This window comes from Citrobacter sp. RHBSTW-01013 (assembly GCF_013781985.1).
Lineage (GTDB): Bacteria > Pseudomonadota > Gammaproteobacteria > Enterobacterales > Enterobacteriaceae > Citrobacter > Citrobacter braakii.
The window spans coordinates 5,119,178-5,217,381 of the sequence record NZ_CP056185.1 but is presented as its reverse complement, the minus strand read 5'-3'; the positions used below and the strand labels follow the sequence as shown (position 1 = coordinate 5,217,381).

84 protein-coding genes, 7 tRNA genes and 3 rRNA genes (1 of these 94 cut by a window edge) are annotated in these 98,204 nt (G+C 52.3%); 56 read left to right on the top strand and 38 right to left on the bottom strand.

Features of this window, described 5'->3' with window-relative positions; genetic code table 11:
- Positions 1-606: 606 nt before the first annotated feature.
- From rpmH to HV350_RS24950, 9 genes are all read left to right on the top strand, one after another.
- Complete coding sequence (gene rpmH / locus HV350_RS24990) at positions 607-747, top strand: 50S ribosomal protein L34 (protein ID WP_003023858.1); 141 nt, start codon at positions 607-609, stop codon at positions 745-747.
- 17 nt (positions 748-764) lie between these two features.
- The gene (gene rnpA / locus HV350_RS24985; protein ID WP_003844432.1) at positions 765-1,124 is read left to right on the top strand and encodes a ribonuclease P protein component; all 360 of its coding nucleotides are present in this window, start codon (positions 765-767) and stop codon (positions 1,122-1,124) included.
- Entirely contained in the window at positions 1,088-1,345 is a 258-nt protein-coding gene (gene yidD / locus HV350_RS24980) for a membrane protein insertion efficiency factor YidD (protein WP_003023846.1), read from the top strand. The genes rnpA and yidD overlap by 37 nt, the downstream gene beginning before the upstream one ends.
- Before the next feature lie 2 nt (positions 1,346-1,347).
- Entirely contained in the window at positions 1,348-2,994 is a 1,647-nt protein-coding gene (yidC, locus tag HV350_RS24975; protein WP_003023844.1) for a membrane protein insertase YidC, read from the top strand.
- Positions 2,995-3,130: 136 nt separating this feature from the next.
- Positions 3,131-4,495 (top strand): tRNA uridine-5-carboxymethylaminomethyl(34) synthesis GTPase MnmE, encoded by a 1,365-nt coding sequence (gene mnmE / locus HV350_RS24970; RefSeq protein WP_016155071.1) that lies wholly within the window; start codon positions 3,131-3,133, stop codon positions 4,493-4,495.
- 180 nt (positions 4,496-4,675) lie between these two features.
- Positions 4,676-5,857, top strand: coding sequence for an MFS transporter (locus tag HV350_RS24965; RefSeq protein WP_019078000.1), 1,182 nt, complete (start codon positions 4,676-4,678; stop codon positions 5,855-5,857).
- Positions 5,826-6,785 carry an HTH-type transcriptional regulator YidZ gene (yidZ, locus tag HV350_RS24960; protein ID WP_029139705.1) on the top strand — a complete coding sequence of 320 codons (960 nt, stop codon included), beginning with the start codon at positions 5,826-5,828 and terminating at the stop codon, positions 6,783-6,785. Before HV350_RS24965 ends, yidZ begins: the two co-directional genes overlap by 32 nt.
- Positions 6,786-6,951: 166 nt before the next feature.
- Positions 6,952-7,698 (top strand): 4'-phosphopantetheinyl transferase superfamily protein, encoded by a 747-nt coding sequence (locus tag HV350_RS24955; protein WP_181629531.1) that lies wholly within the window; start codon positions 6,952-6,954, stop codon positions 7,696-7,698.
- A gap of 30 nt (positions 7,699-7,728) precedes the next feature.
- Positions 7,729-8,295, top strand: a complete 567-nt coding sequence (locus HV350_RS24950; protein ID WP_003827046.1) for an NADPH-dependent FMN reductase — start codon at positions 7,729-7,731, stop codon at positions 8,293-8,295.
- Between the two features lie 115 nt (positions 8,296-8,410).
- Here the strand turns inward: HV350_RS24950 and adeP are convergent, their stop codons facing one another.
- On the bottom strand, positions 8,411-9,748 hold the full coding sequence (adeP, locus tag HV350_RS24945) for an adenine permease AdeP (RefSeq protein WP_016155075.1): 1,338 nt from the start codon (positions 9,746-9,748) through the stop codon (positions 8,411-8,413).
- A gap of 167 nt (positions 9,749-9,915) precedes the next feature.
- Between adeP and yieH the strand changes: the two genes are divergently transcribed.
- Positions 9,916-10,581: a 6-phosphogluconate phosphatase gene (yieH, locus tag HV350_RS24940; protein WP_047358455.1), complete on the top strand. Its 666-nt coding sequence runs from the start codon at positions 9,916-9,918 to the stop codon at positions 10,579-10,581.
- An 83-nt stretch (positions 10,582-10,664) separates the two neighbouring features.
- Here the strand turns inward: yieH and phoU are convergent, their stop codons facing one another.
- The 21 genes from phoU to asnC form a co-directional block, all read right to left on the bottom strand.
- A complete protein-coding gene (gene phoU / locus HV350_RS24935; protein WP_003023824.1) occupies positions 10,665-11,390 on the bottom strand; it encodes a phosphate signaling complex protein PhoU in 726 nt (241 codons plus the stop codon).
- Positions 11,391-11,404: 14 nt separating this feature from the next.
- A complete protein-coding gene (pstB, locus tag HV350_RS24930) occupies positions 11,405-12,178 on the bottom strand; it encodes a phosphate ABC transporter ATP-binding protein PstB (protein WP_003023821.1) in 774 nt (257 codons plus the stop codon).
- A 106-nt stretch (positions 12,179-12,284) separates the two neighbouring features.
- Positions 12,285-13,175, bottom strand: a complete 891-nt coding sequence (gene pstA / locus HV350_RS24925; protein WP_016155077.1) for a phosphate ABC transporter permease PstA — start codon at positions 13,173-13,175, stop codon at positions 12,285-12,287.
- A complete protein-coding gene (pstC, locus tag HV350_RS24920; RefSeq protein WP_016155078.1) occupies positions 13,175-14,134 on the bottom strand; it encodes a phosphate ABC transporter permease PstC in 960 nt (319 codons plus the stop codon). Before pstC ends, pstA begins: the two co-directional genes overlap by 1 nt.
- A gap of 192 nt (positions 14,135-14,326) precedes the next feature.
- Positions 14,327-15,367, bottom strand: coding sequence for a phosphate ABC transporter substrate-binding protein PstS (pstS, locus tag HV350_RS24915; RefSeq protein ID WP_016155079.1), 1,041 nt, complete (start codon positions 15,365-15,367; stop codon positions 14,327-14,329).
- A gap of 332 nt (positions 15,368-15,699) precedes the next feature.
- A protein-coding gene (locus HV350_RS24910) for an IS3 family transposase (RefSeq protein WP_155849795.1) occupies positions 15,700-17,063 on the bottom strand; the annotation gives its coding sequence in 2 pieces (ribosomal slippage) (positions 15,700-16,586 and positions 16,586-17,063; 1,365 coding nt in all).
- Positions 17,064-17,151: 88 nt separating this feature from the next.
- The gene (gene glmS, locus HV350_RS24905) at positions 17,152-18,981 is read right to left on the bottom strand and encodes a glutamine--fructose-6-phosphate transaminase (isomerizing) (RefSeq protein ID WP_016155081.1); all 1,830 of its coding nucleotides are present in this window, start codon (positions 18,979-18,981) and stop codon (positions 17,152-17,154) included.
- Between the two features lie 223 nt (positions 18,982-19,204).
- The gene (gene glmU / locus HV350_RS24900; RefSeq protein ID WP_019077996.1) at positions 19,205-20,575 is read right to left on the bottom strand and encodes a bifunctional UDP-N-acetylglucosamine diphosphorylase/glucosamine-1-phosphate N-acetyltransferase GlmU; all 1,371 of its coding nucleotides are present in this window, start codon (positions 20,573-20,575) and stop codon (positions 19,205-19,207) included.
- A gap of 657 nt (positions 20,576-21,232) precedes the next feature.
- Entirely contained in the window at positions 21,233-21,652 is a 420-nt protein-coding gene (locus tag HV350_RS24895) for a F0F1 ATP synthase subunit epsilon (RefSeq protein WP_003023809.1), read from the bottom strand.
- A 20-nt stretch (positions 21,653-21,672) separates the two neighbouring features.
- Positions 21,673-23,055, bottom strand: coding sequence for a F0F1 ATP synthase subunit beta (gene atpD / locus HV350_RS24890; RefSeq protein WP_003023806.1), 1,383 nt, complete (start codon positions 23,053-23,055; stop codon positions 21,673-21,675).
- A gap of 26 nt (positions 23,056-23,081) precedes the next feature.
- Positions 23,082-23,945, bottom strand: a complete 864-nt coding sequence (atpG, locus tag HV350_RS24885) for a F0F1 ATP synthase subunit gamma (protein WP_016155083.1) — start codon at positions 23,943-23,945, stop codon at positions 23,082-23,084.
- 50 nt (positions 23,946-23,995) lie between these two features.
- Complete coding sequence (gene atpA, locus HV350_RS24880; RefSeq protein ID WP_003023802.1) at positions 23,996-25,537, bottom strand: F0F1 ATP synthase subunit alpha; 1,542 nt, start codon at positions 25,535-25,537, stop codon at positions 23,996-23,998.
- A gap of 12 nt (positions 25,538-25,549) precedes the next feature.
- Positions 25,550-26,083 (bottom strand): F0F1 ATP synthase subunit delta, encoded by a 534-nt coding sequence (atpH, locus tag HV350_RS24875; protein WP_006687767.1) that lies wholly within the window; start codon positions 26,081-26,083, stop codon positions 25,550-25,552.
- A gap of 14 nt (positions 26,084-26,097) precedes the next feature.
- Positions 26,098-26,568, bottom strand: coding sequence for a F0F1 ATP synthase subunit B (gene atpF / locus HV350_RS24870; protein WP_003827022.1), 471 nt, complete (start codon positions 26,566-26,568; stop codon positions 26,098-26,100).
- 59 nt (positions 26,569-26,627) lie between these two features.
- On the bottom strand, positions 26,628-26,867 hold the full coding sequence (gene atpE / locus HV350_RS24865) for a F0F1 ATP synthase subunit C (RefSeq protein WP_003023794.1): 240 nt from the start codon (positions 26,865-26,867) through the stop codon (positions 26,628-26,630).
- A 46-nt stretch (positions 26,868-26,913) separates the two neighbouring features.
- The gene (gene atpB, locus HV350_RS24860; protein ID WP_003023792.1) at positions 26,914-27,729 is read right to left on the bottom strand and encodes a F0F1 ATP synthase subunit A; all 816 of its coding nucleotides are present in this window, start codon (positions 27,727-27,729) and stop codon (positions 26,914-26,916) included.
- A gap of 7 nt (positions 27,730-27,736) precedes the next feature.
- Complete coding sequence (atpI, locus tag HV350_RS24855; RefSeq protein WP_181629529.1) at positions 27,737-28,117, bottom strand: F0F1 ATP synthase subunit I; 381 nt, start codon at positions 28,115-28,117, stop codon at positions 27,737-27,739.
- A gap of 614 nt (positions 28,118-28,731) precedes the next feature.
- Positions 28,732-29,355, bottom strand: coding sequence for a 16S rRNA (guanine(527)-N(7))-methyltransferase RsmG (rsmG, locus tag HV350_RS24850; RefSeq protein ID WP_016155084.1), 624 nt, complete (start codon positions 29,353-29,355; stop codon positions 28,732-28,734).
- A 103-nt stretch (positions 29,356-29,458) separates the two neighbouring features.
- Complete coding sequence (gene mnmG / locus HV350_RS24845) at positions 29,459-31,348, bottom strand: tRNA uridine-5-carboxymethylaminomethyl(34) synthesis enzyme MnmG (RefSeq protein WP_016155085.1); 1,890 nt, start codon at positions 31,346-31,348, stop codon at positions 29,459-29,461.
- Positions 31,349-31,720: 372 nt separating this feature from the next.
- Positions 31,721-32,170 (bottom strand): FMN-binding protein MioC, encoded by a 450-nt coding sequence (gene mioC / locus HV350_RS24840; RefSeq protein WP_016155086.1) that lies wholly within the window; start codon positions 32,168-32,170, stop codon positions 31,721-31,723.
- Positions 32,171-32,258: 88 nt separating this feature from the next.
- On the bottom strand, positions 32,259-32,717 hold the full coding sequence (gene asnC, locus HV350_RS24835) for a transcriptional regulator AsnC (protein WP_003023780.1): 459 nt from the start codon (positions 32,715-32,717) through the stop codon (positions 32,259-32,261).
- Between the two features lie 151 nt (positions 32,718-32,868).
- Between asnC and asnA the strand changes: the two genes are divergently transcribed.
- Positions 32,869-33,861 carry an aspartate--ammonia ligase gene (asnA, locus tag HV350_RS24830; RefSeq protein ID WP_181629526.1) on the top strand — a complete coding sequence of 331 codons (993 nt, stop codon included), beginning with the start codon at positions 32,869-32,871 and terminating at the stop codon, positions 33,859-33,861.
- Positions 33,862-33,864: 3 nt separating this feature from the next.
- Here asnA and viaA read toward each other — a convergent pair whose 3' ends face one another.
- Both viaA and ravA read right to left on the bottom strand, forming a co-directional pair.
- Positions 33,865-35,316, bottom strand: coding sequence for an ATPase RavA stimulator ViaA (gene viaA / locus HV350_RS24825; protein WP_016155088.1), 1,452 nt, complete (start codon positions 35,314-35,316; stop codon positions 33,865-33,867).
- Complete coding sequence (ravA, locus tag HV350_RS24820; protein WP_104651924.1) at positions 35,310-36,806, bottom strand: ATPase RavA; 1,497 nt, start codon at positions 36,804-36,806, stop codon at positions 35,310-35,312. Before ravA ends, viaA begins: the two co-directional genes overlap by 7 nt.
- Before the next feature lie 330 nt (positions 36,807-37,136).
- Between ravA and kup the strand changes: the two genes are divergently transcribed.
- From kup to rbsR, 7 genes are all read left to right on the top strand, one after another.
- Entirely contained in the window at positions 37,137-39,005 is a 1,869-nt protein-coding gene (gene kup / locus HV350_RS24815) for a low affinity potassium transporter Kup (RefSeq protein WP_003023768.1), read from the top strand.
- A gap of 192 nt (positions 39,006-39,197) precedes the next feature.
- Entirely contained in the window at positions 39,198-39,617 is a 420-nt protein-coding gene (rbsD, locus tag HV350_RS24810; RefSeq protein ID WP_016155090.1) for a D-ribose pyranase, read from the top strand.
- Positions 39,618-39,624: 7 nt separating this feature from the next.
- Entirely contained in the window at positions 39,625-41,130 is a 1,506-nt protein-coding gene (gene rbsA, locus HV350_RS24805; RefSeq protein ID WP_181629525.1) for a ribose ABC transporter ATP-binding protein RbsA, read from the top strand.
- Between the two features lie 5 nt (positions 41,131-41,135).
- Complete coding sequence (gene rbsC / locus HV350_RS24800; RefSeq protein ID WP_003023762.1) at positions 41,136-42,101, top strand: ribose ABC transporter permease; 966 nt, start codon at positions 41,136-41,138, stop codon at positions 42,099-42,101.
- Between the two features lie 24 nt (positions 42,102-42,125).
- Entirely contained in the window at positions 42,126-43,016 is an 891-nt protein-coding gene (gene rbsB / locus HV350_RS24795) for a ribose ABC transporter substrate-binding protein RbsB (protein WP_016155091.1), read from the top strand.
- 141 nt (positions 43,017-43,157) lie between these two features.
- A complete protein-coding gene (gene rbsK / locus HV350_RS24790) occupies positions 43,158-44,087 on the top strand; it encodes a ribokinase (protein ID WP_047498819.1) in 930 nt (309 codons plus the stop codon).
- Positions 44,088-44,090: 3 nt separating this feature from the next.
- Positions 44,091-45,083 (top strand): ribose operon transcriptional repressor RbsR, encoded by a 993-nt coding sequence (gene rbsR, locus HV350_RS24785; protein WP_181629523.1) that lies wholly within the window; start codon positions 44,091-44,093, stop codon positions 45,081-45,083.
- Here the strand turns inward: rbsR and mdtD are convergent.
- Together mdtD and HV350_RS24775 are read right to left on the bottom strand one after the other, a co-directional pair.
- Entirely contained in the window at positions 45,049-46,476 is a 1,428-nt protein-coding gene (gene mdtD / locus HV350_RS24780) for a multidrug transporter subunit MdtD (RefSeq protein ID WP_046276279.1), read from the bottom strand. The two genes, rbsR and mdtD, sit on opposite strands and share 35 nt — an antisense overlap.
- Before the next feature lies 1 nt (position 46,477).
- Entirely contained in the window at positions 46,478-47,182 is a 705-nt protein-coding gene (locus tag HV350_RS24775; RefSeq protein WP_016157828.1) for a FadR/GntR family transcriptional regulator, read from the bottom strand.
- Between the two features lie 454 nt (positions 47,183-47,636).
- Between HV350_RS24775 and HV350_RS24770 the strand changes: the two genes are divergently transcribed.
- The 6 genes from HV350_RS24770 (at position 47,637) to HV350_RS24745 (ending at position 52,936) form a co-directional block, all read left to right on the top strand.
- Positions 47,637-49,178, top strand: a 16S ribosomal RNA gene (locus tag HV350_RS24770).
- An 85-nt stretch (positions 49,179-49,263) separates the two neighbouring features.
- Positions 49,264-49,339, top strand: a tRNA-Glu gene (locus HV350_RS24765).
- A 220-nt stretch (positions 49,340-49,559) separates the two neighbouring features.
- A 23S ribosomal RNA gene (locus HV350_RS24760) occupies positions 49,560-52,466 on the top strand.
- Positions 52,467-52,560: 94 nt separating this feature from the next.
- Positions 52,561-52,676 (top strand): 5S ribosomal RNA (gene rrf, locus HV350_RS24755).
- The 16S, 23S and 5S rRNA genes sit together here with 3 tRNA genes alongside, the layout of an rRNA operon.
- 55 nt (positions 52,677-52,731) lie before the next feature.
- Positions 52,732-52,808, top strand: a tRNA-Asp gene (locus HV350_RS24750).
- Positions 52,809-52,860: 52 nt separating this feature from the next.
- A tRNA-Trp gene (locus HV350_RS24745) sits at positions 52,861-52,936 on the top strand.
- A gap of 99 nt (positions 52,937-53,035) precedes the next feature.
- On the opposite strand, the gene hdfR is transcribed toward HV350_RS24745, so the two are convergent.
- Complete coding sequence (gene hdfR / locus HV350_RS24740; RefSeq protein WP_087121878.1) at positions 53,036-53,881, bottom strand: HTH-type transcriptional regulator HdfR; 846 nt, start codon at positions 53,879-53,881, stop codon at positions 53,036-53,038.
- Positions 53,882-53,987: 106 nt separating this feature from the next.
- Here hdfR and maoP point away from each other — a divergent pair, with 106 nt between their 5' ends.
- Positions 53,988-54,326, top strand: a complete 339-nt coding sequence (gene maoP / locus HV350_RS24735) for a macrodomain Ori organization protein MaoP (RefSeq protein ID WP_003018025.1) — start codon at positions 53,988-53,990, stop codon at positions 54,324-54,326.
- Between the two features lie 25 nt (positions 54,327-54,351).
- On the opposite strand, the gene HV350_RS24730 is transcribed toward maoP, so the two are convergent.
- Positions 54,352-55,872 carry a YifB family Mg chelatase-like AAA ATPase gene (locus HV350_RS24730; RefSeq protein WP_137380384.1) on the bottom strand — a complete coding sequence of 507 codons (1,521 nt, stop codon included), beginning with the start codon at positions 55,870-55,872 and terminating at the stop codon, positions 54,352-54,354.
- A gap of 353 nt (positions 55,873-56,225) precedes the next feature.
- Between HV350_RS24730 and ilvL the strand changes: the two genes are divergently transcribed.
- From ilvL to ilvA, 6 genes are all read left to right on the top strand, one after another.
- The gene (gene ilvL / locus HV350_RS24725; protein ID WP_001311244.1) at positions 56,226-56,324 is read left to right on the top strand and encodes an ilv operon leader peptide; all 99 of its coding nucleotides are present in this window, start codon (positions 56,226-56,228) and stop codon (positions 56,322-56,324) included.
- Positions 56,325-56,463: 139 nt separating this feature from the next.
- On the top strand, positions 56,464-58,110 hold the full coding sequence (gene ilvG / locus HV350_RS24720) for an acetolactate synthase 2 catalytic subunit (protein ID WP_047499578.1): 1,647 nt from the start codon (positions 56,464-56,466) through the stop codon (positions 58,108-58,110).
- Positions 58,107-58,370, top strand: coding sequence for an acetolactate synthase 2 small subunit (ilvM, locus tag HV350_RS24715; protein ID WP_003018017.1), 264 nt, complete (start codon positions 58,107-58,109; stop codon positions 58,368-58,370). The genes ilvG and ilvM overlap by 4 nt, the downstream gene beginning before the upstream one ends.
- 17 nt (positions 58,371-58,387) lie before the next feature.
- Positions 58,388-59,317 (top strand): branched-chain amino acid transaminase, encoded by a 930-nt coding sequence (locus HV350_RS24710; RefSeq protein WP_003829030.1) that lies wholly within the window; start codon positions 58,388-58,390, stop codon positions 59,315-59,317.
- A gap of 156 nt (positions 59,318-59,473) precedes the next feature.
- Positions 59,474-61,324, top strand: a complete 1,851-nt coding sequence (gene ilvD / locus HV350_RS24705; RefSeq protein WP_101701046.1) for a dihydroxy-acid dehydratase — start codon at positions 59,474-59,476, stop codon at positions 61,322-61,324.
- Between the two features lie 5 nt (positions 61,325-61,329).
- Positions 61,330-62,874 carry a threonine ammonia-lyase, biosynthetic gene (gene ilvA / locus HV350_RS24700; protein WP_016157833.1) on the top strand — a complete coding sequence of 515 codons (1,545 nt, stop codon included), beginning with the start codon at positions 61,330-61,332 and terminating at the stop codon, positions 62,872-62,874.
- 63 nt (positions 62,875-62,937) lie between these two features.
- Here ilvA and fabV read toward each other — a convergent pair whose 3' ends face one another.
- Both fabV and ilvY read right to left on the bottom strand, forming a co-directional pair.
- A complete protein-coding gene (fabV, locus tag HV350_RS24695; protein ID WP_049270475.1) occupies positions 62,938-64,131 on the bottom strand; it encodes an enoyl-ACP reductase FabV in 1,194 nt (397 codons plus the stop codon).
- 175 nt (positions 64,132-64,306) lie between these two features.
- A complete protein-coding gene (ilvY, locus tag HV350_RS24690; protein ID WP_016155102.1) occupies positions 64,307-65,209 on the bottom strand; it encodes an HTH-type transcriptional activator IlvY in 903 nt (300 codons plus the stop codon).
- A gap of 152 nt (positions 65,210-65,361) precedes the next feature.
- Here ilvY and ilvC point away from each other — a divergent pair, with 152 nt between their 5' ends.
- Complete coding sequence (gene ilvC, locus HV350_RS24685; protein WP_003844614.1) at positions 65,362-66,837, top strand: ketol-acid reductoisomerase; 1,476 nt, start codon at positions 65,362-65,364, stop codon at positions 66,835-66,837.
- 54 nt (positions 66,838-66,891) lie between these two features.
- Here the strand turns inward: ilvC and ppiC are convergent, their stop codons facing one another.
- Positions 66,892-67,173, bottom strand: a complete 282-nt coding sequence (gene ppiC / locus HV350_RS24680; RefSeq protein WP_016155104.1) for a peptidylprolyl isomerase PpiC — start codon at positions 67,171-67,173, stop codon at positions 66,892-66,894.
- A gap of 145 nt (positions 67,174-67,318) precedes the next feature.
- Here ppiC and rep point away from each other — a divergent pair, with 145 nt between their 5' ends.
- The gene (rep, locus tag HV350_RS24675; protein ID WP_016157836.1) at positions 67,319-69,340 is read left to right on the top strand and encodes a DNA helicase Rep; all 2,022 of its coding nucleotides are present in this window, start codon (positions 67,319-67,321) and stop codon (positions 69,338-69,340) included.
- 47 nt (positions 69,341-69,387) lie between these two features.
- Here rep and gppA read toward each other — a convergent pair whose 3' ends face one another.
- Together gppA and rhlB are read right to left on the bottom strand one after the other, a co-directional pair.
- Positions 69,388-70,872 (bottom strand): guanosine-5'-triphosphate,3'-diphosphate diphosphatase, encoded by a 1,485-nt coding sequence (gene gppA, locus HV350_RS24670; protein WP_016157837.1) that lies wholly within the window; start codon positions 70,870-70,872, stop codon positions 69,388-69,390.
- An 8-nt stretch (positions 70,873-70,880) separates the two neighbouring features.
- Positions 70,881-72,149, bottom strand: a complete 1,269-nt coding sequence (gene rhlB / locus HV350_RS24665) for an ATP-dependent RNA helicase RhlB (protein ID WP_003829013.1) — start codon at positions 72,147-72,149, stop codon at positions 70,881-70,883.
- A gap of 143 nt (positions 72,150-72,292) precedes the next feature.
- Here rhlB and trxA point away from each other — a divergent pair, with 143 nt between their 5' ends.
- The 20 genes from trxA to HV350_RS24565 all read left to right on the top strand — a co-directional run bounded on the left by trxA (position 72,293) and on the right by HV350_RS24565 (position 89,452).
- Complete coding sequence (gene trxA, locus HV350_RS24660) at positions 72,293-72,622, top strand: thioredoxin TrxA (protein ID WP_001280776.1); 330 nt, start codon at positions 72,293-72,295, stop codon at positions 72,620-72,622.
- 130 nt (positions 72,623-72,752) lie between these two features.
- Positions 72,753-72,872: a rho operon leader peptide gene (locus HV350_RS24655; protein WP_049259789.1), complete on the top strand. Its 120-nt coding sequence runs from the start codon at positions 72,753-72,755 to the stop codon at positions 72,870-72,872.
- An 87-nt stretch (positions 72,873-72,959) separates the two neighbouring features.
- The gene (gene rho / locus HV350_RS24650; RefSeq protein WP_002437993.1) at positions 72,960-74,219 is read left to right on the top strand and encodes a transcription termination factor Rho; all 1,260 of its coding nucleotides are present in this window, start codon (positions 72,960-72,962) and stop codon (positions 74,217-74,219) included.
- 239 nt (positions 74,220-74,458) lie between these two features.
- On the top strand, positions 74,459-75,562 hold the full coding sequence (wecA, locus tag HV350_RS24645) for a UDP-N-acetylglucosamine--undecaprenyl-phosphate N-acetylglucosaminephosphotransferase (RefSeq protein WP_016155107.1): 1,104 nt from the start codon (positions 74,459-74,461) through the stop codon (positions 75,560-75,562).
- 12 nt (positions 75,563-75,574) lie between these two features.
- Positions 75,575-76,621, top strand: coding sequence for an ECA polysaccharide chain length modulation protein (wzzE, locus tag HV350_RS24640; RefSeq protein WP_181629521.1), 1,047 nt, complete (start codon positions 75,575-75,577; stop codon positions 76,619-76,621).
- Between the two features lie 55 nt (positions 76,622-76,676).
- Positions 76,677-77,807 (top strand): UDP-N-acetylglucosamine 2-epimerase (non-hydrolyzing), encoded by a 1,131-nt coding sequence (gene wecB / locus HV350_RS24635; protein ID WP_029139774.1) that lies wholly within the window; start codon positions 76,677-76,679, stop codon positions 77,805-77,807.
- Entirely contained in the window at positions 77,804-79,066 is a 1,263-nt protein-coding gene (wecC, locus tag HV350_RS24630) for a UDP-N-acetyl-D-mannosamine dehydrogenase (RefSeq protein WP_181629519.1), read from the top strand. The genes wecB and wecC overlap by 4 nt, the downstream gene beginning before the upstream one ends.
- Positions 79,066-80,133 (top strand): dTDP-glucose 4,6-dehydratase, encoded by a 1,068-nt coding sequence (rffG, locus tag HV350_RS24625; protein ID WP_047358755.1) that lies wholly within the window; start codon positions 79,066-79,068, stop codon positions 80,131-80,133. Before wecC ends, rffG begins: the two co-directional genes overlap by 1 nt.
- A 28-nt stretch (positions 80,134-80,161) precedes the next feature.
- A complete protein-coding gene (gene rfbA / locus HV350_RS24620) occupies positions 80,162-81,043 on the top strand; it encodes a glucose-1-phosphate thymidylyltransferase RfbA (RefSeq protein ID WP_016155112.1) in 882 nt (293 codons plus the stop codon).
- Complete coding sequence (gene rffC, locus HV350_RS24615; protein ID WP_016155113.1) at positions 81,021-81,698, top strand: dTDP-4-amino-4,6-dideoxy-D-galactose acyltransferase; 678 nt, start codon at positions 81,021-81,023, stop codon at positions 81,696-81,698. Before rfbA ends, rffC begins: the two co-directional genes overlap by 23 nt.
- A 4-nt stretch (positions 81,699-81,702) precedes the next feature.
- The gene (rffA, locus tag HV350_RS24610; RefSeq protein ID WP_016155114.1) at positions 81,703-82,833 is read left to right on the top strand and encodes a dTDP-4-amino-4,6-dideoxygalactose transaminase; all 1,131 of its coding nucleotides are present in this window, start codon (positions 81,703-81,705) and stop codon (positions 82,831-82,833) included.
- Position 82,834: 1 nt separating this feature from the next.
- Complete coding sequence (gene wzxE, locus HV350_RS24605; RefSeq protein ID WP_019078442.1) at positions 82,835-84,085, top strand: lipid III flippase WzxE; 1,251 nt, start codon at positions 82,835-82,837, stop codon at positions 84,083-84,085.
- Positions 84,082-85,161 (top strand): TDP-N-acetylfucosamine:lipid II N-acetylfucosaminyltransferase, encoded by a 1,080-nt coding sequence (locus tag HV350_RS24600; protein WP_151223081.1) that lies wholly within the window; start codon positions 84,082-84,084, stop codon positions 85,159-85,161. The genes wzxE and HV350_RS24600 overlap by 4 nt, the downstream gene beginning before the upstream one ends.
- Complete coding sequence (gene wzyE, locus HV350_RS24595) at positions 85,158-86,513, top strand: ECA oligosaccharide polymerase (protein WP_016155117.1); 1,356 nt, start codon at positions 85,158-85,160, stop codon at positions 86,511-86,513. Before HV350_RS24600 ends, wzyE begins: the two co-directional genes overlap by 4 nt.
- Positions 86,513-87,253: a lipopolysaccharide N-acetylmannosaminouronosyltransferase gene (gene wecG / locus HV350_RS24590; RefSeq protein WP_181629518.1), complete on the top strand. Its 741-nt coding sequence runs from the start codon at positions 86,513-86,515 to the stop codon at positions 87,251-87,253. The genes wzyE and wecG overlap by 1 nt, the downstream gene beginning before the upstream one ends.
- Before the next feature lie 278 nt (positions 87,254-87,531).
- On the top strand, positions 87,532-88,917 hold the full coding sequence (locus HV350_RS24585) for an amino acid permease (protein ID WP_016155119.1): 1,386 nt from the start codon (positions 87,532-87,534) through the stop codon (positions 88,915-88,917).
- Between the two features lie 102 nt (positions 88,918-89,019).
- Positions 89,020-89,096, top strand: a tRNA-Arg gene (locus HV350_RS24580).
- A gap of 56 nt (positions 89,097-89,152) precedes the next feature.
- Positions 89,153-89,228 (top strand) — tRNA-His (locus tag HV350_RS24575).
- 20 nt (positions 89,229-89,248) lie between these two features.
- Positions 89,249-89,334: transfer RNA gene (locus tag HV350_RS24570), tRNA-Leu, on the top strand.
- A gap of 41 nt (positions 89,335-89,375) precedes the next feature.
- Positions 89,376-89,452: transfer RNA gene (locus tag HV350_RS24565), tRNA-Pro, on the top strand.
- A gap of 459 nt (positions 89,453-89,911) precedes the next feature.
- Here HV350_RS24565 and hemY read toward each other — a convergent pair.
- Genes hemY through hemC form a run of 4 tightly spaced genes read right to left on the bottom strand, consistent with a single transcriptional unit; the run spans position 89,912 to position 93,989 of the window.
- Positions 89,912-91,111, bottom strand: a complete 1,200-nt coding sequence (gene hemY / locus HV350_RS24560) for a protoheme IX biogenesis protein HemY (protein ID WP_016155120.1) — start codon at positions 91,109-91,111, stop codon at positions 89,912-89,914.
- A gap of 2 nt (positions 91,112-91,113) precedes the next feature.
- On the bottom strand, positions 91,114-92,289 hold the full coding sequence (hemX, locus tag HV350_RS24555; protein ID WP_181629516.1) for a uroporphyrinogen-III C-methyltransferase: 1,176 nt from the start codon (positions 92,287-92,289) through the stop codon (positions 91,114-91,116).
- Positions 92,290-92,310: 21 nt separating this feature from the next.
- Positions 92,311-93,051: a uroporphyrinogen-III synthase gene (gene hemD / locus HV350_RS24550; RefSeq protein WP_016155122.1), complete on the bottom strand. Its 741-nt coding sequence runs from the start codon at positions 93,049-93,051 to the stop codon at positions 92,311-92,313.
- Complete coding sequence (gene hemC, locus HV350_RS24545) at positions 93,048-93,989, bottom strand: hydroxymethylbilane synthase (RefSeq protein WP_016157846.1); 942 nt, start codon at positions 93,987-93,989, stop codon at positions 93,048-93,050. The genes hemD and hemC overlap by 4 nt, the downstream gene beginning before the upstream one ends.
- 395 nt (positions 93,990-94,384) lie before the next feature.
- Between hemC and cyaA the strand changes: the two genes are divergently transcribed.
- Positions 94,385-96,931: a class I adenylate cyclase gene (cyaA, locus tag HV350_RS24540; RefSeq protein WP_019078435.1), complete on the top strand. Its 2,547-nt coding sequence runs from the start codon at positions 94,385-94,387 to the stop codon at positions 96,929-96,931.
- Positions 96,932-96,971: 40 nt separating this feature from the next.
- Here the strand turns inward: cyaA and cyaY are convergent, their stop codons facing one another.
- The gene (cyaY, locus tag HV350_RS24535) at positions 96,972-97,292 is read right to left on the bottom strand and encodes an iron donor protein CyaY (RefSeq protein ID WP_003828967.1); all 321 of its coding nucleotides are present in this window, start codon (positions 97,290-97,292) and stop codon (positions 96,972-96,974) included.
- Positions 97,293-97,430: 138 nt separating this feature from the next.
- On the opposite strand from cyaY, the gene HV350_RS24530 reads away from it, so the two are divergent.
- Together HV350_RS24530 and dapF are read left to right on the top strand one after the other, a co-directional pair.
- Positions 97,431-97,634: a lipoprotein gene (locus tag HV350_RS24530; RefSeq protein WP_003017937.1), complete on the top strand. Its 204-nt coding sequence runs from the start codon at positions 97,431-97,433 to the stop codon at positions 97,632-97,634.
- Between the two features lie 48 nt (positions 97,635-97,682).
- On the top strand, positions 97,683-98,204 hold the 5' portion of the coding sequence (gene dapF / locus HV350_RS24525) for a diaminopimelate epimerase (RefSeq protein ID WP_016155126.1). 303 nt of this gene lie beyond the right edge of the window; the window shows 522 of its 825 coding nt (coding positions 1-522); the start codon lies at positions 97,683-97,685; its stop codon lies off the right edge, out of view.

The window sequence follows — 98,204 nt, the reverse complement described above, 5'->3', positions numbered from 1 at the left end:
GGCGGACTCCACTCGAACAAAAGTCGATAAATGACAAAGGCTGAAACATTCATGATTGTTGACGCACATCGACAAGACCCTATGCAAAGGGTGACGTGCGAATTGCTATCTGCAATTTTTACCCGATCAGGATCCATTGAAACGATCAGGACCGCGGATCATAGCGTAAACTGAGAAAGAGATCTTCTGTTTCTCACAGATTCTTCCCGATTTATCCACAGGATGATCCAGAATCGGCTAAGTGTAAACGATCCTGGAGAAGTGCTGCAGGTTTTAGCGCGCATATTGAAAAAATTAATGAGTAAAGATGCTTTACTGCTTAAACGATCTAATAAAGATCCCGAGCGATCCTTGCGCTTTATCCGCCAGCCCGTATAATTCTTACCCCCAGCGAGTAACGGTCGCCTTACGGCGTCAACGCTGCCTGTTTTATACGCGAAACCATGCGGAAAAAAGCGGGAAATAAGGAAAGAGAATTGACTCCGGAGTGTACAATTATTACAATCCGGCCTCTTTAATCACCCACACTGTGGCGTAAGTCGTTCGAAATTCGTTCGGGTATACGCAAAAGTCAGTGAATTTATTCAAGTTTAGGTAGAAATCGCCATGAAACGCACTTTTCAACCGTCTGTACTGAAGCGCAACCGTTCTCACGGCTTCCGTGCTCGTATGGCTAATAAAAATGGTCGTCAGGTTCTGGCACGTCGTCGTGCTAAAGGCCGTTCTCGTCTGACCGTTTCTAAGTAATAAAAGCTAGCCCCTGAGTGGTTAAGCTCGCATTTCCCAGGGAGTTACGTTTGTTAACTCCCACTCATTTCACATTCGTCTTCCAGCAGCCACAACGGGCTGGCACGCCGCAAATCACCATCCTCGGCCGCCTGAATTCGCTGGGGCATCCCCGTATCGGTCTTACCGTCGCCAAGAAAAACGTTAAACGCGCGCATGAACGCAATCGGATTAAACGTCTGACACGTGAAAGCTTTCGTTTACGTCAGCACGAACTTCCAGCAATGGATTTCGTGGTGGTGGCGAAAAAAGGGGTTGCTGACCTCGATAACCGTGCTCTCTCGGAAGCGTTGGAAAAATTATGGCGTCGCCATTGTCGCCTGGCTCGCGGGTCCTGATAGCCCTTATTCGGGTCTATCAACGCCTGATCAGTCCGCTGCTTGGGCCGCATTGCCGTTTCACTCCAACCTGCTCGAGCTACGGAATTGAGGCATTGCGCAGGTTTGGAGTGATAAAAGGCAGTTGGTTGACGGTGAAACGCGTATTAAAATGCCACCCTTTACACCCTGGTGGTGACGATCCCGTCCCGCCCGGACCATTTGATACCAGAGAACACTAACGATGGATTCGCAACGCAATCTTTTAGTCATCGCTTTGCTGTTCGTGTCTTTCATGATCTGGCAAGCCTGGGAGCAGGATAAAAACCCGCAACCTCAGGCCCAACAGACCACGCAGACAACGACCACCGCAGCGGGTAGCGCCGCAGACCAGGGCGTACCGGCCAGTGGCCAGGGGAAACTGATTACGGTTAAAACTGACGTGCTTGATCTGACCATCAACACCCGTGGTGGTGATGTGGAACAGGCTTCACTGCCAGCTTACCCGAAAGAACTCGGTTCTACCGAACCGTTCCAGTTACTGGAAACCACGCCACAGTTCATCTACCAGGCACAGAGTGGCCTGACAGGTCGTGACGGCCCGGATAACCCGGCTAACGGCCCGCGTCCGCTGTACAACGTCGAAAAAGACGCGTTTGTACTGGCTGACGGTCAGAACGAACTGCAGATCCCGATGACCTATACTGACGCAGCGGGTAACACATTCACTAAAACGTTTGTACTCAAGCGCGGTGAATATGCTGTCAACGTTAACTACAGCGTGCAGAACGCCGGCGAAAAACCGCTGGAAGTCTCCACCTTTGGTCAGCTGAAGCAATCCATCAATCTGCCATCTCATCGCGACACCGGTAGCAGCAACTTTGCGCTGCACACCTTCCGTGGCGCGGCGTACTCCACGCCAGATGAGAAGTATGAGAAATACAAATTCGACACCATTGCTGAAAACGAAAACCTGAACGTCAATGCTAAAGACGGCTGGGTCGCAATGCTGCAACAGTATTTCGCAACGGCATGGGTTCCGCGTAACGACGGCACCAACAACTTCTATACCGCTAACCTGGGTAACGGCATTGCCGCTATCGGCTATAAATCACAGCCGGTACTGGTTCAGCCTGGCCAGACTGGCGCGATGACCAGCACCCTGTGGGTCGGCCCGGAAATTCAGGATAAAATGGCGGCAGTTGCACCGCACCTGGATCTGACCGTGGATTACGGCTGGTTGTGGTTCATCTCTCAGCCGCTGTTCAAACTGCTGAAGTGGATCCATAGCTTCCTGGGTAACTGGGGCTTCTCCATCATCGTTATCACCTTTATCGTTCGTGGCATCATGTACCCGCTGACCAAAGCGCAGTACACCTCCATGGCGAAGATGCGTATGCTGCAGCCGAAGATTCAGGCTATGCGTGAGCGTCTGGGCGATGACAAACAGCGTCAGAGCCAGGAAATGATGGCCCTGTACAAAGCTGAGAAGGTTAACCCGCTGGGCGGCTGCTTCCCGCTGATCATCCAGATGCCAATCTTCCTGGCGTTGTACTACATGCTGATGGGCTCCATTGAACTGCGTCATGCGCCGTTCGCTCTGTGGATCCATGACCTGTCTGCACAGGACCCGTACTACATCCTGCCGATCCTGATGGGCGTGACGATGTTCTTCATTCAGAAGATGTCTCCGACCACCGTGACCGACCCGATGCAGCAGAAGATCATGACCTTTATGCCGGTCATCTTCACCGTGTTCTTCCTGTGGTTCCCATCAGGTCTGGTGCTGTACTATATCGTCAGCAACCTGGTAACCATTATTCAGCAGCAGCTGATTTACCGTGGTCTGGAGAAACGTGGCCTGCATAGCCGCGAGAAGAAAAACTCCTGATATTAGTCGCAGGTGCGTTGGCTGCATTTGCTTGCCGCCTTCTTGCAACTTGAATTATTTCGAGTATTCACGGTAAAGTTAATGCCAGAGAAGGCGGTCATTAGACCGCCTTTTTTACATTTACAAGAGAGCTATCATGAACCATAACGACACCATCGTCGCTCAGGCCACCCCACCGGGACGTGGTGGCGTGGGTATCCTGCGCATCTCCGGCCTGAAGGCGCGCGAGGTTGCAGAAACCGTACTGGGGAAACTACCAAAACCGCGCTATGCCGACTATCTGCCGTTTAAAGACGCGGATGGCAGCACGCTGGATCAGGGAATTGCCCTGTGGTTCCCCGGTCCGAACTCCTTTACCGGTGAAGATGTTTTAGAGCTTCAGGGCCATGGCGGTCCGGTGATTCTCGATCTGCTGCTCAAACGTATTCTGACCATTCCCGGGCTGCGCATTGCCAGACCGGGTGAATTCTCCGAGCGTGCGTTTCTCAATGATAAGCTTGATCTGGCCCAGGCAGAGGCAATTGCCGACCTGATCGATGCCAGCTCAGAGCAAGCCGCTCGCTCGGCGCTGAACTCGTTGCAGGGCGCATTTTCTGCACGGGTAAATCATCTTGTGGAAGCGCTCACTCACCTGCGCATCTACGTGGAAGCGGCGATCGACTTTCCGGATGAAGAAATCGACTTCCTGTCTGATGGTAAGATTGAAGCGCAGCTCAACAACGTTATCAGCGATCTCGATGCTGTTCGTGCCGAAGCGCGTCAGGGCAGCCTGCTGCGCGAAGGGATGAAGGTGGTCATTGCCGGTCGCCCAAATGCCGGGAAATCAAGCCTACTGAACGCGCTGGCAGGTCGTGAGGCGGCCATTGTGACCGACATTGCGGGTACGACTCGCGACGTACTGCGTGAGCATATTCATATCGACGGTATGCCGCTGCACATCATCGACACTGCCGGTCTGCGCGATGCCAGCGATGAAGTTGAACGCATTGGTATCGAACGCGCGTGGCAGGAAATTGAACAGGCCGACCGCGTTCTGTTTATGGTTGATGGCACCACCACCGACGCCGTGGACCCGGCTGACATCTGGCCAGACTTTATTGCCCGTCTGCCAGCCAAACTGCCGATTACCGTGGTGCGTAACAAAGCGGATATTACCGGTGAGACGCTGGGCCTTAGCGAAGTAAATGGCCACTCACTGGTTCGCCTCTCTGCGCGTACCGGTGAAGGCGTTGACGTGCTGCGTAACCATCTCAAACAGAGCATGGGCTTTGAAACCAATATGGAAGGCGGCTTCCTGGCGCGCCGTCGTCACCTGCAGGCGCTGGCAGAAGCGGCGGAGCATCTCGAGCAGGGTAAAGCCCAACTGCTCGGAGCATGGGCCGGAGAATTGCTGGCAGAGGAACTACGTCTGGCGCAGCAGAACCTCAGTGAGATCACCGGGGAATTTACCTCCGACGATCTGCTGGGAAGGATTTTCTCCAGCTTCTGTATTGGCAAATAACGTTGTGTTGCCCGGTGGCGCGATGCCTACCGGGCCTACAGTACCCGTAAGTCGGATAAAGCAAAGCGGCTATCCGGCTACAAGTAATTTCCCATATGGAAATCACTGTTGTCCAAATGGCAACTCGTGCAGTTGACTCTCTGCCCGTATGCTTAGCGCCACATTCCTCATGAGGTCGCTATGACACGCTTTCTAATCTGCAGTTTCGCCCTGGTGTTACTTTATCCCGCGGGTATTGATATGTATCTGGTGGGGCTGCCCCGTATTGCTGCCGATTTACAGGCCAGCGAGGCGCAACTGCATATCGCGTTTTCGGTTTATCTGGCGGGAATGGCGACGGCGATGCTGTTTGCCGGGAAAATTGCTGACCAGTCAGGACGCAAACCCGTCGCTATTGTCGGCGCCCTCATCTTTATTTTCGCCTCTGCGCTGTGTTCATTCGCCGAAAGCGGTACGCCGTTTCTCACAGGCCGCTTTATTCAGGGCGTAGGCGCAGGCTGCTGCTATGTGGTGGCTTTCGCCATCCTGCGCGATACGCTCGACGATCGCCGCCGGGCGAAGGTACTGTCGCTGTTGAACGGTATCACCTGTATCGTGCCGGTACTGGCACCGGTGATGGGGCATCTGATTATGCTCAAATACCCGTGGCAGAGCCTGTTCTACACGATGATCGGTATGGGTGTGGCCGTTTGCTTGCTGTCAGTGTTTATCTTGCGAGAATCGCGCCCAGCGACGCTCCCGGCATCTGCAGAGAAGAACCACCTATCTGAATCGCTGGTGAACCGTTTTTTCTTAAGCCGCCTGGCCATCACCACTCTCAGCGTGTCGGTGATCCTGACCTTCGTGAATACTTCGCCGGTGCTGTTGATGGAAGTGATGGGCTTTGACCGTGGTGAGTACGCCACCACGATGGCCATGACCGCAGGCATCAGTATGGCGGTCTCGTTCTCTACGCCATTCGCCCTGAGCGTGTTTAAACCTCGCGTTCTGATGCTGACCTCACAAGTGCTGTTTCTGTCTGCCGGTGTGGTGTTAACCCTTGCCAGTACGCACATGGTGACGCTGTTTGGGCTGACCTTAATCTGTGCCGGGTTCTCGGTCGGCTTCGGTGTCGCGATGAGCCAGGCGCTGGGACCTTTCTCGCTGCGTGCGGGCGTTGCCAGCTCGGCGTTAGGTATTGCGCAGGTTTGCGGTTCCTCGCTGTGGATATGGCTGGCGGCGGTGCTCGGTCTTGATGCGCTGAATATGCTGATCGGGATTCTGATTGGCTGTAGCATAGTGAGTATCATGCTGATTATCACAGTTGCACCTAACCGGTCCACGCCAACTCATGAAGAAATCCCTCAGCAGTCTCGATCTTAATTTATTGCTCTGCCTGCAGCTGTTGATGCAGGAACGCAGTGTTACCAAAACTGCCAAACGGATGAACGTCACGCCGTCGGCGGTCAGCAAGTCGCTGTCGAAACTGCGGGCCTGGTTTGACGATCCACTGTTTGTAAACACCCCGCAGGGGCTAACGCCAACACCGCTGATGGTCAGCATGGAACAGAATCTGGCAGAGTGGATGCAGATGAGCAACCAGTTGCTGGATAAGCCACACCATGAAGCGCCGCGCGGGCTGAAGTTTGATCTGGTGGCCGAAACGCCGCTGGTGATGATCATGTTCAACGCGCTCTCCCGACAGATCTATCAGCGTTATCCCCAGGCGACGATCAAAATACGCAACTGGGACTATGATTCGCTGGATGCAATTATTCGCGGCGAAGTGGATATCGGCTTTACTGGCCGGGAAAGCCATCCGCGTTCGCGTGAACTGTTGAGTTTGCTGCCGTTGTCGATCGACCATGAAGTGCTGTTTTCCGATCTCCCCTGCGTCTGGCTACGTGAAGATCATCCGGCATTGCAGGAAGAGTGGAATCTGGACACATTTCTGCGCTATCCGCACATCAGCATTAGCTGGGAGCAAAGCGATACCTGGGCGCTGGATGAAGTCCTGCAAGAGATGGGGCGCGCGCGCAATATTGCGTTATGTCTGCCCGGTTTTGAGCAGTCGCTGTTTATGGCCGCCCAGCCGGATCACGCGCTGATAGCCACAGCTCCGGTTTATTGCCAGCGTTATAACCAACTCCACCAGCTTCCGCTCGTGGCGCGCCCTATGCCTTTTGATGCCGCGCAGCTGGAAAAAATGCGCGTACCGTTCACCCTTCTTTGGCATAAACGTAACAGCCATAATCCTAAGATCGTCTGGTTGAAAGACACCATCAAGGCGCTTTATCGCGACATGTCCTGACGTTGCACCGCCACTTTGTTGCTAAATCGACTATTCTGGCAACAGAAATGTAAATATCGCGTAATGTATTCTATTTCAGCTTACTTTTTGGGCAGCAAAGCCTGCCTGGATGCCGCGTAAATGTTACTCTGGTAATTATCACGGACCATTAATCACGGAGCGAAAAATGGCGACACATTTTGCCAGAGGGATTCTTACGGAGGGACACCTGGTTTCAGCTCGCCTCCCTTCTCCATGTCATATCGAAGCAAGAGATCTCCCCGCTCATCGCCGAACACGTTTCCTGGCTTCCCGAAGTTTACTCGCTGAACTGATGTTTATGCTTTACGGCACCAGTACGCTGCCCGAGATTGTTACTCAGGCCAAAGGTAAGCCCGTTTTTCGCGATAAGAACATGCCGGGATTTTCGATTTCCTATGCCGGGAATATCGTTGGCGTTGCGCTAACAACTGAAGGAACGTGCGGGCTGGATATGGAACTGCAGCGAGCTACCCGCAGCTTTCACCATCCGCATTCAACGGAAACATGGTGCTTCTCCAGCAACGAAAATCTGTGGATCAATAACCAAAACGACCCCAACGAAGCACGCGCGCAGCTCATTACGTTGCGCCAGAGCGTACTCAAACTCACCGGCGATGTAAGCAATGATGATCCGCACGAACTCCAGCTTTTACCCGGCGCAGGACGTCTGAAATGTGCCCATGTTGCGCAGGTTGAAGCCATTTGCGATGCGGAAGATGTTCTGGTGTGGTCGGTTGCGGTTACGCCAACCATTGAAAAACTCAAGGTTTGGGAGTTTGATGGTAAACAGGAATGGAAAAGTTTGCCTGATATCCAGACCCGCGCCAATGAGCCTACGGGTCGTCTGATCCGGTTCTCTCAATTATGCGCAGCGAAGAGCCATACGCTTTGATTTAACCTTTATGATGAAACAGGAGTCACCATGTCAGAAACATTGAATGTTGTTACGTTACTGGGAAGTCTACGCAAAGGTTCGTTTAATGGAATGGTTGCCCGTACGCTGCCCAAGATTGCTCCAGCAGGAATGGAAGTCAACGCGTTGCCATCAATTGGTGATATCCCACTGTACGATGCCGACCTCCAGCAGGAAGAAGGTTTTCCGGCAAGCGTAGAAGCGCTGGCAGAGCAAATCAGGAAGGCTGACGGTGTCGTCATCGTGACACCGGAATATAACTATTCCGTGCCTGGCGGACTGAAGAACGCCATCGACTGGCTGTCCCGCCTGCCGGATCAGCCATTATCGGGTAAGCCGGTGCTGATCCAGACCAGCTCCATGGGCGCCATTGGCGGCGCGCGCTGCCAGTACCATCTGCGTCAGATCCTGGTGTTCCTCGACGCCATGGTAATGAACAAGCCGGAATTTATGGGCGGCGTGATTCAGAACAAAGTGGACCCGCAGACAGGTGAAGTGATCGACCAAAGTACGTTGGACCATCTAACCGGCCAGTTGACCGCATTTGGCGACTACATCCAGCGTGTGAAAGCCTAAAAGAAAAAGCCCGCTGGCTGCAATGCCTGGCGGGCCGTATCCGGTTATCAAGTTTACCTGATGGCGCTGCGCTTATCAGGTCTACACGCCTCGCGCAGCACCGTCTCAGCGGCAATTAATGCGCGTCGATAAACACAATCTTCAACACAAACAGCAGTGCGACAACGATGACGCATGGGCTGAGATCGCGGAAACGTCCGGTACCGATTTTCATCACACAGTAGGAAATAAAGCCCAGCGCAATACCTTCGGTAATCGAGAAGCTAAACGGCATCATCACGGCGGTAATAAACGCCGGAACGGCTTCAGTCAGGTCATCCCACTTCACGCGTGACAGGCTTGATGTCATCAGGACGCCAACGTAAATCAGCGCACCAGCGGCCGCATATCCCGGTACCATTCCCGCCAGCGGCGACAGGAAGATAACCAACAGGAACAGCAGGCCGACAACTACCGCGGTCAGGCCAGTACGTCCACCGACAGAAACCCCGGAAGAAGACTCGATATACGCGGTAACGGAAGAAGTACCGATAAACGCACCAGCAACCGATGACACGCTATCCACATACAGCGCCTGCTTCATACGCGGAAACTTACCCTTCGCATCCGCCAGACCGGCTTTATCCGTGACGCCAATTAGCGTACCGGAGGAGTCGAACAGGTTGACCAGCATGAACGAGAAAATTACGCCCGCAAGACCAATGTTAAACGAACCAGCCAGATCAACATGCCCGATAACGGACATTACGCTCGGCGGCGCGGAGACGATCCCGTTGTAATGGACATCGCCCAGCATCCAACCCAGCAGCGTGGTCACAATGATAGAGATCAGTACCGCCGCATGGATGTTACGTGAAGCCAGAATCGCGATGATAAAGAAGCCCAGAATACCGAGCAGTACGCTGTGGGACGTCAGGTTGCCAATAGACACCAGGGTGTCTTGGTTGGCGACGATAACACCAGCGTTTTTCAGCCCCATCATGCCGATGAACAGACCAATACCGCTGGTGATCCCCACGCGCAAGCTAACCGGGATGTTGGCAATCATCCAGTAACGTACGCGGAAAATCGTCAGTAGCAGCAGACCTACCGCGCCCCAGAAGATTGCGCCCATACCGATCTGCCATGACAGGCCCATCGCGCCAACGACCACGAAGGCGAAGAACGCATTCAGACCCATAGCAGGCGCAAGTGCGACCGGCAGGTTGGCAAACAGGCCCATCAGGATGCTACCAAATGCAGCAATCAGGCAGGTGGTTACAAAGACGGCGCTGGTATCCATGCCAGCCACGCCAAGAATTTGCGGGTTAACAAAAACGATATACACCATCGTCAGGAAGGTGGTTAAACCGGCGATCACTTCGGTCCGTGCCGTCGTGCCATGTTCGCGCAGTTTGAACACGCGTTCCAGCATCCCCTGGCCAGAAGCCTGGGTTGTGTGTTGTTGACTCATTATCAATTTCCGAACAAGGAGGGAAAATTCGTCGCTATCCTATACCAAAATGCGACAATAGGGTTGGGTTATGAGCAACTTTTTTCATTGATTTTGCTTATACGGCAACGATTGCGTCGCCCAATAATGCATTACGAAAACGTTAAACTTGTTAAAACGGAAATGACATGTCCCAGATAGAAGCCGTATTTTTTGACTGTGACGGTACCCTTGTCGACAGTGAAGTGATTTGTTCTCGCGCGTATGTCAGCATGTTCCAGGCGTTCGGCATTACGCTCGATCTTGAAGAAACTTTTAAACGCTTCAAGGGGGTAAAGCTGTACGAGATCATCGACATTATCAACGAAGAGCACGGTGTCGAACTGGCAAAAGCCGAATTAGAACCGGTTTACCGCGCAGAGGTCGCACGTCTGTTCGATACGGAACTGGAGGTGATTGCCGGAGCCAATGCGCTGCTGGACAGCATGACCGTCCCTATGTGCGTGGTATCTAACGGTCCGGTCAGCAAAATGCAGCACTCTCTGGGTAAGCTGGGCATGTTGCACCATTTCCCTGATTTGCTGTTCAGCGGCTACGATATTCAACGCTGGAAACCCGATCCGGCCCTGATGTTCCATGCGGCGAAAGCGATGGACGTTAACGTTGAGAACTGCATTCTGGTTGATGACTCCAGCGCAGGTGCGCAGGCGGGGATTGCTGCAGGGATGGAAGTGTTTTACTTCTGCGCCGATCCGCATAACAAACCAATCGATCATCCAAAAGTGACGACGTTTACCGATCTGGCGCAGTTACCAGCGTTGTGGAAGGCGCGGGGTTGGAATATTACGCGATAACTGAAAGGCCGGATGGCGCTAACGCTGATCCGGCCTGCATGTCTCGTAGAGCGGGTAAGCGTTAGCGCCACCCGCCACAAATATCACTCTTTCGGATCTTTGCCCGCCAGCAGCTTATCCAGCTCATCACCGCCCACGTGACGGAAGTCTTGTCCCTTCACGAAGTAGAAGATGTATTCGCAGATATTCTGGCAACGGTCACCGATACGCTCGATGGAGCGCGCGCAGAACAGCGCGGTCAGCACGCTTGGAATGGTACGCGGGTCTTCCATCATGTAGGTCATCAGCTGACGCACGATACCTTCATACTCCTGGTCGACTTTCTTATCTTCGCGATAAATACGTACCGCTTCGTCAAGATCCATACGCGCAAACGCATCCAGCACGTCATGCAGCATTTGTACGGTGTGGCGCCCCAGTGATTCCAGGCTTACCAGCAGCGGCTGATGCTGTTGAGAAAATTTCTCCAGCGCGGTGCGGCAAATTTTATCCGCAACGTCGCCAATACGTTCCAGCTCAGCGATCGTTTTGATAATCGCCATCACCAGACGCAAGTCACTGGCGGTCGGCTGACGCTTGGCAATGATACGCACGCAGGCCTCGTCGATCGCCACTTCCATCATATTGACGTTCTTATCGCCCTCAATGACGCGCTTCGCCAGCTCACTGTCCTGATTGTGCATGGCGGTAATCGCATCAGAAAGCTGCTGCTCGACCATGCCGCCCATGGTCATCACCTGGGTACGGATGCTTTCCAGCTCTGCATTGAACTGGCCGGAAATATGTTTATTAAGGTTAAGATTATCCACAACAAGCTCCTGAATCAGCCGTAACGACCGGTGATGTAGTCTTCAGTTTGTTTCTTCGCGGGCTTGGTGAACAGATCGTCCGTGTTACTGAACTCAATCAACTCGCCCAGGTACATAAATGCCGTGTGATCGGAACAACGCGCAGCCTGCTGCATGTTGTGGGTAACGATAACGACGGTGTAATCCTCTTTCAGCTCAGTGATCAGCTCTTCGATACGCCCGGTAGAAATAGGGTCGAGCGCTGAACACGGCTCATCAAGCAGAAGCACTTCCGGGCGAATGGCGATCCCACGCGCAATACACAGACGCTGCTGCTGGCCACCGGAGAGAGAGTACCCACTCTGGTGTAATTTATCTTTGGTTTCGTTCCACAGCGCGGCCTTGGTCAATGCCCACTGCACACGCTCGTCCATATCCGCACGAGAGAGTTTCTCAAACAGACGCACGCCAAAAGCGATGTTGTCGTAGATGGACATCGGGAACGGCGTCGGCTTCTGGAATACCATGCCCACTTTGGCACGCAGCAGAGCGATATCCTGAGTGTTGGTGAGAATATTGTCGCCATCCAGCAGGATTTCGCCTTCCGCACGCTGTTCCGGGTACAGTTCAAACATTTTATTGAACGTACGCAGCAACGTCGATTTACCACAGCCTGACGGCCCGATAAACGCCGTTACCTGGTTTTTGGCAATATCCAGGTTGATGTTCTTCAGGGCATGGAACTTGCCATAGTAGAAGTTCAAATCACGAACCTGAATCTTACCTGGGGCAGTATCAACCATACTCATTTCTATCTTTTCCTCATCATGCCTGATGGCGCGCAGCTTTCAGGCCTACAAATGTCTTCAATCGTAGGCCGGATAAGGCGTTTACGCCGCCATCCGGCACTTCGTCTTAACCGTGTTTCTTCTTCGCGAAAATGACGCGCGCCAGAATGTTCAGCAGCAGTACGCACAGGGTAATAATCAGTACCCCGGCCCAGGCCAGTTGCTGCCACTCAGCAAACGGGCTCATCGCAAACTTAAAGATAGTGACCGGCAGGTTGGCGATAGGCTGCATCATGTCGGTGCTCCAGAACTGATTGGAGAGCGACGTAAACAGCAGCGGAGCCGTTTCACCTGCGATACGTGCAATAGCCAGTAAAACGCCTGTAATGATGCCTGAGACAGAGGCCTTCAGGGTGATCGCAGAAATCATCTTCCATTTCGGCGTACCCAGCGCATAGGCGGCTTCACGCAGGCTATCCGGTACCAGCTTGAGCATGTTCTCCGTGGTACGAATAACAATGGGCACCTGCAGCAGCGCCAGCGCGATAACGCCCGCCCAGCCGGAGAAGTGCTCCATTTTTGCTACCACGATGGTGTAAACGAACAGACCGACCACGATTGATGGCGCAGAAAGCAGGATGTCGTTGATAAAGCGGATCACCTCAGCCAGCCAGGACTTACGTCCGTACTCTGCCAGGTAGATGCCCGCCATAATACCAAGCGGTGTACCAAACACGGTCGCCCACAGAATTAACAGTCCGCTACCGGCCAGGGCATTCGCCAGACCACCACCAGCCGTATTCGGCGGAGGTGTCATTTCGGTGAACAGCGCCAGTGACATACCGTCAATACCGCGGGTGATCGTGGACATCAGGATCCAGATAAGCCAGAACAGACCGAATGCCATGGTCGCCATAGAGAGCGTCAGCGCGATGCGGTTCTTCAGACGACGACGCGCCTGCATTTTACGGCGGGATTCCGCAAGCGCAGCGGTGTTTTGCATTTCAAGCGTAGCCATTAGCGTGCCCCCTCGTTCTTCGCAAGGCGCATGATCATGAACTTAGACGCCGCCAGCACGATGAAGGTAATCACAAACAGAATCAGGCCCAGTTCCATCAACGCGGCAACGTGCAGTCCTGATTCCGCTTCGGCAAATTCATTCGCCAGCGCAGACGTAATACTGTTGCCCGGCATGTACAGCGAGGCACTATCGAGCTGGTAGGTGTTACCGATGATGAACGTCACCGCCATGGTTTCACCCAGCGCGCGGCCCAAACCGAGCATCACGCCGCCGATCACACCGTTTTTGGTGAACGGCAGGACGATGCGCCAGATAACTTCCCAAGTAGTACAACCGATGCCGTAGGCTGACTCTTTCATCAGCACCGGCGTTTGTTCGAACACATCGCGCATAACCGCCGCAATGTACGGGATGATCATGATGGCGAGGATCACGCCAGCGGCCAGAATACCGATACCAAATGCCGGACCCGCAAACAGCGCGCCAACAAACGGAATGTTGGAAAGGATGTTCCCGACCGGCTCCTGGAAGTAAGTCGCAAACAGCGGGGCAAAGATAAACAGGCCCCACATGCCATACACGATACTCGGAATTGCCGCCAGCAATTCAATAGCGATACCCAGCGGGCGACGCAGCCAGCCAGGAGCAAGTTCAGTCAGGAATAAGGCTATGCCAAAACTCACCGGAACGGCGATCAGCAGTGCGATAAGCGAGGTGACCAGCGTACCGTAAATCGGTACTAATGCACCGTAGATATCGTTTGGCGCATCCCATTCTTTAGTCCACAGAAAGGAGAAGCCAAATTTCTGAATGCTTGGCCAGGAGGAGATAACCAGAGAGACAATAATGCCACCCAACATCAATAGCACAATCAGCGCAGCCAGTTTTACCAGCGCGCTGAATATCATGTCACCTTTTTTACCCGGTGGGTTCAAAGCAGGCTTGGTTGCAGCCATAAATCACTCTTTAAGTTTGGGCCAAGAAGCACGCATTTTATCGTGCTTCCCGGCTAACGTAATGCCATACCCTAAATAATTCGAGTTGCAGCAAGGCGGCAAGCTTGTGAATACCCAGGAGCATAGATTCACTATGTGACTGGGGTGAACAAGCACAGCCAACACAGCTGCGGCTCGAAGTATGACGGGTATTTAGTACAGCGCTTTACCGCTGCTGTCCTTCACGTTGGTCTTCCATGCAGCACGAATCTGCTCAACCACGCTGTCCGGCAGGCTGGCGTAATCCAGGTCATTAGCCTGTTTGCCGCCATTTTTGTACGCCCAATCGAAGAACTTCAGCACTTCAGCGCCCTGCTCAGGTTTCTTCTGCTCTTTATGCACCAGGATGAAGGTGGTGGAAGTGATCGGCCACGCATCGTCACCTTTCTGGTTAGTCAGATCCTGAGCGAAGGTTTTGCTCCAGTCAGCGCCTTTTGCAGCGTTGGCAAAGTTTTCTTCGGTCGGACTTACCGGTTTGCCATCAGCAGAGACCAGCTTGGTGTACGCCAGGTTGTTCTGCTTAGCGTAAGCGTACTCAACGTAGCCGATAGAACCCGGCAGACGCTGTACGAACGCAGCGATACCGTCGTTACCTTTACCGCCCAGACCGGTCGGCCAGTTAACGGTAGAGCCGGAACCAATTTTAGATTTCCACTCTTCGTTCACTTTCGCCAGGTAGCTGGTGAAAACGAAGGAAGTACCGGAACCGTCAGCACGACGCACAACGGCGATATTCTGAGAAGGCAGCTTCAGACCCGGGTTCAGTTTGGTGATGGCTTCATCATCCCACTTCTTAATTTTACCGAGGTAGATGTCGCCCAGCGTTTTACCGTCCAGCACCAGTTCGCCGGATTTCAGGCCTGGGATGTTCACCGCCAGCACCACACCACCGATAACAGTCGGGAACTGGAACAGGCCTTCTTGCGCCAGTTTCTCGTCAGACAACGGTGCGTCAGAGGCGCCGAAATCAACGGTATTGGCCGTAATTTGTTTTACACCACCGGAGGAGCCGATACCCTGGTAGTTTACTTTGCTACCAGTCTCTTTCTGATAGGTATCTGCCCATTTGGCATACACTGGCGCAGGGAAGGTTGCACCTGCACCTGTCAGGCTCGCTGCTGCAAACGCAGAAAACGCGCTCATGGATAAGGTCGCGGCGACAACAGTTGCGACAGTGGTACGCATAACTTTCATAATGTCTCCTGCACGGTTTTCGTAAATCGTTGTTTGAGTTGCTACTGTGAGCAAAATAGGACAAACAGGTGACAGTTAAATGTACGAAATATGACAGTTTTATGACAATGAAAAACTCGGGAAGTTTTTTATCTAAAAATACATTTAAAACAGTATGTTAATTACCATCATGACAATAACATTTCGCTGAAATTTTCTTTTTATGACACTGAAAACAGTAGTTGAAGATGACGGTTTGTCACATAAAACAGGCGGGATAATTGATTAAAAACAGAACAAGCTAAAAAAATGCCCCGCTTGTGGACTGACCCCATAAAGTTGGACAGTTCATGTTAAGCGGCTTTCAGAGCCTGGGTTCGGTATTCTACCGGACTCAGGCCTTTTAATTTCAGGCTTATTCGTTCGTTGTTGTAGTAATGGATATAGCTCTCTATCGCCTTCCTTAGTTCGCTGACACTGCTGAACTGACTCAGATAAAAACATTCCGATTTCAGCGTCCCGAAGAAGTTCTCCATCACCGCATTGTCCAGACAGTTCCCTTTACGCGACATACTCTGCGTCATGCCCTTCGCCTTTAACCTGGCCTGATAACCTTCCATTCGATATTGCCAGCCCTGATCCGAGTGCAGCAGCGTGCTATCTTCCGGGCTGAGCTTCAGGAACGCATCGTGCAGCATCGTATTAACCATCTCCATCACCGGCCTTTCCGACAGGCTGTAGGAGATAATCTCCCGGTTAAACAGGTCAAGAACCGGTGACAGGTACAGCTTTTTACCCTGTACCGAGAACTCAGTAACATCTGTAACCCATTTTTCGTTGGCTTTTGACGCGCCGAAGTTCCGGTTCAGTATATTGGGCGCTGCCCTGCCAGTTTCGCCTTTCCAGGAACGATATTTCTTCACCCTTATCAGGGACCGGAGCGACAGCTCTGCCATCAGTCGTTGCACTGTTTTATGGTTCACCAGCAGCCCCTGTTTTTTCAGCGAGAGCGTGATCCTGCGGTAGCCATAACGTCCTTTGTGATAGTGGTAAATCTCTCTTATTTTATCTTTCAGTCCGGCATGCCTGTCCATGCGCTTTAGCGCGTTCATATTGTGATACCACGTGCTGCGGGACATACCCGCGGCACGCAGAAGATCACTGAGCGCATACTCCAGCCTTAGCTCACTGATTATTGCGGCTTTTTGCCGTTTTTCTCGCTTTGAACTAAGGCCTTCAGCTTTTTTAGGTAGGCATTCTCTGCACGCAGGTAACGGAGTTCAGCCCGTAGTTCTTCGGGCGATAACGTTTCCAGTGCAGCATCGGTAAGTGGAGATGATTTTTTAGGTTTTTTCATGTCCTTGCTCCGGCCCTGTTTTATCCTCAGAAGTCCTTTCTCACCAGCATCCTGGTAAACATTAACCCAGTGCCGGACAACGGTTTCGGTTGAGATATTAAACCGTGCGGCGGCCTCGCGCATGGAAAGTTCTTCAGCGAGTACAGTCCGGACTACAGCAATCCGGAACGACGGTGAATGGCGGTCATTTTTCCAGGTAATACCATCAATACCGTGAAGTTGCCAGGCTCTTACCCAGCGTCGCACCGATGTTCTTTCAACACCAAAACGTTCAGCGGTACGATGTGTGCCATCGAGTCCGGCAAGGTAATGATTAACTACAGCTAATCTGGTTTCGAGGGAATATTTTGGCTTTGCCATAAAAAACTGCACCTTAGTCAGTTGGGTGTCCAACTTTTGGGGTGCAGTCCACTTGCAGCAGGGCATTTTCAGTTCAGTTAAGTGCGGATTACTCTACGGTAACCGACTTTGCCAGGTTACGCGGCTGGTCCACGTCGGTGCCTTTAATCAGCGCCACGTGATACGCCAGCAACTGCAGCGGAACGGTGTAGAAGATCGGTGCAATCACCTCTTCCACATGCGGCATCTCAATGATGTGCATGTTTTCGCTGCTGGTAAAGCCAGCATCCTGGTCCGCAAAGACGTACAACTGACCGCCACGGGCGCGAACTTCTTCAATGTTGGATTTCAGTTTTTCCAACAGTTCGTTGTTCGGTGCAACTACGATAACCGGCATATCGGCATCAATCAGCGCCAGCGGACCGTGTTTCAGTTCGCCTGCAGCATAAGCTTCAGCGTGAATATAAGAGATCTCTTTCAGCTTCAGCGCGCCTTCCAGCGCAATCGGGTACTGATCGCCACGGCCCAGGAACAGCGCATGGTGTTTGTCTGAGAAACCTTCCGCCAGAGCGGCAATGCGTTTGTCCTGAGACAGCATCTGCTCAATACGGCTCGGCAGCGCCTGCAGACCGTGAACGATCTCCTGCTCGATAGACGCATCCAGGCCTTTCAGACGAGACAGTTTCGCCACCAGCATCAGCAGAACGGTCAGTTGGGTAGTAAATGCTTTCGTCGAGGCCACACCGATTTCGGTACCGGCATTGGTCATCATAGCCAGGTCGGATTCGCGCACCAGAGAAGATCCCGGTACGTTACAAATAGCCAGCGAGCCCAGATAGCCCAGCTCTTTAGATAAGCGCAGACCTGCCAGGGTATCCGCCGTTTCACCGGACTGGGAAAGGGTAATCATCAGGCTGTTACGACGCACGGCGGATTTGCGATAGCGGAACTCGGAAGCGATTTCGACATCACAAGGAATACCAGCCAGCGATTCAAACCAGTAGCGGGACACCATACCGGAGTTGTAGGACGTACCGCAGGCGATAATCTGGATATGCTCAACCTGAGACAGCAACTCGTTGGCACGTGAACCCAGCTCGCTTAAATCCACTTCACCGTGACTAATGCGCCCGGTCAGCGTATTTTTAATTGCGTTCGGCTGTTCGTAGATCTCTTTCTGCATGTAGTGGCGATAAATACCTTTTTCGCCCGCGTCATACTGCAGATTCGATTCGATATCCTGACGCTTCACTTGTGCGCCAGACTTGTCAAAAATAGAGACTGAACGACGGGTCACTTCTGCGATGTCACCTTCTTCCAGGAAGATAAAGCGACGGGTTACCGGCAGCAACGCCAACTGATCGGAGGCAATAAAGTTTTCCCCCATCCCCAGACCAATCACCAGCGGGCTACCTGAACGGGCCGCCAGCAGCGTTTCCGGGTTACGGGTATCCATGATCACCGTGCCATAGGCACCGCGCAACTGTGGAATAGTACGCAGTACGGCTTCACGCAGCGTACCACCCTGTTCCAGTTCCCAATGCACCAGGTGAGCAATCACTTCGGTGTCGGTTTCAGAAACAAAGGTGTAACCACGGGTTTTCAGTAGTTCACGCAGAGGTTCATGGTTTTCAATGATGCCGTTATGCACAACAACAATGTGTTCAGAAACATGGGGATGCGCGTTCGCTTCTGAAGGTTCACCGTGTGTCGCCCAACGGGTATGAGCGATACCTGTACCACCATGCAGCGGATGTTCTTCCGCAGCAGCAGTCAGCATCTGCACTTTACCCAGACGACGCAGACGGGTCATGTTGCCTTCAGCATCGACAACGGCCAGACCAGCAGAGTCATAACCACGATATTCCAGACGACGTAAACCTTCGAGAAGGATTTCAGCTACATCACGCTGCGCGATAGCGCCAACAATTCCACACATATTTTTTGATTCCGAATTTAGGCATTTGCCTGTCGTTGTCGCTGACCTGTATTTGCCCTTTCCGGGCGCCCCGAGCCTTGTAGAGAGTGGGGTTATTTTTATGGTACTGCTTGTTGAGCGGAGGATTATGTTATCCCCTCATCTCTTGTCTGCCTGATGGCGCTTACGCTTATCAGGCCTACAGAACGTCACCGCACGTAGGCCGCCATCCGGCAAAAATCACTTACTTCTTCTTCACCGGACGCTGCCAGCCCTGTTTATGGACCTGAGGTACACGGCTTAATACCAGTTCGTTATCGGCGACATTACGCGTTACGGTAGTGCCAGCAGCGATGGTGGCACCTTTACCCACGGTGACAGGCGCCACCAACTGAGTATCAGAACCCACAAACACATCATCACCAATAATGGTTTTAAACTTATTGGCACCATCGTAGTTGCAGGTAATCGTACCCGCGCCGATATTCACATTATCGCCAATTTCCGCATCGCCCAGATAGGTCAGATGACCAGCTTTAGAACCTTTACCCAGACGCGCTTTTTTCATTTCGACGAAGTTACCCACGTGCGCGCCTTCCTGCAGCTCAGCACCCGGGCGCAGACGCGCGAATGGGCCGATGGTGCAAGCGGCTTCCAGATGGGCATCTTCCACCACACTGTATGGGCTAAGCTCACAACCTTCACCAATCACGCTGTTTTTGATGATACAGCCAGCACCAATCTTGACGCGATCACCAACGGTTACGTTACCTTCAATGATAACGTTAGTATCAATTTCAACATCGCGCCCGTGAATAAGCGTACCGCGAAGATCAAAACGTGCAGGATCGCGCAGCATCACGCCCGCCAGCAACAGTTTCTCTGCTTGCTCAGACTGATAAACACGCTCCAGACGGGATAACTGAAGACGGTTATTCACCCCTTCCGTTTCGCTAATACGTGCCGGATGTACCGCAGCAATTTCGCGTCCTTCCTGATACGCCATAGCAATGATATCGGTGATGTAGTATTCACCCTGCGCATTGTTATTGGTGAGTTTGGACAGCCAGCGCTTCATATCAGCGCCATTGGCAATCAGAATACCGGTGTTGATTTCCTGGATTTGGCGCTGCTCGTCAGTTGCATCTTTATGCTCGACGATACCGGTGACGTTACCGTTCTCACGCGTAATACGCCCATAGCCGGATGGATCATCCAGTTTTACCGTTAACAGGCCGATGCCGCCCTGCGGTTTAGCATCACGCAGGCTACGTAAGGTATCGGTAGAGATCAGCGGCACATCGCCATAGAGCATTAAAATGTCTTCGTCATCACCAAAGAATGGCGCTGCCTGCTGCATTGCATGGCCGGTCCCCAACTGCTCTGCCTGCAGAATCCAGTTTAGATTGCCATCTTTCAGCGTCTGCTTAAGCAAATCACCACCGTGCCCGTAGACCAGATGTACGTGAGTCGCACCTAATTCATTAGCGGCATCAATGACATGCTGAACCATCGGCTTTCCTGCGAGGGTATGCAGCACTTTAGGGAGATCGGAATACATACGCGTGCCTTTGCCTGCGGCAAGGATCACGACGCTCATAGCATTATTCAACATACACGTCCTGACTGTAATTTGAGAACGAATTTATACCGTTTCACATTGAAAATACTACATTTTTTTCATCGTGAAATTGACCGAAAATAAAACGTTCAATCGGGAAAATTTCCCCTCTGATAACACTCTATTTTCGTCTATTTCGGCGTCTTTTGTCTCCCAAAACCAGGAGTCTGCTCTTATTAAAGCCTTAGGTTAATGTTTTTGCTATTTTTTTACTGCATGAATAAAGAGTTACAAAAGAAAAGTACAATATTATTAATGTGATCAGCGAGAAGCAGAAAAATACTGTTTTAAAAGGGAAGAGGACAAACGATCAAGCGGAAGAGTGGGATTTAATAACAGATGGCGCGTGCTGATAACCGTATGAAGCATCGCGCCACAGAGCAGGTCGGGAAGACTAAACTTCCATACTGCTGAAAAGGGCGATGATTTTGTTAATCAGTTTCATGTTGGTATCCTGTTTTTATCTGAGTTAATTATGTGACACACATCACACAAAAAAGAGTCTACGCCTCATTTTTTAACCGATCAATATTTTTGTGACACAAGTCACAAAAATATAAAACAGCTTTTTAGTTCCACTTTCACTGAAACAAAACCATAAAAAAAGCCAGCCTGGCAACCAGACTGGCTTTTGTGCTTTTCAAGCCGGTGTTACATCGCTTTTTTGGTCAACTCGATAACGCGCAGTTTCGCGATCGCTTTGGCCAGTTCCGCAGATGCCTGAGCGTAATCCACGTCACCATGAGAGCTCTTAATGTGCTCTTCAGCCTTACGCTTCGCTTCCAGGGCTCTCGCTTCATCGAGATCCTGTCCGCGAATCGCGGTATCAGCCAGAACGGTCACGCTGCCAGGCTGCACTTCGAGAATGCCGCCGGACAGATAGATAAACTCTTCATGACCGAACTGTTTAACGATGCGGATCATACCAGGCTTAATGGCGGTGAGCAGCGGTGCGTGACCCGGGAAAATACCCAGTTCACCTTCACTACCCGTTACCTGGATTTTTTCGACCAGACCAGAGAACATTTGCTGCTCTGCGCTGACGACATCCAGGTGGTAAGTCATTGCCATATCACCCTCCGATTAAGGCGTTAAAGTTTTTTGGCTTTTTCCACGGCTTCGTCGATAGAACCAACCATGTAGAACGCCTGCTCTGGCAGGTGGTCGTATTCGCCTTCCATGATGCCTTTAAAGCCACGGATGGTGTCTTTCAGGGATACGTATTTACCCGGAGAACCGGTGAATACTTCCGCAACGAAGAACGGCTGGGACAGGAAGCGCTGAATTTTACGTGCGCGTGCTACCACCAGTTTGTCTTCTTCAGACAGTTCATCCATACCCAGGATGGCGATGATGTCTTTCAGTTCCTGATAACGCTGCAGCAGAGACTGTACGCCACGCGCGGTGTCGTAGTGTTCCTGACCAACAACCAGCGGATCCAGCTGACGGCTGGTGGAGTCCAGCGGGTCAACTGCCGGGTAGATACCCAGAGAGGCGATCTGACGGCTCAGTACCACGGTTGCATCTAAGTGAGCAAAGGTGGTTGCTGGGGATGGGTCAGTCAAGTCATCCGCAGGTACGTATACCGCCTGAACGGAGGTGATAGAACCGGTTTTGGTAGAGGTTATACGTTCCTGAAGAACACCCATCTCTTCCGCCAGGGTCGGCTGGTAGCCTACCGCTGATGGCATACGACCCAGCAGTGCGGATACTTCTGTACCGGCCAGGGTGTAACGATAGATGTTATCAACGAACAGCAGAACGTCACGACCTTCGTCACGGAACTTCTCTGCCATGGTCAGACCGGTCAGAGCAACGCGCAGACGGTTTCCCGGCGGCTCGTTCATCTGGCCATATACCAGGGATACTTTGTCCAGAACGTTGGAGTCAGTCATTTCGTGGTAGAAGTCGTTACCCTCACGAGTACGTTCACCCACGCCCGCAAACACGGAGTAACCGGAGTGTTCGATCGCGATGTTACGGATCAGCTCCATCATGTTTACGGTTTTACCTACACCCGCACCACCGAACAGACCAACTTTACCGCCCTTAGCGAACGGACACATCAGGTCGATAACTTTGATGCCGGTTTCCAGCAGTTCCTGAGAGCTGGACAGCTCTTCATAGGAAGGTGCCGCGCGGTGGATAGCCCAACGCTCTTCTTCACCGATATCGCCTTTCATGTCGATCGGGTGACCCAGGACGTTCATGATACGACCCAGAGTTGCTTTACCTACCGGGACTTCGATCGGGTGCTCGAGATCTTTGACTTCCAGACCACGACGCAGACCGTCGGAAGAACCCATGGCGATGGTACGTACGATACCGCCGCCGAGCTGCTGCTGAACTTCCAGCACCAGGCTCTCTTTACCATTCATAACCTCAAGAGCATCGTACACGCGCGGTACGGCATCCTGAGGGAATTCGACGTCAACCACGGCGCCGATTACCTGGACAATTTTTCCAGTAGCCATCTTGAATCCTCTACGAATTAACCTGGTTATACCGCGGATGCACCACCGACGATTTCGGTGAGTTCCTGAGTAATGCTGGCCTGACGAGCTTTGTTGTATACCAACTGCAGCTCTTTAATCAGGCTGCCGCCATTGTCGGTCGCGGCTTTCATCGCCACCATACGTGCGGCCTGCTCGCTGGCCAGGTTTTCTACCACGCCCTGATAAACCTGAGACTCGACATAACGACGCAGCAGGGTATCCAGCAGCGCTTTCGGGTCTGGCTCATACAGGTAATCCCAGGATTTACGCTTCAATTCATCATCATCTGATGCCGGCAGAGGCAGCAGTTGGGTGATGGTTGGCGTCTGAGACATGGTGTTAATAAATTTGTTGCTGACAACGTACAGTCTGTCCAGACGACCTTCATCGTAGGCCTGCAGCATCACTTTAACCGGACCGATCAGTTCGGACAGGGAAGGGTTATCCCCCATGCCGGTTACCTGAGCAATCACATTACCGCCAACGGAGTTAAAGAAAGACACGCCCTTAGAGCCGATCATTGCGATATCGCACTGAACGCCTTTATCGGACCATGCTTTCATATCCGCCAGCAGCTTTTTGAACAGGTTAATGTTCAAGCCACCGCACAGACCACGGTCGGTCGACACCACCAGGTAGCCCACGCGCTTAACGTCGCGTTCTTCCAGGTAAGGGTGCTTATATTCCAGATTACCATTCGCAAGGTGACCAATCACTTTGCGCATGGTCTCTGCATAAGGACGGCTGGCCGCCATGCGATCCTGCGATTTACGCATTTTGGAAGCGGCGACCATCTCCATCGCTTTAGTGATCTTCTGCGTGTTCTGGACGCTTGCGATCTTACTACGTATCTCTTTTGCGCCGGCCATGAGCTTCTCCTCAATGCCTTGCGGTCCGCCCTAAAGCAGACCGCCAGACGTTACCAGGACTGGGTTGCCTTGAAGGAATCGAGGATAGCTTTCAGCTTGCCTTCGATTTCATCGTTATAGCCACCGGACTGGTTGATCTCTTGCATCAGCGGAGCGTGGTCACGGTCAACGTAAGCCAGCAGAGCGGCTTCAAAGCTACCGATTTTCGCCAGTTCCACATCTTCGAGGTAACCGCGTTCAGCCGCAAACAGCACCACACCCTGCTGTGCTACAGACATTGGGGCATACTGTTTCTGCTTCAGCAGTTCAGTTACTTTCTGACCGTGGCTCAGCTGCTTACGAGTAGCTTCATCCAGGTCGGAAGCGAACTGAGAAAACGCTGCCAGTTCACGATACTGCGCCAGTGCGGTACGAATACCACCGGACAGTTTCTTGATGATCTTGGTCTGCGCTGCGCCACCTACACGAGATACGGAGATACCCGGGTTAACTGCCGGACGAATACCGGAGTTGAACAGGTTGGTTTCCAGGAAGATCTGACCATCTGTAATGGAAATTACGTTGGTCGGAACGAACGCAGAAACGTCACCCGCCTGGGTTTCGATAATCGGCAGAGCGGTCAGGGAGCCGGTTTTACCTTTAACTTCACCATTGGTGAACTTCTCAACGTATTCCGCGTTTACGCGGGATGCGCGCTCCAGCAGACGGGAGTGGAGGTAAAATACGTCGCCCGGGAATGCTTCACGTCCAGGTGGACGACGGAGCAGCAGGGAAACCTGACGGTAAGCAACAGCCTGTTTAGACAGGTCATCGTAAACGATCAGCGCGTCTTCACCGCGGTCACGGAAGTATTCGCCCATTGCGCAACCGGCATATGGCGCCAGGTATTGCAGAGCAGCAGATTCAGACGCGGTCGCCACAACAACGATGGTGTTGGACAGTGCGCCGTGTTCTTCCAGTTTACGAACCACGTTAGAAATGGTGGACGCTTTCTGGCCGATAGCCACGTACACACATTTGATACCGGAATCACGCTGGTTGATGATGGCGTCGATTGCCATCGCGGTTTTACCTGTCTGACGGTCACCGATGATCAGCTCACGCTGGCCACGACCGATTGGGATCATGGCATCAACAGATTTATAACCTGTCTGTACTGGCTGGTCGACGGACTGACGTTCGATTACGCCTGGTGCGATAACTTCGATTGGCGAGAAGCCATCGTTATCAACCGGACCTTTACCGTCAATTGGGGAACCCAGAGTGTTCACCACACGACCCAGCAGGCCACGGCCAACCGGAACTTCCAGAATACGACCCGTACACTTAACCTTCATGCCTTCGGCGAGGTCAGCGTATGGACCCATCACAACGGCACCTACGGAGTCGCGCTCCAGGTTCAGTGCGATAGCGTAACGGTTACCCGGCAGGGAAATCATCTCACCCTGCATACAATCGGCCAGGCCGTGAATGCGGATAACACCGTCACTTACAGAAACAATAGTACCTTCGTTGTGAGCTTCGCTCACAACATTGAACTGAGCAATGCGCTGCTTGATCAGTTCGCTGATTTCGGTGGAATTCAGTTGCATGCTCCAGTCCCCTTAAGACTGCAAGACGTCTGCAAGGCGCTCAAGACGGCCGCGTACGCTGCCATCAATGACCATATCACCCGCTCGGATGATTACGCCTGCCATTACAGACTTATCGATTTTGCAATTCAGCTTAACTTTGCGTGACAGACGTTTTTCCATCGCTGCACTAATCTTCGTAAGCTGTTCATCACTCAGTGCATTGGCAGAAGTGACTTCTACCTCAGAAATAGCCTCACTGGCTGCACGCAGATGAATAAACTGCTCAAGAACATCCGGGAGCGCATTCAGACGGTTATTTTCAGCCATTACCCTAATCAGGTTTTGGCCGCTTTCGTCCAGCTGCTCACCGCACACGGCGATAAACGACTCAGCGAGCGTTTCCGGCGCCAGCGCGCCAGAGAGAAGCTCTGCCATTTGTTCGTTTTTCGTCACCTCAGCGGCAAACGTCAGCATATCCTGCCAACGGTCAACGCTTTGGTGCTCAACGGCAAAGTCAAAAGCTGCTTTGGCGTAGGGGCGAGCTACCGTAATAAATTCAGACATCAGCCCCTCCCTCCTTACAGTTCAGCGACAAGTTTGTCCACGATGTCGCTATTAGCAGCTTCATCCACGGAACGTTCGATGATCTTCTCGGCGCCAGCAACAGCCAGGATAGCAACTTGCTTACGCAGTTCTTCGCGAGCACGTTTACGCTCGGCGTCAATTTCCGCCTGCGCCTGTGCCACGATTTTAGTACGTTCCTGCTCTGCTTCAGTTTTAGCTTCGTCCAGGATCTGAGCACGGCGTTTGTTCGCCTGCTCGATGATTACCTGAGCTTCCGCCTTCGCTTTTTTCAGCTGGTCGGTCGCGCTGGCCTTTGCAAGGTCAAGATCCTTATGTGCTCGTTCTGCAGAAGCAAGGCCGTCAGCAATTTCTTTTTGACGTTTTTCGATGGCAGCCATTAAAGGCGGCCATACGTACTTCATGCAGAACAGAACGAACAGGACAAACGCGATGGCCTGGCCGAGGATTGTTGCGTTAAGATTCACAGCACAATGCCTCTATCTAGTTAACGTTCTGATATTGCTCTTAATTCAAGCAACGCTTACTACGCGACAGCAAACATCACGTACAGACCCAGACCTACAGCGATCATTGGGATTGCATCCACCAGACCCATAACGATAAAGAACTGAGTACGCAGCAGAGGAATCAGATCCGGTTGACGCGCTGCGCCTTCCAGGAATTTACCCCCGAGGATGCCGATACCGATCGCAGCACCGATTGCCGCCAGACCCATCATCACAGCGGCAGCAATGTACAGCAGATCCATATTCAGGTTTTCCATGACAGTCTCCAGTTTGTTTCAGTTAAAACGTAGTAGTGTTGGTAAATTAATGCTCTTCAGATGCCATCGACAGATAGACAATCGTCAGAACCATAAATATGAAGGCTTGCAGCGTGATAATCAGTATGTGGAAAATGGCCCATGGCACATTCAGGATCCACTGTGACCACCACGGCAACAGACCAGCAATCAGAATGAAAATCAGCTCACCGGCATACATGTTGCCGAACAGTCGCAGACCAAGAGAAATTGGTTTGGACAGCAGGCTTACCCCTTCAAGGATTAAGTTGACAGGGATGAACGCCCAGTGATTGAACGGCTGCAGCGTCAACTCTTTCGCGAAGCCGCCGATGCCTTTCATTTTGATGCTGTAGAACAGAATGAGGATAAATACGCCCAGCGCCATCGACAGGGTGATGTTCACGTCAGCAGACGGAACTACACGCAGAGCCGGCAGGCCAAAGATATGCTCACCGATGTACGGAAGCAGGTCGATAGGCAGCAAATCCATCAAGTTCATCAGGAATACCCAGACGAAAATCGTCAGGGCCAGCGGAGCAATCAGCTTGCTTTTGCCATGGTACATGTCTTTCACGCTACCATGCACAAAGCCGATTACCAGCTCAATCGCGGTCTGAAATTTACCTGGTACGCCGCTGGTCGCCTTTTTAGCTACGCTACGGAACATAAGCAGGAACAACAGACCCAGAACCACCGAGAAGAAAATGGAGTCAATATTGAGCGTCCAGAAGGTGGCTGGGGGGTTGTGCGGATCCACCAGCGAGAATGTACGTAGGTCCAACTGAAGGTTATTCAGATGGTGTCCTATGTAATCCTGCGGCGTCATATTTTCTGAAGCCATGATGCCTTTACCCTTTGTTGTTAATTACAGCCGGCGCCAGTATCTGAACCACCAGCACCAAAACCCACGTAACGATCAGCGGCATGAATACCGCTTTCAAAACAGCCAACGCCACCACCAGCAAAACCAGCATAGCTAACACCTTGAAGGCTTCGCCGAAGGCGAACGTCCAGGCTACTCGGCCTTTAGCTGGTGTATGCGCCTGGTGACGCCAGGCAAATATCATAAACAACACATTAGGCAGTAACACTGCCAATCCACCGCACAATGCGGAGATGCCCCAGAAAGGGTCTTTGAGGCTAAACAGCAATCCACTTGCTATTACCGCCAGAAACTGTGCGAGCAAAAGCTTACGAGCAACGTTTCGACTCAAGAGCGACATAGACATCACGTTTTTACTCCTGCTCCCTTCGAGGTATGCCGCGTGTCGTATAAAACGTTCTTTATGGCTTAGAGTCAAGCATCAAAAAGCGGTCAAATTATACGGTGCGCCTTCGTGATTTCAAACAATAAGTAGCTAAAAAGTGAATAAATGTTTAAATATTTTTCGCTACCCCACATTTATCACTTTTAAGCAAACTGTGAACGATCATGCAAAACTGCAAATGCCGCGTAAATACTGGCGGCAAAGCGTGCACCAGATCACATATTGAACATATTCACCTTCGCATAATTTATTTACGTGGCAAATGATGCCTTTTCATCTTTTTGATATTTAAGCGTAAAAATAGCCACTATTTCAAAAACAACAGCTAACAACAAAAAAACCACGCATTGACATTTATAATAAAAAATTAACACAACGGGTGGTTCTTACGTTCTATTTTTAGCAGACTGATATTTTCACAGCTGACTTGTTTCGCTTTTAACAAAAAACGGTACGTTATAGTTATGATGCAAAACCGTAAGGCGCTAGTGAATTGTAACGACATTTAACCACACTATTCCTTATGACTTTTAACACCTGAATAGCCGTTTTTTTTCTATTTTTTTTGATAAAAATTAAATTTTGTTTGGCTTAATAACCACCAGATGACGTTCACCATCCAGTTGCGGAACGCGTAATTTTTCGACCGACTCGACGCTGAATTCTGCAGGCAACGAAGCAATTTCATCTTCAGGCAACTGCCCTTTTAGCGCATAAAAACGCCCATCCAGTCCAGGCAAATGATGGCACCAACTCACCATATCAGTAAGTGACGCGAACGCACGGCTAATGACCCCATCGAACGGCGGCTCTGAAGGGAATTCTTCAACGCGACTTTGCACAGGAGTGATGTTAGTAAGCGCAAGCTCATGCTGCACCTGACGCAAGAAACGGACGCGTTTTCCCAGACTATCCAGCAGTGTGAAATGCGCTTCAGGGCGCACGATAGAGAGAGGAATACCCGGCAGGCCCGGTCCCGTACCCACGTCAATAAAACGCTCCCCCTTCAGATACGGCGCGACGACAATACTGTCCAGAATATGGCGCACCAGCATTTCGTTGGGATCCCGTACCGACGTCAAGTTGTACGCTTTGTTCCATTTGTGCAGCATATCGACATACGCAATCAGCTGATTTTTCTGGTGATCGGTAAGAGAAATACCAGCATCAGCCAGCAGACGAGAGAGTTTGTTGAGCACGGTCGTTACCTGTTCATAATCAATTTCCCGATGCGCTATAGCTTATCGGGACTACAAATTTGTAGGGCGGGCAGGCGAAGCGCCCGCCGCCAAAATAGTGTTATCAAGCGCTGCGGCGCAGCATACCTTGTTTCTTCAGCCATACCAGCAGAATGGAGATGGCGGCAGGCGTAACGCCAGAAATACGCGATGCCTGGCCGATTGATACCGGTTTGTGATCGTTCAGCTTGGCGATAACTTCATTCGACAAGCCTGAGACCTGACGATAATCCAGCGTTGCAGGCAACAGGGTGTTCTCATTACGCTGTTGTCTTTCGATCTCTTCCTGCTGACGGGCGATATACCCTTCGTATTTCACCTGAATCTCAACCTGTTCCGCGGCCTGAGCATCGTCGAGCGCAGGTGCGAACGCAGATAAAGAGGTCAACTGAGCATAGGTCATATCCGGGCGACGCAGGAGATCTTCACCGCTGGCTTCACGTGACAAAGGCGTAGCCAGGTGAGCATTCACTTCTGCTGCAGATTCCGCTAACGGATTTACCCAGGTTGATTTGAGACGCTGACGTTCCTGTTCGATACGCTCCAGCTTCTCGTTGAAACGAGCCCAGCGCTCGTCGTCCACCAGACCCAGTTCGCGACCAATTTCGGTCAGACGCAGGTCGGCGTTATCTTCGCGCAGCATCAAACGATATTCTGCGCGTGAGGTGAACATGCGGTACGGTTCTTTGGTGCCAAGCGTACACAGATCGTCCACCAGTACACCAAGATAAGCCTGATCGCGACGCGGCGCCCAGCCGTCTTTCTCAGCAGACAAGCGTGCGGCGTTCAGACCCGCCAGCATCCCTTGCGCGGCAGCTTCTTCGTAACCGGTAGTACCGTTAATCTGGCCCGCAAAGAACAGACCCTGGATGAATTTGCTTTCCAGAGTGGGTTTCAGGTCGCGCGGATCGAAGAAATCATACTCAATCGCGTAGCCAGGACGGACGATTCTGGCATTTTCCATTCCCTGCATGGAGCGGACAATTTGCATCTGCACATCGAACGGCAAGCTGGTGGAGATACCATTCGGATAAATTTCGTTAGACGTCAGTCCTTCCGGCTCGAGGAAGATCTGATGCTGATTACGATCGGCAAAGCGCATCACTTTGTCTTCGATCGACGGGCAGTAGCGCGGACCGATACCTTCGATCACGCCAGCGTACATTGGGCTACGATCGAGGTTATTGCGGATCACGTCATGGGTTCTCTCATTGGTATGCGTGATGTAACACGGCATCTGACGCGGATGTTGAGAAGCATCGCCCAGGAATGAGAAGACCGGCATCGGGTTATCGCTGTTTTGCTGGCCGAGCACGCTGAAATCAATAGTGCGTGCATCGATACGCGGCGGCGTACCGGTTTTCAGGCGGCTGACGCGCAAAGGCAGTTCACGCAGACGGCGTGACAGCGGGATAGACGGCGGATCGCCAGCACGGCCGCCGCTGTAGTTGTCCAGACCAATATGAATTTTGCCGTCAAGAAAAGTCCCTACGGTTAATACAACCGCTTTGGCACGGAACTTCAGTCCCATTTGGGTCACTGCACCCACAACACGATCGTTTTCAACAATCAGATCTTCAACTGCCTGTTGGAAGATCATCAGATTGGGTTGATTCTCGAGTGCGGTGCGTACAGCCTGGCGATAGAGCACACGGTCGGCCTGAGCTCGGGTAGCACGAACGGCTGGCCCTTTGCTGGCGTTTAGTATCCTAAACTGGATACCTGCATGGTCGATCGCTTTTGCCATCAACCCACCAAGCGCATCCACTTCTTTTACCAGGTGTCCCTTCCCAATACCGCCGATCGCCGGGTTGCAGCTCATCTGTCCCAGAGTGTCGATATTGTGTGTCAAAAGCAGAGTCTGTTGACCCATTCGCGCCGCGGCCATTGCGGCCTCGGTGCCTGCATGACCCCCGCCAATGATGATGACGTCAAAAGGATCCTGATAAAACATGGTAATTGCCTCGCATAACGCGGTGTGAAAGTGGATTGAAGCCCGGGCCGTGGATTCTACTCAACTTTAGTCGATCGAGAAAGCCCTGGGATCCTGGGTATTAAAAAGAAGATCTTTTTATTTAGAGATCTGTTTTATTGTGATCTCTTATTAGGATCGCAACTTTCTGTGGATAAGGGCGATCCTTTGAATAAGATCAACAGGTTGTTGAGGATCATTAGCTGTGAATGATCGGTGATCCTGGCCCGTATAAGCTGGGAGCAGAATGAAGGGTTATACACAACTCAAAAACTGAACAACGGTTGTTCTTGGGATAACTACCGGTTGATCCAAGCTTTTAACCAGAGTTATCCACATAAAAAAGTACGATCTTTACAAATCTCTGAGCAATGGATGCCAGGATCCCAGCCAAATTTCAGCCGGATCTTCCGGAATTTCATGTTCCAGTACGTTGATCCTGAGCGTTTCGCCGATCTGTTTTGCCCCGCAGGCTTTCAGTTCGGCTTCCAGCTTGTCGATTGCGCCGCAAAAGGTGTCATATTCACGACTGCCGATCCCGATTGCACCAAAGTGCACTTGTGAAAGGTCCGGTTTTTGCTCGCATAAGGCATCATATAAAGGCTGCAGGTTGTCAGGAATGTCTCCCGCACCGTGCGTGGAGCTAATAATCAGCCAGATCCCATCAGTCGGGACCTCTTCAAGCATTGGCCCATGCAGTATTTCGCTGGAAAAACCCGCGTCGTCCAGTTTTTCAGCCAGATGCTCTGCTACATATTCCGCACTGCCAAGCGTGCTGCCGCTGATAAGAGTGATTTCTGCCATGATCGCCCACCTTTATAAAGAGGGCGTATTGTACGCTGTGAGCGAGCTGGGATCTACCTGTGGAAAAATAGGGGATTAAAAAAAGCGATCATGGCTTGATGGTGCGCATGATCGGGTTTTGCAGGACGATCAGGGTCTCCGTGGACTGAATTTCGTCAATTGTTTGGATCTTGTTGATAAGTACCTGCTGTAACGCGTCGATCGACTTGCACATCACCTTTATAAAGATGCTGTAGTGCCCGGTGGTGTAATACGCTTCGGTCACCTCATCGAGGCTTTCCAGTCTGGCCAACGCTGACGGATAGTCTTTCGCACTTTTCAGGATGATGCCGATAAAGCAGCCGACGTCATAGCCTAACTGTTTTGGACTAACATCAATCCGCGCGCCGGTAATAATCCCGGCCTGCTTCATCTTCTCTACGCGAACGTGAATTGTCCCCGGGCTCACGCCGAACTGTTTGGCCAATTCGGCATAGGCCGTTCGGGCATTTTCCATCAGGGCGTCAAGAATGCCGCGGTCCAGATTGTCGATCTGATAATTTTCCATAGGTTTTTCTTATGTAGATTAATGATTCCCTCTATTTTAGACGTTAATTTTAACGAATCAAAATCGAAGACGGCTTTTTGTTTGTTGATTATTGAATATTACCTACATTCTGTTGCTTAATCATAGGCAACAGGACACAGGAGTACACATAATGAAAACCGCTTACATTGCCAAACAACGTCAAATTAGCTTCGTAAAATCTCATTTTTCTCGTCAGCTGGAAGAGCGTTTAGGTCTGATCGAAGTTCAGGCTCCGATCCTCAGCCGCGTAGGAGATGGCACGCAAGATAACTTGTCGGGCTGTGAAAAAGCGGTGCAGGTGAAGGTTAAAGCATTGCCAGACGCTCAATTCGAAGTGGTTCATTCACTGGCGAAGTGGAAGCGTCAAACATTAGGACAACACGACTTTAGCGCAGGCGAAGGGCTGTACACGCATATGAAGGCCCTGCGTCCCGATGAAGATCGCCTTTCCCCACTGCACTCAGTGTATGTTGACCAGTGGGACTGGGAGCGCGTGATGGGCGATGGCGAGCGTCAATTCTCCACTCTGAAAAGCACGGTAGAGGCTATCTGGGCGGGAATTAAGGCTACCGAAGCTGCGGTGAGCAAAGAGTTTGGTCTGGCACCGTTCCTGCCAGAGCAGATCCACTTTGTTCATAGCCAGGAACTGTTATCTCGTTATCCTGGTCTTGACGCAAAAGGTCGTGAACGTGCGATCGCTAAAGAGCTGGGCGCGGTATTCCTGGTGGGGATCGGCGGCAAGCTCAGCGACGGTCACCGCCATGATGTACGTGCGCCGGATTATGATGACTTGAGTTCAGCGTCCGAGCTGGGTCACGCCGGTCTGAACGGTGATATTTTGGTCTGGAACCCGGTACTGGAGGATGCGTTTGAGCTGTCTTCTATGGGGATCCGTGTGGATGCTGACGCTCTGAAACATCAGCTGTCTCTGACCGGAGATGAAGATCGTCTGAGTCTGGAATGGCACCAGGCGCTGCTGCGCGGTGAAATGCCACAGACGATTGGTGGAGGAATTGGGCAGTCGCGTCTGACCATGCTGTTGCTGCAATTACCACACATTGGTCAGGTTCAGTGTGGCGTATGGCCGGCACAGGTACGTGAAAGCGTCGCCTCTCTGTTGTAAGAATTAACGCCGCCAGCGTCTGAGCAGGCGGCTTCGCATCCCGGTATCAAAGCGCCAGATATGATCGAAAATGCGCATGATGCCGGGTTTACCATGTGCTGACATCGCCACCGCGTGAAAACGGTGCTGGTGCACCCGCTGTAATTCCCCCACTTTGCTGACAACCTCATCGGGTAATCGCTGAGCGATAAAATCTGAGATCACCACCGCATCAGCATCAAACCATTCCCGACCCTGCATGCGCTCAGTAATGGCGCGAAAACAGCTGGCAATATCGGTACCGCCGCGAAAGCGCTGACTTAAAAAACGGATCGCCTGTTCGATGCCCTCCGGGCCGGATAGCTCGTAGCGCACTACTTCTGTTGAAAACAGCATGATGAAACAGCGTCGGTTATCGGCAAGGGCGACGCGCATTAGCGCCAGGCAAAAGGCTTTCGCACACTGCTCATTAAAGCCGCCCATCGATCCCGAAGTATCAACGCAGACGATAAAAGGTCCGCGCGGTTGCTCGTCAAAATCCTGATGCACCACGGGGCGTTCCGTGACTTTCTCACGCCATGCTTCGCCGTGCAGGCGATAGGTCAACAGCTGCTTTTCCACCAGTCGTCGGTAGAACTCGTATTCCAGTTCGGTAATGCCCAGCGTGGCCAGTTCCGGCGGCAGCAGGCGCAGGATATCGTCGCTTTGCTGGATGCCATCTACTTGCTCCGGGACGGTTGCCGGTTCGCGCACCAGGGTACGGAAAGTTTCCATTGGCGCATCTTTTCGCGGTACGGATTTCGCTTCTCTGGAACGGCCTAACTGCTCAGCCAGACGCTGGAGTTCAGGTTGTTGCGTCAGGAATTCGCCATATTTCACCATCAACTGATAATCACCGCGCTTGATTTGACCTGCGCTCATATCCCACAACCGGCCTGCGGCGTTGTCATTTTCTGCCAGTACAGGTTCCAGTTGCCCGCTAAGGGTCATCCGTTCCTGTACTTCACTGAGCAAATGCTCGCGCTCTTCTTCCAGCAGTTGCTGATTCAGCGTTGTGGTTTGCACCACCAGGCTCAGGCGCCAGCGCTGGAGAAAAAGCGTATGTAGGGCAGGCGTAAACGCGCTGTTGTCATTGACCAACTGCTGCGCTTGTCCGGCCCATGGCGAATGGAGGTGGTGCAATAGCGACAATATTTGCGGTAGCTGGACGATAAACTGCGCATGAGAGAGGAGCTGGCTTTGTTGATAGCATATGACTTCTTCCGCTAACTCCGGCGGTACATGGGTATCTTTGAGGCGGCTACGCAAAGATTCACGCCAGCGGGGAATATCGTCAGTGATCGCTTTTTTAAGGCGAGGGAATTTGTTAAAAAATACCACCATCTTCGGAGAAGCCAGTAGGGCGACGATCATCTCTTCGATCATCGCTTCTTCACTGACTGCCAGCATGATGTTGAGTGTATCAAGGGTCAGCATTGTTGCGCCTGGCGGATTTGTGCCCCGACATCCTGCAGACTGGCCTCAATGCGGCCTAACCAGTCGCTATGAATAAACAGACATTTTTGCTGCTCGCTAAATGCGCTGTGCTGCTGATGCCACTCGTTATCGAGCGCTTCAAGCTCCTGTTTTATTTCAGCGGGCATACTCTCTTGTGATGTACCGGGCAATGCCAGGCGAGAGCCTTGTAAGCTGACGTCGCGTACAACCAGGTGCTGCGCGCTATCCACTTCCATGTTCAGCGTCTGGGCAAAACCGATGCCGTTTAATTTTCCGCGGATCTCACCACCTTTGGTTAACCACAGTTCCAGCGCACTACGTTCGAAAGCAATATGGATAACTTCCATATCATGCAGCTTTAAGGGCTTTTGCAGTAATAATGTCACGACGGAAGACGTGGCTTCCGGCGGTAAATCATAATGAGGACGACGGCTGAACATGCCGCCCTGACGGATCACGGTGAATGCTGTTTTATCGCTTTGCTGCTGCTGGAGCTGAATGCGGCGCTGCACAATACTGCCCAGACGGGTCAGCATGGCTTGCTGTTGCCATGCGTGTCCGGTCATCAATATTTCCAGCTGCTGCTGCATTAGATTCAGGCTTTGTGCGTCGTACCACAGGCAATCTTTCAGCAGGATCAGGTCGATGGGAACTACCGCATCACGTCCGCTAAAGAAGGCGCTGGCCTGGAGCAAGCGAATGGCTTTTTTCCAGCGACGATCGGACACGTAGGGGGCATTCGGTAGCGTGTCCAACTGCTGGCGCAGCATGAAAATAAGCTCAAACACGCGATCGGGAAGCGTGATGGCGCCAATGTCCTTTTGCCACTGGTAATACTCTTCATCCGTTACCTGTAACGATACCGGGACCGGATTGTCGCTTTCATCCTGCTGACTTAACAGCATCGAGCGGAAGTTGGCCTTGTCCTGGACTTTATCCAGCCACAGACGAATCAGCATACGGTCGTACAGCGCTTCCAGGCTGCTGTCTGCTTCAGGCAGTTCGTTGGAGGCTGCCACCAGCAGGCGCATCGGGATTTTCTCTTCATGCGCGCCGTTGCGGAAGTGGCGTTCGTTGATGGCAGTCAGCAGGGTGTTAAGAATCGCCGGTCCCGCCTTCCAGATTTCATCGAGAAAGACGATTTCAGCTTCAGGCAGATAGCCTGCCGTTAAGCGTTCATAGCGACCTTCGTCTTTTAACGCCTGAATGGACAGCGGGCCGAAAACCTCTTCCGGCGTAGAGAAGCGCGTCATCAGATATTCGAAGGCGCGAGCATTTTGAAAGGCAAATTTCAGTCTGCGGGCAATTAAGCTTTTCGCGATCCCGGGAGGACCTAATAAGAAAACGCTCTCGCCGCTAAGTGCAGCCAGCAGACACAGACGAATGGCGTGGCTACGTTCATAAAGTCCCTTTTCCAGCGCATTGCTCAGACGGGAAATTCTTTCCGCTAATAAATGTGGGTGAGCCATAATGAAGTGGCGTCCTTTCGCCAAATGTACTGCATAAACAGCGAGTATAGATGCTTCACACCAGTGCAGTAATAGACTGAAGGTGCGCTTATTTTTCTTTGAGCCAGATTAATCTGGTCTCATTTAGGGGTACGATTTTGCGATTAATCGTGCATACTGTGCGCCTTTTTGTGGGCCAAGGGACGACGCACACATTTCTTATATATACACCAAATCAATCAAGCTGCACCAAGGCGGCAATGGAGTTTTCTTCTGGGATGGGGGGAATAACGAATGCAGCCCACGCGGAGGTGGCTTGAAAGATGATGTGTATAAACGAAAGACGAGTCTATGAGCACTGATAATAAACAATCATTGTCTGCGATTACCCTTGCGGCCATTGGGGTTGTCTACGGTGATATTGGTACCAGCCCACTTTATACGCTTCGTGAATGTTTGTCCGGCCAGTTTGGTTTTGGCGTTGAACGTGACGCCGTATTTGGCTTTCTCTCGCTGATTTTCTGGCTGCTGATCTTTGTTGTCTCCATTAAATACCTGACGTTTGTCATGCGCGCGGATAACGCCGGAGAAGGCGGGATCCTGACGCTGATGTCATTGGCCGGGCGTAATACTTCAGCACGAACAACCTCCATGCTGGTGATTATGGGGTTGATTGGCGGCAGCTTCTTCTATGGAGAAGTGGTGATAACGCCTGCTATCTCGGTGATGTCGGCGATTGAAGGTCTGGAGATCATTGCCCCGCAACTGGATACCTGGATTGTTCCGCTCTCGATAATCGTACTGACCCTGCTGTTTTTGATTCAAAAACACGGTACCGGCATGGTCGGTAAACTGTTTGCGCCGATTATGCTGTTGTGGTTCCTGACGCTGGCGGTGTTAGGCGTGCGCAGTATTATTGGCAATCCGGAAGTGCTGCAGGCGCTCAATCCATATTGGGCGGTGCATTTCTTCCTCGAATTCAAAACGTTGTCCTTTATTGCGCTGGGTGCGGTGGTGTTGTCGATTACCGGTGTTGAAGCGCTGTATGCGGATATGGGCCACTTTGGTAAGTTGCCGATTCGCCTGGCATGGTTCTCCGTGGTATTGCCTTCGCTGGTACTGAACTATTTTGGTCAGGGGGCGTTGCTGTTAAAGCATCCTGAAGCGATTAAAAACCCGTTCTTCCTGCTGGCACCGGACTGGGCGTTGATACCGCTCCTGATCCTCGCCGCGCTGGCAACGGTTATCGCTTCACAGGCGGTTATCTCCGGCGTCTTCTCACTGACGCGTCAGGCCGTGCGTCTGGGGTATTTATCGCCGATGCGTATCATCCATACCTCGGAAATGGAGTCGGGCCAGATCTACATTCCTTTCGTTAACTGGATGCTCTATTTTGCAGTGGTTATTGTGATTGTGAGCTTTGAACACTCCAGCAATCTGGCTGCGGCGTACGGGATTGCGGTGACGGGGACGATGGTGCTGACCTCAATTCTGTCGACCACCGTGGCGCGCAAAAACTGGCACTGGAATAAATACTTCGTCTTCCTGATCCTGGTGGCGTTCTTGTGCGTCGATGTTCCGCTGTTCTCCGCGAACCTCGATAAACTGATTTCCGGCGGTTGGCTGCCTCTGACGCTGGGTCTGGTGATGTTCACCATCATGACTACCTGGAAAAGCGAGCGTTTCCGTCTGCTGCGTCGCATGCATGAGCACGGCAATTCTCTGGAGGCGATGATTGCCTCTCTGGAGAAATCACCACCGGTACGCGTGCCGGGAACGGCGGTGTACATGTCTCGTGCATTGAACGTCATCCCGTTTGCGCTACTGCATAACCTCAAACATAACAAGGTTCTGCATGAACGCGTTATTCTGCTGACGCTGCGCACGGAAGATGCGCCATATGTTCACAATGTGCGTAGGGTGCAGATTGAGCAGTTATCGCCCACCTTCTGGCGCGTGGTGGCCAGCTACGGTTGGCGCGAAACGCCGAACGTTGAAGAAGTGTTCCATCGCTGCGGTCTGGAAGGCTTAAGCTGTCGGATGATGGAAACCTCGTTCTTCATGTCGCACGAGTCGTTGATTGTTGGAAAACGACCATGGTATCTGCGTCTGCGCGGCAAGCTGTATCTGCTACTACAACGCAATGCGCTGCGCGCCCCGGACCAGTTTGAAATCCCACCGAACCGGGTTATTGAGCTCGGTACTCAGGTCGAGATTTAATCTCATCGACGCCCTCTTTCATCGCGAAAGGGGGCGTTTTGTTTTGTCCCTCCCAGTTTTCATTTCATCGAATGATAATCCTTGCGAAACGTTTCGATGGCGATCACATTTTCGTAACTTCGCGGTGGTTTTATGTCCACTCTTCGCTCTACACTTATCTTCAGCGAAACGTTTCGCTAGTGGGGAAAGAAAATGAAGAAAGGCACGGTACTCAACTCTGAAATTTCATCGGTGATCTCCCGTCTGGGGCATACCGATACGCTGGTGGTGTGTGATGCAGGTTTACCCATCCCGAATAGCACAACGCGTATCGATATGGCATTAACCCAGGGTGTACCTTCTTTTATGCAGGTACTGGATGTGGTGACACGTGAAATGCAGGTCGAGGCGGCCATTCTCGCGACGGAAATTAAACAACATAATCCGCAACTCCACGAAACGTTGCTCAGCCACATTGAGCAACTGCAACAACACCAGGGAAACACCATAGAAATTCGTTACACCACGCATGAACAATTCAAAAAACAAACCGCAGACAGTCAGGCGGTAATTCGCAGCGGAGAGTGTTCTCCGTATGCGAATATCATTCTCTGTGCTGGCGTCACGTTCTGAGGCCATCATGAACGCATTACTGCAACTCAAAGGGATCGATAAAGCGTTCCCGGGCGTAAAAGCGCTATCCGGCGCCGCGCTGAATGTCTACCCAGGCCGCGTAATGGCGCTGGTGGGCGAAAACGGCGCGGGCAAATCCACCATGATGAAAGTGTTGACCGGGATCTATACCCGTGATGCCGGTTCTTTATTGTGGTTGGGAAAAGAGACCACCTTTAACGGCCCTAAATCCTCCCAGGAAGCCGGAATCGGTATCATCCACCAGGAGCTGAATTTGATCCCGCAACTCACTATCGCCGAGAACATTTTTCTTGGCCGTGAGTTCGTTAATCGCTTTGGCAAAATTGACTGGAAGAAGATGTACGCCGAAGCCGATCTGCTGCTTGCCAAACTGAATCTGCGCTTTAAAAGCGACAGACTGGTCGGTGAACTGTCGATTGGCGATCAGCAGATGGTTGAAATTGCCAAAGTGCTGAGCTTTGAATCGAAGGTCATCATTATGGATGAGCCGACGGATGCGCTCACCGATACCGAAACAGAATCCCTGTTCCGCGTCATTCGCGAACTTAAATCCCAGGGACGCGGCATTGTCTATATTTCTCACCGCATGAAAGAGATCTTCGAGATTTGTGACGACGTGACCGTTTTTCGCGACGGGCAGTTTATTGCCGAGCGTGAAGTCGCCTCGCTGACCGAAGACTCGCTGATTGAAATGATGGTGGGACGTAAGCTGGAAGATCAATACCCGCGCCTGGAAAAAGCGCCGGGTGATATTCGCCTGAAGGTCGATAACCTGTGCGGCCCTGGCGTAAACGATGTTTCATTCACGCTACGTAAAGGCGAGATCCTTGGCGTATCGGGGCTGATGGGTGCCGGACGTACCGAGCTGATGAAAGTGTTGTACGGCGCATTGCCGCGCATCAGCGGTTACGTCACGCTTGATGGCCATGAAGTGGTCACCCGTTCGCCGCAGGATGGGTTGGCTAACGGCATCGTCTATATTTCTGAAGACCGTAAACGCGATGGTTTAGTGCTGGGCATGTCTGTGAAAGAGAACATGTCACTAACCGCGCTGCGTTATTTCAGTCGCGCTGGTGGAAGCCTTAAACATAAAGACGAGCAGCAGGCGGTAGGTGATTTTATTCGTCTGTTCAATGTTAAAACGCCATCGATGGAACAGGCTATCGGTCTGCTTTCTGGCGGTAATCAGCAGAAAGTGGCGATTGCGCGCGGTCTGATGACCCGACCAAAAGTCCTGATCCTCGATGAACCAACGCGCGGCGTTGACGTTGGGGCTAAAAAAGAAATCTATCAGCTTATCAACCAGTTTAAGGCCGATGGGCTGAGCATCATTCTGGTCTCCTCTGAGATGCCAGAAGTATTGGGCATGAGCGATCGAATTATCGTTATGCATGAAGGGCATCTCGGCGGTGAGTTCACTCGCGAGCAGGCCACTCAGGAAGTATTAATGGCTGCCGCTGTGGGCAAGCTTAATCGCGTGAATCAGGAGTAAAAAAGATGACTACCCAGGCTGTTTCTGGTCGCCGTTATTTCACTAAAGCATGGCTTCTGGAGCAAAAGTCGCTCATCGCTCTGTTAGTGCTGATCGCGATTGTTTCCACCATGAGCCCTAACTTTTTTACCGTTAATAACCTGTTCAACATCCTCCAGCAAACGTCGGTGAACGCCATCATGGCCGTTGGCATGACGCTGGTTATCCTGACGTCGGGGATCGATCTGTCTGTCGGTTCTTTGCTGGCGCTTACCGGTGCGGTTGCGGCTTCCATTGTAGGGATTGAAGTCAATGCGCTGGTGGCTGTCGCTGCGGCCCTGGCGCTCGGTGCTGCTATTGGCGCGGTAACCGGGGTGATTGTCGCGAAAGGCCGGGTACAGGCGTTTATCGCGACCCTGGTGATGATGCTGCTGCTGCGTGGTGTGACCATGGTATACACCAACGGCAGTCCGGTTAATACCGGGTTTACTGACAATGCCGATCTGTTTGGCTGGTTTGGTATTGGTCGTCCGTTAGGCGTCCCTACGCCTGTGTGGATTATGGGGATTGTCTTCCTCGCGGCGTGGTACATGCTGCACCACACTCGTCTGGGTCGTTATATCTATGCGCTGGGCGGTAACGAAGCGGCAACGCGCCTGTCCGGTATCAGCGTAAGTAAAATCAAAATTATCGTTTACTCCCTGTGTGGTCTGCTGGCATCGCTGGCGGGCATCATTGAAGTAGCGCGCCTCTCCTCTGCGCAACCGACGGCAGGTACTGGCTATGAGCTGGATGCTATCGCCGCGGTGGTGTTAGGTGGTACCAGCCTGGCGGGCGGTAAAGGACGTATTGTTGGGACGCTGATCGGCGCATTGATTCTTGGTTTCCTCAATAATGGTTTGAATTTGTTAGGTGTATCCTCCTATTACCAGATGATCGTCAAAGCGGTGGTGATTTTGCTGGCGGTACTGGTAGACAACAAAAAGCAGTAACAACGATTACAGGACATCTTAAATATGAACATGAAAAAACTGGCTACCCTGATTTCTGCTGTTGCGCTGAGCGCCACCGTGAGCGCGAATGCGATGGCGAAAGATACCATTGCGCTGGTGGTCTCCACCCTCAACAACCCGTTCTTTGTTTCTTTGAAGGATGGGGCGCAAAAAGAGGCCGATAAGCTGGGCTACAACCTGGTGATTCTGGACTCACAGAACAACCCGGCGAAAGAGCTGGCTAACGTTCAGGATTTAACGGTTCGTGGAACTAAAATTCTGCTGATTAACCCGACAGACTCCGATGCTGTTGGTAACGCTGTGAAGATGGCTAACCAGGCGAAAATTCCGGTCATCACCCTGGACCGCGTTGCGTCCAAAGGCGAAGTGGTAAGCCATATTGCATCTGATAACGTGCTGGGCGGCAAGATTGCGGGCGATTACATCGCGAAGAAAGCGGGTGAAGGCGCGAAAGTTATCGAACTGCAGGGTATTGCCGGTACTTCAGCGGCGCGTGAGCGTGGCGAAGGTTTCCAGCAGGCTGTTGCGGCACACAAATTTAACGTACTGGCCAGCCAGCCGGCCGACTTCGACCGCACCAAAGGTCTGAACGTCATGCAGAACCTGCTTACCGCGCATCCTGACGTGCAGGCCGTATTTGCCCAGAACGATGAAATGGCGTTGGGTGCGCTGCGCGCACTGCAAACTGCGGGTAAATCTGATGTGATGGTGGTTGGATTTGACGGTACTCCAGATGGCGAAAAAGCAGTAAATGATGGCAAACTGGCTGCGACCATTGCTCAGTTGCCGGATCAGATCGGCGCGAAAGGCGTTGAGACTGCGGATAAAGTCCTGAAAGGCGAGAAGGTTCAGGCTAAATATCCGGTTGACCTGAAGCTGGTCATCAAGCAGTAATACCGATTCAGGTCGCTCGCGGCCTGATGGAGACATAAAGACGCCATCCCCGTATCGGGTTTTGGGGATGAAAGCGTAAAAAGAAAAGCAGGGCACGCGCCACCCTAATCCGGTGGCGCACTTTGACTTGGAACACCAAATATGAAAACCGCAGGCAACCTCGTTGTTCTTGGCAGTATCAATGCCGATCACATCCTCAACCTTAACTCTTTCCCGACACCTGGTGAAACCGTAACCGGTAACCATTATCAGGTCGCATTTGGTGGTAAAGGCGCGAATCAGGCTGTTGCTGCGGGGCGTAGTGGCGCGAATATCGCATTTATTGCCTGTACGGGTGATGATGATATTGGCGAAAGTGTTCGTAAACAGTTAGCTAAAGATAATATCGATATTGCGCCGATTAGCGTAATTTCGGGGGAATCGACCGGTGTGGCGTTGATTTTTGTGAATGGTGAAGGTGAGAACGTCATCGGCATTCATGCTGGTGCGAACGCGGCACTTTCGCCTGCGCTGGTGGAAGCTCAGCATGAGCGTATTGCCCAGGCGTCCGCCTTACTGATGCAGTTAGAGTCGCCGATCGAAAGCGTACTGGCTGCGGCAAAGATTGCACATCAAAATAAGACTACGGTAGCCCTTAACCCGGCCCCGGCACGTGAACTTTCTGACGAACTGCTGGCGCTGGTGGATATTATTACCCCGAATGAAACCGAGGCTGAAAAGCTCACGGGGATCCGGGTTGAAAACGATGAAGACGCGGCCAAAGCTGCGCATGCATTGCACGCGAAGGGGATCCATACTGTACTGATTACCTTAGGCAGTCGCGGTGTGTGGGCCAGCGTAAATGGTGAAGGTCAGCGTGTGCCTGGGTTTAAAGTGGACGCCGTTGATACCATCGCCGCTGGGGATACCTTTAACGGCGCGTTAATTACAGCGTTACTGGAAGAGACTCCGCTGCCTGAAGCGATCCGATTTGCACATGCTGCTGCGGCGATTGCGGTCACCCGTAAGGGCGCACAGCCTTCCGTTCCATGGCGCGAAGAAATAGAAGCGTTTTTAAGTCAACAGAGGTAACGCTTGGCTACAATGAAGGACGTCGCCCGCCTGGCGGGGGTTTCCACGTCGACGGTTTCTCACGTCATTAATAAAGATCGCTTTGTCAGTGAGTCTGTCACTGACAAAGTTGAAGCGGCGATTAAAGAGCTTAACTACGCGCCCTCAGCGCTGGCGCGTAGTCTCAAGTTAAACCAGACCCACACTATTGGCATGTTAATCACTGCCAGTACTAATCCCTTTTATTCTGAGCTGGTGCGCGGCGTTGAACGTAGTTGTTTTGAACGCGGTTACAGCCTGGTGCTGTGCAATACCGAAGGTGATGAACAGCGCATGAACCGTAATCTGGAAACGTTAATGCAAAAACGGGTGGACGGCTTGCTGCTGCTCTGCACGGAAACACATCAACCTTCCAGGGAGATCATGCAACGCTATCCTTCTATACCGACCGTCATGATGGACTGGTCGCCTTTTGATGGTGAAAGCGATCTGATCCAGGATAACTCCCTGTTGGGCGGGGATTTAGCCACTCAACATCTTATCGAAAAAGGTTATACGCGCATTGCCTGCATCACCGGGCCGCTGGATAAAACTCCGGCGCGTTTACGTCTGGAAGGATATCGGGCGGCAATGAAGCGGGCGGGGTTGCCGGTCCCGGAAGGTTACGAGATTACCGGTGACTTTGAGTTCGGCGGCGGCTTTGAAGCTATGCAAACGTTGCTGTCGCATAAACAGCGACCGCAGGCCGTTTTTACCGGGAATGATGCCATGGCGGTTGGCGCGTATCAGGCTCTGTACCAATCGGGATTGCGCATTCCGCAGGATATGGCGGTGGTGGGTTATGATGATATCGAGCTGGCGCGCTATATGACGCCGCCGCTGACGACCATCCATCAACCAAAAGATGAACTGGGCGAACTAGCCATCGATGTATTAATCCACCGGATGGCGCAGCCCGCATTACAGCAACAGCGCCTGCAACTTACTCCTGTTTTGATGGAGCGGGGGTCGGTTTAGGATTATGTCGCTCTTTAATCAGATTACGTCCATCTTTTGCTTTTAGCAGCATGAACATCAGCGCAGACACTACCGTGATAGCGCCCATCGTCATAAAGGTGTAGTGGAACTGCTCGACCGTATTGGTACCTTCCATACCTTCATAGATACGCAGAACGGCAGCGCTGATGGCGACCCCTAAACTGATTGATAACTGCTGAGTAACGGCCAGCACACTGTTGCCGCTGCTGGCGTTTTCATCGGTCAGGTCTGCCAGAGTGATGGTATTCATGGAGGTAAACTGGGTGGACATCGCCATACCCAAAATGAACAACGGCAGGATCAACATCCAGACCGGCATGGCGGGAGATTGCAATGCGAACTGCGCAATCATCAGGCCGATAAATACCGTAACACCCACCAGTGTGGTTCTGTAGCCGAGCCGGCGCAGCACCTGCGTCACCATTGATTTCGCCAGTATTGATCCCAGCGCCGTTGGCGCCATCATGCAACCGGCTATCAGCGCCGGGTATCCAAAGCCTACCTGCAACATCAGCGGCATTAAGAAGGGCACGCACCCTGTACCCAGACGAGTGGCAAGGTTTCCGGCGATCCCGACGGAAAAAGTTCGGGTCTTAAATATAGGAAGCGATATAAGCGGCGTTGGGTGACGACGCGCGTGGCGAATGTAGGCGAGCAGTAACAGAATGCTGGCAAGAATAATGCTGAGCGCTATCCAGGTCTCGACAAGCTTCTCACCGAACAGCTCTACCCCGCTGGAAAACAACACCAGGCTCAAACCAAACAGAAAGAAACCGGTCATATCAAAACCGCGGCGCGGCGTGGTGAAGTTCGGCATATATTTGCGGGCATAGAAGATACCGGCAACCCCAATTGGAATATTAATCAGGAAGATCCAGTGCCAACTGGCCCACGTGACCAGTACACCGCCCAATACCGGACCTAAAATCGGCCCCACAAGTCCAGGCATGGTTACGAAGTTAAGCACGGGAAGCAGTTCGCTGCGGGGGTAAGCACGTAATAATGCCAGACGGGCAACGGGCATCATCATGGCGCCGCCAATGCCCTGAATGACGCGGAAAATCACCAGTTCGCTTAGGGAGCTGGACAGCGCACAGGCCAGCGAACCCAGCGTAAACAGGCTAACAGCTATCATAAAGACGCGCCGGGTACCGAACCTGTCTGCCAGCCATCCACTCACCGGGATCAGCATCGCGACCGTCAGGGTGTAGCTGATAATGGCCGACTGCATGGCGAGCGGAGAGCGGTTAAGGCTGTGTGCTATTGCGGGTAAGGCGGTATTGAGGATCGTGGCGTCTAGTGCCTGCATAAAAAAGGCCATGGCTGCTATCCACGGTAGCCCGGCCATACTGCGTGATTTCTTTTCTGACATATTATTTATCCGGTAGCACGTTCGGTGCTATCAGCAATGCCTGACAGGCAGCGAAGGCGCGATCGCCATCGCTCTCATCTATTGCGTCGACAATGGCCTGGTGTAAATCCAGCTTGACCACGTCGTTATAGGTAATAGAGGTAAAGTAGGTCTGGTAAACGGAATGGAAGAGTGACGCGAAGGAGATAAGGAACGGGTTCGCACTCATTTCATAGATGTGTTCATGCCAGGCGATATCAACCTCAATCCAACGCTCGCGTCTGAAGTTTCTTTTCAGCTCGACCATTTCTTCCATCAGCGTGTTGAGATGCGCTTTCTGTTCTGCCGTACCTATAGTCGCCGCCAGTAAACACGCCTGAGGCTCCAGGCTGATACGCATCACCAGAAAATGTTTAATGACCTGAGAGAAATTATCTTCTGTCATCCACCAGGTGAGCAGCTCCTGGTCGAGGAAGTTCCAGTTTGCCTGCGGCATGACGCGTGTACCAATACGCGGGCGCGGTAATACCATACCTTTTGCCGTTAACGTCTTTACCGCTTCTCTTACCGCGGTACGACTCACGCCAAACTGATCGCCCAGCTCTATTTCGCCAGGCAATATAGCGCCCGGTGCGTATTCACCTTTTAATATTCGCTGAGCCAGCTTTTCGGCCAGAACGTAGGACAGGTTTTTCTGTGCGGCTAGCTGTTGGGCATTTAACGGCATGAATGGTTTTCCTTACTTTATTTCCTATTCATTAGTATGCCACCTGGAAGTGTTATTGCGGCTGCAAAAACGGCAATTTGCTTATTTTATGGCATGTTAATGGTGGTTTTGCTGAAAAAACACGCACTCGGAAAGTTATTTTAAATTTCCCCTTGTCAGCCTGAAATAACTCCCTATAATGCGCCTCCACTGACACGGAACAACGGATTACAAACCGCCGGGTCAGCGGAGAAAAGCGAAAATAAACGCTTGACTCTCCAGCGGGATGGCGTAATATGCACACCCCGCGCCGCTGAGAAAAAGCGAAGCGGCACTGCTCTTTAACAATTTATCAGACAATCTGTGTGGGCACTCGAAGATACGGATTCTTAACGTCGCAAGACGAAAAATGAATACCAAGTCTCTGAGTGAACACGTAATTCATTACGAAGTTTAATTCACGAGCATCAAACTTAAATTGAAGAGTTTGATCATGGCTCAGATTGAACGCTGGCGGCAGGCCTAACACATGCAAGTCGAACGGTAGCACAGAGGAGCTTGCTCCTTGGGTGACGAGTGGCGGACGGGTGAGTAATGTCTGGGAAACTGCCCGATGGAGGGGGATAACTACTGGAAACGGTAGCTAATACCGCATAACGTCGCAAGACCAAAGAGGGGGACCTTCGGGCCTCTTGCCATCGGATGTGCCCAGATGGGATTAGCTAGTAGGTGGGGTAACGGCTCACCTAGGCGACGATCCCTAGCTGGTCTGAGAGGATGACCAGCCACACTGGAACTGAGACACGGTCCAGACTCCTACGGGAGGCAGCAGTGGGGAATATTGCACAATGGGCGCAAGCCTGATGCAGCCATGCCGCGTGTATGAAGAAGGCCTTCGGGTTGTAAAGTACTTTCAGCGAGGAGGAAGGTGTTGTGGTTAATAACCGCAGCAATTGACGTTACTCGCAGAAGAAGCACCGGCTAACTCCGTGCCAGCAGCCGCGGTAATACGGAGGGTGCAAGCGTTAATCGGAATTACTGGGCGTAAAGCGCACGCAGGCGGTCTGTCAAGTCGGATGTGAAATCCCCGGGCTCAACCTGGGAACTGCATCCGAAACTGGCAGGCTAGAGTCTTGTAGAGGGGGGTAGAATTCCAGGTGTAGCGGTGAAATGCGTAGAGATCTGGAGGAATACCGGTGGCGAAGGCGGCCCCCTGGACAAAGACTGACGCTCAGGTGCGAAAGCGTGGGGAGCAAACAGGATTAGATACCCTGGTAGTCCACGCCGTAAACGATGTCGACTTGGAGGTTGTGCCCTTGAGGCGTGGCTTCCGGAGCTAACGCGTTAAGTCGACCGCCTGGGGAGTACGGCCGCAAGGTTAAAACTCAAATGAATTGACGGGGGCCCGCACAAGCGGTGGAGCATGTGGTTTAATTCGATGCAACGCGAAGAACCTTACCTACTCTTGACATCCAGAGAACTTAGCAGAGATGCTTTGGTGCCTTCGGGAACTCTGAGACAGGTGCTGCATGGCTGTCGTCAGCTCGTGTTGTGAAATGTTGGGTTAAGTCCCGCAACGAGCGCAACCCTTATCCTTTGTTGCCAGCGGTTCGGCCGGGAACTCAAAGGAGACTGCCAGTGATAAACTGGAGGAAGGTGGGGATGACGTCAAGTCATCATGGCCCTTACGAGTAGGGCTACACACGTGCTACAATGGCATATACAAAGAGAAGCGACCTCGCGAGAGCAAGCGGACCTCATAAAGTATGTCGTAGTCCGGATTGGAGTCTGCAACTCGACTCCATGAAGTCGGAATCGCTAGTAATCGTGGATCAGAATGCCACGGTGAATACGTTCCCGGGCCTTGTACACACCGCCCGTCACACCATGGGAGTGGGTTGCAAAAGAAGTAGGTAGCTTAACCTTCGGGAGGGCGCTTACCACTTTGTGATTCATGACTGGGGTGAAGTCGTAACAAGGTAACCGTAGGGGAACCTGCGGTTGGATCACCTCCTTACCTTAAAGAACCGACCTTTGTAGTGCTCACACAGATTGTCTGATGAAAAGTAAATAGCAAGGCGTCTTGCGATTGAGACTTCAGTGTCCCCTTCGTCTAGAGGCCCAGGACACCGCCCTTTCACGGCGGTAACAGGGGTTCGAATCCCCTAGGGGACGCCACTTGCTGGTATGTGTGAGTGAAAGTCGCCGACCGAAGTATCTCAAAACAGACTTTCGAGTCTCGTTTGAGATATTTGCTCTTTAAAAATCTGGATCAAGCTGAAAATTGAAACGACACACTGTTTCATTTCTCCGTAAACAAGAAATGAAAAGCGGTGTGTTCGAGTCTCTCAAATTTTCGCAACACTGAAGTGTTTTACGAAACATCTTCGGGTTGTGAGGTTAAGCGACTAAGCGTACACGGTGGATGCCCTGGCAGTCAGAGGCGATGAAGGACGTGCTAATCTGCGATAAGCGTCGGTAAGGTGATATGAACCGTTATAACCGGCGATTTCCGAATGGGGAAACCCAGTGTGATTCGTCACACTATCATTACGTGAATACATAGCGTAATGAAGCGAACCGGGGGAACTGAAACATCTAAGTACCCCGAGGAAAAGAAATCAACCGAGATTCCCCCAGTAGCGGCGAGCGAACGGGGAGCAGCCCAGAGTCTGAATCAGCATGTGTGGTAGTGGAACGGTCTGGAAAGTCCGGCGATACAGGGTGACAGCCCCGTACACAAAAGTGCATGTGTTGTGAACTCGAAGAGTAGGGCGGGACACGTGGTATCCTGTCTGAATATGGGGGGACCATCCTCCAAGGCTAAATACTCCTGACTGACCGATAGTGAACCAGTACCGTGAGGGAAAGGCGAAAAGAACCCCGGCGAGGGGAGTGAAAAAGAACCTGAAACCGTGTACGTACAAGCAGTGGGAGCCTCTTTATGGGGTGACTGCGTACCTTTTGTATAATGGGTCAGCGACTTATATTCTGTAGCAAGGTTAACCGAATAGGGGAGCCGAAGGGAAACCGAGTCTTAACTGGGCGTTAAGTTGCAGGGTATAGACCCGAAACCCGGTGATCTAGCCATGGGCAGGTTGAAGGTTGGGTAACACTAACTGGAGGACCGAACCGACTAATGTTGAAAAATTAGCGGATGACTTGTGGCTGGGGGTGAAAGGCCAATCAAACCGGGAGATAGCTGGTTCTCCCCGAAAGCTATTTAGGTAGCGCCTCGTGAATTCATCTTCGGGGGTAGAGCACTGTTTCGGCTAGGGGGTCATCCCGACTTACCAACCCGATGCAAACTGCGAATACCGAAGAATGTTATCACGGGAGACACACGGCGGGTGCTAACGTCCGTCGTGAAGAGGGAAACAACCCAGACCGCCAGCTAAGGTCCCAAAGTCATGGTTAAGTGGGAAACGATGTGGGAAGGCACAGACAGCCAGGATGTTGGCTTAGAAGCAGCCATCATTTAAAGAAAGCGTAATAGCTCACTGGTCGAGTCGGCCTGCGCGGAAGATGTAACGGGGCTAAACCATGCACCGAAGCTGCGGCAGCGACACTATGTGTTGTTGGGTAGGGGAGCGTTCTGTAAGCCGTTGAAGGTGTGCTGTGAGGCATGCTGGAGGTATCAGAAGTGCGAATGCTGACATAAGTAACGATAATGCGGGTGAAAAACCCGCACGCCGGAAGACCAAGGGTTCCTGTCCAACGTTAATCGGGGCAGGGTGAGTCGACCCCTAAGGCGAGGCCGAAAGGCGTAGTCGATGGGAAACAGGTTAATATTCCTGTACTTGGTGTTACTGCGAGGGGGGGACGGAGAAGGCTATGTTAGCCGGGCGACGGTTGTCCCGGTTTAAGCATGTAGGCGGAGATTCCAGGTAAATCCGGAGTCTTGTTAACGCTGAGGTGTGATGACGAGGCACTACGGTGCTGAAGTAACAAATGCCCTGCTTCCAGGAAAAGCCTCTAAGCATCAGGTAACACGAAATCGTACCCCAAACCGACACAGGTGGTCAGGTAGAGAATACCAAGGCGCTTGAGAGAACTCGGGTGAAGGAACTAGGCAAAATGGTGCCGTAACTTCGGGAGAAGGCACGCTGATATGTAGGTGAAGTGATTTACTCATGGAGCTGAAATCAGTCGAAGATACCAGCTGGCTGCAACTGTTTATTAAAAACACAGCACTGTGCAAACACGAAAGTGGACGTATACGGTGTGACGCCTGCCCGGTGCCGGAAGGTTAATTGATGGGGTTATCCGTAAGGAGAAGCTCTTGATCGAAGCCCCGGTAAACGGCGGCCGTAACTATAACGGTCCTAAGGTAGCGAAATTCCTTGTCGGGTAAGTTCCGACCTGCACGAATGGCGTAATGATGGCCAGGCTGTCTCCACCCGAGACTCAGTGAAATTGAACTCGCTGTGAAGATGCAGTGTACCCGCGGCAAGACGGAAAGACCCCGTGAACCTTTACTATAGCTTGACACTGAACACTGGTCCTTGATGTGTAGGATAGGTGGGAGGCTTTGAAGTGTGGACGCCAGTCTGCATGGAGCCAACCTTGAAATACCACCCTTTAATGGCTGGTGTTCTAACGTAGACCCGTAATCCGGGTTGCGGACAGTGTCTGGTGGGTAGTTTGACTGGGGCGGTCTCCTCCTAAAGAGTAACGGAGGAGCACGAAGGTTAGCTAATCCTGGTCGGACATCAGGAGGTTAGTGCAAAGGCATAAGCTAGCTTGACTGCGAGAGTGACGGCTCGAGCAGGTGCGAAAGCAGGTCTTAGTGATCCGGTGGTTCTGAATGGAAGGGCCATCGCTCAACGGATAAAAGGTACTCCGGGGATAACAGGCTGATACCGCCCAAGAGTTCATATCGACGGCGGTGTTTGGCACCTCGATGTCGGCTCATCACATCCTGGGGCTGAAGTAGGTCCCAAGGGTATGGCTGTTCGCCATTTAAAGTGGTACGCGAGCTGGGTTTAGAACGTCGTGAGACAGTTCGGTCCCTATCTGCCGTGGGCGCTGGAGAATTGAGGGGGGCTGCTCCTAGTACGAGAGGACCGGAGTGGACGCATCACTGGTGTTCGGGTTGTCATGCCAATGGCATTGCCCGGTAGCTAAATGCGGAAGAGATAAGTGCTGAAAGCATCTAAGCACGAAACTTGCCCCGAGATGAGTTCTCCCTGACCCTTTAAGGGTCCTGAAGGAACGTTGAAGACGACGACGTTGATAGGTCGGGTGTGTAAGCGTAGCGATACGTTGAGCTAACCGATACTAATGAACCGTGAGGCTTAACCTTACAACGCCGAAGATGTTTTGGCGAAGAGACACGATATTCAGCTTGATTACAGATTACATCGACATGCGAAAAGCGTGTTGATAAACAGAATTTGCCTGGCGGCTGTAGCGCGGTGGTCCCACCTGACCCCATGCCGAACTCAGAAGTGAAACGCCGTAGCGCCGATGGTAGTGTGGGGTCTCCCCATGCGAGAGTAGGGAACTGCCAGGCATCAAATTGCAGTAAACCGGGATGAATAATCCGGGTAGTGACAAAGAAATTCGGTGGAGCGGTAGTTCAGTTGGTTAGAATACCTGCCTGTCACGCAGGGGGTCGCGGGTTCGAGTCCCGTCCGTTCCGCCACTTATTAGAAAATTAAGCCTGCTACCAAGCAGGCTTAATGATAAGAAAATTTAGGGGCGTAGCTCAGTTGGTAGAGCACCGGTCTCCAAAACCGGGTGTCGCGAGTTCGAGTCTCTCCGCCCCTGCCAGAAACAATCCTTAGCATTTTTGCTAAGGATTTTTTTTACCTGCAATTTGAATTATGCCTTCCTGCTGTTTTACTCCCGGCATCCTTGCCTATATTTTCTTTAATTTTCCAGAATATCTGTTCTCAGCAGATCGCAAATTAGTCCATTTTTATCGCTGTTTTGCAGCCAAACTGCATATAAAGGACGTGAAAGCGTTGTACTGTCGGTAACCGTATGGAGATCGCTTTTGGTTTTGGCCCAGTTGACGGGAAGCCAGCTAAAGCCCTTAATCACTGAAAGTTGCTGCCTGGCCAATTCTGCCGAACTGGTGGTGAGTACCGGCACTTCATCTCCCGCTATTAGTCCCGCTTCGTGTTGTTGAAAATCGGGTCCCCATTCCAGGCGTAAATAATTCAGCTCATCTTTGGTTTGCGAAGGAGAGCTGCAATAGAGCGCCAGCGTGAAATATCCCAACAGTTGGCTGCTAAATTCGTCCATTTTGGGTGTTTCGGTAGTAATCAGTAGATCAAGCTGTCGTTCATGAAGCTGTTTTACTAACGATTGGCGTTGAGCGATCCTCGCTTCAAACTGCAGGCTGGATTGTGGCTCCTGAGATTGATACAAACGCTTCAACCAGTCATTAAGCATGCACTCCCAGAGAGATGCGCTGGCACCGATAGAAAACTCGTTATGCCGCGAGGTATTCGCGACTTCCTTACGTGCTGCCTGCCACGTATTCATCAACGTTTCGGCGTAAGGCAATAATTTTTCACCTGCAGCGGTTAAACGGATATTGTTTCTGTGTCGGGTGAACAGGTTTACACCCAATTGATTTTCCAGTTGTCTGATCCGGAAACTAACCGCTGATTGGGTCAGGTAGAGCGCTTCAGCAGCCCTGCCAAAGTGGCGTGTCCGGCTAACTTCCAGGAAAGTTTTTAACAATTCCGTATCCACAACTCGCTCCATAAAATTATTTGTCGTTATGATTTAAATCTTTTGTTTGACGCTCTGTCAAGCGTAACTAATACTCCGCGCCATAAATAGCTCGGCCAAAGAATTAGGAGCGTGCAGGATGGCGGAAAGCTTTACGACGACTAATCGATATTTCGATAATAAATATTATCCCCGCGGATTCTCCCGTCATGGTGATTTCACCATTAAAGAAGCACAACTGCTTGAGCGTCACGGTTATGCTTTCAACGAGCTGGATCTGGGCAAGCGTGAGCCGGTAACTGAAGAAGAAAAACTGTTTGTTGCGGTATGCCGTGGTGAACGTGAGCCGGTTACCGAAGCTGAACGTGTGTGGTCTAAATACATGACGCGTATTAAGCGTCCAAAACGTTTCCACACCTTATCGGGTGGGAAACCTCAGGTGGAAGGCGCAGAAGACTACACCGAATCTGATGATTAATAAAAAAAGGGCGAAAGCCCTTTTTTTATGTCAGTAATTTCTGCAGATGAATGAGTAACCTGTCTATCGCTCGGTACCCAACGGCCTCCTGTAAATGCTGGCGAGAGATGTGATCACATTGTTCGATATCCGCAATCGTTCGAGCGACCTTAATCAGGCGCAGCCAGGCGCGGATAGACAATCCGAGATGCGCGAGCGTTTCTTCAAGCCACTGTGCATCGTCGCTACGCAGTAGGCAGTATTTATGGATATCCTGACTGTCCAGATGTGCGTTTAACTTATTTTGCCGCTGATACTGACGCTCTCGCGCTGCCATAACACGTTGCTTCACCGTTGCGCTATTTTCCCCTTTCATCGCGTTCTGGCTGAGTATACCGGGCGGCGGTAAGGGAATTTCGAGGGAGAGGTCGAAGCGGTCAAGAAATGGACCTGACAATCGATTTAGGTAGCGCAGCGTCTGTTCTGGGGTACAGCGGTTATGGTTCCCCTGATAATGGCCCGTCGGGCTTGGATTCATCGCAGCTATGAGTTGAAAGCGTGCGGGATAGGTTATTTTTGCTCTGGTGCGGGATAGATGGATCTGCCCGGACTCGATGGGTTCGCGCAGTGCATCCAGCGTGCGCCGCTCAAACTCGGGTAGTTCATCCAGAAACAGTATGCCGTTGTGCGCCAAAGAGATCTCTCCTGGCGCAGGAATAGAGCCTCCACCGACCATGGCGGTTAATGAAGCACTGTGATGTGGCGAGCGAAAAGGGCGCTGCTTCCACTGTTTTTGTATCGTGTCGGAATGGATCAGACTGAGTATCGCGGCACTTTCCAGCGCTTCATCGTTGCTAAGTGGAGGGAGTAGCCCTCTGAGTCGACTGGCTAGCATAGTCTTTCCCGTACCCGGCGGGCCGATGAGCAAGAGATTGTGGCCGCCTGCTGCGGTAAGCTCCAGCCCGCGTTTACCCTGTTCCTGGCCGATAACATCGCTCAGATCATCAGCTAATGCGTTAGGCGTAAAATCTGCGGATGATGGCCTGTCTAAATCATGCTTACCTTCGAGAAATGCGCATACGGTCTGCAGGTGATCGGCGATCAGGCACCCTTCGCCGTGTATCAGTCCAACTTCAGCGGCATTCTCTTTTGCGACAATAATTCGCCTGCCTGCACGAATGGCCTCGGTTGCGCTTGATATCGCGCCGGGAACGCCGCGTAGCGCGCCTGTAAGCGCTAATTCACCTACCAGCTCGTAGGTGTCGAGATTGTTGGGTGTAAGCTGCTCAGAAGCGGCCAGAAGCGCAACAGCGATAGGTAAATCATATCGCCCCCCTTCTTTCGGGAGATCGGCCGGAGCGAGGTTTATAGTTATCTTCTTTGCCGGGAATTCATAACCGCTATTAATAATCGCACTGCGTACCCGATCGCGAGCCTCTTTCACCGTCGTTTCGGGCAGCCCCACCATGGTTAAACCAGGCAGGCCGTTGCTGATATGTACCTCGATGGTAATGGCTGGCGCATTCACGCCTAGCGCGGCGCGTGTGTGAACAATCGATAGTGACATAATTCCTCCTGATAAAAGTATTATGTCGCAATACATCGCGGCAAGATTTCACATAATTACGGTTTTTAGATGCTGATTCCCGTATTTTTGCGCAACGTATAATTGCTTGCATTAAGCCTGGAATGACGCCCGCAAATGCTTTTGAATGGTGTTTGTATTGGGGATCGGGTTACCGAGGATCGCCTGAAGCGTGAAATATTTTCATTTTTGATTTTTTTGTATAAAAAACAACGGTATTTATCTAAACCGTTAACGACGTCAGAAAAACGAATAAAAAAATATCTTGTGTCATTTGCAAATTCTATGGTAACTCTTTAGGTATTCCTTCGAACAAGATGCAAGAAAATACAAAAATGACAGCCCTTCTACGAGTGATTAGCCTGGTCGTGATTAGCGTGGTGGTGATTATTATCCCACCGTGCGGGGCTGCACTTGGACGAGGAAAGGCTTAGAAAACAAGCCTTAACGAACTAAGACCCCCGCACCGAAAGGTCCGGGGGTTTTTTTTGACCTTAAAAACATACACGAGGAGCAGAAAGTGAACGGTAGCATAAAATTCTGTTCCTCAAGATTTACGGCGGGGATGTAACTATGAATGGGGCACAGTGGGTGGTACATGCGTTGCGTGCACAAGGGGTTCAAACCGTCTTTGGTTATCCTGGTGGCGCAATTATGCCGGTTTACGATGCGTTGTATGACGGCGGCGTAGAGCACCTGTTGTGCCGACACGAGCAGGGTGCGGCAATGGCGGCGATTGGCTATGCCCGTGCGACCGGTAAAACCGGCGTTTGTATCGCTACCTCCGGCCCTGGCGCAACCAACCTGATCACGGGCCTTGCCGATGCGCTGTTAGATTCTGTTCCAGTGGTGGCGATCACCGGTCAGGTGGCATCACCTTTCATCGGAACGGATGCGTTCCAGGAAGTGGACGTGCTGGGGATGTCTCTGTCCTGCACCAAACACAGCTTCCTGGTACAGTCACTCGAAGAACTGCCGCGTATCATGGCTGAGGCTTTCGCCGTGGCGAATTCCGGTCGTCCGGGTCCAGTTCTGGTTGATATCCCGAAAGACATTCAATTAGCCAGCGGTACGCTGGAGCCATATTTTACGACCGTCGAAAACGTAGAGACGTTTCCGCACGCTGACGTTGAGCAGGCACGTAATATGCTGGCGCAGGCACAAAAACCCATCCTGTACGTAGGTGGTGGCGTAGGTATGGCGCAGGCGGTCCCGGCCCTGCGTGAATTTATCGCGGTAACCCAAATGCCGGTCGCCTGCACGCTGAAAGGTCTGGGCGCAGTAGATGCTGACTACCCGTACTATTTGGGCATGTTGGGAATGCACGGTACTAAAGCCGCGAATTTCGCGGTGCAAGAGTGCGATTTACTGATTGCGGTTGGCGCACGTTTTGATGACCGGGTGACTGGCAAGCTGAATACCTTTGCACCGAACGCCAGCGTAATCCACATGGATATCGACCCAGCGGAAATGAACAAACTGCGCCAGGCACACGTGGCGCTGCAGGGGGATTTAAATTCTCTTCTGCCAGCATTACAGCAATTGATGAAGATTGACGAATGGCGTCAGCACAGCGCTGAACTGCGCGCAGAACATACCTGGCGCTACGACCATCCGGGGGAAGCTATCTATGCGCCACTGTTGTTAAAGCAGTTATCCGATCGCAAACCTGCGGATAGCGTAGTGACAACGGATGTTGGCCAGCATCAGATGTGGTCGGCACAGCATATGACCTACACTCGCCCTGAAAACTTCATCACGTCGAGCGGTCTGGGGACGATGGGCTTTGGCCTGCCAGCAGCGGTTGGCGCGCAGGTTGCTCGCCCGAATGATACGGTAATCTGTATCTCCGGTGACGGTTCCTTCATGATGAATGTACAGGAATTGGGCACCGTAAAACGCAAGCAGTTGCCGCTGAAGATAGTTTTACTCGACAACCAGCGGTTAGGCATGGTGCGACAATGGCAGCAGCTGTTTTTCCAGGAACGTTATAGCGAAACCACCCTTACCGATAACCCCGATTTCCTCATGTTGGCCAGAGCCTTCGGCATTCCTGGTCAACACATCACCCGTAAAGACCAGGTTGAAGCGGCACTCGACACCATGCTGAATAGCGAGGGGCCATACTTGCTTCATGTCTCAATCGACGAACTTGAGAATGTCTGGCCTCTGGTGCCACCTGGCGCCAGTAACTCAGAAATGCTGGAGAAATTATCATGATGCAACATCAGGTCGCCGTTGAGGCTCGTTTCAATCCGGAAACGTTAGAACGTGTTTTACGCGTGGTACGCCATCGTGGTTTTCAGGTGTGCTCCATGAATATGGAAGCCGCCAGCGATGCGCAGAATATAAATATCGAATTGACCGTTGCCAGCCCCCGGTCGGTCGACTTACTGTTTAGTCAGTTAAGTAAACTGGTAGATGTTGCACATGTTGCTATCTGCCAGAGCACAACCACATCACAACAAATCCGCGCCTGAGCGCAAAAGGAAGAAAAATGACGACGAAAAAAGCTGATTACATTTGGTCTAATGGCGAGATGATTCGTTGGGAAGACGCGAAGGTCCACGTGATGTCCCACGCGCTGCACTACGGTACTTCTGTATTTGAAGGGATCCGTTGCTACGATTCTCACAAAGGGCCGGTAGTGTTCCGTCATCGCGAACATATGCAGCGTCTGCGTGATTCAGCCAAGATCTATCGTTTTCCCGTTTCTCAGAGCGTTGATGAGCTGATGGAAGCTTGCCGTGAGGTGATTCGTAAAAACAACCTGACCAGCGCCTATATCCGTCCGCTGGTGTTTGTTGGCGACGTAGGGATGGGCGTTAACCCGCCTGCGGGATATACCACTGATGTGATAATCGCCGCGTTCCCATGGGGGGCTTACCTCGGTGCTGAAGCGCTGGAGCAGGGGATCGACGCGATGGTTTCTTCCTGGAACCGCGTTGCGCCGAACACGATTCCTACCGCTGCTAAAGCAGGTGGTAACTATCTGTCTTCGCTGCTGGTGGGTAGTGAAGCGCGTCGTCATGGCTACCAGGAAGGCATTGCGCTGGATGTGAATGGCTACATCTCCGAAGGCGCGGGCGAAAACCTGTTTGAAGTAAAAGACGGCATTCTGTTTACCCCGCCGTTTACCTCTTCCGCGCTGCCGGGTATCACCCGTGACGCGATCATTAAGCTGGCGAAAGATCTCGATATCGAAGTGCGTGAGCAGGTGCTGTCTCGTGAATCGCTGTACCTGGCCGACGAAGTGTTCATGTCCGGTACCGCGGCCGAAATCACCCCAGTACGTAGCGTCGATGGTATTCAGGTGGGCGAAGGCCGCTGCGGTCCGGTCACCAAACGCATCCAGCAGGCTTTCTTTGGCCTCTTCACCGGTGAAACGGAAGATAAATACGGCTGGTTGGATTCAGTAAATCAATAACAAAATTAATATTACCCCAAAATAGTTCACGTTGCAGGAAGACGGCAACGCAGCGAGCCCCAGGAGCTTACTTTAGTAGGTGACTGGGGGGAGCGAGGCAGCCCTCAGTTGCGGCGTGAAATATGCAGGGGAAAGACAGACGGGAGTTAATCAAGCATGCCTAAGTATCGTTCTGCTACCACCACCCACGGCCGCAATATGGCGGGTGCCCGCGCACTGTGGCGCGCCACCGGGATGACCGATGATGACTTCGGTAAACCGATTATCGCTGTGGTGAACTCCTTTACCCAGTTTGTGCCGGGCCACGTCCACCTGCGCGATCTCGGTAAGCTGGTTGCCGAACAAATCGAAGCCTCAGGCGGTGTGGCGAAAGAGTTCAACACCATTGCCGTGGATGATGGTATCGCCATGGGTCATGGCGGCATGCTTTATTCACTGCCGTCGCGTGAGCTGATCGCCGATTCAGTGGAATATATGGTTAACGCCCACTGCGCCGATGCGATGGTCTGCATCTCTAACTGCGATAAAATCACCCCCGGGATGTTAATGGCCTCTCTGCGGCTGAATATTCCGGTGATCTTTGTTTCCGGCGGCCCAATGGAAGCCGGGAAAACCAAGCTCTCTGACCAAATCATCAAGCTTGATCTGGTTGATGCGATGATTCAGGGCGCAGACCCGAAAGTCTCCGACTCGCAGAGCGAGCAGGTTGAACGTTCGGCCTGTCCGACCTGCGGCTCGTGCTCCGGGATGTTCACCGCCAACTCGATGAACTGCCTGACCGAAGCGTTGGGTCTGTCGCAGCCGGGTAACGGTTCGCTGTTGGCGACTCACGCCGACCGTAAAGAGCTGTTCCTCAACGCAGGTAAACGCATAGTCGAGCTGACCAAACGCTACTACGAGCAGGATGACGCTTCAGCCCTGCCGCGCAACATTGCCAACAAGGCGGCGTTTGAGAACGCCATGACGCTGGATATTGCGATGGGCGGTTCCACCAACACCGTTCTGCACCTGCTGGCGGCCGCGCAGGAAGCGGAAATCGACTTCACCATGAGTGATATTGATAAGTTGTCCCGCAAAGTCCCGCAGCTGTGTAAAGTTGCGCCGAGTACGCAGAAATACCATATGGAAGACGTGCACCGCGCGGGCGGCGTACTGGGCATTTTAGGCGAGCTGGATCGCGCCGGTCTACTGAACCGCGACGTGAAAAACGTGCTGGGACTGACTCTGCCTCAAACGCTCGATAGTTATGACGTTATGCTGACCAAAGACGACGCGGTGAAAAAAATGTTCCGCGCAGGTCCGGCTGGCATCCGTACCACACAGGCGTTCTCGCAGGATTGTCGTTGGGACACCCTGGATGATGACCGCGCAGAAGGTTGCATTCGCTCGTTGGAACATGCTTACAGCAAAGACGGCGGCCTGGCAGTCCTGTACGGTAACTTCGCGGAAAACGGCTGTATCGTAAAAACCGCTGGTGTGGATGACAGCATCCTGAAATTCACCGGCCCGGCAAAAGTGTATGAAAGCCAGGACGATGCGGTTGAAGCTATCCTCGGCGGTAAAGTGGTTGCCGGCGACGTGGTGGTGATTCGCTACGAAGGGCCGAAGGGCGGGCCAGGCATGCAGGAAATGCTCTACCCAACCACCTTCCTGAAATCGATGGGTCTCGGTAAGGCCTGCGCGCTGATTACCGACGGTCGTTTCTCTGGCGGTACTTCGGGGCTTTCCATTGGTCACGTTTCTCCTGAAGCGGCCAGCGGCGGTAATATCGCAATTATCGAAGATGGCGACATGATTGCTATCGATATCCCGAATCGTGGCATTCAACTGCAACTGAGCGATGCGGAAATCGCTGCGCGCCGTGAAGCGCAAGAAGCTCGTGGTGACAAAGCCTGGACGCCAAAAGATCGTCAGCGTCAGGTCTCCTTTGCGCTGCGCGCTTACGCCAGCCTGGCAACCAGCGCCGACAAAGGTGCGGTGCGCGATAAGTCGAAACTAGGGGGATAATGACCATGGCGGATTCTCAACCCCTCTCCGGCGCTCCAGAAGGCGCCGAGTATCTCAGAGCAGTGCTGCGTGCGCCGGTATACGAAGCGGCGCAGGTCACACCGCTACAAAAAATGGAAAAACTCTCTTCGCGCCTCGATAACGTGATTCTGGTGAAGCGCGAAGACCGTCAACCCGTTCACAGCTTCAAGCTGCGCGGTGCCTATGCCATGATGGCCGGTCTGACCGAAGAGCAAAAAGCGCATGGGGTAATCACCGCATCGGCAGGTAATCATGCTCAGGGCGTAGCTTTCTCTTCTGCGCGATTAGGTGTGAAGGCGCTGATTGTCATGCCTACGGCTACCGCTGATATCAAAGTCGATGCCGTTCGCGGTTTCGGTGGTGAAGTACTGTTACACGGCGCGAATTTTGATGAAGCCAAAGCCAAAGCGATTGAGCTGTCGCAGCAGCAGGGTTTTACCTGGGTTCCTCCGTTCGACCATCCGATGGTGATTGCCGGGCAGGGCACACTGGCACTGGAGTTATTGCAGCAGGATGCCCACCTTGATCGTGTATTCGTGCCGGTGGGCGGTGGCGGATTAGCGGCAGGCGTGGCGGTGCTGATCAAACAACTGATGCCGCAGATCAAAGTGATTGCCGTTGAAGCTGAAGACTCAGCCTGCCTGAAAGCGGCGCTGGATGCCGGTCAACCGGTCGATCTTCCACGTGTTGGCCTCTTTGCTGAAGGCGTGGCGGTGAAACGTATCGGCGACGAAACCTTCCGTTTGTGCCAGGAGTATCTCGACGACATCATCACTGTCGATAGCGACGCTATCTGCGCGGCAATGAAAGATCTGTTCGAGGATGTGCGCGCGGTGGCGGAACCTTCCGGTGCGCTGGCGCTGGCGGGGATGAAAAAGTACATTGCCCAGCACAACATTCGCGGCGAACGTCTGGCGCATATCCTTTCCGGCGCTAACGTTAACTTCCATGGCCTACGTTATGTTTCCGAACGTTGCGAGCTGGGCGAACAGCGCGAAGCGTTGCTGGCAGTAACTATTCCGGAAGAAAAGGGCAGCTTCCTGAAGTTTTGCCAGCTGTTGGGAGGACGCTCGGTTACCGAGTTTAACTACCGATTTGCTGATGCGAAAGACGCCTGTATTTTTGTTGGCGTCCGTCTGAGCCGTGGGCTGGAAGAGCGTAAGGAAATCCTCCAGTTGCTTAACGAGGGCGGCTACAGCGTGGTGGATTTGTCCGACGACGAAATGGCGAAGCTGCACGTGCGCTACATGGTCGGTGGGCGCCCGTCGAAACCCTTGCAGGAGCGGCTGTACAGCTTCGAATTCCCGGAATCTCCGGGGGCGTTGCTCAAATTCCTGCATACCCTGGGGACGCACTGGAATATTTCGTTGTTCCACTATCGTAGTCACGGAACCGATTATGGTCGCGTACTGGCGGCGTTTGAGTTGGGTGAGCACGAACCTGATTTCGAAACGCGACTGAACGAACTGGGTTATGACTGTCATGATGAAACGCATAACCCGGCGTTCAGGTTCTTCCTGGCGGGTTAGCGGCAGCCATTAAAAAAGGGTTCATGTAAAGACATGAACCCTTTTTGCAACTGTATCAGCAGATTACAGCGTGATGACTTCGAATTCGACTTCGGTGTTTACATCCGCATCGTAATCCACTTCGTCGAGACCAAAACCGAACAGATTCAGGAATTCCTGCTTATATCCTGCATAGTCCGTTTTTTGCGCCAGGTTTTCGGTGGTGATCAGCGGCCACAGATCGCGGCATGCCTGCTGAATGTCTTCACGCAGTTCCCAGTCATCCATACGGATACGCTGGTTGTCATCAAGCACCACTTTATCGCCGTACAGGCTGGTGGTCATCAGACGGTTGATCTGCTCGATGCAGCCTTCATGAATGCCTTGTTCTTTCATCAGCTTGAAGACCATGGAGATGTACAGCGGCATCACCGGAATAGCAGAAGAAGCCTGCGTGATAACGGATTTCAGTACAGCAACGTTAGCGGAACCGTTCAGCGGAGCCAGTTGATTACGCAGCGCGCCTGCCGCGCGGTCGAGATCTTCTTTTGCTTTGCCCAGCGCGCCGTGCCAGTAGATTGGCCAGGTCAGGTCGGTACCGATGTAGGAGTAGGCAACGGTTTTCACGCCGTCAGCCAGCACGCCTGCTTCGCTCAGCGCGCCCATCCACAGTTCCCAGTCTTCGCCGCCCATAACGGTGACGGTGTTCTGAACTTCTTCTTCGGTTGCCGGCTCAATGCTGGCGGTTATGATCTGATCTTTGTTGGTATCGATCGCTTTAGAGGTATAAACCTCACCGATTGGCTTCAGCGCAGAACGGACGATTTCACCGGTTTTCGGCATTTTACGTACCGGAGATGCCAGTGAGTAAACCACCAGGTCAATCTGACCCAGGTCTTCTTTGATCAGTTTGATAACTTCGTCGCGACACTCGTCGGAGAACGCGTCGCCGTTGATGCTTTTGGAATACAGACCTTCACGTTTTGCGGCCTCATCGAAGGCTGCAGAGTTATACCAGCCCGCGGAACCTGGCTTGGTTTCCGTGCCTGGTTTTTCGAAAAATACGCCGATAGTGGCGGCTCCGCTGCCAAACGCGGCGGAAATTCTGGAAGCAAGGCCGTAACCGGTGGAAGCACCGATGACCAGCACGCGGGAAGGGCCGTTAGCGATTTTCCCGTTTTTCTTCACATAATCGATCTGTTTTTCCACATTGACTTTGCAGCCAGTCGGATGGGTCGTTGTACAGATGAATCCACGAATTTTTGGTTTGATTATCATAATGATGGCTAATTAAGTTTGTATTTTCGCTGTCAAGTGCGCAATGACACCGTCTGTTCTGGCTTGCTAAACGTGATGGTTAACAAGCCCCCCACATCTATTATGGCACGGGACATTATACAGAAAAGGAGTGCCAATACTGAATCTACCACTGATTTTAGGCCTGACGCTGGCGCTACTCGGCGGATTTACGCTCCAGAACAATCTTCCAGAACGCGTCTATGAGCGGCTCATGCAGCCGTTTTTTCGGCGCGCAGACGCCCAGCTCGAACGGCGTTTTTTCGTCGCTGCGTTCTAAAATCATCACGCGATTCCGTACCGGCTCCGGGCTGTTTTCCAGCACCACTTCCGGCAGCAGAGCCACGCCGCAACCCAGCGCCACCATCGAGACCATCGCTTCGTGCCCCCCGACCGTGGCGTAAATCGATGGGTTGCTGATTTTGTGACGGCGGAACCACAGTTCGATGCGGCGGCGTACCGGCCCCTGGTCGGCCATGATAAACGGCACCGTCGACCAGTCTGGTTTATCGACCGAAACCTGATTCCGTACCGGGCAAGGCAATGCTGGTGCGATCAACACTACCGTTAAATTCTCCAGCATCGAGAATGCCACAGCACCGGGCAGCGTCTCTGGCTTACCCGCTATTGCCAGATCGGCCTCTCCGGTGACCACTTTGTCCATCGCATCAGCGGCATCGCCGGTGGTGAGCTTAATTTCAACCGAGGGGTGCTCGGCGCGAAAGCGGTCGAGAATTGGCGGCAGGTGGCTGTAGGCGGCGGTAACCGAGCAGAAGATATGCAGCTCGCCCGACAGCGACGGTCCCTGTTGATCGAGGGTGTGGCGCAATTGTTGATACTGCAACAGCGTCTGCTGGGCAAACACTCGCAGCTCTTCGCCTGCTTCGGTCAGCGTGACCGTACGGTTATCGCGCACAAACAGCGCCTGGCCGAGATCTTCTTCCAGCCGTTGGATCTGGCGTGAGAGTGTGGAGGGGCTGACGTGCATCGCCCGCGCACTGCGGCCAAAGTGGCGGCTTTCCGCCAGATGCAGGAACATTTTCAGATCGCGTAAATCCACGGACGAGCCTCCGATTTTCTACGTTGCAGATATTGCAATGTGATGTTGTGAATATATCAATTTCCGCAATAAATTTCCTGTTGTAATGTGGGTTCATTCTCGCTGAAACGCGAACCGAACAATAAGACAGTACAACATCACGAGGTATCACCATGGCTAACTACTTTAATACACTGAACCTGCGTCAGCAGCTGGCGCAGCTGGGCAAATGTCGCTTTATGGGTCGCGACGAATTCGCCGATGGCGCAAGCTACCTTCAGGGTAAAAAAGTGGTCATCGTCGGGTGCGGTGCTCAGGGGCTTAACCAAGGCCTGAACATGCGCGACTCCGGTCTGGATATCTCCTACGCCCTGCGTAAAGAAGCGATTGCTGAGAAGCGAGCTTCCTGGCGCAAAGCGACCGAAAATGGCTTCAAAGTAGGTACCTACGAAGAGCTGATCCCGCAGGCGGATCTGGTGGTTAACCTGACGCCGGACAAACAGCACTCCGACGTTGTACGTTCCGTACAGCCGCTGATGAAAGACGGCGCGGCGCTGGGCTACTCTCACGGTTTCAACATCGTCGAAGTGGGCGAGCAGATCCGTAAAGATATCACTGTGGTGATGGTTGCGCCGAAGTGTCCGGGTACCGAAGTGCGTGAAGAGTACAAACGTGGTTTTGGTGTTCCAACCCTGATCGCCGTTCACCCGGAAAACGATCCGAAAGGCGAAGGCATGGCGATTGCCAAAGCATGGGCTGCGGCCACTGGCGGTCACCGTGCAGGCGTGCTGGAATCGTCCTTCGTTGCGGAAGTGAAATCTGACCTGATGGGCGAGCAGACAATTCTGTGCGGTATGCTGCAGGCAGGCTCTCTGCTGTGCTTCGACAAGCTGGTGGAAGAAGGTACTGACCCGGCTTACGCCGAAAAACTGATTCAGTTCGGCTGGGAAACCATCACCGAAGCGCTGAAGCAGGGCGGTATCACCCTGATGATGGATCGTCTGTCTAACCCAGCGAAACTGCGTGCTTATGCGCTGTCCGAACAGCTGAAAGAGATCATGGCGCCGCTGTTCCAGAAACACATGGATGACATCATCTCCGGCGAATTCTCTTCAGGCATGATGGCTGACTGGGCCAACGACGATAAGAAACTGCTGACCTGGCGTGAAGAGACCGGCAAAACCGCGTTCGAAACCGCGCCGCAGTTTGAAGGTAAAATTGGCGAGCAGGAGTACTTCGATAAAGGCGTGCTGATGATCGCGATGGTGAAGGCTGGCGTTGAGCTGGCGTTTGAAACCATGGTGGATTCCGGCATCATCGAAGAGTCTGCTTACTACGAATCACTGCACGAACTGCCGCTGATCGCGAACACCATCGCCCGTAAGCGCCTGTACGAAATGAACGTTGTCATTTCCGATACCGCAGAATACGGTAACTACCTGTTCTCTTACGCATGCGTACCGCTGCTGAAAGAGTTCATGACCACCCTGCAAACCGGGGATCTGGGCAAAGCGATTGCCGAAGGTGCGGTAGACAACGCGCAGCTGCGCGACGTAAACGATGCTATTCGCAGCCATGCTATCGAGAAAGTGGGCCAGAAATTGCGTGGCTATATGACTGATATGAAACGCATTGCTGTAGCTGGCTAAGAGGCTGCAATTTGGCAAAAAAAAGCCCGGTGTTTTAACACACCGGGCTTTCTATTAGTTACGGTACAGCACTTTAATGATGTGGTAACCGAACTGAGTGTGCAGTGGGCCGGTTGGCTCCAGCACCGGGCAGGAGAACACCACTTTATCAAACGCCGGAACCATCTGGCCCTGACGGAATTCGCCTAAATCGCCGCCGCGTTTGCCCGACGGGCAGATAGAGTGTTTCTTCGCCAGTTTACCAAAATCGGCGCCATTTTTGATTTGTTCCAGAAGATCGAGAGCCAGTTTCTCTTCTTTAACAAGGATATGCACTGCTGATGCTGTTTTTGCCATGGTTTGTGCTCTGAGTTGAGTGATAAATCAGGGCGCAATAGTAGCATGTAATCCATGGTCTTCGGCGATGGGCTATGACCGATCCCCCTGGCGTCACTTTCTGCTACAATCCACATCCCCGTGTTTACAGATTGAGCAATCCTCTATGCGTTTGAACCCCGGACAACAACAAGCCGTCGAATTCGTCACCGGACCTTGCCTGGTGCTGGCGGGAGCGGGTTCCGGTAAGACGCGTGTTATCACTAACAAAATCGCACATCTGATCCGTGAATGTGGCTATCAGGCACGACATATTGCGGCAGTAACCTTTACCAATAAGGCTGCGCGCGAGATGAAAGAGCGTGTGGCGCAAACGTTGGGTCGTAAAGAAGCGCGCGGGTTGATGATCTCTACTTTCCACACTCTGGGACTGGATGTCATTAAGCGTGAATACGCCGCGCTAGGGATGAAGTCGAACTTCTCGTTGTTTGATGATACTGACCAGGTGGCCCTGCTTAAGGAATTGACCGAAGGGCTAATTGAAGACGATAAGCTTATCCTTCAACAGTTGATTTCAACGATCTCCAACTGGAAAAACGATCTGATGACCCCAGCGCAGGCGGCAGCCAGTGCAAAGGGTGAACGCGATCGTATTTTTGCCCACTGCTATGGTCTGTATGACGCGCATATGAAGGCGTGTAACGTCCTCGATTTTGACGATCTGATCCTGCTCCCCACGCTGCTGTTGCAGCGCAATGAAGAAGTACGTGAGCGTTGGCAAAATCGAATCCGCTACCTGCTGGTGGATGAATATCAGGATACCAACACCAGCCAGTACGAGTTGGTGAAGTTGCTGGTGGGGAAACGCGCGCGCTTTACCGTCGTGGGTGATGACGATCAGTCGATCTACTCCTGGCGCGGTGCACGTCCGCAGAACCTGGTGCTGTTAAGCAAAGATTTTCCGGCGCTGCAGGTGGTGAAGCTGGAGCAAAACTATCGTTCATCAGGGCGTATCCTGAAGGCGGCGAACATCCTTATTGCTAACAACCCACACGTCTTTGAAAAACGGCTCTTTTCTGAGCTGGGCTACGGCGCTGAGCTGAAGGTGTTGAGTGCGAATAATGAAGAGCACGAAGCGGAACGCGTGACCGGGGAACTGATTGCCCATCACTTTGTGAACAAGACGCAGTATAAAGACTACGCCATCCTGTACCGCGGTAATCATCAGTCGCGAGTGTTCGAAAAGTTTCTGATGCAAAACCGCATCCCATACAAAATTTCCGGCGGGACGTCGTTCTTCTCACGTCCGGAGATTAAAGATCTGCTGGCCTATCTGCGCGTGCTCAGCAACCCGGATGATGACAGTGCATTTTTGCGCATCGTAAACACCCCTAAGCGTGAAATCGGTCCGGCCACGCTGCAAAAGCTGGGGGAATGGGCGATGACGCGTAATAAAAGCCTGTTTACCGCCAGCTTTGATATGGGACTTAGCCAGACGCTAACCGGGCGCGGATATGATTCTCTGACCCGCTTTACGCACTGGCTGGGTGAAATTCAACGTCTGGCGGAGCGCGAGCCGGTTGCCGCCGTGCGCGATCTGATCCACGGCATTGATTACGAATCCTGGCTGTATGAAACCTCGCCGAGCCCGAAAGCGGCCGAAATGCGTATGAAAAACGTCAACACGCTGTTCAGCTGGATGACGGAGATGCTGGAAGGTAGTGAGCTGGAAGAGCCAATGACCCTGACTCAGGTCGTTACCCGCTTTACCCTGCGCGACATGATGGAGCGCGGAGAGAGCGAAGAAGAGTTGGATCAGGTGCAGTTAATGACGCTGCATGCTTCAAAAGGACTGGAGTTCCCGTACGTATTTATGGTGGGAATGGAAGAAGGATTTTTGCCGCACCAGAGCAGCATCGATGAAGACAACATCGACGAAGAGCGTCGTCTGGCTTACGTCGGGATTACACGTGCGCAGAAAGAACTTATCTTCACGCTGTGTAAAGAGCGCCGTCAGTACGGTGAACTGGTACGACCGGAACCGAGCCGTTTCCTGTTGGAACTACCACAGGATGACGTTATCTGGGAACAGGAGCGTAAAGTGGTGAGTGCCGAGGAGCGGATGCAAAAAGGGCAGGCCAGCATTGCTAATATTCGGGCAATGATGGCGAAAGCCAAAGAGAAATAAGTATTTTGTAGGCCGGATAAGTGTAAGCGCTATCCGGCAGCCAGCATCTAATGCACTTCCAGCGGCCAGTGGACATAGCTTTGCCACTGTATTTCCTGATCGATTAACTCTGTACCTAATGGATGATGTTCCAGCCAGCCTTCCGGTAGCGTTAACGTCAGATTCTCATCCTGAGCTTGCAGGGTGATATGTGGCACTAAATCGTCGCGACGGCGAGCGGCGAAAATGATCGCCAGGCGTAGCAAACGGCAAAGGTGCTCCGCGATGCGTGGTGGCACAGCGTTTTGCTGGTGGAGTGAAGAGAGATCGACCGGATTAGTTTGGTTGAGCAACAGCGTGGCTAACAGTTTTTTCTGCGCGGGAGTAAAGCCCGGGAGATCGAGATTACGTACCAGCCAGGCGGCATGCAGCGGCGCCTGCTTATACTCTACGCTCAGTCCTATTTCATGCAACTGACAGGCACTTTGCAGCAGTTCACGACTAATGGCTTCAAGATGCCACTCATCTTTCACCTGTTCGAGTAAATGTACAGCCAATTGCGTGACGCGATTCGCCTGATCGGTGTCGACCATAAATCGACGCTGAATATTACGCAGCGTACGGCTGCGAATGTCCTGATCAACCGGCAAGTGCAGCATGCCGTAGACCAGACCTTCGCGTAGTGCGCCGCCGGCCAGAGTCATGCATTGAATATTCAGTTCGGTGAAAATGGCGATCAGAATGGCCAGTCCGCTGGGAAAAACCAGTGCGCGTTCCAGCGTTAACCCTTCTATTTCCAGCTCTTCCAGACGACCACAATGAATGGCGCGCTGTTTAAGCTGCTGAAGCTTGGCCAACGTAATGCGCTCATCCATGCCTTGCGCCATCATGATTTCCTGTAACGCCTGGACGGTGCCAGAGGCACCAACGCAAACTTTCCAGCCATGAAAACGCAGTTTGTCGGCGACTGGGCGCAGAACTTCGCGAGCCGCTTTCTCTGCTTCGTCAAAGTTTTCCTGTGCCAGATTACGATTGGTGAAATACCTTTCGAGCCAGGTGACGCAGCCCATTGACAGGCTGAACAGAGAGGTGGTTTGCGCGCCGGAGCCGGTAACCAGTTCAGTGCTGGCTCCGCCAATATCAACGACCAGACGCTGATCGGCGCCGCCGGTGGTGTGGGCAACACCTTGATAAATCAGCCGCGCTTCTTCTTCGCCGCTGATGACCTGGACAGGACAGCCGAGGATCTCTTGCGCTTTGGCGATAAACTCATCGGCGTTTACCGCGATGCGTAATGTTGCCGTGGCGACCACGCGGATTTGCGGCTGAGGGATATCCTGCAGACGTTCAGCAAACAGGCGCAGGCATTGCCAGCCGCGCTCCATAGCTTCAGCGGAAAGAACGTTGTCGCTGTTGAGACCAGCGGCCAGACGCACCTTGCGTTTAATACGCGTGAGCGTCTGAATGCTTCCCGCCACCTCGCGTACAACCAGCATATGAAAACTATTCGAGCCTAAATCAATTGCGGCGTACAGCGAAGTGGTTGTGAGCATATCTAACGTTAACCTGAACGACGACGATTACGCGGAGCACCACCGGTACGGCGTGGGCCATTGCCTGTGCGCGGACGCGTTAAGCGTAACGGCTTCGGCAGATCGGTCATCAGTGCATCCGGGTTGTACTTGCTGACCGGGATCGAGTGACCGATATAGGTCTCGATTGCTGGTAAATTCAGCGCATATTCTTCACACGCCAGGCTGATAGAGTGACCGCTTGCTCCGGCGCGACCGGTACGACCGATACGGTGAACGTAATCTTCACAGTCATCCGGCAGGTCATAGTTAAATACGTGCGTTACGGCTGGGATATGCAGACCACGCGCGGCGACATCCGTCGCAACGAGAATGTCGAGATCGCCACGGGTGAACTCATCAAGGATACGCAGACGTTTTTTCTGCGCCACGTCACCGGTCAGCAGACCGACGCGATGACCGTCAGCGGCAAGACTACCCCAGATATCTTCACAACGATGCTTGGTGTTAGCAAAGACGATGGCGCGATCTGGCCACTCTTCTTCAATCAGCGTTTGCAGCAAACGCATTTTCTCTTCGTTGGAAGGATAGAAGAGCTCTTCTTTAATACGGTGACCTGTCTTCTGTTCCGGTTCGACTTCAACGTACTCGGCGTTATTCATCTGTTCGAACGCCAGTTCGCGAACGCGGTAAGAGAGGGTAGCAGAAAACAGCATGTTCAGACGTTGGGTGGTTGGCGGCATACGACGGAACAGCCAACGGATATCTTTGATAAAGCCCAGATCGTACATACGATCGGCTTCATCCAGCACCACGACCTGAATCGCGCCCAGGTTAATGTGGTTCTGTTTTGCATAGTCGATGAGACGACCGGTCGTGCCGATAAGAATATCGACGCCGCTTTCCAGCACTTTCAGCTGTTTGTCATAACCGTCGCCGCCATAAGCCAGGCCTAATTTCAAACCGGTGGTCTGTGCCAGCGGCTCGGCGTCAGCGTGGATCTGCACGGCTAACTCACGCGTTGGCGCCATAATTAACGCACGCGGTTGGTTCACCTTGCGATCGGCAATCGCGGGATGAGAGAGAAGATAATGAAACGTTGACGTCAGGAACGCCATCGTTTTTCCGGTACCGGTTTGCGCCTGCCCTGCAACATCACGACCTGCCAGCGTTAGCGGCAGCGCGAGGGCCTGAATGGGCGTGCAGTTATGAAAGCCTTTATTTTCAAGGGCTTCTATCACCTTTGGGTGCAGGGCGAAGTCGGAAAACTTCTGTTCTGTTAAATGTGTTTTGCTCATAGTGTGGTAGAATATCAGCTTACTATTGCTTTACGAAAGCGTATCCGGTGAAATAAAGTCAACCTTTAGTTGGTTAATGCTACATCAACACGTCGTTGATTAAGAGTACACCAACGCACCAGGCTTATTCCTGTGGAGTTAATATGAGCGATAAAATTATTCACCTGACTGACGACAGTTTTGACACGGATGTACTCAAAGCGGACGGAGCTATCCTCGTTGATTTCTGGGCAGAGTGGTGCGGTCCGTGCAAAATGATCGCTCCAATTCTGGATGAAATCGCTGACGAATATCAGGGCAAATTGACGGTTGCTAAACTGAACATTGACCAAAACCCAGGCACCGCGCCGAAGTATGGTATCCGTGGCATCCCGACCCTGCTGCTGTTTAAAAACGGCGAAGTTGCGGCGACTAAAGTCGGCGCGCTATCCAAAGGTCAGTTGAAAGAATTCCTCGACGCTAATTTAGCGTAAGGAAGTCTCATGATCGGGCGACCATACTTCGAAATGATTCGGATGACTGGACGCCCGACTTGAGTCGTGCTAAGTTAGTGTTGACTTCGTATTAAACATACCTTATTAAGTTTGAATCTAGTTATATCCAATACTTCCCGTTGTTTCTCGCGCGAGAAGTGGACAGATTCCTGGCTTGTCACTCAATCCGTCTTGTCGTTTCAGTTCTGCGTACTTTCCTGTGACCAGACAGCGAACAGACATGAGTTGATGGCCGTAAACAGGCATGGATGACCCTGCCATACCATTCACAACATTAAGTTCGAGATTTACCCCAAGTTTAAGAACTCACACCATTATGAATCTTACCGAATTAAAGAATACGCCGGTTTCTGAGCTGATCACTCTCGGCGAAAATATGGGCCTTGAAAACCTGGCTCGTATGCGCAAGCAGGACATTATTTTTGCCATCCTGAAGCAGCACGCAAAGAGTGGCGAAGATATCTTTGGTGACGGTGTGCTGGAGATATTGCAGGATGGATTTGGTTTCCTCCGCTCTGCAGACAGCTCCTACCTCGCCGGTCCTGATGACATCTACGTTTCTCCCAGCCAAATCCGCCGTTTCAACCTCCGCACTGGTGATACCATCTCTGGTAAGATTCGCCCGCCGAAAGAAGGTGAACGCTACTTTGCGCTGTTGAAAGTTAACGAAGTTAACTACGACAAACCAGAAAACGCCCGTAACAAAATCCTCTTTGAGAACTTAACACCGCTGCACGCAAACTCTCGTCTGCGTATGGAACGTGGTAACGGTTCTACTGAAGACTTAACGGCGCGTGTACTGGATCTGGCATCACCGATCGGTCGTGGCCAACGTGGTCTGATTGTTGCTCCGCCGAAAGCAGGTAAAACCATGCTGCTGCAGAACATCGCGCAGAGCATTGCTTACAACCATCCGGACTGCGTGCTGATGGTGCTGCTGATTGACGAACGTCCGGAAGAAGTTACCGAGATGCAGCGTCTGGTAAAAGGTGAAGTGGTTGCGTCTACCTTTGACGAACCAGCCTCCCGCCACGTTCAGGTTGCGGAAATGGTTATCGAGAAGGCGAAACGTCTGGTTGAACACAAGAAAGACGTTATCATTCTGCTCGATTCCATCACCCGTCTGGCGCGTGCTTACAACACCGTGGTTCCGGCTTCCGGTAAAGTTCTGACCGGTGGTGTTGATGCCAACGCCTTGCATCGTCCGAAGCGTTTCTTCGGTGCGGCGCGTAACGTGGAAGAGGGCGGTAGCCTGACCATCATCGCGACTGCCCTGATCGATACCGGCTCTAAAATGGATGAAGTTATCTACGAAGAGTTTAAAGGTACCGGCAACATGGAACTGCATCTCTCTCGTAAGATTGCTGAAAAACGCGTCTTCCCGGCTATCGACTACAACCGTTCCGGTACCCGTAAAGAAGAGCTGCTCACCACTCAGGAAGAGCTGCAGAAAATGTGGATCCTGCGCAAAATCATCCATCCGATGGGTGAAATTGATGCCATGGAATTCCTCATTAACAAGCTGGCGATGACCAAGACTAACGACGACTTCTTCGATATGATGAAGCGTTCGTAATTCAGGTCTCATCCGAAAACGCCACGTTTTTACGTGGCGTTTTGCTTTTGTGGCTGTAATCTTAACGACACAATAACGATAATACGGTATGAAGTACCAACAAGTAGAAAAAGATTCGTAATCTGTTTCTTGTGGTTGATAATTATACAAAACCATTGGGTATGAAGTCGGGTTTCCCTTCTGAATATAGGTCTTCGTGGTTATACTTCTGCTATTAATATTCTCTGAGAGCATGCATTGTGAATTTACTGACAGTAAGCACTGATCTCATCAGTATTTTCTTATTCACAACACTGTTTCTTTTCTTTGCCCGCAAGGTCGCAAAAAAGATTGGTTTAGTGGATAAACCCAACTTCCGTAAACGGCATCAGGGATTGATTCCGTTGGTTGGAGGGATTTCGGCTTACGCAGGTGTATGTTTTACGTTTGCCATTGCTGACTACTACATCCCGCATGCTTCTCTCTTTCTGGCCTGTGCTGGTGTATTAGTTTTGGTCGGCGCGTTAGACGATCGCTTTGATATCAGTGTAAAAATCCGTGCGATTATCCAGGCCGCGATCGGCATTATTATGATGTCGGTTGGCAAACTCTATCTTCTTAGCCTTGGGTATATTTTTGGCCCCTGGGAGATGGTGCTCGGTCCGTTCGGCTATTTACTCACGCTGTTTGCCGTCTGGGCGGCAATAAATGCCTTCAATATGGTGGATGGGATTGATGGTCTGCTAGGTGGGTTGTCCAGCGTTTCATTTGCGGCGATGGGATTCATTTTGTGGTTTGATGGTCAGACGAGTCTGGCTATCTGGTGTTTTGCCATGATCGCCGCCATTCTGCCTTATATCCTGCTAAATCTGGGCATCCTTGGACGTCGCTATAAAGTTTTTATGGGTGACGCGGGCAGTACACTGATTGGCTTCACCATTATTTGGATCCTGCTGGAGACTACGCAGGGCAAAACTCACCCCATTAGCCCGGTAACTGCACTGTGGATTATTGCCATTCCATTGATGGATATGGTGGCAATCATGTACCGACGTTTGCGAAAAGGCATGAGCCCTTTCTCCGCGGATCGTCAACACATACATCATTTGGTGATGCGGGCAGGGTTTACTTCCCGACAAGCATTTGTTCTGATTACGCTGGCTGCGGCGGTACTGGCGTCTATCGGCGTGTTGGCTGAATATTTTCGCTTAGTCCCTGAATGGGCCATGTTGTTGCTTTTTTTACTGGCCTTTGGCCTCTACGGTTACTGTATCAAGCGTGCCTGGAAGGTAGCGAGATTTATCAAGCGAGTGAAGCGCAGATTGCGAAGAATTCGTGAAGGCAAACCAAACTTAACCAAGTAAATTGAGGATGCGATGAGACAACCATTACCGGGGGAAGACGCCGTGAGCGCTGAAAATGAACTGGATATCCGTGGGTTGTTTCGTACCTTGTGGTCAGGGAAGGTGTGGATCGTCGGTATGGCTCTCGCCTTCGCGATAGCGGCCCTCGCCTATACGTTTTTTGCGCGTCAGGAGTGGAGCGCCACGGCGATTACTGACAGGCCAACGGTCAATATGTTGGGTGGCTTTTACTCTCAACAACAGTTTTTACGCAACCTGGATATTAAGGCCAGTCTTGCGTCCACGGACCAACCGTCAGTAATGGATGAGGCTTATAAAGAATTCATTATGCAGCTTGCCTCCTGGGATACACGCCGAGAATTCTGGCAGCAGACTGATTACTATAAGCAGCGTATGGTCGGTAATAGCAAAGCCGATGCGGCGATGCTGGATGAACTGATCAATAACATTCAGTTTTTACCTGGCGATGCGCTACGTAATACCAATGACAGCGTGAAGTTGATTGCCGAGACGGCTCCTGATGCCAACAATTTGCTGCGCCAGTACGTCGCGTTTGCCAGCCAACGCGCGGCACGTCATCTGAATGATGAGTTAAAAGGCGCATGGGCCGCACGCACTGTGCAGATGAAAGCGCAGGTCAAACGTCAGGAAGAAGTGGCAAAATCCATTTTCTCTCGCCGCGTCCACAGCATTGAACAAGCGCTTAAAATTGCTGAGCAGCATAATATTTCGCGTACTTCCACAGATGTTCCAGCTGATGAATTGCCGGATTCAGAATTGTTCTTACTCGGACGTCCTATGTTGCAGGCGCGACTCGAGAATCTGCAGTCAATTGGTCCGGAGTTCGATCTGGACTATTTCCAGAACAGGGCAATGCTGAACACCCTGAACGTTGGACCAACTTTAGATCCGCGTTTTCAGACCTATCGTTATTTGAGAACGCCGGAAGAGCCGGTAAAACGTGACAGCCCTCGTCGCGCCTTCCTGATGATTATGTGGGGTATCGTTGGGGCTCTGATCGGTGCTGGTGTCGCGTTAACCCGTCGCCGTACGATTTAGCAATGCCGTTGCAGTGAGGGGCTGGGCCCTCACTGCCAATCCGAAGAGAATCGATGTGAAAGTACTGACTGTATTTGGTACGCGACCGGAGGCCATTAAGATGGCTCCTCTGGTTCATGCGCTGGAAAAAGATCCTGATTTTGAGGCGAAAGTTTGCGTTACGGCGCAGCATCGGGAGATGCTCGATCAGGTGTTGAATCTTTTTTCCATTGTACCTGACTACGATCTCAATATTATGCAGCCAGGTCAGGGACTAACAGAAATAACCTGCCGCATCCTGGAAGGGTTAAAGCCTATTTTGGCTGAATTCAAACCCGATGTGGTGTTGGTTCATGGTGATACCACAACCACGATTGCTACCAGTCTGGCCGCTTTCTATCAGCGCATCCCGGTGGGGCATGTAGAGGCTGGTTTACGTACAGGCGATCTCTATTCACCATGGCCGGAAGAGGCTAATCGTACGCTGACCGGGCGTCTGGCAATGTATCATTTTGCCCCAACAGAAAACTCGCGCCAAAATCTGTTACGAGAAGCTATCCCTGATGATCGTATTTTCGTTACGGGTAATACGGTTATTGACGCGTTGATCTGGGTTCGGGATCGCGTACTGGGAAATGAGACGCTGCGTGCGGATCTGGCCGAACGTTATCCTTTCCTGGATGCTGATAAAAAGATGATCCTGGTGACCGGTCATCGTCGGGAAAGCTTCGGTCGCGGTTTTGAGCAAATCTGTCATGCCCTGGCGGAAATAGCCGCGTCTAACCAAAATGTGCAGATTGTCTATCCGGTACACCTGAACCCTAACGTCAGTGAGCCGGTCAACCGCATCCTGGGTCACGTTGAAAACGTGGTGTTGATTGAACCGCAGGACTACCTGCCATTCGTATGGCTGATGAATCACGCCTGGCTGATCCTTACTGATTCCGGCGGGATTCAGGAAGAAGCGCCGTCTCTGGGGAAACCTGTGCTGGTGATGCGTGAAACAACGGAGCGCCCGGAAGCTATTACCGCAGGGACTGTACGTCTGGTAGGTACAGACCCACAGCGGATTGTTGAAGAAGTCACGCGTTTGCTGCATGACGACAATGAATATCAGATCATGAGCCGCGCCCATAATCCGTATGGAGACGGGCTGGCATGTGACCGCATTTTAGATGCATTAAAAAATAATCGGATATCGCTATGAGTTTTACGACCATTTCTGTCATTGGGCTGGGTTATATCGGACTGCCAACGGCGGCTGCCTTTGCTTCCCGTCAAAAACACGTAATTGGCGTAGATATAAATCAACATGCGGTGGATACCATTAATCGCGGTGAAATTCACATCGTTGAGCCCGATCTGGGTGCGGTGGTGAAAACGGCGGTCGAAAATGGGTTTTTACGTGCTAGCGCGACACCCGTAGATGCTGATGCGTATCTGATTGCAGTGCCTACCCCGTTCAAGGGAGATCATGAACCCGATATGGTCTACGTAGAAGCCGCGGCGAAATCTATTGCGCCAGTTTTGAAAAAAGGCGCATTGGTGATTCTGGAATCCACTTCACCTGTCGGGGCAACTGAACAGATGGCCGCATGGCTTGCAGAAATGCGGGCTGACCTGACTTTCCCGCAGCAGGTCGGTGAACAGGCGGACGTTAACATTGCTTATTGCCCAGAGCGCGTACTGCCGGGTCAGGTAATGGTCGAACTGATTAAAAACGATCGGGTGATTGGAGGAATGACCTCCGTCTGTTCCGCGCGCGCCAGCGAGTTGTACAACATCTTTCTCGAAGGCGAATGTGTGGTAACCAACGCCCGCACCGCAGAAATGTGTAAGCTGACGGAAAATAGCTTTCGCGATGTCAATATCGCCTTCGCCAATGAACTGTCGCTGATTTGCGCCGATCAGGGGATCAACGTCTGGGAACTGATTCGCCTGGCAAACCGCCATCCACGCGTGAATATTTTGCAGCCCGGCCCTGGCGTAGGTGGACACTGTATCGCGGTCGATCCGTGGTTTATCGTGGCGCAGAACCCGCAGCAGGCGAAATTGATCCGTACTGCACGTGAGGTAAACGATGGTAAACCGCATTGGGTGGTCGATCGGGTGAAGGCTGCCGTAGCCGACTGTCTGGCGGATACCAACAAACGGGCTAGCGAAGTGAAAATTGCCTGTTTTGGTCTGGCATTCAAACCCAATATTGACGATTTGCGTGAAAGCCCGGCGATGGGAATTGCGCAGAATATTGCGCAATGGCACAAAGGCGAAATGCTGGTGGTGGAACCGAACATCCATCAACTGCCGAAAAAACTGGATGGTCTTTGCCAACTGGCGACGCTGGACGATGCTCTGGCACGTGCTGATGTGTTGGTCATGTTGGTTGACCATAATGAATTTAAAGCCATCAAAGGCGATGCGGTTCAACAGCAGTACACCGTTGATACCAAAGGGGTCTGGCGCTAATGAAACGAATTCTGGTTACTGGTGGAGCGGGATTTATCGGCTCGGCGGTTGTGCGACATATCATTCATGATACCGAGGATGCGGTGGTTGTGGTCGATAAGCTGACCTACGCCGGAAACCTGATGTCGCTGGAGCCGGTTGCGCAGAATTCCCGTTTTGCCTTTGAGAAAGTGGATATTTGCGATCGGGCATCGCTCGACAGGGTGTTTCAACAATATCAGCCGGACTGCGTGATGCATCTGGCTGCAGAAAGCCATGTCGATCGTTCAATTGATGGTCCGGCCGCCTTTATCGAAACCAACATTGTGGGAACCTACACGCTGTTGGAAGCAGCGCGCGCTTACTGGAGTACATTAGCCAGTGAGGAAAAATTGGCGTTTCGTTTCCACCATATCTCGACTGACGAGGTGTATGGCGATCTCCATTCCACAGATGATTTCTTCACCGAAACCACGCCATATGCGCCGAGCAGCCCTTATTCCGCGTCGAAAGCCAGCAGCGATCATCTGGTTCGCGCCTGGCTGCGTACCTACGGTCTGCCAACGCTGATTACCAACTGTTCCAATAACTATGGTCCGTACCATTTCCCGGAAAAACTGATTCCGCTGATGATCCTCAACGCACTGGCGGGCAAACCGTTGCCGGTATATGGCAATGGTCAACAGATCCGTGACTGGTTGTATGTAGAAGATCACGCCAGGGCGCTCTATTGCGTGGCGACGACGGGCGCGGTTGGGGAAACCTATAATATTGGTGGCCATAACGAGCGTAAAAACCTGGATGTTGTCGAAACGGTTTGCAGCCTGTTGGAAGAGCTGGCTCCGCATAAACCGCAGGGCATCGCGCAGTACCGCGACTTGATCGCTTTTGTGGACGATCGCCCAGGCCATGATTTACGTTACGCCATTGACGCTTCAAAAATTGCGCGTGAACTCGGGTGGATGCCGCAGGAAACGTTTGAAAGTGGAATGCGCAAAACCGTGCAGTGGTATCTGGATAATCAGGCATGGTGGAAACCCGTGCAGGACGGCAGTTACCAGGGCGAACGTTTAGGTCTGAAGGGCTAACAGCCTGGTTTTGCGGAGGAGGCAACGCATGAAAGGTATCATTCTGGCGGGTGGCTCAGGTACTCGCCTGTACCCCATTACGCGGGGCGTATCGAAGCAACTATTGCCCATTTACGATAAGCCGATGATTTACTACCCGCTATCGGTACTGATGCTGGCGGGAATTCGCGAAATCCTGATTATCACCACTCCGGAAGATAAAGGCTATTTCCAGCGTTTGCTGGGCGATGGATCTGAGTTTGGCATTGAACTGCACTATGCTGAGCAACCGAGCCCGGATGGATTAGCGCAGGCTTTTATTATCGGTGAAACGTTTCTTAACGGTGAACCATCGTGCCTGGTGTTAGGGGACAACATCTTCTTTGGTCAAGGATTCAGTCCAAAACTGCGTCATGTGGCCGCCAGAACGCAAGGCGCGACGGTGTTTGGCTATCAGGTCATGGACCCTGAACGTTTTGGTGTTGTTGAGTTTGATGACAATTTTCGCGCAGTCTCTCTGGAAGAGAAGCCGAAAGCGCCGAAATCTAATTGGGCGGTGACAGGGCTCTATTTTTATGACAGCAAAGTGGTGGAATACGCGAAACGCGTGAAACCTTCTGAGCGTGGGGAGCTGGAGATTACGTCTATCAACCAGATGTATCTTGATGACGGACATCTGACGGTTGAATTGCTTGGGCGTGGCTTTGCCTGGCTGGATACCGGTACGCATGACAGTTTGATCGAAGCGAGCACTTTTGTGCAGACGGTGGAGAAACGCCAGGGCTTTAAAATAGCCTGTCTGGAAGAAATCGCCTGGCGTAACGGCTGGCTGGATGACGAAGGCGTGAAGCGTGCCGCCAGTTCACTGGCCAAAACGGGTTATGGTCAATACCTGCTGGAGCTGCTCCGTGCTCGTCCGCGCCAGTATTGAGCCGCTTAGCTGGGAAAATACGTTCTTTGGCGTGAATAGCGCCATTGTCCGTTTTGACCAACGCGCGCCGGTTCTAACCGCGGATGCGTTGCTGCCCTGGTCGCGTGTACAAGCAAAAATACTTGCCGCAAATAGCCATGAATTAGATGCTCTGCAGCATTTGGGGTTCTCACTGGTAGAAGGTGAAGTCGATTTTGTACTGCCGGTAACGTGTGCCAGCGGCGACCCCGGTGCGCAGGTTGCGCAAACTACGGATATCCCGGTATTACGCCATCTGGCAGGACAGGCATTTGCGCAAAGCCGTTTTCGCGTCCCATGGTATGCCGAAGATGCCAGCGCGCGTTTCTACGCACAGTGGATTGAAAACGCGGTGCTGGGGACGTTTGATCATCAATGCCTCATTTTTCGTAAACCGACTGGTGAGATTCGTGGCTATGTCTCGCTGCGTGAACTGAATGCGACCGAGGCGAGAATTGGCCTGCTGGCCGGGCGTGGTGCGGGTGCAGAACTGATGCAGGCCGCGCTTTGTTGGGCACAGGCCCGCGGTAAAACAACATTGCGCGTGGCGACCCAAATGGGTAACACCGCCGCGCTTAAACGTTATATACACAGTGGTGCGAATGTGGAAAGCACCGCGTATTGGTTATACAGGTGACACGATGATTCCATTTAATGCACCGCCGGTGGTGGGAACTGAACTCGATTACATGCAGTCTGCGATGAATAGCGGCAAACTGTGTGGTGACGGTGGCTTTACCCGTCGCTGTCAGCAGTGGCTGGAGCAGCATTTTGGCAGCGAGAAAGTGCTGCTGACGCCTTCCTGCACCGCATCGCTTGAGATGGCGGCATTGTTGCTGGACATCCAGCCTGGCGATGAAGTCATTATGCCGAGCTACACGTTTGTCTCTACGGCCAATGCCTTCGTGTTGCGCGGCGCGAAAATCGTCTTTGTTGATATCCGCCCGGATACCATGAACATTGACGAAACGCTGATTGAAGCGGCGATCACCGATAAAACCCGCGCTATTGTGCCGGTACATTACGCGGGCGTGGCCTGCGAAATGGATACCATCATGGGGCTGGCCACTAAACATAACCTGTATGTGGTGGAAGATGCCGCCCAGGGCGTCATGTCGACCTACAAGGGGCGTGCGCTGGGTACGATAGGTCACATCGGCTGCTTTAGCTTCCATGAGACCAAAAACTATACCGCAGGCGGGGAAGGTGGAGCGACGCTGATTAATGATAAAAAATTAGTCGAGCGTGCAGAAATCATCCGTGAAAAAGGGACTAACCGTAGTCAGTTTTTCCGCGGCCAGGTAGATAAGTATACCTGGCGTGATATCGGTTCCAGCTATTTGATGTCCGATCTGCAGGCGGCTTATCTGTGGGCGCAGTTGGAAGCGGCTGATCGTATTAACCAGCAGCGTCTGGCGCTGTGGCAAAAGTATTACGATGCCCTGGAACCGCTGGCGCGTGCCGGACGTATTGAGCTGCCTTCGATACCGGAGGGTTGCGTACAGAATGCCCATATGTTTTACATCAAACTGCGTGATATCGACGATCGCACGGCGTTGATTAACTTCCTGAAAGAAGCTGAAATTATGGCGGTGTTCCACTATATCCCGCTGCATGATTGCCCGGCTGGCGATAAATTCGGCGTGTTTGCCGGTGTTGATCGTTACACCACCAAAGAGAGCGAACGCCTGCTGCGTTTACCGCTGTTCTACAATCTGTCGCCGGTGAACCAGCGAACAGTCATTACGACCTTACTCAACTACTTCGCCTGATATGTCGCTTGCAAAAGCGTCCTTATGGACGGCGGCCAGTACGCTGGTAAAAATTGGTGCAGGTTTGCTGGTTGTGAAGTTGCTGGCGGTGTCGTTTGGACCGGCAGGCGTGGGGCAGGCGGGTAACTTCCGCCAGATGGTCACCGTGCTTGGCGTGTTGGCGGGGGCCGGCATTTTCAATGGCGTCACGAAATACGTTGCGCAGCATCATGACGATCCGGCCCGGCTCCGTAAGGTGGTCGGTACATCTTCCGCGATGGTGCTGGGATTCTCTACGCTGATGGCGGTGATTTTTTTGCTGGCGGCCGCACCTATCAGTCAGGGATTATTTGGTCATACTCATTATCAGGGGCTGGTTCGACTGGTTGCGCTGGTGCAGATGGGCATTGCCTGGGCGAACCTGCTGCTGGCGCTGATGAAGGGCTTCCGCGATGCGGCGGGTAACGCGCTGTCGTTGATTGTGGGGAGCCTGGTGGGCGTAGCGGCTTATTATGGCTGTTATCGCCTGGGAGGGTATGAAGGCGCCTTGCTGGGCCTGGCGCTGGTACCTGCGCTGGTCGTTATCCCTGCCGCTATAATGCTGATTAAGCGTGGGACTATCCCCCTGCATTACCTGAAACCCTCGTGGGATAACGGTCTGGCAGGGCAGTTAAGCAAGTTTACGCTGATGGCGCTGATTACCTCCGTAACGCTGCCAGTGGCATATGTGATGATGCGAAACCTGTTGGCGGCGCAGTACAGCTGGGATGATGTGGGGATCTGGCAGGGGGTGAGCAGTATCTCCGATGCTTATCTGCAATTTATCACCGCCTCATTCAGCGTTTACTTGCTGCCGACGTTGTCGCGTTTGACTGAAAAGCGCGACATTACACGCGAAGTGATCAAGTCGTTGAAATTCGTGCTGCCGGCGGTTGCTGCCGCAAGCTTTACCGTCTGGCTACTGCGCGATTTTGCTATCTGGCTGCTTTTCTCCGCTAAATTCACCGCCATGCGCGACCTGTTCGCCTGGCAACTGGTCGGTGATGTGCTGAAAGTCGGCGCCTATGTTTTCGGTTATCTGGTGATCGCGAAAGCGTCGCTGCGGTTTTATATCTTGGCAGAAATTAGCCAGTTCATGTTATTGACGGCGTTTGCACATTGGCTGATCCCTGCACATGGTGCGCTGGGCGCGGCGCAGGCTTACATGGCAACGTACATTGTCTATTTCTCTCTTTGTTGTGGCGTGTTTTTACTCTGGCGTAGGCGGGTATGACTGTACTGATTCACGTTCTGGGATCGGATATCCCTCACCATAACCAAACCGTGCTGCGGTTTTTCAACGACTCGCTGGCCGCGACGAGCGAGCACGCACGCACGTTTATGGTTGCAGGTCAGGATGCCGGATTCAGTGAGAACTGCCCGGCGTTATCGCTAAGCTTCTATGGTGGGAAAAAGGCGCTGGCTGAAGCGGTTATCGCGAAAGCAAAAGCGGATCGCCAACAGCGTTTTTTCTTCCACGGTCAGTTCAACACCAGCCTGTGGTTAGCGCTGCTGAGCGGGGGAATTAAACCGGAGCAGTTTTACTGGCATATCTGGGGCGCGGATTTATATGAAGTCTCCAGTGGACTGAAATTTCGCCTGTTTTACCCCATTCGCCGTATGGCGCAGAACCGCGTGGGCTGCGTATTTGCCACGCGGGGTGATTTGAGCTATTTCGCCGAACAGCATCCGCGCGTGCGTGGCGAGTTGCTCTATTTCCCAACGCGGATGGATCCCTCGCTCAATAATATGAGCAACGCGTGTCAGCGCAGCGGCAAGATGACGGTGCTGGTTGGCAACTCTGGCGATCGCAGCAATGAGCATATTGCCGCGCTACGCGCCGTCCATCAGCAGTTCGGCGACACGGTGAATGTGATTGTACCGATGGGGTACCCCGCCGATAATGCGGCTTATATCGACGAGGTTCGTCAGGCCGGCCTGGCATTGTTTAGCGCTGAGAATCTGCAAATTTTAAGTGAAAAGCTGGAATTTGATGCCTATCTGACATTATTACGTCAGTGTGATTTGGGTTACTTTATTTTTGCCCGTCAGCAGGGGATCGGTACCCTGTGTTTACTGATTCAGGCCGGTATCCCGTGCGTGCTCAACCGTGAAAATCCCTTCTGGCAGGATATGGTGGAACAGAATCTCCCGGTGTTATTTACCACTGATGAGCTCAATGAAGGCGTCGTACGCGAAGCGCAGCGCCAGTTGGCATCGGTAGATAAAAATACAATCACCTTCTTTAGCCCGAATTATCTGCAGCCGTGGCACAACGCGCTGCGCATTGCTTCAGGAGAAACCGTATGAGCCTGATGCAATTTAGCGGTTTGCTGGTGGTATGGCTGCTCTCCACCTTGTTTATCGCCACGCTGACCTGGTTTGAATTCCGCCGTGTGCGTTTTAACTTCAATGTTTTCTTCTCACTGCTGTTTTTGCTGACGTTCTTCTTCGGGTTCCCGTTGACCAGCATACTGGTGTTCCGTTTTGATGTGGCAGTTGCTCCGCCGGAGATCCTGCTGCAGGCCTTGCTGTCTGCCGCCTGTTTCTATGCCGTCTACTACGTGACGTATAAAACACGCCTTCGCAAGCGAGTCGAGGATAAGCCACGCAGGCCGCTATTTACCATCAATCGCGTTGAAGCGCATTTGACCTGGGTTATCCTGATGGCGATTGCATTGGTGAGCGTGGGCGTCTTCTTTATGCACAACGGATTCCTGCTGTTCAGGCTGCAATCCTACAGCCAAATTTTTTCCAGTGAAGTCTCTGGCGTCGCTCTGAAGCGTTTCTTCTACTTCTTCATTCCGGCAATGCTGGTGGTCTATTTCCTGCGTCAGGACAGCAAAGCGTGGTTATTCTTCCTGGTGAGTACCGTCGCGTTTGGTTTGCTGACCTATATGATTGTTGGCGGGACACGCGCCAATATCATCATTGCGTTTGCCATCTTCTTGTTTATCGGCATCATTCGCGGCTGGATTTCGCTGTGGATGCTGGCCGCCGCGGGCGTGCTGGGTATCGTCGGGATGTTCTGGCTGGCGCTAAAGCGCTATGGGATGAACGTTAGCGGCGACGAGGCGTTCTATACTTTCCTGTACCTCACGCGGGACACCTTCTCGCCGTGGGAGAATCTGGCGCTGTTGCTGCAAAATTACCACAATATTGAGTTTCAGGGGCTGGCGCCGATTGTCCGTGACTTCTACGTCTTTATCCCTTCCTGGCTGTGGCCTGGGCGGCCGAGTATTGTCCTCAACTCAGCGAACTACTTTACCTGGGAAGTGTTGAACAACCACTCAGGTCTGGCGATTTCGCCGACGTTAATTGGTTCACTGGTGGTGATGGGCGGGGCGCTGTTTATCCCGTTAGGCGCGATTGTCGTTGGACTCATCATCAAGTGGTTTGACTGGCTGTATGAGTTAGGCAACCGCGAAACCAATCGCTACAAGGCGGCGATTCTGCACAGTTTCTGTTTTGGCGCTATTTTCAATATGATCGTGTTGGCACGTGAAGGGCTGGATTCGTTTGTCTCGCGAGTGGTCTTTTTCCTCGTGATTTTCGGCGTGTGTCTGCTGGTGGCAAAACTGCTGTTTTGGCTATTCGATAGTGCGGGACTCATCCACAAACGAATCAAATCGCTGCCCCGGACACAGATTGAAGGATCGTAATGACAGATAACACAACTGCGCCACTCTACTCGCTGCGCGGGCTACAATTGATTGGCTGGCGCGATATGCAGCATGCGCTAAATTACCTGTTTGCCGAGGGACATCTCAGGTCAGGAACGCTGGTGGCAATCAACGCTGAGAAGATGCTGACGGCAGAAGATAACCCTGAAGTGCGGGATCTGATCAACGCCGCTGAGTTCAAATATGCGGATGGGATTAGCGTGGTGCGCTCAGTGCGCAAAAAATTCCCGCAGGCGCAGGTTTCACGCGTGGCAGGGGCTGATCTTTGGGAAGCGCTTATGGCGCGAGCTGGGCAGGAAGGAACGCCTGTCTTCCTGATTGGTGGCAAGCCTGAAGTTCTGGCGCAAACGGAAGCTAAACTGCGTGCCCAGTGGCGCGTGAACATTGTAGGCAGTCAGGACGGTTATTTTACCCCGGACCAGCGTCAGGCGTTGTTTGAACGTATCCACGACAGCGGTGCGCAGATTGTGACGGTGGCGATGGGCTCGCCGAAACAAGAGATCTTTATGCGTGACTGCCGGAAGATTCACCCTGAAGCGCTGTATATGGGCGTCGGTGGTACCTACGACGTCTTTACCGGTCACGTTAAGCGTGCGCCGCGAATCTGGCAGAGTCTGGGGCTGGAGTGGCTGTATCGCTTATTGTCGCAGCCAAGCCGTATCACTCGTCAACTTCGCTTATTACGCTATCTCCGCTGGCACTATACCGGCAACCTCTGACGCCCTCTCGCCTCTGATAAGTAGCGTGATCTGCTAATTACGCTACTTATTCACAACATAATCGCTGCTTTCTCGCACAATCTATTTATTTTTTGAATGCTTTAATTGCCATTTAAGCGATTTTAGGAAACCATTCGCAACAATCATTGCAGTGCCGTGGTGTTTTTGACGCCAACCGTTAAGCGGTCGGTGCCGTATGGCCTGTTATGGCATAACAAGATGTACCCATAACGAGAACCGGTAATACCGGACAGTATGCAAACACAACAAGAGGATTTATGGCCGAGAACAAACCTGAGCTACAGCGTGGGCTGGAGGCTCGTCACATCGAATTAATTGCCCTTGGGGGGACTATTGGCGTCGGGCTATTTATGGGGGCCGCCAGTACCCTGAAATGGGCGGGACCTTCGGTTCTGCTGGCATACATCGTCGCCGGGCTGTTCGTCTTTTTCATTATGCGTTCTATGGGGGAGATGTTATTCCTCGAGCCGGTTGCCGGTTCATTTGCTGTTTACGCCCATCGTTACATGAGCCCCTTCTTTGGTTATCTCACCGCCTGGTCATACTGGTTTATGTGGATGGCGGTGGGGATATCAGAGATTACCGCCATCGGGGTGTACGTCCAGTTCTGGTTCCCGGAAATGGCACAATGGATACCCGCACTGATTGCTGTCGGACTGGTTGCGTTGGCAAATCTCGCCGCGGTTCGCCTGTATGGTGAAATTGAGTTCTGGTTTGCCATGATTAAAGTGACCACCATCATTGTGATGATCGTCATTGGATTAGGGGTGATTTTCTTCGGTTTTGGCAATGGCGGTCAGGCGATCGGCTTTGGCAACCTGACTGAGCATGGCGGCTTCTTTGCTGGTGGTTGGAAGGGCTTCCTGACGGCATTGTGTATTGTCGTGGCTTCTTACCAGGGTGTGGAGCTGATCGGCATTACTGCGGGTGAAGCGAAGAATCCGCAGGTCACGCTGCGTAGTGCAGTAGGGAAAGTGCTGTGGCGTATTCTGATTTTCTACGTCGGTGCGATTTTTGTTATCGTCACTATTTTCCCGTGGAATGAGATTGGCAGTAACGGTAGCCCGTTTGTTTTGACCTTTGCCAAGATTGGTATTACCGCCGCGGCAGGGATTATTAACTTTGTGGTCCTGACGGCGGCGCTGTCGGGCTGTAACAGTGGGATGTACAGCTGTGGGCGTATGCTTTACGCGCTGGCAAAGAATCGCCAGCTACCTGCCGCCGTTGGAAAAGTTTCGCGCCAGGGAGTGCCGGTTGCCGGCGTGGCTATTTCTATCGCGATCCTGCTGGTTGGTTCGTGCCTGAACTACATCATTCCCAACCCGCAGCGTGTGTTCGTTTATGTCTATAGCGCCAGCGTGCTGCCGGGGATGGTGCCGTGGTTTGTGATTCTGATAAGCCAGATACGTTTCCGTCAGGCGCATAAAGCGGCGATCGCCAGTCATCCTTTCCGCTCGATTCTGTTCCCGTGGGCGAACTATTTGACGATGGCGTTCCTGATTTGCGTATTAATCGGCATGTACTTTAATGAAGATACCCGAATGTCGCTGTTTGTTGGCATTATCTTCTTACTGGCCGTGACGCTCATTTATAAGGTTTTTGGCCTGAATCGTCATGGCACAGCCCAAAAATTGCAGGAATAAGCGACAAAACGCACAAACCATGACCAAACGATAATTTATTTTAAAAAAGCACTAGACAGCAGACCGAGACCTCCGTAATATCCAGCCCCGCAACGGCGCTAAGCGCCCGTAGCTCAGCTGGATAGAGCGCTGCCCTCCGGAGGCAGAGGTCTCAGGTTCGAATCCTGTCGGGCGCACCATTTAGTAAGGTGCCGGAGCTGCGGTGGTTTTAATACCGCGTAAAAGATTTGCAGTGGTGGCTATAGCTCAGTTGGTAGAGCCCTGGATTGTGATTCCAGTTGTCGTGGGTTCGAATCCCATTAGCCACCCCATTAATTTAAAGTTGTGAAATGCGAAGGTGGCGGAATTGGTAGACGCGCTAGCTTCAGGTGTTAGTGTCCTTAGGATGTGGGGGTTCGAGTCCCCCCCCTCGCACCACGACTTAAAGAATTGAACTAAAAATTCAAAAAGCAGTAAAGCGGCGAGTAGCGCAGCTTGGTAGCGCAACTGGTTTGGGACCAGTGGGTCGGAGGTTCGAATCCTCTCTCGCCGACCAATTTTGAACCCCGCTTCGGCGGGGTTTTTTGTTTTCTGATTTTCCCTTCTCAGCCTTTATTTCCCCGAATTTCCTGATGTCTTAAAAAGTCCGGTTCCATTGTTTTTGCAGTGCAATCGTGGCATGCCTTGTGCAATAATATACGGGTAGATGCTCATTCCATCTCTTATGTTCGCCATCTGGCCTCATAAACTCAGGAATGATGCAGAGCCGTTTACGGTGCTTATCGTCCACAGACAGATGTCGCTCTGGCCTCATCAAACACCATGGACATAACGTTGAGTGAAGCACCCATTTATGTTGTCATACAGACCTGTTTAACGCCTGCTCCAAAAGAGCGGGCGTTTTTTTATGCATATACACCTCATCCTTCAAGTCGCCTCGAAGCATCTCGAATGATTTGGTGTATATGAAATAACGGTAGGCCCGGTAAGCGAAACGTCACCGGGCAAGAGGGAATTACTGCGGGGGATTGTTGTTCTGCAGCGTCAACATCAGGCCATCACGACGCATAGTGGCGGCTTCTTCCGGCTGATGCAGTCTGTCCAGCGCGTCAGCAAGCCAGGCGTAGTCATAGGCATCTGGACGCTGTTTGAGAGCGGCACGGAAGGCGAACGTGGCTTCCTGCCATTCGCCGTGCTTCATTAGCGACTGGCCCAGCGTGCTCCACAGTAATGGGCGATCGCCGACGGCTTTAATCTGCTGGCGCAACACTTTTTCTATCTGTTCCGGGTTGTTGGTTTTCAGACGCGGGATCGGCAGCACCAGGCGGTCGTCATACTGGCGTTTAAGACCATCAATGATGACCTGCTGCGCCGTATCGTGATCGTCACACTCAATCAGATGTTCAGCCATTGCCACCTGCAGGGCAACCTGGTGACGGGTTTTACGGTTCTGGTTTTTCCACCATGCACGTAGCCCCTCGCTGCCCTGATCGGCGCGAACCTGATCCATCAGACCAACCCATGCCTGCTGTTCCAGCATCGCGCGGTGCTCGTCATCACCCACGTGCGCTTTTGCCATGGATGGAATGATATCCAGTAACGAACTCCATGCACCGGTACGAATGTAGGCCTGTTCAGCCAGACGCAGCACTTCCGGATGACGTGGCGTCACTTCCAGCAGTTTATCTACGCTGTGGCGTGCGGCGTGATTTTCATTACGTGCCAGCTGCAGGCGAACGCGAGTGATTTCTACCGGGATCGTATCATTTCCGGCCAGTTCGGCAGCACGCTCAAGGTGTTGGTTGGCACGAGCTTCGTCACCGCGCTGTTGAGCAGCTTCTGCCGCCAGCAGGTAATTCACTACCGGCTGTTCTGCATGATCGGCGTTTTTCGACATCAGCTTTTCAACCTGCTGATAATCGCCTTCTGCCAGCTTGAGCAGCGCCTGCTCCGTCTGCTTACGGGCGCGACGACGCTTCCGACCGACAAACCATCCGCGGGTATGCGCGCCAGTGCGGAAAATTCGGCGCAGCAGCCATTCAATCGCAAACAGGACGACCATTGCGACGATCAGAATGATCACCAGACCCGTCACGCTGGTTTCGATATTGTAATTATCCGTCTGGATCAGTACGTAGCCCTGATGGCCGGCAATCATTGGACCGACAACGATCCCGGCGATCAACAGCACAAAGAGCAATAATACTTTTAGCATCATTATTCTCCTTGCGGCGCAGTTGCCGGAGTTTCAGCTGAAGGCGCAGGAGTTGCTGCAACCGGCGCTGTGGCAGGCTGTGCCAGTAAATTACGTACGCGGGTCTGCATGAGCTTGTCGAGAAGCGCCTGGCTCTGCAGCGTTTCCGGTACGTCCATGCTGATGCTTTGTTGGCTCAGTTGGTCTACCTCTTCAAGGAAAGCTTTGGTGGCTGCATCGTCGGTGTCGTAGTAGGCGCGCACCCAGGTGGAGACGTTTTCCAGCGCCTGGCGATATGTTTCCTCCTGATGACGCGGCACGGCCTGGGCGGCCACTAACAGGCGAGAACGGATATTTTCACGTAAGTAAACGTCCTGGTTCGGTGCCAGCAGCGGGACGGAGGTTTCATCACGACGGCGAACGGTGATAAAGCTGTCCATAAAGTTCTGCCAGCTTTTTTGCAGATTGACGCGCCATTCGCTGATCGAGCTGGAAAGCTCGCTGCTGTCGGAATCCATCGGCGAATCGTCGGTGTCGTTGTCGGCCAGACGCAGATTATCAATCTGGTTAGAGAGCTGATTCACTTTCAGGATAATGCCGTCATAGTCGACCTGAGTCACCGCAGAGAGGCTCGCGATATCGTCGGTAATCGCGCGACGGGCGGTAATCAGGCTTGGGTCATTCATATCCGCCAGGCTGGCGTCAGCGCTTTTCAGCAGCGCCGCGGCGGTAGTAACGTCCTGATCGCTCCATAATTTGCGACCGGCCAGTTTCACCAGAAAATCAGCCTGCGCCAGCAGCCATGTCCCGGCATCGCTGCCGGAGATAGTGGCGACTTTTTGCTGGACTTCGTCAAGCTGTTTGACCAGCGCGGCCTGCTGGCGAGCGGCTTCATCCAGCTGCGTTGCCTGCTGCTTAATAATGCCTTCCAGCTCAGCTTTTTGGCTTTCTTGCGCTTTTTGCAACGCCGTAAGCTGGTTCGCCAGCGCATCGCTGGTTGCTGTCTGCGTTGTTGCCTGCTGTTTCCCCCAACCGTACAGCCCAACGCCTGCAGCCAGCGCAATAGCAATCGCCACAGCGCTCAGAATCAGCGCCGTGCTGTTCTTACTCTTTTTTTCAGTATTGACTGGCTGTGACGTGGTTTCCACGGCCTCCCTGGTCTCTTCAACCACGGCGGAGGATTTTTCTTGTTCCGTCATTATGGCATCCCATTATGAGAGTTATTGTAATGCGCGTAGTAGCGCATCGTTGTCGGCGTTATCAGCGACCTTAATATCTTGCCAGCCCAGTTCCCGGGCGAGGTGCGCCAGACGCTCACTGACGACCAGCAGCCGACAGCGTAGTAACCAGTGCTCACGATACCACTGCGGAATGAGCGACCAGAGCTGTTGTAGCATCTCTCCGCTGGTGACAACCACCGTGGTCACACCACGAGATTGCCAGCGCATCGCTTCTTCTGCACCATCGTAATATTTTGCACTGCGTTGATAACATTCACAAAAATCGACATCAGCTCCGCGTGCTGTCAGGGTTTCACCTATCAGCTCACGGCCACCATTGCCGCGTAATATAAGCGCGCGTTTTCCCGCAATATTTTGTAATTCAGGTAATTGTAGCAAGACTTCGCTAATTTCCCGATCCAGAGGGTAGTGAATATTGAAACCGCTAACGGTATGCAGCGCCAGCGCCGTTGTGCGACCAATGGCAAAATAACGCGGAAGGGAGGGCCAGCTTTTCCCTTGTTGCTGAAGCTCGGCATCTGCAAAGGTGACGGCGTGCTGCGAGAGGGCGAAGACCAGATCGTTTTCCGTCAGCGCCGATAGTCGGGAAGCCAGCGTTGCCAGTTCCCGACCGGGCGAAAACTCGATGAGCGGAAAGCTCCAGGCCACCTGCCCCAGTGTGCGCAGACGGCTCACTAACTCTTCCCCTGCGGGAGACGGGCGGGTGACCAGAATACTCATGCGGGGGCTTCTCCGTTGTAAACTTCAGCCAGAATGGTGCGCGCACCGTTCTCCAGCAGCTCTTCAGCCAGAGAGATGCCCATCTGTTCAGCTTCCTGCGCGGCGCCGCGACGTTCTCCGCATACCATCTGCGAACCGTCAGGCGCGCCGACCAGCGCCCGCAGCCAAATCTCACCGTTAATGAGTTCTGCATAACTGCCGATAGGGACCTGACATCCCCCTTCCAGGCGGGTATTCATGGCGCGTTCGGCTTTGACGCGCAGCGCCGTCTCTTCATGGTTGAGCGGCGCTAACAGCGCCTGAGTGCGCATATCATCCAGTCGACATTCTATGCCAACTGCGCCTTGCCCGACAGCGGGTAGGGAGACTTCCGGCGGCAGAGCGGTGCGGACTCGCGACTCAAGACCTAAACGTTTTAATCCGGCGACCGCCAGAATAATGGCGTCATAATCGCCGTTATCCAGTTTGCTCAGACGCGTACCTACGTTACCGCGCAGCGAACGGATGACGAGATCCGGGCGACGCTTTGCCAACTGGCACTGGCGACGCAAACTGGATGTCCCGACGATGCTGCCTGCCGGTAGTTCATCCAGCGTGTTGTACTTATTTGAGACGAAAGCATCACGCGGATCTTCTCGCTCGCAAATGGTGACCAGTCCAAGACCGTCAGGGAATTCAACCGGCACATCCTTCATGGAATGCACGGCGATATCGGCGCGTTTTTCCAGCAGCGCGACTTCCAGCTCTTTAACAAACAACCCTTTCCCCCCGACTTTCGCCAGCGGGGTATCAAGGATCACATCGCCACGGGTTACCATCGGAACCAGTTCCACGATCAGACCGGGGTGGTTTGCCATTAAGGCGTCTTTGACATAATGTGCCTGCCAGAGCGCAAGGGGGCTTTGGCGTGTGGCAATTCTCAAAACATTGTCTAACATGCTTGTTACCGTCATTATCAATCATTGACCATCCTAACATCCTTATCAAAGGGATGTCAGCGTTACGCTCAAACGTGAGTGAGAGGAAAAGGCGCTGCATCATCACTGGCAGTGAATAATGACGAGAAACCTCCCGACCGTATGAAGGAATTTACACGTAACGAACGGTGCTACACTTGTATGTAGCGCATCTTTCTTTACGGTCAATGAGCAAGGTGTTAAATTGATCACGTTTTAGACCATTTTTTCGGCTGTACAGCATAAAAAAATATGGGCGAAAAAACAGGTAACGGTTATTTTTGACATACGGTTTATCCGAATTGATGACGATTATTGTGAGCGCTTGTGCCGCAGCAATCGACAACATGACGGATAGCAACATCAGGCGATACGTCTTGTACCTCTATATTGAGACTCTGAAACAGAGACTGGATGCCATAAATCAACTGCGTGTGGATCGCGCGCTTGCTGCCATGGGACCTGCCTTCCAGCAGGTATACAGTCTGCTGCCGACATTATTGCACTACCACCATCCGCTGATGCCGGGTTACCTTGATGGTAACGTTCCCAAAGGCATATGCCTTTACACGCCTGATGAAACCCAACGCCACTACCTGAACGAACTGGAACTGTACCGCGGTATGTCACCGCAGGATCCTCCCAAGGGCGAACTGCCTATCACCGGCGTTTACTCAATGGGCAGCACCTCTTCGGTAGGGCAAAGCTGTTCCTCTGACCTTGATATTTGGGTCTGCCATCAATCCTGGCTGGATAGCGAAGAGCGCCAGCTGCTGCAGCGTAAATGTAGCCTGCTGGAAAGCTGGGCCGCCTCGCTGGGCGTGGAAGTCAGCTTCTTCCTGATTGATGAAAACCGTTTCCGCCACAATGAAAGCGGCAGTTTGGGTGGTGAAGACTGTGGCTCGACGCAGCATATCCTGTTGCTTGATGAATTCTATCGCACCGCTGTGCGTCTCGCGGGTAAACGTATTCTGTGGAATATGGTGCCGGGCGACGAAGAAGAGCATTACGACGATTACGTCATGACGCTTTACGCACAGGGGGTGTTAACGCCAAACGAATGGCTGGATCTCGGCGGACTCAGTTCGCTCTCCGCCGAAGAGTACTTTGGCGCCAGCCTCTGGCAGCTGTACAAGAGTATCGACTCCCCGTACAAAGCGGTATTGAAAACGCTGCTGCTGGAAGCTTATTCCTGGGAATACCCCAATCCACGCCTGTTGGCGAAAGATATTAAACAGCGCCTGCACGATGGCGAGATCGTCTCTTTTGGTCTAGACCCTTACTGCATGATGCTGGAGCGCGTTACCGAGTACCTCACGGCGATCGAAGACCCGACTCGTCTGGATTTAGTGCGTCGATGTTTCTACTTAAAAGTGTGTGAGAAACTGAGCCGCGAGCGCGCCTGCGTGGGCTGGCGTCGTGAAGTATTAAGTCAGTTAGTGAAAGAGTGGGGCTGGGATGACGCCCGTCTGACCATGCTGGATAACCGCGCTAACTGGAAGATTGACCAGGTACGCGAAGCGCATAACGAACTGCTCGATGCGATGATGCAGAGCTATCGTAACCTGATCCGTTTTGCCCGCCGAAATAACCTCAGCGTGAGCGCCAGCCCGCAGGATATCGGCGTGCTGACCCGTAAGCTGTATGCCGCGTTTGAAGCATTACCAGGTAAAGTAACGCTGGTGAACCCGCAGATATCTCCGGATCTCTCGGAACCGAATCTGACCTTTATCCATGTGCCGCCGGGCCGTGCCAACCGTTCGGGTTGGTATCTCTATAACCGCGCGCCTAACATGGACTCGATCATCAGCCATCAGCCGCTGGAATATAACCGCTACCTCAATAAACTGGTGGCGTGGGCCTGGTTCAACGGCCTGCTGACCTCGCGTACGCATTTATTTATTAAGGGCAACGGCATTGTTGATTTGCCGAAGCTGCAAGAAATGGTCGCCGACGTGTCGCACCACTTCCCACTGCGACTGCCAGCGCCAACGCCGAAGGCGCTCTATAGCCCGTGCGAGATTCGCCACCTGGCGATTATCGTTAACCTTGAATATGACCCGACGGCAGCATTTCGCAATCAGGTGGTACATTTTGATTTCCGTAAGCTGGACGTCTTCAGCTTTGGTGAAGAACAAAATTGCCTGGTGGGTAGCGTCGACCTGCTGTACCGCAACTCGTGGAATGAAGTGCGTACGCTGCACTTCAACGGTGAGCAGGCGATGATTGAAGCGTTAAAAACGATTCTGGGCAAAATGCACCAGGATGCCGCGCCGCCGGATAGCGTCGAGGTTTTCTGCTATAGCCAGCATCTGCGCGGTTTAATTCGCACCCGCGTGCAGCAACTGGTGTCTGAGTGCATCGAGTTGCGCCTCTCCAGCACCCGTCAGGAAACCGGACGCTTCAAAGCGCTGCGCGTTTCTGGTCAGACGTGGGGTCTGTTCTTCGAGCGCCTGAACGTCTCGGTACAGAAGCTGGAAAACGCGATTGAATTTTATGGCGCGATTTCACATAACAAACTGCACGGGCTTTCCGTTCAGGTTGAGACCAATCATGTGAAACTCCCGTCAGTGGTTGACGGTTTTGCCAGCGAAGGGATCATTCAGTTCTTTTTCGAAGAAACGGGTGATGAGCAGGGCTTTAATATCTACATTCTGGATGAGAGTAATCGGGCTGAGGTGTATCACCACTGCGAAGGTAGCAAAGAGGAGCTGGTACGCGATGTCAGCCGTTTCTACTCGTCGTCGCACGATCGCTTTACCTACGGCTCCAGCTTCATCAACTTTAACCTGCCGCAGTTCTATCAGATTGTGAAAACCGACGGGCGCGCGCAGGTGATCCCGTTCCGTACCCAGCCGATTAGCGCCGTGCCGCCCGTCAGTCAGGAAAACGACACTCCGCTGTTGCAGCAGTATTTCTCGTGAGCATGATGCCGGATAAGCGAAGCGTATCCGGCAATAAAACTTAACGGAAGCTCACCTCTTCACCCGCCTGCTGTGTCGCCGCCTGTTCTAGCAGATCCCAGAACGTTTCGCCGCTACGATCGCAGATCCACTCGTCGCCTTTCAGGTCAAAGTGGTAGCCGCCCTGTTTGGTCGCCAGCCACACCTGATGCAGCGGCTCCTGACGGTTAATAATAATTTTGCTGCCGTTTTCGAAGCTGATGGTCAGCACGCCGCCGTTGATCTCACAATCGATATCGCTGTCGCCGTCCCAGTCATCCAGACGCTCTTCAATGGTCATCCACAGGGTGTCAGCAAGGCGATGAAATTCACTGTCGTTCATTTTCTTATCCTGTTTTTCGTGATGACGGCAGTATAACCTGAAACAAAACGCGTTGCAGATTACAGGCTAACTCTTGCTTTTACGCCTTCTCCTGCGATGATAGAAAACAGAAAGCATGAACTTTACAGGCAATCGATAATGAAAAACGTGTTAAAGCCACTCGCTGTCATTTTTACTCTGTTCAGCCTGACGGGCTGTGGGCTAAAAGGTCCGCTCTATTTCCCGCCAGCAGATAAAACCGCGCCGCCTCCGACCAAGAGCGTTCAGCCGCAATCACAATCCACCACGCCAGAGAAAAACGATCGTGGGATTAGTGACGGGCCTTCTCAGGTGAATTACTGACGGCAGGAATAGATGTATATTTCTGTACCCGCGTGAACGGAGTGAATGATGCAATTCTCTAAAATGCATGGCCTTGGCAACGATTTTATGGTCGTCGACGCGGTAACGCAGAATGTCTTTTTCTCACCAGAGCTGATCCGCCGCTTGTCCGACAGGCATCTCGGCGTTGGATTTGATCAACTGTTGGTGGTTGAACCTCCGTATGATCCGGAGCTGGATTTCCACTACCGTATTTTTAATGCCGACGGTAGTGAAGTGTCACAGTGTGGCAATGGCGCCCGCTGTTTTGCCCGCTTTGTTCGCCTGAAAGGGCTGACCAATAAGCGTGATATTCGCGTCAGTACCGCTAATGGTCGTATGGTATTAACCGTAACCGACGACGAGCTGGTACGGGTGAATATGGGTGAACCCAATTTTGAACCCGCGCAGGTTCCGTTTCGCGCCAACAAAGCAGAGAAGACCTATATTATGCGCGTGGCTGAACAGACAGTATTGTGCGGCGTGGTTTCAATGGGGAACCCGCACTGCGTAATTCAGGTTGATGATGTTGATACGGCCACGGTAGAAACG

Coding starts and splice junctions, on each gene's coding strand:
- HV350_RS24895 (WP_003023809.1), bottom strand. CDS start 21,652: ATGGCAATGACTTACCACCTGGATGTCGTCAGCGCAGAGCAGCAAATG.
- rfbA (WP_016155112.1), top strand. CDS start 80,162: ATGAAAGGTATCATTCTGGCGGGTGGCTCAGGTACTCGCCTGTACCCC.
- pstA (WP_016155077.1), bottom strand. CDS start 13,175: ATGGCTACGCTTGAAATGCAAAACACCGCTGCGCTTGCGGAATCCCGC.
- hemY (WP_016155120.1), bottom strand. CDS start 91,111: ATGCTAAAAGTATTATTGCTCTTTGTGCTGTTGATCGCCGGGATCGTT.
- fabV (WP_049270475.1), bottom strand. CDS start 64,131: ATGATAATCAAACCAAAAATTCGTGGATTCATCTGTACAACGACCCAT.
- gppA (WP_016157837.1), bottom strand. CDS start 70,872: ATGCTCACAACCACTTCGCTGTACGCCGCAATTGATTTAGGCTCGAAT.
- HV350_RS24955 (WP_181629531.1), top strand. CDS start 6,952: ATGGCGACACATTTTGCCAGAGGGATTCTTACGGAGGGACACCTGGTT.
- ilvM (WP_003018017.1), top strand. CDS start 58,107: ATGATGCAACATCAGGTCGCCGTTGAGGCTCGTTTCAATCCGGAAACG.
- HV350_RS24775 (WP_016157828.1), bottom strand. CDS start 47,182: ATGCCGTTAAATGCCCAACAGCTAGCCGCACAGAAAAACCTGTCCTAC.
- mnmG (WP_016155085.1), bottom strand. CDS start 31,348: ATGTTTTATCAGGATCCTTTTGACGTCATCATCATTGGCGGGGGTCAT.
- rbsB (WP_016155091.1), top strand. CDS start 42,126: ATGAACATGAAAAAACTGGCTACCCTGATTTCTGCTGTTGCGCTGAGC.
- atpG (WP_016155083.1), bottom strand. CDS start 23,945: ATGGCCGGCGCAAAAGAGATACGTAGTAAGATCGCAAGCGTCCAGAAC.
- ilvA (WP_016157833.1), top strand. CDS start 61,330: ATGGCGGATTCTCAACCCCTCTCCGGCGCTCCAGAAGGCGCCGAGTAT.
- rbsK (WP_047498819.1), top strand. CDS start 43,158: ATGAAAACCGCAGGCAACCTCGTTGTTCTTGGCAGTATCAATGCCGAT.
- hemX (WP_181629516.1), bottom strand. CDS start 92,289: ATGACGGAACAAGAAAAATCCTCCGCCGTGGTTGAAGAGACCAGGGAG.
- asnA (WP_181629526.1), top strand. CDS start 32,869: ATGAAAACCGCTTACATTGCCAAACAACGTCAAATTAGCTTCGTAAAA.
- ilvD (WP_101701046.1), top strand. CDS start 59,474: ATGCCTAAGTATCGTTCTGCTACCACCACCCACGGCCGCAATATGGCG.
- wzyE (WP_016155117.1), top strand. CDS start 85,158: ATGAGCCTGATGCAATTTAGCGGTTTGCTGGTGGTATGGCTGCTCTCC.
- wecC (WP_181629519.1), top strand. CDS start 77,804: ATGAGTTTTACGACCATTTCTGTCATTGGGCTGGGTTATATCGGACTG.
- rep (WP_016157836.1), top strand. CDS start 67,319: ATGCGTTTGAACCCCGGACAACAACAAGCCGTCGAATTCGTCACCGGA.
- atpB (WP_003023792.1), bottom strand. CDS start 27,729: ATGGCTTCAGAAAATATGACGCCGCAGGATTACATAGGACACCATCTG.
- rffA (WP_016155114.1), top strand. CDS start 81,703: ATGATTCCATTTAATGCACCGCCGGTGGTGGGAACTGAACTCGATTAC.
- HV350_RS24950 (WP_003827046.1), top strand. CDS start 7,729: ATGTCAGAAACATTGAATGTTGTTACGTTACTGGGAAGTCTACGCAAA.
- pstB (WP_003023821.1), bottom strand. CDS start 12,178: ATGAGTATGGTTGATACTGCCCCAGGTAAGATTCAGGTTCGTGATTTG.
- yidD (WP_003023846.1), top strand. CDS start 1,088: ATGGCGTCGCCATTGTCGCCTGGCTCGCGGGTCCTGATAGCCCTTATT.
- mnmE (WP_016155071.1), top strand. CDS start 3,131: ATGAACCATAACGACACCATCGTCGCTCAGGCCACCCCACCGGGACGT.
- ilvL (WP_001311244.1), top strand. CDS start 56,226: ATGACAGCCCTTCTACGAGTGATTAGCCTGGTCGTGATTAGCGTGGTG.
- rhlB (WP_003829013.1), bottom strand. CDS start 72,149: ATGAGCAAAACACATTTAACAGAACAGAAGTTTTCCGACTTCGCCCTG.
- rho (WP_002437993.1), top strand. CDS start 72,960: ATGAATCTTACCGAATTAAAGAATACGCCGGTTTCTGAGCTGATCACT.
- hdfR (WP_087121878.1), bottom strand. CDS start 53,881: ATGGAGCGAGTTGTGGATACGGAATTGTTAAAAACTTTCCTGGAAGTT.
- viaA (WP_016155088.1), bottom strand. CDS start 35,316: ATGCTGACCCTTGATACACTCAACATCATGCTGGCAGTCAGTGAAGAA.
- glmS (WP_016155081.1), bottom strand. CDS start 18,981: ATGTGTGGAATTGTTGGCGCTATCGCGCAGCGTGATGTAGCTGAAATC.
- trxA (WP_001280776.1), top strand. CDS start 72,293: ATGAGCGATAAAATTATTCACCTGACTGACGACAGTTTTGACACGGAT.
- HV350_RS24600 (WP_151223081.1), top strand. CDS start 84,082: ATGACTGTACTGATTCACGTTCTGGGATCGGATATCCCTCACCATAAC.
- hemC (WP_016157846.1), bottom strand. CDS start 93,989: ATGTTAGACAATGTTTTGAGAATTGCCACACGCCAAAGCCCCCTTGCG.
- atpA (WP_003023802.1), bottom strand. CDS start 25,537: ATGCAACTGAATTCCACCGAAATCAGCGAACTGATCAAGCAGCGCATT.
- pstS (WP_016155079.1), bottom strand. CDS start 15,367: ATGAAAGTTATGCGTACCACTGTCGCAACTGTTGTCGCCGCGACCTTA.
- ppiC (WP_016155104.1), bottom strand. CDS start 67,173: ATGGCAAAAACAGCATCAGCAGTGCATATCCTTGTTAAAGAAGAGAAA.
- asnC (WP_003023780.1), bottom strand. CDS start 32,717: ATGGAAAATTATCAGATCGACAATCTGGACCGCGGCATTCTTGACGCC.
- cyaY (WP_003828967.1), bottom strand. CDS start 97,292: ATGAACGACAGTGAATTTCATCGCCTTGCTGACACCCTGTGGATGACC.
- pstC (WP_016155078.1), bottom strand. CDS start 14,134: ATGGCTGCAACCAAGCCTGCTTTGAACCCACCGGGTAAAAAAGGTGAC.
- mioC (WP_016155086.1), bottom strand. CDS start 32,170: ATGGCAGAAATCACTCTTATCAGCGGCAGCACGCTTGGCAGTGCGGAA.
- wzxE (WP_019078442.1), top strand. CDS start 82,835: ATGTCGCTTGCAAAAGCGTCCTTATGGACGGCGGCCAGTACGCTGGTA.
- HV350_RS24710 (WP_003829030.1), top strand. CDS start 58,388: ATGACGACGAAAAAAGCTGATTACATTTGGTCTAATGGCGAGATGATT.
- ilvG (WP_047499578.1), top strand. CDS start 56,464: ATGAATGGGGCACAGTGGGTGGTACATGCGTTGCGTGCACAAGGGGTT.
- rffG (WP_047358755.1), top strand. CDS start 79,066: ATGAAACGAATTCTGGTTACTGGTGGAGCGGGATTTATCGGCTCGGCG.
- HV350_RS24730 (WP_137380384.1), bottom strand. CDS start 55,872: ATGTCACTATCGATTGTTCACACACGCGCCGCGCTAGGCGTGAATGCG.
- wzzE (WP_181629521.1), top strand. CDS start 75,575: ATGAGACAACCATTACCGGGGGAAGACGCCGTGAGCGCTGAAAATGAA.
- mdtD (WP_046276279.1), bottom strand. CDS start 46,476: ATGTCAGAAAAGAAATCACGCAGTATGGCCGGGCTACCGTGGATAGCA.
- ilvC (WP_003844614.1), top strand. CDS start 65,362: ATGGCTAACTACTTTAATACACTGAACCTGCGTCAGCAGCTGGCGCAG.
- glmU (WP_019077996.1), bottom strand. CDS start 20,575: ATGTTGAATAATGCTATGAGCGTCGTGATCCTTGCCGCAGGCAAAGGC.
- rbsA (WP_181629525.1), top strand. CDS start 39,625: ATGAACGCATTACTGCAACTCAAAGGGATCGATAAAGCGTTCCCGGGC.
- maoP (WP_003018025.1), top strand. CDS start 53,988: ATGGCGGAAAGCTTTACGACGACTAATCGATATTTCGATAATAAATAT.
- atpI (WP_181629529.1), bottom strand. CDS start 28,117: ATGTCTATGTCGCTCTTGAGTCGAAACGTTGCTCGTAAGCTTTTGCTC.
- HV350_RS24965 (WP_019078000.1), top strand. CDS start 4,676: ATGACACGCTTTCTAATCTGCAGTTTCGCCCTGGTGTTACTTTATCCC.
- ravA (WP_104651924.1), bottom strand. CDS start 36,806: ATGGCTCACCCACATTTATTAGCGGAAAGAATTTCCCGTCTGAGCAAT.
- yidC (WP_003023844.1), top strand. CDS start 1,348: ATGGATTCGCAACGCAATCTTTTAGTCATCGCTTTGCTGTTCGTGTCT.
- wecG (WP_181629518.1), top strand. CDS start 86,513: ATGACAGATAACACAACTGCGCCACTCTACTCGCTGCGCGGGCTACAA.
- yidZ (WP_029139705.1), top strand. CDS start 5,826: ATGAAGAAATCCCTCAGCAGTCTCGATCTTAATTTATTGCTCTGCCTG.
- HV350_RS24585 (WP_016155119.1), top strand. CDS start 87,532: ATGGCCGAGAACAAACCTGAGCTACAGCGTGGGCTGGAGGCTCGTCAC.
- HV350_RS24530 (WP_003017937.1), top strand. CDS start 97,431: ATGAAAAACGTGTTAAAGCCACTCGCTGTCATTTTTACTCTGTTCAGC.
- rbsD (WP_016155090.1), top strand. CDS start 39,198: ATGAAGAAAGGCACGGTACTCAACTCTGAAATTTCATCGGTGATCTCC.
- kup (WP_003023768.1), top strand. CDS start 37,137: ATGAGCACTGATAATAAACAATCATTGTCTGCGATTACCCTTGCGGCC.
- rbsC (WP_003023762.1), top strand. CDS start 41,136: ATGACTACCCAGGCTGTTTCTGGTCGCCGTTATTTCACTAAAGCATGG.
- rpmH (WP_003023858.1), top strand. CDS start 607: ATGAAACGCACTTTTCAACCGTCTGTACTGAAGCGCAACCGTTCTCAC.
- atpH (WP_006687767.1), bottom strand. CDS start 26,083: ATGTCTGAATTTATTACGGTAGCTCGCCCCTACGCCAAAGCAGCTTTT.
- atpE (WP_003023794.1), bottom strand. CDS start 26,867: ATGGAAAACCTGAATATGGATCTGCTGTACATTGCTGCCGCTGTGATG.
- hemD (WP_016155122.1), bottom strand. CDS start 93,051: ATGAGTATTCTGGTCACCCGCCCGTCTCCCGCAGGGGAAGAGTTAGTG.
- atpD (WP_003023806.1), bottom strand. CDS start 23,055: ATGGCTACTGGAAAAATTGTCCAGGTAATCGGCGCCGTGGTTGACGTC.
- yieH (WP_047358455.1), top strand. CDS start 9,916: ATGTCCCAGATAGAAGCCGTATTTTTTGACTGTGACGGTACCCTTGTC.
- adeP (WP_016155075.1), bottom strand. CDS start 9,748: ATGAGTCAACAACACACAACCCAGGCTTCTGGCCAGGGGATGCTGGAA.